Here is a 112,179-nt window from a genome sequence, read left to right as displayed (position 1 = left end):
GCCACGTCCGCGACCACCACCAAGGGGGTGGGCTCAAAGAGTTGCTGCGTGTAGGCGGTGATCCGCTCCGTGGCAGCAGCGATCCACGCAGCGACCTCGGCGTCAGTGCCGGTGCAGCCTGCGTTCTTCGCCTGTTCCACGGAGCAGTACGCCATGGGTCAGCCCTCGGTGCTCTCGGCCTCGGCCGCGTCGAGTTCGCGGCGCACGCCCTCCGTCACGAGAGCGCCCTTGGCGACGATCTGCCGGGCGTACCCACCCGGATGCACGGCCACGACCGGGCCGACCGGGGCACCAGTACCCCCGGCGTCCAGTGCCCGGAACGCGTCCTCGGGCGCGGTCTGGCCGACCTGCCAGCCGGTACCGGCCGCGTACTCCTGCGTCCGCACAGCGGCCTGCGGCTGCTCGTCGGTCTTCTTCGCTGCCATGGTGATCAGCTCCCGGTGATGATGCCGCGCGCCCGCAGAGCGGCGAGCAGCGCATTGAATTCGGCCTGAGTCGGCGCCGCCGCGGCGTTGTTGACCGCGGTTGCCGTTCCGGTGAGGAGGCGGGCGTCGTTGCCGGCCGCCGCCGTGGTCGCCGTGGTGCCGAGCGCCCGCACCGTTGCCGTACCAGCGGCGCCAGCCACCAGCCGCGAGTCATTGCCCGCGACCGCCGTGGTGGCGGTGGCGCCGATCGTCGGCGTGAACGTGGCTGGCTTGCCGGTGATGTCGGCCCATGCCGTGGACCCGCCACCGCCGAGGTCGCCCTCCACGATGCGGAGGTCTACGACGTCCTGCCCCTCTACGCGTGTGCCGCTGCTGACGGCGGCCTGGATGAAGCCCATCACGGGGCCGCTGCGAACGTGACCTTCACGAACGCCCTGGGGGTGTGCACGGCCACGTTCGCCCGGCGCTCGGCCAGGATGACCAGCGTGTTCGCGAGGAACAGATCCGCGTGGCTGTCGGTCATGAGGATGGTGATGCCCTGTCGCTCCCACAGCGTGGCGCCGGTGCGGTAGCCGCCGAGCAGCGCCGTACCGGCCGCCATGGCGACGCTGGTGACGACCTGGAGGCCCCAGATGCGGAGCGCTGCCGCGCCCTCGGTCACGTTGGTGATGACGCGGAACTGGCCGGTGCCGTCCTGGTCCAGCTCGATGTCCTGCCAGTCGAGCGGGTTAAGGACCACAGCGTCCGGCGGGTACAAGGCCAGCTCGCCCTGCGTCTTCGCCTTCCGCAGCGTGATCAGCTTCGAGTCCGTGGACCCGGCGCCCGGCTGGTACGCGCCGATACCCGGAGTGGTGAGGATCCCCTGCATCTCCGTGGTGCCGTTGCCAGTGAGGATCTGCCGGTCGAGCTTGTACTCCAGGCCGTAAGTGAGGCGGCCGTTGATGTAGCCCATCATCTGGCCGTCGTCGTCGGCGGCCTGGCGGGTGATGGGCACCCAGTGGGCCACGGTCTTGAGGGACGTGGTGATCGTGTCCCATGAGAACGGACCGCTCTGTGGCTTCATCGTCCCCTCAGGCACGACCGCGGCCTTGTTCCACGTACCTGCGCCCTCGACGGGTCCGGACGTGTCGCGGACGTACTCCAGCGTGTTGCCGCTGGACGTCTGCCGGTCGAGGAGGTTCGCGATGAGGAGGGGGAAGTCGGGGTTCTGCGGGATGATCCCCGGCACCCGCTCCGGCCGGGTCGGGACACCGTTCGTGGTGGTGACGGTGCCGGTCGGGGCATCGCGGTGCTCGACGGAGAACTTACCGACGGCGCCGTTGGCGCGGAAGTGAGCGAGAGCGGCGGACCGTACGAACGCCTCGGCCGCGTTCACCGGATGCGGGGTGCCCTGGTCGTCGGGCTGCATGCCCGGCTGCTGCCGCTGGCCCGGGTTGGGCTGCGGGTCGCCAGCGGGGAGGTTTGCGGCGCGCAGCTGGCGGAGTCGGGCGTCGCGCTGGTTGGCCTGCTCGATCTTTGCGGCGATGTCGTCGGCGCGCTTGAGAAGTTCGTCGACGTCGCCGTCGTACGAGTCGTCGGCGAGGAGCTTGGCGACCTCGTCGCGCTGCTCCAGCAGTGTCGGGGCGCCGCCCTTGATGGGGTAGACCGGGCGTCCGCCGACGATGCCGACGGCACGGACTCCGGTCCGGGGGTGACGCGGGAGCGAGTGGGTGTTCATCGCGGCGTCCTTCCGGTTCCGTGGACGGCTCGCAGCCGCCCAGATGTCTGGGGGTCTGCGGTCCGTCTTTCACGGCCGGTGGATCGCGCCCGGCATGCTCACGGCTTTTACGTCCGGTGTGAGCCCCGGATCATTGCGGCGAGGGTAGATCGAAACGCCGTCCGCGTGTTTGGGAGGTGTGTATGTCGCGGACGACGCCCGTCTACCTGCGTCGTCAGACGAGCCGGAGCAGCGCGGCCCGGCGGCGCCGCTCGCCCATCCGCCGGACGTCGGCCGACTGCTCCTCCTCGGCCTGGTGGGCCTGCTCGTCGAGGGTGGGGGCGTCGACCTGCTCGTACAGATCACCAAGGGCGCTGCGTACGGTCTTGAGCTTCGAGCCGGGCACGGCGGCCATGCGGGCGGTGATCTGCGAGACCTCCACCAGCCGGGCGCCCTTGATGTTCGCGATGGTGGTCTCGCGGTCCTCGTCGCTCATCTCGGCCAGCTTGGACCACTCCGGCAGGTCGGTACGGACGAACCCAACGGACAGCTCCGAGGCACTGCCGGAGCGGGCCATGGTGCGGGCGTCGCGCCCGGCCGCCGTGTCGTCGTACCGGCCGCTGATGTACAGGCCGTCGTCCCGCTCCTCGGCCGAGAACGTGCCGACCGGCTGGAACGGGGAGTGCATGAAGAGGAGGGCGTATTGCCCCTTCAGCCCCTTGCGGAACGCGCGCGGGTGGAACGTCGTGCCGTAGCTGTCGACGACGCCGTACCGGCATGCCAGGCCCTCGAACGTGCCGTCGCCGTCCTCGCCGAGCCGCCAGTCGATGTCCTCCAGGGACCTGAATTCCAGCTCCATCACTGGCCCTCCTTCTTCAGTGCGTGCTCGGCGTACACCTCGGCCACCCCGGTCATCACCTCGCGGTGCGACGGGGACAGGAGCGGCGAGTACCGGTAGACGGCCCGGTGCTGCTTGTCGCGGCCGTCGTACTCGTAGACGACCCGGCCGCCACCGAAGGTCATGTGCTTCGGCAGCTCGCCGTCGGCGTCAGGCCGTACGGCAATGTCCTGCTTCCCGTCGAACGGGCCGCGGCGGACCTCCTTGAACGGCACACCGGGCGGGCAGTAGGCCCCGGCGTACTGGGCATGCCCGGCGGGCTGGAGGATGGCGCGGACCTCGCCGCGCAGCAACGTTGCCATGGTCAGGACTCCTTCGCGCTGGATCCGAGAATGCCAGTGAACTGGGGCGGGTTGGGGGCAGCCTCAGCCTCCGTGCGGTATCCGATGATCGGGTCCCAGGCGCGGTCGCCCACCTCTTCGCACGACTGGTTCGGGTGGACGCGGTGCTTGCCGCTGGGGCAGGGGGTGTAGTTCGTGGACATGGTCAGTTCTCCTCGAACTCGAAGGTCAGCGCACACCGGCACTGAATGGACTGGGCTGCCGGGGCTGCCGAGTCGGCAGGCCACCGCGACTCGGTGAGCGTGAAGCGCTTGTTCATCGGCACGGTGTCGCCCTGCGCCAGGCGGTGTGTCCGGCGGGTCCGGGTGTCGTCGGTCGACATCCACGTCTTTCGCACCGCACCCCGGTCCAGGGCAGCCATGTGCGACGCCGCGCTGTACCCGCCCACCGTCTCCGTCCGCGCGATCATCGTCGCCCGGAAGTCGGACAGGTTCGTAAACACCTTCTGGATTCGGGCACGCAGCTCGGGCACCGATTCGCCCTCGGCCACGCCGTGCGCGAGCAGCTGGGAGCGGAGCACCTGCTCAGTCGTCGCTGTCACCTGCCCGGCCAACTCGTCGATGCGGTCGGCCAGGGCATCGGCCACGTCCGGCTCGTCCAGGTCGAAGCTCGGCGCGATCGATACCCCGCCGCGGCGCCATGCCCGCTCAACGAACGGGCGCAGCACCTCGGCCGTGCGACGCCGCCAGTACCGCGGGTCGAAGATCTCGCGCGCCCTGATGCGCTCCTCCCACCCATCCGGTCCGGTCGCCACGTCCATGTCCGTGGCGCGGGCGGCCGGCACGACGTCCAGGTCCGGCGGGGCGAGGATGATGGTCTGCTCGCGAGCTAGGGCGCATGCTTCGGCCCGCACCTCGCTGAGCCACTCGGAGGAGCGCTGCGGCTTCTTCATCAATCGGTCGAAGTCGCGCAGCACCCGGGCGGACTGCTCCTTGGCCAGGGCCCGGACGGCGCTGCGCCCTGCGGCCTCCAAGTCGTCATAGGCGGCGTTGATGTCATCCAGCGACGGCGACGACGGGTTGTCGTCCGCCCGTGTCAACTCCAGACGACGGGGCGTCGCGGGGGCGTCGGCCTGCGTCATTCTTGCGACGACGGGCGCCAGCACGTCAGCGACCGCGCGGTGTACAGCGGCCTCCAACTCGGTCACGTCCAAGCGCTCGTTGAGGCGGGGCGGGGGCATGTTGTACTGCGCCCGGTACGCGCTGATCGTGAGCCGCCCTGCCCCGGCGGGGAGTGGTTCCCGGCCGATATCCGCTCGGGCCTCGTCGAGCATGAGGACGTCGGAGTCGACAAGGGACACGGTGCGATCGACGACGGCCGTGCGGGACTCCTGAAGAGCGTCCACGCCGGACAGGTCGAACTCCGCCTCCTCGGATTCGCTCGGGAGGAGGATACGGTCGATCTCGCTGCCGATCAGCTCCAACTTGGGCTTGATCGTGTCCGACCACAGGAGCGTCTTTGCTGCGGACCGGTTCTCGTACGTGGTCCCGGCCGCGAGGAAGTCGTGCGGGATCCCGAACGCCATCATGACCTCGGACGCGTTGGCCATGCGGGATTCGAGGTAGTCCATCTCCTCGGCTGTCAGCCCGACGCGGGCGTACGAAACGGGCGTACCGCCGCCGGGCGGGGAGGAGACGAGGAGGTTCTTTCCCGCGTTCGCCGGGCCCGTCATGCTGCTGCGCCAGGCGGCTTTGGCGGCGTTGAACTGCTGCTCTTCCATCTGGCCGAGGTAGACGACGCCCGTCGGCGACGCCCCGTTCTTGTAGCTGGAGCGCTGCCACTCGCGGGCGTACGCGTCCATGTCCACCGCGTGCCGGGCAGCCTTCCACGGAGCCAGGCACCCGAGCGGATCGAACGGGTGCGGGTACCGGAGCCAGAGCATTTCCTCCGGCAGCACGGGGACTTGCACCCCGTCGAGGCGCCGGATCATGAACCCGATGATGTCGGCCGTCGTCGGCCGCTGTGCCAAGGGCTTGGACACGATCACGTCGACCGGGTCGAACACCGGGTGCGCCTCGGCAACGTCGCCCATCCCGGTCTCGCCGCGATCCAGCCACACGAACGCCTGCCCGGCCAGCTCGGCCTGTTGGAGCAGCAGCGACTTGAACACCCTGCCGGACATCTGCGGGTTCGGTCGCTTGTTGAAGAGCTGCGCGACGGGGTGCTGCTCGATGACCGACCCGTCCGTGCGCCGCACGACGACCGGCACGGAGGACCCGTTGTCGGCGATGGCGGCCACGCACCGGTACGCCACCGCACTGTTCGCGTAGCCGCGGGCCTCGGCGTCCAGGTCCAGTGTGAGGGACTGCTGCCCGCCAATGCTGGCCACGGTGATCGGGCGCCGGTCCCGGAGGGTGTCCATGCCGATGGCGCGTCGGCCGAATGCGGCGTCGAGCGCGTCTTTGAGTCGTCCCATGTGCGCGTCCTCCTATGCGACCGCGGCAAGGTTGCCCGCGGGCGCGAGCATCAGAAAGGTCATGGCCCACACCCACGCGTCCAGACGGTCCGGTGACGCGTCGCCCGGCACCCACGACACCAGCTGCTCTTCCAGCTCGGGCAGGCTGCCGATGATGTGGAGGGCCTGCTGCTCCGACAGGGCGGCCACGGGCTCGGCGCGGGTGAGCTTGCCGCGGCTGGCGGTAACGGTGCGGTAGTTCACGGTGGGATCGATCTGCCGGATGACGGTGCCGATCCAGTCACCGCCGTTGTTGACCTCGGCAATGATCGCGTCCGCACGGTGGTGGTGGTACGCCTTGATGGCACGGCGGGCGGCATCAAGCGGCGGCATGCGGCCGGACAGATCATCGAGCCCGTACCCGTGGCGGCGCGACGTCCCGTTGAGATCGGGGATGTACTGCTGGCCGAGGCCGGCCACGATGATGCCCATCTCGTCGGACTCGTCGCCGGACGTGGCGGCGGGGTCCATCGCAACGACGACGCGGGCCATGGGCGGGGCTGCACCTACGCGGGTGGCGTCAAGTCCAGACCGGGACCACAGAGCGCCCTCGATGTCCTCCAAGAGCAGCCCGTCGAGCTCCTGCGCCTCCATGCGGGTGCCGGCGTACTTGGCAATGAGCTTGTCCCGCTGCTCCTGCGGCAGGTGGGTAGCGTCGCGGGTCCGGCCGCGGGTCACGGTGACATCCGCGCGGCGGGTCAGCTCGATCAGCTCAGTACGAGGCTTCGGCGTGGTGCTCGCAATGTAGTGGGGGTTCGGACCGATCCGGAGCCCCATCTCCGAGTGCGTGATCGCCTCACCGAGACGGCGCATCGCAGCGGCCTCCTCCATCCACACCAGGCAGCGGTTGCCACCGGCGCGGAGGCGCTCGACGTCGTCCGGCGAGTGGGCACCGAACAGCTTGGCCTCGGCGCCGGACGGCCACCGCGCAAAGGTGCCGCCGGCCCCGGTGCGGAGCACGACGCGGGGGTCATGGCCGCGCAGCCCGGAGGGGCCGTTGACGCAGGCTTCGACGGCGTCGCCCTGTGTCGGGGCGACGATGGCCATGCGATGCCCGCCGCGTAGCCGGTCGTCGCACGGGGGTCCGTTGACGTGCTCGACCATGTACCGGGCGCAGCCGTCCGTCTTGCCGGTGCCTCGGCCGCCGAGCTGGAGCCACCACCCGAGGGTCTCGATCTCCTCGGGGGCCACCTGCCACGGGTACGGGGTCCAGCGGTCCCACCGCTTCTGCCACAGCTTGGCGCGGAGCTTCTCCTCCAAGAGGTCCAGCTCCGCTTCGGTCATGCCGGAGAGACGGCTCCGGAGATCCACGATGGTCACTGCTCGCCCAGCTCCTCGACGAGCGCTTCGATCGCGGCGGCGCGTTCGTCGGTCAGGCTGATGTCGCGCTTCACAGGGGCGTCGAGGCCGAGGAGGCGCGCGCGGCGCTCCTGAATCTTCAGCAGGCGGTCGATCGCGGCAAGGACCGGGCCGTCGTCGGGGAGTGGCGCACCGTCGAGGGACACGATGCGGCCGTTGGACACGGTGACGTGCTCCCGCTCCAGAACCTCGTTCGCGGCGGCCTCCAGGCGGTCCAGGCGCTCCAGTTCGAGGGTGCGGACGTTCTCACCGGCCTCGCGAACGGTCTCCTTAAGGACGCGCTGGACGGCGTTGTACGCGTCGGCACGGTGGTTGTAGCCGAGTTCGGCGGCGATGCGCGGGTACGTCCAGCCCTTCGACCGGAGCAGGGCGGCTTCGGCGTCCCGCTGCGCCGTGGTGATGGTACGGACGAACCGGCCTCGGCCGTCGTGCGGTCGCGCTTGCGGGTCGTCCATGTCCGTACCTCCTCCTGTGCGGGAGGGTACGGATTTCGGCGGATCTCGGATCTTGAGGTGTGTATGTCGCGGACATGCGCCGGCCCCGCGCGGTGGCGGGGCCGGGCCGGTTCAGCAGGCGTCGTACCGCCAGGCCCCACCCTCACGCGCCCACGGCTGCGCCTCCTGGTCGAACTTGGGCAACCCCTTCACCTTGTACGTGACGCGGGCCATGTCCCCGGACACGTCCGCCTGCACGTCCGTGGCGGGGTGGTCGGTGCCGTATTCGGTGCTGGCCTGCTTCACGACACCGGCATACGCATCCGGCCCGATCTTCCCCTTGCAGCGCTTCGACAGGGCCTCGTACGCGGTGGTGGCGTCGCCCTTGAAGTAGGCGGCGGTGTAGGTGGTGACCGCCGTTTCCGGCCCGCTGGACGAGGTGGCCTTGTCGTCGTCACTGCTGCCGGAACAGGCGGTCAGCCCGGTAAGCGCGACGGCCGCGGCGAGCAGGCTGGTGGTGGTGCGCATGCGTGGTCTCCCCCTCAGTTGAGTCGAAAAGGCATCGTGTCATGGGCGTGAAAGCGGTGTGGGGGAAACGCGAAGAGGCCCTGCCCAGTGGGATGTTCGGGCAGGGCCTCGGTCCGTAGCAGCGCAGCAGCCATGAAGCGCGTATGGGGACACGTCCACGGTACGGGCAGGGACTGACAACTGGGTGCTGACAGTCAGGCGTCGTAGATCGGCGGTAGATCCACCAGTAGATCGCGGGTAGATAGGGGCAGCTGGGGTGGTAGATCCGCAGGTAGATGCGGGTGGTAGACCGTCAGGCGGCCTGCTGCTCGCCCTCGGCCGGGGAGGACTGCGGGAGGTCGTCGCGGTGCACCCCGTACGCCACACGGCGCTTGACTTTCACGGAGCGGCGGACGGGGATCCCGAGGCGCGGCAGTCGGGCTCGCAGATCCGCCACCTCCCAGCCCTCCCCCTGCCCGTGCTTCTGAAGGTGGGCGAGAAGGGTGGAGAGATGCACGCCGGGCCGGTCCCCGATGAGGTCGCGGACGAGCGCGTGGAGCTGTTCCTTCTGCGCCTCGGGGGACTCGGTCGCTGCGGGGGACTCCTCGTCTTCGTCGGGGATGGCGCGGATGGCGGCCCAGCACCAGAGCGGGACGGCGGCCCACAGGATCGCGGGCCAGCGCCGGAGTAGCCACCACGTTCCGTACGCTCCGGCGGCGAGCAGGACCAGGCGCAGGATGCATCCGAGGATTGCGGCGACGCCGTCGAGGTCGTCGCGGCGGCCGGCGCGCACCCACTCGGCAGCGCGCTCGGCGAGGTTGCGGATGAGGTAGCGCTGTCCAGCGGTGAGGGTGCGCGCGGCGCGTTGGCGCTTGGTGGTCTCCAGCTCGGCCATCAGGTGTTCCTCTCCAGGATGTTCCGACCGGACAGCCCGATGCTGTTGACCAGTTCGGGGAGTCCGTGGAGCGCCCCGGCAACGCCTGCGGTGGCGCACAGGATGAACCCGGCAGCCATGGCGCCGAGGAGCTTGCCCTTCTCGTCCTTGCCGACGGCCTTGTAGGTGACGAAGAGAATCACGGCGACGAGGAAGACGACCGCTCCGCCTTCTTCGCTGAGCTGCCCGATGGAGCCGGTGGCGATGGGGGCGCTGGATTCGGTTCCGGTGACGCCGGTGACGGCCTTTCCGCCGGCGCCGTTGGCGACTTGGCGGGTGCATCCGGCGAGCCAGCCGAGGATGCCTCCGGCGCACGCGGTGCCGAGGGCGCCGGTGACGAAGCCCTGGACCGTGTGCAGGAGGTCTTTCCAGGCACGGCCGCCCGTCCACCATTTGCGGAGCTGGATGCCGAGGATGGCGACGGCGATAGCGCATGCGGCGAGGGTGGCGCCGGTCTGGGTGGTGGTCATGACGGGCGCACTCCAGTGATCCAGGTGACGGGGTCGTAGAGGTGGATGGCGCCGGTCAGGCCGACCAGGGCCACGGCGAGGACGAGCAACCGGCGGATGGTGCCGCCGCAGTAGTAGATGCGCAGCAGTGCCCAGGCGAGCGGGGTGAGGGCGAGGGTGTATCCGGCGCCCTGCCCCCACATGTCGCGGGTTTCGGACACAGCAAAGGCCCAGGTGGTGGCGATGCTGTACCCGACGCCAGGGATCGGCAGCAGGGCGAGGGTGAGCGCCCCGCAGATCTGCCACGGTCGGCCGAACTGCCCGATCCAGGAGGTGAATCGCTCCCACCGGGTCGGCTCGGGCTCCGGGGGCTGGAGGGTGACGTGGACCTCGACCGGGCCCTGCGGGATGAAGATCTGCTGCACGGGCGGCGGGGGCGGCGGTACGGCCGGGGGTGCGGCGGGCGGCGGAACCGGGGCCGCAGGCGGCGCGGGCGGGGCCGGTGCGGCACGCCACGGCGGAACCTCCCCGGGCTCGGGCCCGCGCTCGGGAAGCGGGGCGCTGGCCGGGATGATCCGGGTCGGGGTGATCGGGCGATCAGGCACGGGAGTCCTCAGTGGAGGATGGCGACGCCGAGCGCCGCGAAAGTGACGATGAGGGCGACGGTCCCGGTGATGCGGGGGACGTCGGTGAGTGCCACGTAGGCGAGACCGAGCAGCCCGGACAGGGCCGCGAGCGGGAAGAACACGTCGAGCACGGCGAGCATGGGCTACGCGGTGCGGGTGGTGGGAAGGGCCGGCGGGTACGCGGCCAGGGCGGGTTCGTGCTCCTCGATCTCCGCGCGGATGACGCCGCGGATGGTGGAGTCGCCGACGCGGCTGTGTCCGGCGGCGATGAGGGCATTGCGCATGGCGGCGGTGCCGGGCCTGGCCCCTCCGTCGTACAGCGGGCGGACGGCTGCGCACCGGGGATCGCGGTAGACGATCGGGGCGGGCTGCTGCTCTTTGACGGGCGGCGGGAGCTGCGGGGCGGCCGGGGGTTGCTTCGGCAGGGGCGGCAGCACGGGGGCCTGCTCGATCCGCTCGACGACGGGTTCGGCGGCCGGGGTGTCAACGCTGGTCAGCGGGGTGACGACAGGTGTCGGCGTCGCGGCAAGGTGCAGCAGGTGCGCGAGAACAGCCGGGGGCACCATCGACGTGACGGCGATCAGCCACGCCTGATCACGGTTCATGTGCCCGGTGTTCACCAGGTGCGCCACGACCTGCGCGGCCAGGGCAAGGGCGATCGCGAACGCTGCGCCCGCCGTGGCGGAGAACCGGCCGCGGGCGCCCTTGGGCCGGGTTGCGGCGATCACGGCGGCGATCCCGGCGTAGGCGGAGAGGGAGAACGGCATGCCGTACGCCCACGGGTCGGACCATCCGGCGAAGCGGGCGACGTGGTACTCGCCGGGCATCGACATGATGAGGGTGGCGCCGAGGACGGCGGGGCGGCCGGCGCTGGTCGCAAGTCGCGCGTACCAGGGTGCCCGTGGCGGCTGGGTAGGCTGTGGTGTAGCCATGGAGGTCACTCTCCGGTGGTCAGAGCCTCGGTCAGGATTCGCAGTCCTGCCGGGGCTCGTTCAGTTGTGGGGCGTCGTCGGGCGTCGTCGGCCCATCCAGACGTAACCAAGGGGTACCCCTTGGTCATTCCAGAGGGTACCCCTTGGATGGGTGTCTGTGCAGTTCTACGCTCCGGCCGGGAGGTGGCTGTCGTGGCTGAAGAGGTAAAGCGGGTGCGTGAGGCGCTGCGGGCGCTGGAGGCGATCCCCGATGCGGTGGACCGGGCCGCGGCCTGCTCGGAGCTGCTCCGGGAGTGGCCTGAGCTGCATCGGGTGCTGGCGGATGTGCGTCAGCAGGCGGTCATCACGGCCAAGGGACAGGGGCACACGTACCGGGCGATCGGTGAGCGTATGGGTGTGACGGGGGAGACGGCCGGCCAGATTGCCGCGGGGAAGAACAGGGCGTCGTCGGAGTAGTCCGACGTACGTCGTCTGAGCATGTCGACGCCCCGTCACCTGGTGGGTGACGGGGCGTCTGAGCTGCGTCGTCAGTGCGCGTTGTTCGGGCTTACGACCCAGGCGTAGGCCTCGGCAAGGTCGCGCAGGGCGGGGGCTGCGCTCTGCGCCGTGAAGTCCGTCGTGGCTTCGGCCTGCTCGGCTATGGCCTTGAGCAACGCGTTGCGCGCAGCATCCTTCGGTTCGAGCTGGTCGTCGACGTGGCTCTGAAGGCTCATGGTGCTCCTCGTGGTTCTGATGGTGGATATGCGACTGATGACGTGTGGCGCGGCAGAAAGGTTGTATCGCCCGTCATGACGCCAGTGCGAGTGCCGGCCGCCGCTCTCGGGCCTGCCGTGCCGCTCGCTGCGCCGCGGACTGCCGTGCCACCGCTGCCCGGCATCCGACGCACACCGGCTCGCTGAGAAGCCGGTGGATTCGGGCCCCCGTCACTGTTCCGCCCACCTCGTGCTCGGCGGCCAGCCGTGTCAGCCGGTCAGCCCGGGTGCGAGCGGCCTGAGCATTCCTGCACTCCTCGCACTCCTCCCCGTATCGCAGGTGGGCGCACAGGGCCTTGTACGTGCCGCAGGGGACACGGACGCGGCCTTGACCGTCGAGGAACGTGTCGTCGTCGGGGCGGAGGATGCGGCGGCGTTCCTTGGCGGTGAGGCCGCCCCAGGTGCCGTGCTGCTCCCCGGTGGTGAGGGCGTGGTCGGTGCACGCGGGCCGAAGGGGGCAGCCGCGGCAGATGCGGGCGGCCTCGGCCTGGTCGGCGGGGAGAGTGGAGGCCCAGAGGTCGGGGTCGTGTTCGGGCTGGGCGCAGGTGGCGGTTCCGTTGAGGAACGCGGGGAGTTCGATCATGGTCGTCCCTCCTGGGGCGGGTCAGTTGGTGGGGTCAGGCGGTGGGCTGCTGCTCGGTGACGGCCAGCAGGTCTGTGACGGCGAACTCTTCGGCGGCCTGTGGGTCGTTCACCTCGTCGAGCAAGCCCCATCGGCGCAGTACTTGCCCGTACTGCTCGCGGAGCTTTGCCCGGTTGGCGGGTGCGGGCTGCTGCGGCTGGTCGAGGGCGGCGCGGATGCGGCCAGCGGTGTCACGGTGGTTGGCGGTCCACGGGGCGCCGATCTCGATGAGGTCAGCGAGGGCCCGCACGCGTTCGATGGCGGCCTCGGCCTGCTCGGCGCGCTTCCCGTTCTCGATGGCGCGGTCGGCGTACTGGGCAGCCATGCGGACGGCGTGGCCCTCCTCGCTGCTCGCGGCGACGAGGAGCTTGAGGCGTTCGACGACGGCGCGCGCTTCGGAGGCTTCGGCGCGGGCCTGGTCGCGGGCGGACTCGGCCTGCTCGGCGCGGGTCTCGGCTCCTCGGTAGCGGTCGGCAAGGTGGTCGACGGCCCGTCGGGCCTTGTCGAGGGCGGTGCCGTCTTCGCGGTGCCAGCGGATCAGCTTGGCGTTCTCGGCCTCCAGCTCGGTCACGCGCGCCTCGGCCTTCTCCAGCTCGGGCACGATGAGTTGGACGTGGCGCCGGTTGCCTGCTGCGACGTGCTCCAGCGTGGTGATCCGGGCGGTCAGCTGCTTGATGTGTTCGCGCTGATGCTCGGCCACGGTGTCGAGTGAGAGCAGGTTCGGGGCGGCCTCGGTGAGGTCGCGCATCCGGGCGTACTTCTCGTCGGTGGTGTGGCCGTCCCAGCCGCGGCAGATCCGGTTCGTGGGCTGGACGTGAGTGAAGAGGTTCATGTCCCGCTCGGCGATGTGCCAGCTCATCTGTCCGGCCGGGGTCTCCACGATGACGACGGCCCATTCGGGGGCGGCAGGGTCGGTGTGGCCAATGTGCGAGGGGTGCAGGGCGGCGAGCAGGGCGACGAGGTGGGCGCGCTCGCGGTACGTGGCGTCGGCGGCGGCCTCGGCCTGCTCGGCGCGCTGCTGGGCGTCCTGGGTCATCCGTACCGCCGCCGTGACGTCCCGCTCCGCAGATTTCCATGCGGTCCGGTATCGGTCGGCCTGGTCGTACAGCCGGTCCAGGTCGTCGCTGGTGAGGTCGTTGAGTCGGATGCGGTCGCTCATCGGGGCTCCAGCTCGTAGATCCGCACGCCGTCGGCTGGCGAGTCGGGGTGGTCGACGCAGTTCGTGCAGTACGCGCCGTCGGGGTCGGTGGTGTAGTCGGGGCCGAGGATGGCGCCGCATCCGTCGCAGAGGTCACTCATCGGGTCGTCTCCTCGGTGGTGTAGTTGGTGCGGATGCGGACGGGCGGCGACAGCGGGGGCGGCGGGTCGTTGCGGTGCTTCCATGCGTCCCAGCCCTGCACTGGGTGGGCGATCAGCCAGCCGATGTTCTCGGCGGACAGCACCGTGTACATCGCCCAGTAGCGGGCGCCGGTGGGGCGCTTGCCGTAGTTCTGCCAGTTCGCCCAGTCGGAGGCGCGGTGGAGGGGCTTGTAGCGGCCGAGCGTGTATCCGGCGGCAAACGCGGCCAGCACGACGAGGGAAAGGTTCACAGGGTCGGCTCCTCGCACTCGTGCTCGGCGTCCAGGACGAGGCCGTTGTCCTCGTCCCACCAGCCGTCTCCGGATGCTCCGCAGGCGCCGCACTCCCACCGTCCGGCGAGGCTGATTCCTTCGTATCCGGTCGTGCTCATCGGGTCGGCTCCTCGGTGAGGCTGTGGCCGGGGCACCAGATGTGCGGGCGGTCGGCCCACTCGTGGGCGTCGTGGTAGTCGTCGTGGCCGCACTGGCGGTTTCCAGCGGTCTCGGGCTCCTCGGTCACGGCGGGGGCGGTCTCGGTGCCGCGGATCTGCCGGGCCACCGCCGGGCGGCTGTCGATGTCGTGGATCCATGCGGCGCAGACGGCGGCTACCTGGACCAGTTCGGCGCGCAGCTTGGCCGGGTCGGACTCGGCAAGGGCTTCACGGACTTCCTCGAAGAGGACGTGGCACCAGGTGCCGTAGCCAGAGGCGAATGCGTCGTCACACTCCATGCGTGCCAGCCCCGCGGCGTTCTGCTGGTGCACGCTGCCGGTGCCGTCGGGGTGGTGCTGGTCGCCGAACTTGGCGAGCTGGGCCTGACGTTCGCGGTCGATCTTTTCGGCAAATGCCTTTACGCCGGGGGTGGTGAAGAGGGTCGGGTACATGAGTGCTCCTGTGTCAGGCGGCGGGGTGTGCGGGTTGGTCGGGGTGGCTGCCGGTGGTGGGGTCGCAGCCGATGTGGGTGTCGTATCCGCGGTTGGCCCGAAGGGGCTGGAGGGGGGTGCAGCAGATGGTGCAAAGGGGGGTTTCGGGGGTGGTGCTTTTCTCGTCCTCCCCCACACCTCCCCCCTCCCTAGAGGGGGAGCGGGGGGAGGGAGGTTTTGATGGGCCATCCCCCGGACCTCCCCCCGGTTGTGGGGGGATGTTTGACCTGGGGTTTTCTTCGAACTCCCCCGACCTCCCCCGGGAATCGGGGGGAGGTTGGTTGAAAGTTGAAGGGGGGAGGTTTGGGGGGAGGTCATTTGGGGGTGAATCGGACATCGGGGAGGGGGTGTTGTCCGCGCTGTACCGGTCTGCCCCGATAGGGGCGCCCTGAATGTCATCCCCCGTCCCTATTTGCGCCTCGTCAAAAGAGCCCCGACGCTTCCGAATCCGCACGGCTTCCTCAATACGGTCCTTCCGCATCTGAATGCCCCGGTCCGCACACCACCGGATCACCTTCGGACTGCCCCACCGGATGTCGACCCGGTCCGTGTCGAGGCGGCGCACCAACCACTCCGGGGTGCCGATCGCGGGCACATCGGGCCGCTGGTCAAGGGATTCGAGGACCACGGAGGTGACGGGCCGGCCGTCGGGCTTGTGCTCACCGTCGAGGGTGACGACCTTCAGCCCGAACTGGAGGTCGGCGCCTTCCTCGGAGTCCTTCTGCTTGCCGACCTTCATGGTGACGACGATGTTCTTGGCGCTGTCGCCCTTCTTGCTGACGTGCATCTCGGACTGCAACGCGCCCTTGGCGGCGGAGGCGCCGCGGCCGTGCTCGCCGACGTGCCCGGTGTGGTGGATCAGGAGGACGCAGGCTTCGGTGGCGCGGCGCAGGTCGTCCATGCGCTCGATGACGATGCCGAGTTCGGTGTTGGAGTTCTCCTCGACGCCGACGGAGACGCGTGCCTGGGTGTCGATGACGATCATTGCGGGTTGGAGGCGGCGCATCGCTTCGATGAGGGTGTCCCATTCGGGTCCGCGGGCCTGAACGGGGCGGGGCAGGAACAGAACGCCGTGCATCGGCCGCCCGTAGTGCTTCTCCCAGGCGCGGACGCGCTGGCGGATACCGCGGGCACCCTCGGCCACCAGGTAGACGACGGTGCCTTGCCGGACGTGGTGGCCGTGCCACTTCATGCCGGTGCCGACGTGCCCGGCGAGGTCGATGGTGACGAATGACTTCATGTGCCCGGACGGGCCGATGATCCGGGCAAGGGTGTCGAGGTGCAGGAGGTCACCGACGAGGGGTTCCAGCGTGGGCATGTTGTCGAGGCTGGACGCGTCGAGGAGCTCGGCGAGGAGCGCGTCGGCGGGGTCTCCGCTACGGCCGGCGGCGCGTTCTTTCTGCCGCTGGAGGTAGTCGTCGATGAATGTGACGGCCTGGCCGGGTTCGGCGTCGGGTGCGGTGGCCTGCTGGACGATGCGGCGGCCGAGGTCGGCTTCGGCGCGGAGGTCTGCGGCGGCGCGGACTTTCTCGGCGAAGTACTCGGGTTCGCCGCCTCCGGCGTGGTCGCCGACCTGGACGAGGTAGGCGATGCCTCCGGCACGGGTGAGGTGCTTTCGCTTCTCCAGCTCGATGCGCAGGGCGTTGGGGGTGATGGGCTGGCCGCTGTCGTAGAGGTGGCCGAGCGCGTCCCAGATCAGTTCGTGTGCGGGGCGGGCGAAGTCGCTGCCCTGGAGGATGGTGCGGACGTTCGGGATGTGCCTGGGGTTGTGCAGGCATCCGCCGATGACGTCCAGCTCGGCCTCCATGTCGTCCCGCATGTGGCCGTGCGGGTCCGCCTGGTCGCGCGGTTCGAGGTGGCGGACGTTCTCCACGTGGCGGCTCCTGCTCAAAAGAGGGTGGTTGGTTCGGGTGTGCAGTGGTGCTCGGTGACGTGGGGGTGAGGGCAGTTCGGGGGGTGCCAGCGGTCGATCCAGCGGAGCCGTGGGGTGCTGTGGGGGCCGCGGGTTTTGAGGCACCAGATGAGGCGGTGTGGGGTGCGGGCTTCGGCCTGCTGCTCGGGGGTGAGGGGCTGGAGGTCTGCGGTAATGAGCAGGGCGGCGTGGTGGCCGACGAGCTGGGTGAGGATGGGCGCACGGCACCCGGGGCAGTGGGTGCGGTCGGGTGCCGTGCGCCGGGCCATCAGGCGACCTTCAGGGCGGGGTATCCGGGGCAGGTGGCCGGGTGGCTGCTGCGGATCGTCTGGGCGAACGCCATGACTCGCTCGGCGCCGGTGACGATCTCGACGTACGCGCACCTCAAGCACTCGTATTTGGCGGCGGGCTGCTCGATCCACCTGCCGGTGCCGCGGGCCTGCTGGCCGAACTTGACGCTGAGGGCTCCGGTGATCTGCCGGCCGTCCGGCAGGGGGTAGGCGCTCACGCGGTGTCCTTGGTCGATCCGGTGCTCTGGAGGCGCCGGTCGGCGGAGGCGTTGGCGGCACGGGATGCCTCGCAGGGGGTTTCCCGGCGGGCGAGGTGGGCTTGGTAGTCGGCACGGGTGCTGCACTGGGTGCAGTCCCGGCCGCGCTGGTCACGCATCGTCTTGTCGGCGAGGTGGTGGCCTGTGATGCAGCCGGAGTGTCCGCAGGTGGGGGTTACGCGGCCGTTTGGATCCCGCCCGTTTGCGAGGACGAACGCGAGTTGGGTGGGGGTGTACCTGCGGCTGTTGACTGTGACGGGTTTGCTGCCGGTCCACCTGCTGTGGCCGTTGGCGATGAGTTGGGCGTGCTCCTCGTACACGCTGCGGAGTGTGTGAGCGGGTTTCTGGGGCTTGGGGGCGGTGGCGCTGCGGTTCCTGGCGTGTCGGCGGCGGATGCTGCGGCGCTCGTCCTCGGCGAGTCCGCCCCACACGCCCTCAGTGATGTTCTTGTCCAATGCCCACTGGAGGCACTGGTCCATGGCGGGGCACCGGCGGCAGATGGTTTTGGCCGTCTCGATTTGCAGGAGGGCGGGGCCGGTGTTGCCAGTGGGGAAGAACAGTTCGGGTTCCTCACCACGGCAGGCGGCGTTCGTGGCCCAGGTGTCGGCAGGCTGGAGGGTGTCGGGTGCTCGGCTCATCGCGCACCTGCCACGAACTCCGGCCAGACGCAGCCATCGAGGGCCTTCAGTGCCCGGTCCGGCGCAGTGGCGAGCGGGTAGCCGAGGCGGTGCAGACCCATGGCCATCGCGGTGTACGCGTCGGCCTGGTCGTACCGGCCCACACCTTCTGTGTGGTGTCCGTACCGGTCCGCGACACCGGAACGGACTTCGCCCTTGGTGGCGTTGCCGCGGCCGGTCGCGAACATCTTCAGGTTGGACGGCGGGACGATGCCGTACGGGACCTTCCGGCGGTGGCAGTACAAGCGGACCGCGCAGCGGAGGCCGGCGAGTTCTTCGTGTCCGGCGAGGTTGGCATGTCCGTAGGACGGGCCTTCCATGACGACCATGTCGGCGGCCTTGATGAAGCTGCTGACGGTGATGAGGAGGTAGTCGAGTCGGGCGTCTCCGCGGGTCTTGGTGCGGATGATGTCGGACCATCCGGCTCCGGCGACGCCGGTGCAGGTGAGGGACAGGTCAAGGCCGATGACGAGGGGGCCGGGCCCCGCGGCCGGGCGGGGGGTCAGCCCGGCCGCGGGAGCCTGGTCGAACAGAGTGGGCGCGGTCACGGTCACTGGGCACCGCCCCGCTGGGCGGGGACGAGCGGCCAGTGGCCGTCGATCACCTTGTCTGGGGCGCCGCCCTGCTCCGGGGTGGCCTTGGTCCGGAACCACTTCTGGAGCCCGGCCTGCTGCTCCGCCCGCCACGCCTTCTGAGCGGCGAACAGCTCCTGCGGTCCGTACGTCTGGAGCTGCGGGTACCGGTCGAACTGCGCCTCGGCGATGAGGAGCGCGGCAAGCGCGTCGGCCTCGGCTGTGTGCCAGTCCTCCAACTCGACGCCGTACCGGTCGCAGGTCGGCTTGAGCTTCCGCATGCCGGTGCCCTGGACGTACTTGTCGACCTGCTTGTCGATGACGTGCGGGTCGACCAGCGGCAGGGCGGCGAGACCGGGCAGGCGCTCGCTCATCGGCGCGAGGCGGTGGCGTTCCAGCTCGCGGGTGAGGACGGTCCAGTCGTAGGAGAGGTTGAACGCGATCACGGGCATGCCGTAGGCGAGGGCCTGCGCGAGCCGGTCGGCCAGTTCGTCCAGCGCGGTCGCCGGGCCCTGTCCCTCGGACTGCGCGCGGGCGTCGTCGATGCCGTGGATCTCGGTGGTCTCGGGCGGGATCGGGACTCCGGGGTTGATGAGCCAGCTCATCGTGTGGTCCGGGCGGTCGCCGCCGCGGACGATGAGGGCGGCGGTGACGATGCGGGCTTCGTTGGAATCGGGTGCGGTGGTCTCGGTGTCGAACGCGACCTTGCGGATGGTGGCGAAGGTGTTCATGCGGCACCGCCCGCGATGCGCTCCTGACCGATACGGAAGAGGAACGCGCCCAACTTCTCGTCGTCGCCGACCTCGTTGATGACGCTCGCCTCGTAGAGACCGGCCTGCTTGATCTCGTAATTGATCTGCGCAAGGCGCTGGCGAGACGTGTTCTGTTCGAGGATCTCGTCGCGGTATGAAACCGCCGATCGCACCGGTGCCTCACCGCGCTCCACGTAGGACGTGTCCGGGTCCTTGTCGTGCGTCGGAGTCAACCCGCCCGTCAGGAGCAGCACCCGCAAGGCCACACTCTGGGCCTTGGCAGTGCCCTTGTCCGCCGAGTCGAGGGCTTCACCCTGTGTCTGAAGCGTGAGGGTGTCGCCCTTCGGGCCGACGATCAGCCACGAGACGCGCACGGTGCACTCGCGCATCTTGTTGCCCTTGCTGGTCGTGGTGTCGCGGTACGACGCATCCACCTGCACAGGCAGGACATTGATGCCGTGCCGCAGCGTGACCGGGCCGAACGTGTTCACCACGGTGTCGACGCCGCGGAAATTGAACCGGGTACCGCCGCCGTTGTACTGCTCGCCCTTGGCGATGGCACGGATGTCTTTGCGGACACGCAGCCATGCAATGTGGACGGGCACCATGGCCGGGTCGTCGTTGCCCGGCTCGTAGTCGGCCATCGGGTCCGGTGCCGGGGCGAACTCGGCGGGTGCCGGGAGGGTGGAGTCCTCGGTGGCCGGTGCCTCGTTGGCACCCCGCGCTCACGCCACCCTGCGCGGCGGCCGCGGACTCAGCAGCACCTTCAGCACCACCGCGGCCGCCATGGTGACGTACCTTCCCGCCGACGACGAGACCAGCCGGCGGCTGCGGTGCCTTCAGGCCCTGGAGCTCGCCGACACCTGATCCCCGACGGGGACACCCGTCCGCGCCTCCAGCCGCTCCGCGGTCCGACGCGCCGTCTCCAACGCCCAGGGCCCGCTGGTCAGTGCCCCCACCAGCAGGACGCACAGCCCGCACCCGGTGAGGATCCACCACGCGGGCTTGCTCGCGTCCACGAAGGCGGTCGCGTACTCGGCGCCGCGCGGCGCCCCGGTGCCGGCCACGCCCGCCGCCAGCACCGCACCGATCACGGCGACCCCGAGCGTTCCGCCGATCTGCCGGCTGGTCGAGGCGACCGCCGCCGCCACACCGGCCTGCGAGCGCGGCATCCCGGAGACCGCCGTGTTGGTGATCGGCGCGTTCACCATGCCGAAGCCGAGGCCGAACAGCACATAGCCGGTGAACAGCAGGGCATCGTCCGTCTCAGCGTCGAACGCGGCGAACAACAGCCCGCACGCCGTCATGGCCACACCCGCCACCAGCAGCGACAGTCGCGGCCCCCGGCTTGCGACGAGCCGACCCGACAGCGGTGCGCAGACAAAGGTCAGGGCCGCCATCGGCAGCATGTACAGACCGGCATGCAGAGCGCTCAGACCGCGCACGTTCTGCAGATACAGCGTGTTGAGGAAGAGGAACCCGCTCAGTGCGGCGAAGGCGCAGACTGCTATGGCGGTGGCACCGCTGAACGGGGCGCTGCGAAAGAACCGCAGATCGATGAGGGGCTCGGTGCGCCTTGGCTCGTACAGCAGCAGCCCGACGAGCGAGCACACGGCGAGCCCGGCGAACACCAGGATCCGCGGCGAGGCCCAGCCCGCCGAGGGCGCCTCGATGATCGCGTACGTCAGCGAACCGAGCAGCCCGATCACCAGCAGCTGCCCCACAGGATCGGGGCGGCGCGGCTTCGGGGCGCGGGACTCGGGGACGTACCGCCAGGTGAGCAGCAGCGCGGCGAGACCGACCGGAAGATTGATCCAGAAGATCGACCGCCAGCCGACCGACTCCACCAGCAGGCCGCCCACCACCGGGCCCGCCGCCATGGAGATGCCGACGACACCGCCCCACACCCCGATGGCGCGGGCCCGCTCGCGCGGGTCGGTGAAGGTGTTGGTGATGATCGACATCGCGACGGGGTTGAGCATCGAGCCGCCCACCGCCTGCACCATCCGGAACGCCACCAGCGACTCCAGATTCGGCGCCAGGGAGCAGAGCACCGAGCCGAGGGTGAAGAGGATGAGTCCGATCTTGAAGACCTTCCGGCGCCCTATCCGGTCGGCGGTGGAGCCCGCGAGCATCAGCAGCGAGGCGAGGACGAGGGTGTAGGCGTCGATCGTCCACTGCATGCCCGCGACGGTGGCGTGCAGTTCCTTCTGGATGGAGGGCAGGGCGACGTTGAGGACGGTGTTGTCGAGACTGACGATCAGCAGGCTCATGCAGCAGATCGCCAGCACCAGCTGCCGTCTGCGGGGGCTCAGCTCGGGCATACATGGATAGTAAGGTCAAGACCGACCGGCAACATGGGCGGCGGCGCCGCGAGGCCGGGCACGCACGTCTGCGGCGTTGTCGTGGATCAGGCCGTAACTGACGAACTTTGCTGACGGGCCGCTCCGCGCCGTACGCGACAATGGAGCAATGACCACGCTCGCCCCCTCGCTCCCGCTGCTCCGGATCGGCCCCCATACGGTGCAGCCGCCGGTGGTGCTCGCCCCCATGGCCGGCATCACCAACGCTCCGTTCCGCACCCTGTGCCGAGAGTTCTCCGGCGGCAAGGGGCTGTTCGTCAGCGAGATGATCACCACGCGGGCGCTGGTCGAGCGTAATGAGAAGACCATGCAGCTCATCCACTTCGACGCGAGCGAGACCCCGCGCTCGATCCAGTTGTACGGAGTGGACCCGGTCACCGTCGGCAAGGCCGTCCGCATGATCGTCGACGAGAACCTCGCCGACCACATCGACCTGAACTTCGGCTGTCCGGTCCCCAAGGTGACCCGCAAGGGCGGCGGTTCCGCGCTCCCGTACAAGCGGCCGCTGCTGCGCGCGATCCTCAACCAGGCGGTCTCCAACGCGGGCGATCTGCCGGTCACCATCAAGATGCGCAAGGGTATCGACGACGACCACACCACGTACCTCGACGCGGGCCGGATCGCGGTCGAGGAGGGTGTCACGGCCGTGGCCCTGCATGGCAGGACGGCCGCCCAGCACTACGGCGGCACTGCCGACTGGGAAGCCATCGCCCGCCTCAAGGAGCATGTCCCGGAGATCCCGGTCCTCGGCAACGGCGACATCTGGTGCGCGGACGACGCCCGCCGGATGATGCGCGAGACCGGTTGCGACGGCGTGGTCGTGGGCCGCGGCTGCCTGGGCCGCCCCTGGCTCTTCGGCGATCTGGTGAGCGCGTTCGAGGGTGCGGAGGCCCACGCCCCCGGCTCGGGCCAACCCCGTACCGGGGCGACGCCGGATCTGCGCGAGGTCGCGGCCGTCATGCTGCGGCACGCGACGCTGCTGGGGGAGTGGATCGGCGACGAGACCCGTGGCGTGATCGACTTCCGCAAGCACGTCGCCTGGTACCTCAAGGGCTTCTCGGTCGGCTCCGAGATGCGCAAGAAGCTGGCGGTCACCTCGTCGCTGGACGAGCTGGGCGGTCAGCTGCAGGAGCTGGACCTGGACCAGCCGTGGCCGGACGGCGCGGACGGGCCGCGCGGGCGCACCTCGGGCAACAACCGGGTGGTGCTGCCGGACGGCTGGCTGAAGGACCCGTACGACTGCGCGGGAGTGGGCGCGGACGCGGAGCTGGACACCTCGGGCGGCTGAGAACCGCTCCCGGAATCTGAAGGGGCCCGGCAGGGCCCTCCGGTCCTGAGAGGCACGTGGCGTCATAGGCACCGCGTGCCTCTTGCTTTACTCGCTCATCTGAGCGCTATTTCGAACCAGATTCGACGATATTCAGCCAAGGGTGAGTCTTGATGTGCCCGGAGCGGATGCCCTGCATCGAATCCGCTCACGCTCGGCTGCGCCTTGATGATCAAAGAGTGACCAAAGGGTGTTCCCTGTTGGTCCGGATGGTGACATCTGAGCGTCGACCGTAGAGTGATTCTCGCCACTCTGAGAATCCTGTCGCTCAAATGAGCGACAATTTGGGAGCTGTACTTCTCAAATGGTGGCACTGGGTGCCAAGGGGCTTCGCTTTGATCGATCGATGCTTCCATGGCGCTGAGTGGTCAAATGGCGGGGCACTGGTTGCACCCAGTGCTTGTTCATTCAAGAAATGAAGACATGCACTCGATTGAGGGACAGGCCATTCCACTTTCGATCTGCTGGCGAACGGTGGTTGAGGCCTCATGACGCGCAAGTGGACGTACCCAGACACCTTCGATCTGGGTATGTTCCTCGCCGTCAGGGCAGCCACCGCGTCCTCGAGGAGCCGAGACCCGTGTCGGAAAACAAAGATCCCCACGTATCCACCCCGGAATCCCGGGACCCGCAGGGCCAGAAGTTCGTCTATGACTTCACCGAGGGCAACAAGGATCTGAAGGACCTGCTCGGCGGGAAGGGTGCCAACCTCGCCGAGATGACCAATCTCGGGCTGCCCGTCCCCCCGGGCTTCACCATCACCACCGAGGCGTGCAAGGTCTACCTCGACAGTGGCGAGGAGCCGACGGAGCTGCGCGACGAGGTCAGCGCACATCTCGACGCCCTTGAGGCGCGGATGGGCAAGAAGCTCGGCCAGGCGGACGACCCGCTGCTGGTCTCGGTCCGCTCCGGCGCGAAGTTCTCGATGCCCGGCATGATGGACACGGTCCTCAACATCGGCCTCTCCGACAAGTCCGTGGTCGGTCTCGCCGCCCAGGCCGGCGACGAGCGGTTCGCGTGGGACTCCTACCGCCGCCTCATCCAGATGTTCGGCAAGACCGTCCTCGGTGTCGACGGCGACCTCTTCGAGGACGCGCTGGAGGCGGCGAAGGAGGCCAAGGGCGTCACGGTCGATGTGGATCTCGGTGCGGCCGACCTGAAGAAGCTGGTCAAGCAGTTCAAGAAGATCGTCTCGCGGGACGCCGGACGTGACTTCCCACAGGACCCGCGCGAGCAGATGGACCTGGCCATAAAGGCCGTCTTCGACTCGTGGAACACCGACCGGGCCAAGCTCTACCGCCGCCAGGAGCGCATCCCCGGTGACCTCGGCACGGCGGTCAACATCTGCTCGATGGTCTTCGGCAACCTCGGTCCCGACTCCGGTACGGGTGTCGCGTTCACCCGGGACCCGGCCAGCGGCCACCAGGGCGTCTACGGCGACTACCTGCAGAACGCGCAGGGCGAGGACGTCGTCGCCGGTATCCGCAACACCGTGCCGCTCGCCGATCTGGAGTCGATCGACAAGAAGTCGTACGACCAGCTGATGCAGATCATGGAAGCCCTCGAAACGCACTACAAGGACCTGTGCGACATCGAGTTCACCATTGAGCGCGGCCGGCTGTGGATGCTTCAGACCCGGGTCGGCAAGCGCACCGCCGGCGCCGCCTTCCGGATCGCGACGCAGCTCGTCGACCAGGGCCTGATCGACGAGGCCGAGGCGCTCCAGCGGGTCAACGGGGCGCAGCTCGCACAGCTGATGTTCCCGCGCTTCGATGACACAGGAGTCGCCGACGGGAACGGGCCGCAGCTGCTCGGTCGCGGTATTGCCGCGTCGCCGGGCGCCGCCGTCGGCAAGGCCGTCTTCGACTCGTACACCGCGGTGAAGTGGTCCCGGTCCGGCGAGAAGGTCATCCTCATCCGCCGCGAGACCAACCCCGACGACCTCGACGGCATGATCGCGGCCGAGGGCATCCTGACCTCGCGCGGCGGCAAGACCTCGCACGCCGCGGTCGTCGCACGCGGCATGGGCAAGACCTGTGTCTGCGGCGCCGAGGAACTCGAAGTCGACACCAAGCGCCGCCGGATGACGGTGGGCGGCCGGGTCATCGAGGAGGGCGACGTCGTCTCCATCGACGGCTCCACCGGCAAGGTGTACCTCGGCGAGGTCCCCGTCGTGCCGTCCCCGGTCGTCGAGTACTTCGAGGGCCGGATGCACGCGGGCGCCGACGACGCCGACGAGCTGGTCGCCGCCGTGCACCGGATCATGGCGTACGCGGACCGGGTACGCCGGCTGCGGGTGCGGGCCAACGCGGACAACGCCGAGGACGCGCTGCGCGCCCGCCGCTTCGGCGCCCAGGGCATCGGCCTGTGCCGTACCGAGCACATGTTCCTCGGCGAGCGCCGCGAGCTGGTCGAGAAGCTGATCCTCGCGGACACCGACGCCGAGCGCGAGTCCGCGCTGGACGAGCTGCTTCCGCTCCAGAAGGCCGACTTCATCGAGCTGTTCGAGGCGATGGACGGACTGCCCGTCACCGTACGGCTGCTCGACCCGCCGCTGCACGAGTTCCTTCCCGACATCACCGAGCTCTCGGTACGGGTCGCGCTCGCCGAGTCCCGCAAGGACGCCAACGAGAACGACCTGCGTCTGCTCCAGGCCGTGCACAAGCTGCACGAGCAGAACCCGATGCTCGGACTGCGCGGGGTCCGTCTCGGTCTCGTCATCCCCGGCCTGTTCGCCATGCAGGTACGGGCGATCGCCGAGGCCGCGGCGATGCGCAAGAACGCCAAGGGCGACCCGCGCGCCGAGATCATGATTCCGCTCGTCGGCACGGTCCAGGAGCTGGAGATCGTCCGCGAGGAGGCCGACCAGGTCATCGCCGAGGTCGAGGCCGCCACCGGCACCCAGCTGAAGCTCACCATCGGCACGATGATCGAGCTGCCCCGCGCCGCGCTGACCGCCGGTCAGATCGCCGAGGCCGCACAGTTCTTCTCCTTCGGTACGAACGACCTGACCCAGACGGTATGGGGCTTCTCCCGTGACGACGTGGAGGCCTCGTTCTTCACCGCGTACCTGGAGAAGGGCATCTTCGGGGTGTCGCCGTTCGAGACGATCGACAAGGACGGCGTCGGCTCACTGGTCCGCAGCGCCGTCGAGGCCGGCCGGGCCACCCGCCCGGACCTGAAGCTTGGCGTCTGCGGCGAGCACGGCGGCGACCCGGAGTCGGTGCACTTCTTCCACGAGGTGGGCCTGGACTATGTGTCCTGCTCACCGTTCCGCATTCCCGTCGCCCGTCTGGAGGCGGGCCGGGCTGCGGCGGACTCGAAGGGCAGCGACAGCCGCTGACCCGGCACCACACTCCTGACTCCGGAACTGTCGTCGGTTCGCCCGGTCCCTCACCGACGCGACGGAAACTCCGGAACTCCCAGAGGCGGCGGCACCCCTGTGCGGGATGCCGCCGCTTCGTTTTGTTCTGGGGGAAATGGTTGTTCGAGGTTGTTTCTTTCCTTCGTTCAATACGCAAAGAATGCTCGATACGCAAAGAAACAGGCTGGGAACGGACCGGGGTGCGGCCAACGGATCCCCATCCGAGGGCCGCACCCGGCTTACGACCTCGCCCACGATTGTCAGCGGCTTCGCGGTGCCGATCGTGGGCGAAGTCGTTACCCCTGTCGGGTACGGAGCCGCACCGTCGCCGACCGCCGCCGAACGAGCAAAGCCCCCCACGGCCTTCACTCGCTCTCCCGGTGGCTCCGGATTCGTACCCGACGTCGTACAGCTTTTCCGGAGACGGCATGCGGAGGCGAGACGTTTCACCTCTGGCCGAAACCCCGTGGTGACGTGTAGTTACGGATCGCATACCCTTGCGTGGGGGGAAATTGCAGGTGCAACAGGTGGGGGTTCGGTGCTGCGTATCCATATGTCCGGAGTGGACCTTTCCAAGGTGCGGATGGCCACCCGGCCGGACGCGCTGTGGGAAACCACGCTGAGTTTCCATCGGCTGAGGGACCGACGTGGTTCCACGGTGTTCGGAAATGGCGTACGGAAACCCGACCCAGGTTGAATGGTGAAGTACGTCTGCTGGCCACCGTAATTCCACCACGCGGCTATTTCCCGGACTTCCTGACGCCTTCTCAGGAAGGTAGCGAGCCGTACGGCATCGACGCCGGAATTGAAGCGTTGCGCGACACCCCGCACCGGCGGATCCGCGCCGAACTTGCCCTGCTGGGCGCCGAACGCCGCGAGGCGGGCCGCACCCCGGACGGCTGCGCCGAATCGCTCGGCCGGCTCATCGGCGCCCTGCGCAGTTACCACCGCGCCGCGATCGAACCATACTGGCCGCACATCCAGGCCAGCGTCGAGGCCGACCGCGCCGTCCGCGGCCGCGCCCTCCTGGACGGCGGGGCAGAAGAACTGCTCGCCTCGCTCCCGCCCATGATCCGCTGGCGGGCACCCGTGCTGGAGGCGGACTACCCCGTCGACCGTGAACTCCATCTGGATGGACGGGGGTTACTGCTCCAGCCGTCCTACTTCTGCCGCGTCACCCCGGTTGTCTACCGGGACCCGAAGCTCCCACCGGTCCTCGTCTACCCGGTCACCCACTCCCGCGCCCCGGTCTTCGCGGAACCGGGGCCCTGGCTCGGCCGGCTCCTCGGCAATACCCGCTCGACGGTCCTGAGGGCCATCGGCGACGGCTGCACGACCAGCGAACTCGCCCGCCGAGCAGGAGTCTCCTTGGCCTCGGCGAGCCAGCACGCCTGTGTACTGCGCGAGGCAGGCCTGATCCACACCCTGCGGCACGGCAGTTCGGTCCTGCACACGCTGACCCCGCTGGGCGGATCGCTGCTCCGGGGCGGCGCGCCACTCGCCATGTCCTGACGCCGGAGGGGGCGCCGGTCGGACGGGCCGGACGGGTCCGGATTCCGCCGGGCCCGCAAGGGGCCGAAGGCCCGGGAACCTCAGAGTTGGCTCAGCTTTCCCGCGATCCGGCCGAAGCCGTTGGACGGGACACGCATCGCCTCCCTAGGGTCGCGACCATGCCCGACATAGCACTCACCACCCTGGCCGTCCTCTGCCTCGCCGCAGCCGCGGCCGGCTGGATCGACGCGGTGGTCGGCGGCGGCGGACTGCTTCTGCTGCCCGCCCTGCTGCTCGGCCTGCCGCACGTCCCGGCCGCCCACGTCCTCGGCACGAACAAGGCGATCGCGATCGTCGGCACGTCGGGCGCCGCCGTGACGTATGTCCGCAAGGCACCGGTGAAGGTCGGGACGGCCCTGCGGATCGGCCTCGCGGCGCTGGCCGGATCGATGGCCGGTGCGTTCTTCGCCGCCGGGATCAGCAGCGAGGTGCTGCGCCCGGTCATCATGGTCGTGCTGCTGGCGGTCGCGGCGTTCGTGATGCTGCGGCCCTCGTTCGGCAGGGCGACGGACGACGGTACGCGGCACAAGGTCACCCGGGCCCGCACCGTCACCGCGATCGTGCTGGTCGGCGGCGGCATCGGCTTCTACGACGGGCTGTTCGGCCCCGGCACCGGAACGTTTCTGGTGCTGGCGCTGACCGCGGTGCTCCACCTCGATCTGGTGACGGCGTCCGCCACCGCCAAGATCGTCAACGTCTGCACCAACGGCGGGGCGCTGGCGATGTTCGCCTACCAGGGCAGCGTGATATGGCAACTTGCCGCGCTGATGGCGGTGTTCAACCTGGCGGGTGGACTGATCGGGGCGCGGATGGCGCTCAGGAAGGGCAGCGAGTTCGTCCGCGGGGTGCTGCTGGTCGTGGTGTTCTCGCTGGTTGCCAAGTTGGCGTTCGACCAGTGGACGGCATGAACGACGGGCGGCGAACGGCAGGTTCACCGCACCTTGGTGAGGTGTGCGTACGCCACCACATTGCCCTGGTAGCCCGTCGTCTTCGAGAATCCGCCGCCGCAGGTGATCAGCCGCAGCGAGGCGTAGGGCGAGGCACCGTACACCCGTTTGTCGGGGAAGTTCTTGCTTTCGTAGACCTCGATCGCGTCGATTGAGAAGACGGCGGTACGCCCGTCCCGGCGGACCACCTCGACCGTGCTGCCCTTCTGCAGCGCGCCCAGGTTGTAGAAGACCGACGGCCCCTGTGCGTTGTCGACATGACCGGCGACGATCGCGCTGCCCTTGGAGCCGGGCGGAGTGCCGTCCCGGTACCAGCCGACGACGTCACGGTTCCCGGCAGGCGGCACATCGAGACTGCCGTCGGCCCCGAGCCCCAGTCGCATCATTGGTGCGTCCACCCGGATGCTCGGGATCCGGATGCGGACAGGCGCCGAGGGCTTCAGCGGTTCGGCGACCGGAGACCCCGGCTGCGGCGCGGGGCCGCCCGCGAAGGCCTGGCCGGCGGTCGGCTGGGGCGGGATCAGTTCGGCGCCGGCGCCGTGACCGATCAGCCAGACACCGGCCAGCGCTGCGACGACCAGCAGCCAACTCTCGGCCTTCTCGGGCACGATCGTCCTCCGGATGCCGAAATGGGGACGGTACGGGGCAGTCCCGTCCCGGTGGCGCGCGGCCACCGGGACGGAAACCAGGCGGTACGGAGACGTGAATCCGTCGCCGTCAGCCGGCTCCCTGCGTGCCGCTCGCCCGGCGACGCAGGAGCCAGGCTCCGCCGACGGCGGTCGCGGCGAGTACGCCGGCGCCCGCCGCGATCTGGGTGGTGTCGGGCCCAACGCTGCCGCCGACGCCTGTTTTGACGTGCCCGCTGGGGGCGTTGGGTGCGGATGAGCCGTCGCGACCGGACGAGGAGCCGTCACGCCCGGACTGGTCGTCGTCTTCGGACGAGTCGTCGCGACCGGACGAGTTGCCGTGCCCGGACGAGTTGTCCCGCCCGGACGAGTCGTCTTGCCTGGACTGGCGGTTGTTTTCAGATGAGTCGTCGCGACCGGACGAGCTCTCATGCCGGGACGAGTTGTCGCGTCCGGATGACGAGCTGTCGTGTTCTGCCGAGCCCTCGTCCTCGGACGGCTTCCAGCTCTCACGCCCGTTCGAGCCCTCGTTCCCGGAGCGGATGCCGAGCCCGGACAGGGCGTCGAGCCCGCCGACCGAGTCGAGCAGCGAGGGGACATTGAGGCCGGAGGGATTGTTGAGGCTGAAGGGGGTGTCGTGCCCGGAACCGGCGGATTCTTCCGTTGCTTCCTCGTCGGTCTGCGCTTTTGGGCCGCCATTGGCCCATGGTGCGGCCGCCGAGCTGTCCCGCAGCGCGCCGGCATCACCCGCGTACGCGGAAGCCCCGGCGGTGAAGAGGCCGAGCGTGGCTATGGTGACCGCCGAAGCGGCGGTACCGGTCACTAGGCGTGCAGGACGCATGGGGGTTTCCTCCGGCAACTGCGCAAGTAGGTGTGTCCTGACCTCGAGCTAACGGCCGGTCCGCCACCCATGCCTGCTGACATGAAGTCAGCTTTCACCTGAACGGCTCGGCGCGGCATTCTTGCCGAACGGTATCTGCGCAGGTCGCAGTGGTGATCGAAGCGAGGATGGCCGGTCCCTTACCGTCCGGTGCCGATTGGGTGATGCCACCCTGGAGAGGAGTGGCGCACATCACATGCATGACCTCGTGGCTGTCGGGCACACGCATGACACCCCCCACGGGACGGTGGGCCAGGCCGCCCCGGCCGCCGCCCCCGCCGGGCCCATCCCCCCTGGGTCCGGCGGGGGCGGTTTCGTGCCGTGGCGTACCGCGGCACGGCGTCGCCCACGTGGATGTTGTGGGCGCCAGGGGATGGCCGTCCGTCCGTACGGCGTCCGACCGCCAGGCGCTGCGCCGCGACCTCCCCGACAATCGACGAAGGAGCAAGGATGCTCCGTAACCGACCCCCGAGGAGCCCGCAGGTGACGACGCCGGCATGGCTGACCGTACTGACCACGACGGACAGCGAGGAGAAGGCTCACTCCCTGGCGCAGGGCGCGGTGGAGGCGCGGCTCGCCGCCTGCGTACAGATCTCCGCGCCCGTCACCTCGGTCTACCGCTGGCAGAACGCCATCGAGACCACCGAGGAGTGGCAGCTACTGTTCAAGACGAGGGCCGAACGTTACGAGGAACTGGAAGCCCACCTCCTGGCAGCGCACGACTACGAAACACCGGAGATCGTGGCGATCCCGGTGCTACGGGGCAGCGCCCGCTACCTCGACTGGGTCTCGGCCGAGACCTCCCCGGACACCTCGCTCTAGACGAGTCATTCCGAATGATTCAGTGGTCATAGGCGATCAGCGATCGTGTGATGGGCTGGTCGTTCTTGTGGTTGTGCCAGCGCCGTCCTGCGGGTGGTAGAGCTCTTGGGCGCGGGCCAGGTCGATAGGACCGTGCTGGTGCAGGTGCAGGAAGAAGTCCAGCTGCCACGCCTGCGCACTGCTGGCCTGGCGGTTGGTGGTGATCACCCAGGGCGGGTAGACGCGGAAGGCTCGTTTCCCACCGGAACCGTTCGCTGATACGACACCGTGTTGGCGGAGAGCGTCCATGGGAAATACGAACTGGCCGAAGTGCTGATGGTCGCGGGTGCTGATGATAAAGAGGTCGACGGGGTCCGTGGCGTCGAAGGGCTGGATGGGCCCGGCCGGGGACCTCTTCCAGACGGTGACGAATTGGCCGACCTTGGTGGGGGTCGTCTTGGCTGCGCGGAACCGGATGGAGAGCCCGTTGAGAGTGAACTCGTGGGCAGCGTAAGCGGCACCCTCGGCTTCGGGCACTGGCTGCGAGCAGGTGAACCCGCAGGAGTCGTAGATGAGTGCCTTCGCCGCAATGAGATCTCCGTGGGTCGGGGCGGTGTTCAACCACGGTTTAGGGCGGAGATCGGATGAGTGCTCGCGGTTCGTCGGCATTCGTCCACCCTGCCACGGTTGCTTGGATGTAGTCGGCTCGGCTGGGGGACGCCACTCTCGTCGAGGCAATCCGAATACTGACGGAGTGTTCGGGAACGCAGACCGGGCGTCCAAGATCGTTGTGTGACGAACAACCTAGACGCCCTGTTGACACGGCGACACCCTCGAAGGTCCGGCCACCGTGCTGTTCCAGGTCGAGCAAGTCCGTATCGGCGGCAAGCAGCCGTATCGCCTTCTTGACCAGCGGCAACGCTGCCCGCAGCCGCTTGTTCCAACCCGGCTGCCTGGGCACGTACGGGAACATCGCTCCCAGTCGGGAGTCCACGAACCGCAGCCAGCGCGACTCTGAGGTGAAGCCCAACAGTGCCTGCGTGACAGCAAGCGTGACATGCCCGTCCCTACCGTTCGTCCGCCGCCAGGGCCTCCCTGATGCCGGGTTCCTCCGGCCCCAGGAAGTGCGGGTCGGGCTTGAACACGGCATCCAGCGCCGCCTTGCTCGCCGCGAACATCTCCCGCATCTCGCCGTAGTACCAGGTCACATCGTGTACGGCGTCGACGCCCACGCCGTACGCGTCGATCCCCGCGTTCCGGCACAGCGCGATCGCCCGTCGGATGTGAAACCCCTGGCTCACCAGCACCGCGCGGTCGACGCCGAAGACTTTCTTGGCCCGGACGCACGAGTCCCAGGTGTCGAACCCGGCGAAATCGCTCACGATCCGCTTGTCCGGCACGCCATGCGCCCTGAGATACGTGCGCATGGCGTCGGGTTCGTCGTACTCCTTCCGGCTGTTGTCACCGGTCACGAGCACAACCTTCACCTTCCCGTCCCGGTACAGCTCGGCGGCGGCGTCCAGCCGGTTCGCGAGATACGGCGACGGCTTGCCTTCCCAGAGACCGGCCCCGAACACCACGGCGACCTGCTGCGCGGGCGCGTCCGCGGTTGTCCTCACGCGGGCGTCGGCCACGGAGTAGATCCAGGTCGCGGGCGCCAGCGCCGCCACACAGGCGACCATCACCCCCTGCACGAGCCGCCGCTGCCCACGCCGCGTCCGCGGCCACTTCGACCGCAACCGGCCGAGCAGTCCCGGCCGTCCCGGCTGCTTCTCCCGCATAGGTGTCCCCTGCTCGTGCCCTGTGCCGGGCCGCCCCACATGATCGGACGAGCGATGGGGGGAAACGGTTCTCCATATCCCAGCTCTCCAACGAGGAGGACGGGGTCGCGCAAGTCATTGAGAGGCTCTTTGGTGGCGCGGCCTGACACCAGTACCTGGCCTGACACCGATCACTGCGGCTCCGTCGAGTGAGGATTGAACGCCCGCGGCCGCCGGACGGTCGGCCGACCCGATGGCTCGGGTGGGTGTCCGGCGCCGTGGCGGGTGTCACTCGCAGAACACCTGCACCTTTCCGTCGGGGTCATCGACGTCGATGGTGACGTCGTCGAGCTGCTCGATGAGCTCCTCGAGGTGCTGCGGCTTGAGCTCGGTGAGGTCGATCGGCACCCCCGACTTGTTCAGCTCCGCGTTGATCTTGGTGAGCGCCTGCGGAGGAATGAGGCTCGTGAGCCGGACCCCGGCGCGGAGCAGCTGGAGCGGGATCTGGATGTTGACCCGGCTTGACCCGCCGTCGCCGGAGCCGTCCGCCGAGTTCACCACCACGCGCAGGTACTTGGGTCGCGTTTTCGGGCGGGGCGCGGCTGCCCGCGGCGACTCGGGCTGTTCACGTTCGATCGCGTCGATCAGCCGCTCGGCCTCGTCCGCGGTGATCTTGCCCTCGGCCAGCATGTGCAGAATCTGGCGGCGCTGCTCGTGCATTGTTGATCTTCCCCTCTGAGTCATCTGACGCTTACCAGTACGGCCGTTCGGCCCTGCTCGATCTCGAACCGGGTGCCGGGCAGCGCCCACAGCAGTTGCCCGGCGCCGCGCAGCGCGCCCACCGGGCTCACCCGGGTAGCGAGGCATGCGACCAGTCCGGCCAGCACGGCGAGCAGTAGCAGCGGTGACAGCACCAGCAGTACCGGCAGGACCGGGACGTACAGCCGCCGACGGCGGCCGTCGGGACGGCGGTAGCGCACCGTCACCAGCTGCGGGATCACCGGGTCCGCTCCAGCTCGGCCAGCGCCTCCTGGGCGCTGATCTCCCCCCGTTGCAGGCGGTCGACGACGTCGGCGCTGGTGGGTGCCGGGTCGGTGTCGACGAAGTCGAGGTGCTCGGCGATCCGCTTGAGCCGGGACTTGATCGTCGGGTAGCTCACCCCGAAGATCCGCTCCATCTCCTTGATCGAACCGTGCGACCGCACGAACGCGGCAACGAACACCTGGTCGTCGACCCCCAACTGTGCCAGCTGTGGCGGCTCGAACTGGCCCTCGACCGCGACGCCGCTGCCGATGATCCGGACCCGCTCGACCACGAACGGCTGCCCCTGTGTCAGCTCCGTCAGTTCCTGCCAGTCCACCTTGGCCCCCTTCTCTTGGCGATGCGCTCGTCATTCATTTTTACATTGAGATTTTCAAGATTTCAAGACATCAAACTTGATTTTTCTAATTTGATCTCGAATGGCTAAGGGCTGTCCGCGGCCCGGCGGGGGCAGTACGCCGAACAGTGCCCCCTCCCCGAGCCGCCCGCCGCGCATCCGCCTGATCCCTCTTGTCGGCCCGGCCGTTTAACGTCGGAACCATGGACGGCATGGACGGCATGGACGGTACGCAGGAAACGCACGGCGCACACGGCACGCGGTGTGCACAGGACCACGGCACGGCCCTCTACGGTGCGGCCGACGCCGAGCGCTGGGACACCGAGCCGGACAAACGGCCCGGTCGTACCGCATTCCAGCGTGACCGCGCCCGGGTGCTGCACTCTGCCGCGCTGCGCCGGCTCGCCGGGAAGACCCAGGTCGTCACCCCCGGCACCCGCGGCCACGCCTGGGACGCCAGCCCACGGACCCGTCTCACCCACTCCCTGGAGTGCGCCCAGGTCGGCCGCGAACTCGGGGCGGCGCTCGGCTGCGACCCCGATCTGGTCGAGACGGCCTGCCTCGCCCATGACCTGGGACACCCGCCGTTCGGACACAACGGGGAGCAGGCGCTCAACGACTTCGCTTCGGACTGCGGTGGGTTCGAGGGCAACGCCCAGTCGCTGCGTCTGCTGACCAGGCTCGAACCGAAGCGGTTCGTGGCCGACATCCGGACCGGCGAGCTGGTCAGCGTCGGACTCAACCTGACCCGCGCCGCTCTGGACGCCGCCACCAAGTACCCGTGGCCGCGCGGCGGGCACCCCTTCGACGCCGACTCGCCGAAATTCGGGGTGTACGAGGACGACCTGCCGGTCTTCGAGTGGGCCCGCCACGGCGCACCGAAGGACCGCAAGTGCTTCGAGGCCCAGGTCATGGACTGGTCCGATGACGTCGCGTACTCGGTGCACGACTTCGAGGACGGGCTGCACGCCGGGCACATCGACCCCGACAGCCTCTGCGCCGAGCCCGAGCGGAACGAGATCTGGGCGGTCGCCATCGGCCGTTACGTTCCGGCGGACACCGAACCCGAGGAGTTGGCCGACGCCCTGGACCGGCTCATCGGCCAGGACTGGTGGCCGCACGGCTACGACGGATCCGCCGTCGCCCAGGCCCGGCTGAAGGACGCGACGAGCCAGCTGATCGGCCGGTTCTGTCTCGCCGCCGAGAACAGCACCCGGTTGGCGTACGGGACGGGCCGCCTCGGCCGGTACGCCGCCGAACTCGTCGTCCCCCGCGAGGCACGCAACGAATGCGCCGTGCTCAAGGCGGTCGCCGACCGGTACGTCATGCAGCGCACCGAGCAGGAGGCGATCCGTGCCGACCAGCGGATCGTCATCGCGGAACTGGCCGGCGCCCTGACCGCACGTGCCCCCGAGGGGCTGGAGCCGCAGTTCCGGGCGCTGTTCTGCGCCGCCCACGACGACAGGGCCCGCAAGCGGGTCCTGGTCGACCAGATCGCCGCCCTGACCGACGCCTCCGCACGCTCCCTGCACGCATCGCTCACCGGACGCCGCCGCTGAATGGGCCCCCGTCCCTGGCCGGTCGTGTCTGCGAGCCGCGCGGTGCGGTGTCGGTCGAGGTGCGGTGTCGACCGAGGTGCGGTGTCGACCGAGGTGCGGTGTCGACCGAGCCGCGCAGACCGGCCTGTGACCACTGGGTGTGACCTGATCGGTGTACACCCTCTTTCGCCATCACGCTGCGTGCGGGACGCTCGCAGTTGGGCCCCGCGCAGCAAGCACCGAGGAGGCATCAAGTGGTCGACGCACATCGGACGTTCGTCATCGTCGGCGGAGGACTGGCAGGAGCGAAGGCAGCCGAGACACTCCGGGCGGAGGGTTTCAGCGGCCGGGTGATCCTTCTCGGCGATGAACGCGACCATCCGTACGAACGGCCTCCGCTCTCCAAGGGCTATCTGACCGGCAAGGAGGAACGGGACAGCGTCTTCGTCCACGAGACCGCCTGGTACGCGGGCGCAGACATCGAGCTCCACCTGGGCCAGCCCGCCACCAGCCTCGACCGGGAGGCCCGCTCCGTAGAGCTCGGCGACGGCACCGTCGTCCACTACGACAAGCTGCTGCTCGCCACCGGGGCCGAGCCGCGCCGCCTCTCCATTCCGGGTACGGACCTGGCCGGCGTCCACCATTTGCGCCGTCTCGCCCACGCCGACCGGCTGCGCAACGTACTGGCCGCCCTCGGCCGCGACAACGGCCACCTGGTGATCGCCGGGGCCGGCTGGATCGGCCTGGAGGTTGCGGCGGCGGCGCGCGGGTACGGCGCCGAGGTCACCGTCGTGGAACCGGAGCCGACGCCACTGCATCAGGTCGTCGGGCCCGAAATCGGTCAGATCTTCACCGATCTGCACAGCGACCACGGTGTCCGCCTCCACTTCGGCGTCCGCCTCACCGAGATCATCGGTCAGGACGGCCTGGTCCTCGCGGTCCGCACCGACGACGGCGAGGAGTACCCCGCCCACGACGTGCTCGCCGCGATCGGTGCCGCCCCCCGCACCGCCCTCGCCGAAGCCGCGGGGCTCGACATCGCCTCGCGCGAGGACGGCGGAGGCATCGCCGTCGATGCCTCCCTGCGCACCTGTGACCCGCACATCTTCGCGGCCGGTGACGTGGCCAACATGGCCCATCCGCTGCTCGGCGTCCGGCTGCGCGTGGAGCACTGGGCGAACGCGCTGAACAGCGGCCCGGCCGCGGCCCGCGCCATGCTCGGCAAGGACGTCAGCTACGACCGGGTGCCGTACTTCTTCTCCGACCAGTACGACCTCGGCCTCGAATACTCGGGCTGGGCGCCGCCGGGCAGCTACGACCAGGTGGTGATCCGCGGCGATGCGGGCAAGCGCGAGTTCATCGCCTTCTGGCTGAAGGACCGCCGGGTGCTGGCCGGGATGAACGTCAACGTGTGGGACGTCACCGAGCCCGTGCAGGCGCTGATCCGGTCCGGCCGGCAGGTCGACCCGGACGCGCTGGCGGACCCGTCGGTACCGCTGGTTTCCCTGAACTGAGCCGAGCCGGCCGTTTTGCCCGGTGGACCCGGGCGGCACGGGTCACAGGTACGGCACTCGCCAGGCGCCCTCGCCCCCTGGTTCCACGGATCACAACGCCGCGCAGCACAGCTGTCGTACCCCACCCGTAGACTTCCCCCGTGGCAGGCAGGATCAATGACGACGATGTGAAGGCGGTACGGGAGGCGGTCCCGATCGACGCCGTCGTTTCCGAGTATCTCCAGTTGCGCAACGCCGGCGGCGGCAACCTCAAGGGCCTCTGCCCGTTCCACGACGAGAAGTCACCCTCCTTCCAGGTCAGCCCGAGCAAGGGACTCTTCCACTGCTTCGGCTGCCAGGAGGGCGGCGACACGATCGCCTTCATGATGAAGATCGACCACCTCTCGTTCTCCGAGACGGTCGAGCGGCTCGCCGCCAAGGCGGGCATCACCCTGCGGTACGAGGAGGGCGGGTACAACCCCTCCCACCAGCGCGGCGAGCGCATCCGGCTGGTCGAGGCGCACAAGGTGGCCGCCCAGTTCTACGTCGAGCAACTGGACAGCCCCGAGGCCGAGATCGCTCGGAAGTTCCTCGCCGAGCGCGGCTTCGACCAGGCGGCGGCCGCCCATTTCGGCGTCGGCTACAGCCCGGCGGGCTGGGACCACCTCACCCGCTATCTGCGCGGCAAGGGCTTCAGCGACAAGGAGCTGATCACCTCCGGCCTCTCCCAGGACGGCAGGCGCGGCCCGATCGACCGCTTCCGCGGCCGGCTGATGTGGCCGATCAGCGACACCTCCGGCGATGTGGTCGGCTTCGGCGCCCGCAAGCTGCGCGACGACGACAACGGACCGAAGTACCTCAACACCCCCGAGACGGCGATCTACAAGAAATCCCAGGTGCTGTACGGCATCGACCTGGCGAAGAAGGACATCGCGAAGGCCAGCCGGGCCGTGGTCGTCGAGGGCTACACCGACGTCATGGCCTGCCATCTCGCCGGGATCACCACCGCCATCGCCACCTGCGGTACGGCCTTCGGCGGCGACCACATCAAGATCCTGCGCCGCCTCCTGATGGACAACGGCAGCGCCCGGGTGATCTTCACCTTCGACGGTGACGCGGCAGGGCAGAAGGCCGCCCTGCGCGCCTTCGAGGACGACCAGAAGTTCGCCGCCGAGACGTACATCGCCATCGCCCCGGACAACATGGACCCGTGCGATCTGCGCCTGGCCAAGGGCGACGAGGCCGTCCGTGACCTGGTCGAACCCCGCACCCCGCTCTTCGAGTTCGCGCTCCGCCAGATCGTCGGCCGGTACGACCTGGAGACCCCGGCGGGCCGCGCCGCCGCGCTCGACGAGGCGGCGCCCGTCGTCGCCCGGATCAAGAACAGCTCCTCGCAGCACGAGGTCGCCGTCCAGCTGGCCGGCATGCTCGGCATCCTGGACACCCAGTTCGTGGTCAAGCGTGTCGGCCAGCTCGCCCGCTGGGCCCGTGAACGGGGCGAGCAGCGGAGCCCCGCGCAGGCCCCGCCCCGCGGTGGCCCCCAGTACCAGCAGGTCCGGGCGCCCGCCGCCCTCTCGGGCCCGGCCCTCAACCTCCGCAGCCCCGCCCACCGCACCGAGCGCGAGCTGCTCAAGCTCGCCCTGCAGAAACCCGCCCTCGTCTCACCGGCTTTCGACGCCTACGGGGCCGACGAGTTCACGGCCCCGCCGTATGCCGCGGTCCGGCAGTGCATCGCGGAGGCGGGCGGCGCCGAGACGGGTGTCCCGGAGACCCGCGAATACCTGGTCCAGGTGCTGGACGCGGCGCCCAACGACTCGGTGCGCAATCTGGTCACCGAGCTGGCGGTGGAGGTCTTCCACGGCAAGACCATCGACGAGACCTACGCGGGCATGCAACTCGTCCAGGTCCGGCTGCGCGCCGTCGACCGCCGGATCGACGACGTACAGGGCAGTCTCGCCCGCCTCGGCAGCAATGTCGCCCCGGACCATCTGGCCGCCGCGCAGAACGAGGTCTGGGTCCTCCAGCAGTACGCCCAGGCCCTGCGCAACAACGGCGCCGACGCGCTCTGACGCGAAGTCCCGGCCCCGTAACCGCTCGGTCACGGACCGGATCCAGAAAGTCCCCGCACGCCCCTCGTGGCAGCGATGTGTCTTCCCCCACACTGGGGGCGGTGCCTGAGAACGACCGGCACATGGGGGCGGCGTCGCCCTCCCCCATGTGCCGGTCGTGCTGAGTCATCGGAGCGCGGCCGGCCCACCGAACGGTGGTCCTTCATCCCCGCCATCCGGCAGCGATCACCTGGAGGTCGCCCCCGTGCAGCCCCGGACCGTGACCGAAACCGAGCATGTTTCGGCAATACCCGCGCAGCACCGGGCCGTGCATCATCCGGAGGCCGCGGTGGAGCCGCAGACACCACCCGATCCACCCGACCCACCCGAGGCACTCATGGAGGAGCTGCCTCTGACGCCCGAACCGCCGGAGCCGCGGGGCCGCCCGGAGACCGTCGGTCCGTCCTCCGATCTCTTCCGCCAGTATCTGCGCGAGATCGGCCGGATTCCGCTGCTCACCGCCGCCGACGAAGTGGAGCTCGCCCGCCGCGTCGAGGCCGGTCTCTTCGCCGAGGAACGGCTCGCGAGCACCCCGGACCCGGACACCCGACTGGCCGTCGATCTCGACCGGTTGGTGGTCATGGGGCGGATGGCGAAGCGCCGTCTCATCGAGGCCAACCTCCGCCTCGTCGTCTCCGTCGCCAAACGCTATGTCGGCCGCGGGCTGACCATGCTCGATCTGGTCCAGGAGGGAAACCTCGGACTGATCAGGGCGGTCGAGAAGTTCGACTACGCCCGGGGCTACAAGTTCTCGACGTACGCGACCTGGTGGATCCGGCAGGCCATGTCCCGTGCCCTCGCCGACCAGGCGCGGACCATACGGGTCCCGGTCCATGTCGTCGAACTGATCAACCGCGTCGTGCGGGTCCAGCGCCGGATGCTCCAGGAGCGTGGCTACGAGCCGACGCCCGATGAGGTCGCCGACCAACTCGACCTCACCCCGGAACGGGTCGCCGAAATCCTGCGGCTCGCCCAGGAACCCGTCTCGCTGCACGCCCCGGTCGGCGAGGAGGAGGACATCGCTCTCGGTGACCTGATCGAGGACGGTGACGCCGCTTCCCCGGTCGAGTCCGCCGCGTTCCTGCTGCTGCGCGAGCACCTGGAAGCGGTGCTCTCCACGCTGGGCGAGCGCGAGCGGAAGGTGGTCCAGCTGCGCTACGGGCTGGCCGACGGGCGGCCTCGCACACTTGAGGAGATAGGCAGGATCTTCGGCGTGACACGCGAACGCATCCGCCAGATCGAGTCCAAGACCCTCAACAAGCTGCGTGACCACGCCTTCGCCGGCCAGCTCCGTGGCTACCTCGACTGATCCCGCAGGGACGCCGGGCCGTACAGGCCCGTACCGCCAGTCGGCGGTACGGGCCCCGTCATGCGCTAGGGCGTGTTTTGAAAGTCCCGCCTGCCCCGCGACGCCTGGCACGCACGCTCGCCGCGTTGTCGGGATCGTCCTCGTACGCCCAGTACGAGGACGACCATCCGCCTTGCGATCGCACGCACCAGACGCCGCGGGGCCCGCCCTTCGGGCGGACGACGGGACTTTCGAAACATGCCCTAGTCGACCTCGGCGACCGCCTGCGCGAACTGCGCCGAATACAGCCGGGCGTACGCGCCCTCGGCATCCAGCAGCTCGTCGTGCGTGCCCTGTTCGACGATCGAGCCGCTCTCCATCACCAGGATGACGTCGGCGTCCCGGATGGTGGAGAGCCGGTGTGCGATCACAAAGCTCGTACGACCGTGCGCAAGGCGCGCCATCGCCTTCTGGATCAGCACTTCGGTACGGGTGTCGACGGAGCTCGTCGCCTCGTCGAGCACCAGGATCACCGGGTCGGACAGGAATGCCCGCGCGATGGTGATCAGCTGCTTCTCGCCCGCGCTGACGCCGGAGCCCTCGTCGTCGATCACCGTGTCGTAGCCGTCCGGCAGGGTGCGGATGAAGCGGTCGGCGTGGGCCGCTTTCGCCGCCTCCTCGATCTCTTCCCGGGTGACCTCGCGCGAAGCGCCGTACGCGATGTTCTCCGCGATCGACCCGCCGAACAGCCAGGTGTCCTGGAGGACCATGCCGATCCCCGACCGCAGGTCGTCGCGCGACATATGTGCCACGTCGACCCCGTCGAGGGTGATCCGGCCGCCCGTCACCTCGTAGAACCGCATCAGCAGATTGACGAGTGTGGTCTTCCCGGCGCCCGTCGGACCCACGATCGCCACGGTGTGGCCCGGCTCGACGTTCAGCGACAGGTCCTCGATGAGCGGCTTCTCCGGGTCGTAACGGAACGACACCTTGTCCAGCGAGACGCTGCCCCGCAGCTCCTCGGGGCGCTCGCCCGTACCCGGCGCGGGGTCGGGGCTCTGCTCCTCGGCGTCCAGCAGCTCGAAGATCCGCTCGGCCGACGCGACACCCGACTGCACCAGGTTCGCCATCGAGGCGACCTGGGTCAGCGGCATCGAGAACTGCCGCGAGTACTGGATGAAGGCCTGCACATCACCGATCGACAGCGAACCCGAAGCGACCCGCAGACCACCGACGACGGCGATCAGCACATAGTTCAGGTTGGAGACGAACATCATCAGCGGCTGCATGATCCCGCTGTTGAACTGCGCCTTGAAGCCCGCCTCGTACAGCGCTTCGTTCTGCTCGGCGAAGTCCTTCGCGGACTCCTCCTGCCGCCCGAAGACCTTCACCAGGGTGTGCCCGGTGTACATCTCCTCGATATGGGCGTTGAGCTTGCCCGTCACCTTCCACTGCTGCACGAACTGCGGCTGGGAGCGCTTGCCGACCTTCGTGGCCACGACCACCGAGAGCGGCACCGTCACCAGGGCGACCAGCGCCAGCAGCGGCGAGACCCAGAACATCATGATCAGTACGCCGATGATGGTGAGCAGGGAGTTGATGAGCTGGCCCATCGTCTGCTGCATCGTCTGCGAGATGTTGTCGATGTCGTTCGTCGCCCGGCTGAGCACCTCGCCGCGCTTGGCCCGGTCGAAGTACGACAGCGGCAGCCGCGACAGCTTCCTCTGGATGTCCTCGCGCAGCCGGAATATGACCCGGTTGACGATCCGGATCGACAGCCGGGTCGTCACCAGCATCAACAGCCCGGCACCGACATAGACCGCCAGCGCCACCAGCAGCACGTCGCCCACCGCACCGAAGTCGATGCCGTTACCGGGGACGAAGTCCACCCCGGAGAGCATGTCGGCGAGGCCGCTGTCGGTACTGCGCAGGCCCTCGACGGCCTGCTCCTTGGTCGTGCCCTCGGGCATCTGCCGGCCGATGACCCCGGCGAACACCAGGTCGGTCGCCTTACCCAGGATCTTCGGCCCGACCACCGACAGGCCGACGCTCAGCACGCAGGCCGCCAGCATCACGTACAGCGAGGACTTCTCCGAGGCGAAGCGCTTCAGCAGCCGCTTCGAGGACCCCTTGAAATCCATGGACCGGTCGGTCGGAGCGCCGCCCGCCATCATGCGTCCGCCAGGACCGGCCATTACGCGGCCTCCGCTTCCGTCAGCTGGGAGAGCACGATCTCCCGGTACGTGTCATTTCCGTCCATCAGCTCGTGATGGGTGCCGGAGCCGACGACCCGGCCCTCGTCCAGCACCAGGATCCGGTCTGCGTCACGGATGGTGGACACCCGCTGCGCCACGATCACCACGGTCGCCTCGGCCGTCTCCCGCGCGAGCGCCGCGCGCAGCGCGGCGTCGGTCGCGTAGTCGAGCGCGGAGAACGAGTCGTCGAAGAGGTAGATCTCCGGCCGCTGCACCAGCGTCCTGGCGATCGCCAGACGCTGCCGCTGCCCGCCGGAGACATTGGTGCCGCCCTGCGCGATCGGCGCGTTCAGGCCGTGCTCCAGTGCCTCGACGAACTCCTTGGCCTGCGCGACCTCCAGCGCATGCCAGAGCTCCTCGTCGGTGGCGTCCGGGTTTCCGTACCGCAGATTCGTGGCGACCGTCCCGGAGAACAGATACGGCTTCTGCGGAACGAGACTCACGGTCTTCGCCAGCAGCGCCGGCTCCAGCGTCCGTACGTCCGTGCCGTCGACCAGCACCTGGCCGTCCGTCACATCGAACAGCCGCGGTACGAGTCCGAGCAGCGTCGACTTCCCGCTGCCCGTCGACCCGATGATCGCGGTGGTCTCGCCGGGACGGGCCACCAGATCCACCGACCGCAGCACCGACTCCTCGGCGCCCGGGTAGCGGAAGTCCGCGCCGCGGACCTCCAGATGACCGTGGGCGCGCAGCTCGCGGACCGGCTTGACGGGCGCAACCACGCTCGACTCGGTCTCCAGGACCTCCTGGATGCGCTCGGCGCAGACCTCGGCACGCGGCACCATCATGAACATGAAGGTGGCCATCATCACCGACATGACGATCTGCATCAGATAGGCGAGGAACGCGGTCAGCGCGCCGATCTCCATGCCGCCACTGTCGATGCGGTGGGCACCGAACCAGACCACGGCGATCGAGGACACATTCACGACCGTCATCACGGTCGGGAACATCAACGCCATCAGCCGGCCCGTGGACAGCGCCACATCGGTCAGCTCGCTGTTGGCGCCGCGGAAACGCTTCTCCTCGTAACGGTCGCGCACGAAGGCGCGGATGATGCGGTTGCCGGTGATCTGCTCGCGCAGCACCCGGTTCACGGTGTCGACCCGCTCCTGCATGGTGCGGAACAGCGGCCGCATCCGCTTGACGATCAGGCTCACCGCGATGCCGAGCACCGGCACCACCGCGAGCAGCACCGCCGACAGCGGGACGTCCTGGCCGAGCGCCATGACGATGCCGCCGACGCACATGATCGGCGCCGACACCATCAGGGTGAACGTCATCAGCACCAGCATCTGGACCTGCTGGACGTCATTGGTCGTACGGGTGATCAGCGAGGGTGCGCCGAACCGCCCGACCTCACGCGCCGAGAACGACTGCACCCGGTCGAAGATCGACGCTCGGATGTCACGGCCGAGGGCGGACGCGGTGCGGGCGCCGTAGTAGACGGCCCCTATGTTGCAGACCACCTGGGCGATGCTGACGGCGATCATGATGCCGCCGAACTTCAGGATGTAGTCCGTGTCTCCCTTGACCACACCGTTGTCGATGATGTCGGCGTTCAGGGTGGGCAGATACAGGCTGGCGCAGGTCTGCAGGAGCTGGAAGAGGACCAGCAGCAGGATGGGTTTCTTGTACGGACCGAGGTAGGTCCGCAGTAGTTTTATGAGCACGCGTGTCTCTCGGAGTCGGCAGAGTTCGGGAGTCGAACCATTTTCCGGTACCCCCGACTGGGACGGCGAACGATTTTATACAAGACCAAGTCAAAAAAAAGACCGGGTACACACGCGGAGGGTCGATCTCCGTCAGGTGTACCCGGTCATGTCACGCAGGGTGGGCGGCCCCGAGCGCGGAGTCGAACGCCCCCGGATGAATCTGGTCGCGCGTGGCCATGTACTGCTGGCGCACCGCCCGGCCGACCGCCAGCTCGTCGCCCGGCTCCAGCACCTGCGCCGCAGCACCCTGCCAGGCCGGGGGAGTGAGCGGATCGGCCGTCCCCTGCGAGACCCCCAGCGCCCAGGCCGCCTGCCGGGCCGCACCCAGCGCCGCGTACTCGGCGGGCTGCGGCACGATCACCTGAGTACCGAACAGCGCGGGCGCGAGCCCCTGCACCGCGGGCAGCTCGGCCGCCGCCCCCAGCAGGAACACCCGCCGCACCTCGACACCGCGGCCGCGCAGTACATCGAGCGCGTCGGCCAGCGAGCACAGCATCCCCTCGAACGCGGCCCGCGCCAGATGCTCCGGCTTCATCGACTCGCGCCGCAGCCCGCACAGCGTCCCCGCCGTGTGCGGCAGATTCGGGGTGCGCTCGCCCTCCAGATACGGCAGGAGCACGAGCCCGGAGGCGCCCGGCGTCGACTTCAGCGCCAGCGCGGACAGCTCCTCCAGCCCCGCCACGCCCAGCATCTCGACGGACCCGCGCAACGCACGTACCGCATTCGACGTGTACACCACCGGCAGATGCATTCCGGTCGCGTCCGCGAGCGAAGTGATCATCCCGCCCGGATCGGACAGCGCCTCGTGGTGCACCGCCATGACCGAACCCGACGCGCCCAGCGACACCACCGCATCGCCGACCCCGAGCCCGAGCCCGAATGCCGCCGCCATCGTCTCGCCGGTCCCCGCGGAGATCAGCAGCCCCTCGGGCGTCGTCCCGGCTACCTCTGAGGGGCCGAGCACCTCGGGCAGCGCGGCATGATGCCCGAGCGCGAGCTCCACCAGGTCGGGCCGGTAGGAGCCACTGCCCGCCGACCAGTAACCGGTGCCGGACGCGGCACCCCGGTCGGTGGTTTGCCGGGCCGGCCGCCCCAGCAGCTGCCACACCAGCCAGTCGTGCGGCTGCAGCACCGAGGCCACGCGCTGGGCCGCCTCCGGCTCGGTCCGCGCCAGCCAGCGCAGCTTCGACACCGGCTGCGCGGCCTGCGGTACAGACCCGACCGCCTCGGCCCAGGACTGCCGCCCACCGAGCCCGTCGATCAGATCGGCAGCGGCCACCTGTGCCCGCTTGTCATTGCCGAGCAGCGCCGGGCGTACGAGGTTGCCCTGGTGGTCCAGCGGCACCAGACCGTGCTGCTGCGCGGACACACCGATGGCCTGCACGCCTTCGAGCAGCCCGCCGGTGGCGGCCTCACCGAGTGAGAGCAGCCACGCCTGCGGGTCGGCCTCGGTGGCCTTGGCCTCGACAGGGTGTGCGGCGTACCCCCGGCGCAGCACGGCGCCCGTGTCCGTATCGCAGACGACGATGTGCGTGAAGGCGGAAGAACTGTCCAATCCGGCGACTATGCCCATGCCCAAGATTCTGCCGCACCGCCGGAGCGTTCCCGTACCGGTGGCGCGGCAGTGTGCGGGCGGCCCCTGCGAGGGTGTGTTTCGAAAGCCCCGGCCGGTCGCTCGCGGCACTAGGTACTAGGTATTGGTGGTGCCCCAGTCGTTCTCGTCGTTCTGGCCGCGGTCCCGCAGCGAGCACACTCGGTCGGTCACCGAGGCAGGCACCTTCTCGCAGACCGCGTGGTATGCCTTGCCAGCCAGAGCACGGCCGTTCTGCGCCGCGGACTCGGCGGTATTGCGCACGGCCGGATTCTGGGCAAACTGACGTGCGGACTGCTTCAGCTGCTCGTAACGCTCGCGCCCGGCCCTCGTGCCGATCACGTATCCGAGGGCCAGTCCGGCGATGAACGTGAGCCGGTACCGCATGGTTGCCACCCTTCCTTGCTCAGTACGACGCTCAGTGTGACGTGTGCTGCGCGCCCCGCGGGCACCCGAGATCACCCCGGGCGATACCGATTGGCAAAGCACCCCCCTGCTTGCGCTAATGTATGTGTCGCAGCGAACGCGCGCCGCCCGGCAGGAGCCAGGTATGCGGGGTTCGGTGCAAACGCAGCAATCCCCTGTAGCTCAATTGGCAGAGCAGCCGGCTGTTAACCGGCAGGTTACTGGTTCGAGTCCAGTCGGGGGAGCGCGATCCCCTGTAGCTCAATTGGCAGAGCATTCGGCTGTTAACCGGAGGGTTACTGGTTCGAGTCCAGTCGGGGGAGCGGGAACGGAAGAGGACCCTGCGGGGTCCTTTTTCGCGTGCCTGGCGCCGGTCCGTCGCCGCGGTGCGCGTGCGGTGCACGTGGCTCTTTCGCGTCTGATTCGCCCCATCCGGAACCAGGCAGCGAGCAGCTCGGTCTTCATGGGCATGCGAAGCCGACCAACCGGAGCGAGAGATCGTATGACCGGCTATGCTGCGGCAGAAGGCGCGCACACTTGTACGCGCCACGCCGAAAAGGGGCGGTAGCTCAGCCGGTTAGAGCAGCGGACTCATAATCCGTCGGCCGTGGGTTCGAGTCCCACCCGCCCCACCGTCGAGCTGTCACGGTTCACCCGTTTGACCAGCAGCGACAGGTAGGCCCCCGCTTCGGCGGGGGCCTACTTTCGTCTTCCAGGATCGTCAGCTCGCCTGATGCCCGCCCGAAGTGCCGGTGAAGCCCTTCGACACGATCGGGGGATCGGCTTCGCATGTGCGCTCGATCGCTTGAAGGAGGACCGCTCGTAGCCCTCTGACGCAGCCGGACGGGCCGTCACATCACCTCGGCGGATGGTAAGTCGTACTGAGGAGACGGTCCTGTGGCCTTGATTTGGCCCCAGAACGTGCCGCAAGCCCGCCCGCAAGTTGAGGACCGGGGCTGGCCGTGGGGTGTCCGCAGGTTGTCAGCTGTTCAGGAGGGCTGTCGGCGGGGCATGCCAGAGAGTCACATACGGCAACTCTGAAGGTTTGCCGCATGTCGCGGCTTTTATCCGAAATGAGGCTTGTACGACTTGTTGGTCGTTGGGGGGAGTCGTAGTGTCGAAAGTGCCGCAGCAAGAGCAAGGAGCGGCGCAGCACCCTCTGAAGGAGGCGAAGATGAAGGTACGCAACATCTTCGACCACAGGGACAGGGACCATGGCGAAGACCATGGCCACGGCGGCTACGGCGGCTACGGACGCGGCGGCTACGGCGGCTACGGACGCGGCGGCTACGGCGGCTACGGACGCGGCGGCTATGGTGGCCGCGGCGGCGGCCGTGGACGCGGAGGCTACTGACCCCACACCCTCGACTCCATCTCCATCCCCGAATGCGAGGCAGGCTCGCGCTCCGGCGCGGGTCGGCCTCGTGTCGTGGGGTCCATGCCTATGGAGATGGTCCATAGGCCGAGCACCCGTGTGACGTGACGCCCATGCGCATTCGCAGCTCACCGGGGCGCTCAGCGCCCCCCGCAGAGACTTCTCAGGACTCGGTGACGGATGTCCCGATCCGTACGGATCCCATCAGCGTCGTCGTAGCCTTCCGGCGCTTCTGGCCACTGACCGAGGGGGACCGGCGCTGGCTCGTCCTTATTTTCCTGTGCGCCGTGCTGGCCGCCGTTGCGGAGACCATCACGGTCCTGCTCTTCGCCAAACTCACCGACACCGCACTGCAGGTCGGCTCCGTCAGTGCCTTCTGGAAGCCTGCCGGTCAGTGGCTCGCCGTGGCCGTCGCCGGTGCGGTGGTGGGGTACCTGGGCAACTCGCTTGCGGCCTGGGTGGCCGAACGCTTCGTGATGCGGTTGCGGGCCAGGGTGTTCAGTCATCTCCAGACGCTCCCGCCGCACTTCTACCAGCGCAATCGCCGCGGTGACCTCGTGGAGCGGCTGACGGGTGACGTGGAAGCCATCGAGGCGCTCGTGGTCTCCGGCATCGTCGGGGCGGCGTCTGCCCTGTTCGGCACGGTCTTCTACGCCGCCGCTGCCTTCTGGCTGCGCTGGGATCTGGCCCTCGCCACCTTGGTCATGGTGCCGCTCTTCTGGTTCACGACCACGCGTTTCGCCCGCCCGCTGCGCGCGGTGTCCCGGCGCGCCCGCGCCGCGGACGGTGCCATCACGGCTGTGGTCGAGGAGACATTGGTCAACGTTGTCATGACCCAGGCGTACAACAGGCAGCAGGACGAGGAGGCGCGGCTCCTCAGCAAGGCGCGGATCCGGCTGAAGACAGCGGTGAGGGGCGTCCGGCTCACCGAGTTCTACGAGCAACTCGTCGAGGTTCTCGAAACGTTGTGCGTCCTGGCGATCATCGGCCTGGGGGCGTGGGAGATCTCCGCGGGACGGATGACCCTCGGACAGCTCCTGGCCTTCGCCGCCTTCATCGGCTACCTCTACCCGCCGATCCGTTCCCTGGGCAAGCTCGGTCTGACGGCGACCGCCGCGACCGCGGGAGCCGAGCGGCTGCTGGAGATCCTCGACGCCCGGCCCGCCGTCACCGACCCGGCCGCTTCCGTGCCCGCCCCGCCGCGGAGCCGGGCGCTCGGCGAGGTGGAGGCGCGTCAGGTCTTCTTCCGTTACCCCAGCGGTACCGAGCCGGTTCTCCGGGACCTCTCGTTCACCGCGAGCCCCGGAGAGTTGTTGGTCATCACCGGCCCCAGCGGCGCGGGCAAGTCGACCCTGGCCGCTCTGCTGCTGAGGTTCTACGACCCGGATGCCGGCAGTGTCCGGCTGGACGGCGTGTCCGTGGACCAGTTGCCGCTGACCTACCTCCGCCGGAACATCACACTGCTGCCCCAGGACACACTCGTCCTGCACGACACCATCGAGGAGAACATCGCCTGCGGACGCACCGATGTGAGCCACCGTGACGTCGTGGAGGCCGCGCGGGCGGCCGACGCCCACGCATTCATCCGCATCTTGCCGGAGGGATATGACACTGTCATAGCCACCGGTACGTCCCGGCTCTCCGGAGGCCAGCTGCAGCGCATCGCGATCGCGCGCGCGATGCTGCGGGACTCACCCGTCCTCCTTCTCGACGAGCCCACCGCCGGACTGGACAGACTGGCCGCACAGCGCATTCTCGCGCCGCTGCGACGCCTCGCCGAAGGACGCACCACCATCGTGATCACGCACGACCTGGCCCTTGCCGAGGACGCCGACCGCATCCTGGTTCTCGACGAGGGCGCTCTGGTGGAGTCGGGCACGCATGCCCAACTCCTGGGCCTGCGAGGGCTGTACGCCAATCTTTTCGAGCGTCGTACCCAACCGCACAACAGCACCGTGTACTCGCCTGCCCGCCCGTCAGGAATCCACTGGCGGTAGGCGGGCGGGAGCGGCGCCGAACTGCGCGGCCAGTCGCGCCTCCTGACACGGTGGCGTGGCCGGAAGCGGACTGTGCCCGGATCGGGACCGGGCCACCGAACACGATGGCTCCGCCATCACTCCCTCCTCCGCCTTGGATTCGAAGGCCCCAGACACCGCTCCTTCTCCCACTGACAACCGTGGGTGAGGCCGCTACCATCCGCTGTGACCGAAACAGCCGAAGAGCCCGCGCACCGCACACGAATACTCGCTGACCTGACGCCGCTGCGCACCTGTCCCGACTACCGGCGGCTCTGGTTCGGGAACACGGTCTCCTGGATCGGGCAGGGAATGACGGCGCTCGCCGTCTCGCTCCAGGTCTACGACATCACCGGGTCCGCCTTCTCGGTCGGGCTCATCGGGTTCTGTTCGTTCCTGCCGCTGGTTGTCTTCGGGCTGTACGGCGGGGCCGTCGCGGACACCATCGACCGGCGCAAGCTGGGACTGGCCAGCTCCGCGGGGTCGTTCGTCCTCTCCGTCGGGCTGGTCGCCGCCGCCGTCGCCGGGGTGGAACAGGTGGGACTGCTGTACGCGATCGTCGCCCTCCAGGCGGCCTGCTTCGCGATCAACTCACCGGCCCGCAGCTCGATGATCGCCCGCCTGCTCCCAGCCGAGCAGCTGCCCGCCGCCAACGCGCTCAACTCCATGACCAGCACCACCGGCACGCTGGTCGGGCCGATGCTCGGCGGGCTCATCGTCGGCTGGTGGGGATACCGGGCCGCGTACACCGTCGACGCCGTCACCTTCACCGCCTCGCTGTACGCGATGTGGCGGCTGCCCTCGATGCTGCCGGAGCGCGAGGAGGGCGCGGGCGGCAAACGGGCATCCGTCGCGGACGGGCTGCGCTTCCTGGGGACCAGGCCCAATCTGCGGATGACCTTCTTCACCGATCTCTGCGCCATGGTGCTGGCCCATCCGAGAGCGCTGTTCCCCGTCGTCGCCGTGGTCTGGTACGGCGGTGACGCGAAGACCACCGGGCTGCTGGTCGCCGCTCCCGCGCTGGGGGCGCTGCTCGGCGGGGTGTTCTCCGGATGGCTGGGACGCGTCCGCCGCCACGGCCTCGCCGTGCTCCTCGCCGTCGCCTCCTGGGGCACCGCCATCGCGATCTTCGGGCTGACCCGTCAGCTCTGGCTCGGGCTGATCTTCCTGGCGATCGCCGGGTGCGCGGACACCACGTCGATGGTCTTCCGGAACACCATGCTCCAGGCGGCCGTGCCGGACGAGATGCGAGGACGGCTGCAGGGGGTGTTCATCGTCGTCGTGGCGGGCGGACCGAGGCTCGGCGACTTCCTGGCCGGATCGGTCGCCGATCTGGCCTCGCCCGGTCTGGCGGTGACCGGGGGCGGGATCGCCTGTGTCGTCGCCGTATCGCTGCTGGGGCTGCGGTGGCGCGGGTTCGCGCGGTACGACGCGAAGGACCCGCAGCCCTGAGGCTCCTCGAACTCGGTGGCGACGGCCGCGATCGCTGCCCTCGTCGTCAGCCGGTCAGGCATGGAGCGACCGTTTCATGATCTTGCCGAGGTCGTTGCGGGGCAGCGCCTCCAGGTAGCGGACAGTGCGCGGGCGTTTGTGCGGGGACAGCTGGGCGGTCACATGGTCCGCGAGCTCGTCCGCCGTCGGGGGCGAGGCGGGGTTGGCGGGCACCACCCAGGCGACGATCCGCTCGCCCAGATCCGGGTCCGGTTCACCGGTGACGGCGGCCTCGCGGACACCGGGGTGGTCGAGCAGGGCGTTCTCGATCTCACCGGCGCCGATCTTGTACCCGCCGCTCTTGATCAGATCGGTCGCCTTGCGGCCGACGATCCGCACATAACCGTCGGTGTCACGGGTGGCCATGTCCCCTGTACGGAACCAGCCGTCCTCGGTGAACGCCGCGGCCGTGGCGTCGGGGCGGTTCAGATAGCCGCTGAAGAGGTTCGGGCCGCGCACCTGGATCTCGCCGATGGCGTCCGGGCCGGGTTCGGTGAGGACGGTGCCGTCCTCCTCGACCAGGCGGAGCTCGACGCCGCGCAGGGGTGCGCCGACCGTGCCGGGGCGTGGTTCGCCGTCGGCCCGGACGCCCGTGTTCATCAGGGTTTCCGTCATGCCGTACCGCTCGATGACCCGGCGACCGGTCGCGGCCGCGATCCGCTCGTGGTCGTGGACCGGCAGCGCGGCAGACCCGGACACCAGCAACCGGGCCCCGGCCAGCGCCTTCGCCAGCTCGGCCGCACCGGGGGCGGAGCGGTCGAGGGCCTCGGCCAGCCGGTGGTACATCGTCGGTACGCCGAAGAGCATCGTGCCGCCGGACGACAGCTCCCGGGCCACACCGTCGGTGGAGAACCTGCCCAGATGCCGCACCGATCCGCCCCGGCGCAGCGGACCGAGCACGCCCAGGATCAGACCGTGCACATGGAACAGCGGCAGGGCGTGGACGAGCACGTCGTCGCCGGTCCACTGCCAGGCGTCCTCCAGCGCGTCCAGCGACGCGGCGATCGCCCGCCGAGGCAGGACCGCGCCCTTGGGCGGGCCCGTGGTGCCGGAGGTGTAGACGATCAGCGCAGGGGACTCGGGGGAGGGCTCCGGAAGCGCGGTGCCATCGCCCTCGCCGTCCGGGGCGGTGTCGACATCGATACGGCCCAGTGCGTCCAGCACCGGCGGGAGCACGTCGCCCGCCCCGGCCAGCACCACGGTGGGTGCGCTGTCGGCCACGATGTGCGCGAGTTCGCGCGTCCCCGTCTTCGGATTGAGCGGCACCGCCGGCACCCCGGCCCGCAGCGCGGCCACGACGGCGACCACGGTCTCGGGCGTGGGCGTGGCCCAGACGGCGACTCGTCCCGCACCGCTGAGACGCGCGGCGAGCGTGGTGGAGGCGGTGGCCAACCGGTCGTACGTCATGGTGTGTTCGCCGAACCGGGTGGCTTCCCGGGCGGAACCGTCATCCGGCACAAACAGAAGAGGTGTCACCCACCGCACTCTAGGTGTTCTGTCCAGGGAGGTTGCGGACAGGTGAGCGAGATCTCGGCTGAGGGATCTTGAACGGTCGGGATGCGGGCACAACACGCCCTGGGGGCCCGCGCACAGGCGCGGGGAGGGCTCCGGGTGCGCCCTGCGAAGTCATAATCCGGACAAAGCTGCGACAATCGCAGTATGGACCGTCTGGACAGGGAAATCCTCGGCATCCTGCAGGAAGATGCCCGGATCTCGTACCGCGATCTGGGCGTAAGGGTCGGGCTCAGCGCCAACGCCGCGGCCGACCGGGTGCGCCGACTGCGGCGCGACGGTGTCATCCGCGGCTTCACCGTGATCATCGACCCGGCGGCCGACACCCGTACGGGCCTTGTCGTCTTCATCGATGTGTCGCTGCGGATGGACACGACGAACGAGGTGTTCGAGCGGGCGGTGCTCGCCCTGCCCGGCATCACCGAAGTGGTGCATGTGACCGGCGGCCACGACTATCTCGTACGGGCCACCGTCGCCGACACCGCAGCCCTGGACGGACTGCTGCGCAGGCTCAAGCGGGAGGCCGGCGTCGCGCACTCCAACACACGCGTCGCGCTCAGAGCGGCGCCTGCCAGATGACGGTCGACGAGCGCGAGCAGTCCTCGGCGCTCAGCGGGCGAGCTGTGGCGCTCAGCAGGCGAGCGGGGTGAGAACCATCGGCTGGATCTCGCCGTCCAGCATCGCACCGAGTCCCAGTACGGAGCACACGTCGGGCCGCTCCGCGATGTGCACGGGCACGCCCGTCGCATCCCGCAGCGTCTGATCGAGTCCGGGCAGCAGCGCACTGCCGCCGACCATCATGATCCCGCAGTCCGCAATGTCGGCCACCAGGTCGGGCGGGCAGACCCGCAGGATCTTGCTGAGCCCGTCGAGCACCGTGGTCAGCGGGGCGTGGATGGCCTGCCGCATGGCGGCGGTGTCGACCTGCACCGAGCGGGCCAGACCGGTCGCCACGTCACGGCCGTGGATCTCGGTCGTGGCGGGACCGTGCGCGGCCAGACCGTTGCCGCTGAGCGCCAGCTGGAGCGGGCGTACGGACTGGCTCGGCAGCATCAACTCGTGCTGCTGGCGCAGATGCTGGACCACCGCGTGATCGATGGCGTCGCCGCCGATCGGGATGCGTATGGCGGTCACGATCGAACCGAGCGAGAGCACCGCGATCTGGGTGGTCGCCGCCCCGCACACCATGATCATGGAGGCCGTCGGCTGCTCGACGGGGAGCCCGCAGCCGACGGCCGCCGCGATCAGGGTGTCGACCAGTTCGACCCGCCAGGCGCCCAGTCCGGCCAGCGTCTCGATGGTGGCCCGCTGGGCGAGCGGATCGCTGTCGTGCGGGGTGCAGGCGGCGGCCCGCAGCCGAGGCTTGCGGCGCAGCTGGCGGCGGAGCTTCTCGCCGAGCAGATGGCGGAGCATCCGCTGGGCCATGTCGATGTCGATGACGGTTCCGCCGCTGACCGGGCGGACCACCCGGATGTGGTCGGGGGTACGGCCTGTCATCTGCTCGGCGAGCGTGCCGACGGCGATGAGCGAGCCGGTACGGATGTTCACGGCGGCGACGCTCGGTTCGTCCACGACGAGCCCGAGCCCCTTGATGTACACGCGGGTCCGGGCGGCCCCGAGGTCGACGGCGACATGGCAACGGCCCAACTGCTCAAGGCTGACGGTCACGGCGGGTTCTCCCGGGAGCGCTGATCGGTGGTACCGGCGGCAGCCGGCCCTTTTCGCATCGTGCGCCGTTCGGAGTCATTGCGCGCGTCGGGATGGGCCGTAGGAGTTACGCGCTGACGGGCCGAAAAGGCGTGGGCGCGGTCAGTTCGGTGGCCTCATTCGCCCAGCATCCGCCGCAGCAGGTCCCGCAGCGTTGCCCGGTCCACGTCCGACAGCTCGGCCAGTGGCTCCCGGGCGAAAGTGAGCGAGTCGCGCAGCTGCTGCGCCGTCTGTGCCCCCTTCTCCGTCGGGGCGGCCAGCTTCACCCGCCGGTCGGCCGGATCCGGCCTGCGCTCCACCAGGCCGCGCGTCTCCAGCCGGTCGATGATGCCGGTGATGTTCGACGGCTCGCACTTCAGCTTCTGGGCGATCCTGCGCATGGGCATCGGCTCCAGGGAGAGGAGTCCGAGCACGCGCGCCTGGGCGCCGGTGAGGGAGTGTGCTGCCGCGGCCTCGTCGTACTCCTCGTAGTAGCGCGCCACGACGGTACCGATGAGCTCGACGACTTCGAGGGTCAGGGGGTCTGTACGAGTGGTGGCCATGACACCCAGGATAGCCGGTTACTTGACAATATGAAATATTGAAGAGCATGGTTGTTTCACATCGTGAAGCATTTCGTTTCCCCTCGTCGGCCCTCCGGCCCGGGTGAAGCGCCCCACATCCCATAAGGCACTGAGGAGACCTCGAGCCCATGTCTGCAGCACTTCCCACGTCCAGCCGTGAATGGCACCTCGTCGCCCGCCCCCACGGCTGGCCGAAGGCCCAGGATTTCGCGCTGCGTGAGGCCTCGGTCGCCGCTCCCGGTGAGGGTCGTGTTCTCGTCCGCAATTTGTACTTCTCGGTCGACCCGTACATGCGGGGCCGGATGAACGACGTGAAGTCGTACACCCCGCCCTTCAAGCTGGACCACCCGATGGACGGTGGCGCGGTCGGCGAGGTCATCGCGTCCAATGCCGAGGGGATCGCGGTCGGCGACCACGTCCTGCACGGCCTCGGCTGGCGCGAGTACGCCGACGTCCCGGCCGAGCGCGCCGTGAAGGTCGACGCGTCGCTCGCCCCGCTCTCCGCCTACCTCGGCGTGCTCGGCATGACCGGGCTCACCGCCTACGCGGGCCTCTTTGAGGTCGCTTCCTTCAAGGAGGGCGACGCCGTCTTCGTCTCCGGCGCGGCCGGTGCGGTCGGCAGCCAGGTCGGCCAGATGGCGAAGCTCAAGGGCGCCTCGCGGGTCATCGGCTCGGCCGGCTCCGACGAGAAGGTCAGGCTTCTCGTGGAGGAGTACGGCTTCGACGCGGCCTTCAACTACAAGAACGGCCCGGTCGCCGAGCAGCTGCGCAACGCCGCCCCCGACGGCATCGACGTCTACTTCGACAATGTCGGCGGCGAGCACCTCGAAGCGGCGATCTCCTCGCTCAACGTGCACGGCCGCGTCACCGTCTGCGGAATGATCGCCCAGTACAACGCCACCGAGCCGACCCCCGGCCCGAGCAACCTCGCACTGGTCATCGGCAAGCGGCTGCGCATTCAGGGTATGCTCGTCAACGACCACGCCGCACTCCAGTCGCAGTTCGTTTCTGAAGTCGCCGGCTGGCTCGCCTCGGGCGAGCTGAAGTACCGCGAGACCCTCGTCGAAGGCATCGAGAACGGCTTCGACGCCTTCACGGGCCTGCTGCGCGGTGAGAACACCGGAAAGATGGTCGTTTCCCTCGCCTGACGGACCCGTCGGCGCCCCCGATAAAAGCATCCGTAGGCCGTCACGATCGTGGGCGCGAGTCGCGGAACACAGCAAAAGGAAATTCCAGCATGGCCATTCAGGACATCACTGTCGTCTACACCGCTGTCGCCACCGCCGAGAACGGCCGTGACGGCCGCGTCTCGTCCGATGACGGCAACCTCGACGTCATCGTCAATCCGCCCAAGGCCCTGGGCGGAAGCGGTGCGGGCACCAACCCGGAGCAGCTCTTCGCGGCCGGCTACAGCGCCTGCTTCCAGGGCGCCCTCGGCGTCGTGGCCCGTCAGGAGAAGGCCGACATCTCCGGCTCCACGGTGACCGCCGCGGTTTCCATCGGCAAGACCGCCGAGGGCGGCTTCGGTCTGGAGGTCGCGCTCAGCGCCACCATCCCGAACGTCGACACCGCCACCGCGCAGTCGCTCATCGAGAAGGCCCACCAGGTGTGCCCGTACTCGAACGCCACGCGCGGCAACGTCAAGGTCGAGCTGTCGGTCGCCTGACCGCTCGAAACCGGCCGGGGCCGCACCCTGCGGGGGTGCGGCCCCGGCCGCGCACCGGGCGCACCGCGGCCGGAACGGCCCTTGTCCCCACCAGTACGCTGACGCCATGCGAGATATAGGGGCGGGCTTCGGCTATTTGATACAGGGGCAGCGATGGGTCGGCAGGCACGGACGCTGGTTCGGCTTCGGGCTGCTGCCCGGACTCGTCACCCTTGTCCTGTACGCGGCGGCGCTCGTCGGCCTCGGCTACGGCGCCGACGACCTGGTGAGCTGGGCGACCCCCTTCGCCGACGACTGGTCGTCGCCCTGGCTCGGCCTGTTCCGTAACGCCCTGACCGTGCTGGTCTTCGCCCTCGGGCTCTTCCTCGCCGTGATCACGTTCACCGCCGTGACGCTGCTGGTCGGCGAGCCCTTCTACGAGTCCCTGTCGGCGCAGGTCGACCGTACGGAAGGCGGCGAGGTCCCCGAGTCCGGGCTGCCGCTCTGGCGGGAGCTGTGGATCTCCGCCCGCGACAGCATCCGCATCCTGGTGCGGGTGGGGCTGTACTCGGTGCTGCTCTTCGCCCTCGGATTCATTCCGGTCGTCGGCCAGACCGTCGTTCCCGTGATCGGTTTCTGTGTCACCGGCTACTTCCTCTCCGAGGAGCTCACCGCCGTCGCGCTCCAGCGCCGCGGCATGGTCCTGAAGGATCGGCTCGTCCTGCTGCGCGGGCGCCGCATGCTGGCCCTCGGCTTCGGCGTACCGCTGGGACTCGCCTTCCTCGTTCCGTTCGTCGCGGTGTTCCTGATGCCGGGCGCCGTCGCCGGGGCCACCCTGCTGGCGCGGGATCTGGTGGCGCCCGACGAGGACGTGGCCCCGGCCCAGTACGCCCTCGACAAGGGCTGAGGAAGGGCCCGTGACCGAGATCACGAGGTGGTAGAGGCCGTCAACAGGGGCACCCGGTCAGCTGCTGTGCACCTCCAGCGCGGACCGGACCGCCGACTCCAGGGCCCCCTCGATCCAGGCCGGCTTGATCGAGGTGTGGCAGCCGGCGAAGTGCAGCGGCCCCTCGACCGAGCGCACATCGGCGAACAACTCGGTGTGCTGGCCCGGCAGCAGTACCGAGGCCTCGCCGTACGCGTACGGATCACGCATCCATGACTGGGTGGCGCCGACGCCCGTGTAGAAGACCTCGATGCGCTGCCCGTACACGTCCTGCACCCCGCCCAGGGCGTGCGGATAGCGCTCGTCGTCGTCCAGCGAGTCCCACTTCAGTGCGTCGTCGGCCCAGCTGTACGAGGCGAGGACGACGCCGCCCGCGCTCCCTTCGACCGGGTGGGACGGCTGGAACATGAAGCGGTTGGGGTTGTCGGTCACCGATCCGCCGCCGATGACATGCGCCGCCTCGGGCTGGTTGCGGGCGGTGGCCCGGTATGCCGCGTAGTGCACGCGCTGGTTGGGCGGGAGATGACCGGGCGGTACGGAGGGATGGGCGCCCAGCAGTGAACCGTCGGCCGGCGCCTTGCCCAGGCGGTAGGCCTCGTACAGACCGGGCCGGACCTTGTCCAGCTCGGTCTTCCAGTCCTTCTCCTCGAACTCCCACCAGCGGCGGCTGAATTCGAGCAGCACCTTGGTCGCCGCGTCGTAGTGGATCTCGGTGATCGCGCGCCGCTTGCCGTACGAGAGCGCGGGAGCGACGGGGATGTGGCGCAGCCCGGAGAACGGCACGGTGATGATCGCCCGGTCGCCGGTGAACGTCTCGCGCACGAGCGGCTTGCCGTCGCGACCCTCGGACACCGTCTCGACCCGGACGCGGTCCGCGCCGTAGCTGATCCTGGTGGCCCGGCGGTCCAGTCGCACGATGTCCTTGACCCGCCTGTACATCGCGTCGGCCAGGGTGGCCGTGCCGTCCGGCAGCTCGAAGAACGCGGTGTCCGGGCTGATCAGGGAGGCCCCGATGAAGCTGTGCACAAAGGCGAGGTGGAGCCGGGAGGTGAGGTTCTCGACCGTGCCGATGAGGTCGATGGTGCGCTCGTCGAGCTTGGCCGCCTCGGTCAGGAACCGGAACATCGACCAGTGTCCGTACCGCTGGATGACCCGCGCCCAGCCCTCGACGAGCTCGCGGCCCTCCTTGCCCTCGAACTCCTTGCGCACGGGCGCGAAGGCCTCCCGCACGATCGTCGCGGCGGTCTTGTTCTCGAACTCCGCGGGGACCCCGAACGAGCGGTTGATCCTCTGCGGCTTCTCCGCGTAGTCGGCCTTGCGCATCCGGATGCCGTTGACATGGATCCAGGTGCGGTTCACCGGCCGGCCCTCGGCGTCGACGTCGACCAGGTAGAAGCGGCGGCGCTTCAGGCCGAAGCTGTCCATGAGCCCGGTGACGAGCGGGTGGCTGTCGGGGATCCGCATGGCGCCGGCCTCGGCGTACTGGTTCGGGTCGGCGAACGGCGCCTTCGCGTTCTCATGGCCGCCCTTGCGGAAGGTCTTGATCCGGCCGCCGACGCGGTTGCCATTGGCCTCGATCACGGTGACGGTGTGCCCGGCGCTGCGCAGCAGATGTGCGGCGGTGAGCCCGGCCGGGCCCGCGCCGACGACCAGCACCTTCTTGGGGGCCTTGCGGCTGCGCGGCAGGCCTTTGGACAGCAGGATGTCGCGGTAGTGGGGGATCAGCGGCTGGTCCTGTTCGTCGCGTACGAGGATGGCGCGGGCGATGTTCAGGCAGGCGTCCCAGTCCGAACCGGTGGCCACGGGTGGGAGCACGGCACCGGATACGGCGGGTGCACCAACGGCGTCCGGCGCGGCGGCACTTGCGGAGCTCACGACGGTCGTGGCAAGGGCGGCGGCACCGGCGGCGGCACTCGTGATCACGGTGCGCCGGGAGGGAAGTCCGGAGGAAGGTCCGGAAGGCTTGGAAGTCATGCGCCCCACCCTGCGGCGCCGGGGGCGGTGCTCTTTGCCTGGACGCGCGTAGACCACCCGGAAATCACCCGCAGGTGGGGCTCGTCGCTCTCGTCGTACAGGTGCCCTCGCGGGTCATGTCATGATCGAGGGTCCTCGGGGGCAGCCGATTGCGCCGACTGCAACAACGCCAGAAAGTCCTGGAAGGCCGCCGACATGTCCACCGAATCCGGGTCCAGCAACCATTGGTACTGGAGCCCGTCCATGGTCGCCACCAGCAGCGGCGCCGCGCGTTCCGGAGTCAGGCCGCCCGGCAGCCGCTCACCGTACTCCGCGCGCAGCATCGCCGCCATGCTCGCCCGGACCTGCGTGTAGCGGCGGGTGAAGAACTCCCGCGCGGGATGACCCTCCGTCACACTCTCGCCGAGCAGCGCCGAGAACGTCTGGACGATGCCCGGCCGCATCGCGTTGTACTCGACGAGCGAGGTCAGCAGATCGATCCGCCACGTGCCGTCGCTCCGGGTGCCGCCGCCCGTGTCCCACTGGTCGCGCTCCTCCAATACGGCGACGAGCAGCGCCTCCTTGGTCGGGAAGTAGTGCAGCAGCCCCTGCTGGCTGAGACCGACCCGCTCGGCGACAGCGCTCAGAGAGGCGCCGCGACAGCCGCGCTCGGCGATCACTTCGAGAGTGGCGCGGAGAATCTCCGCCCGCCGTTCCGCGCTTCTGGCCCGCACCATCTCCCGGCCCCTTTCAATGCGTTCGTACGGTCCCGCCCCGAGGACCGTACGCCATCCCTTTGAATTACAGAATGATAACGAAAGCTACTGCTCTACTGGTAATGGAGTCAGTATGGAGACATTCAGTGCAGAATCGACGAGGAGGTACGGCCGTGGCAGGCGCGTTCACATCCACCAACCCCGATGCGGCCCGCGAGGCCGCGGTCGACGCGGCGCTGGCCGCACTGGGGATCGACGACAAGGCGCGGCTGCTGGCCGGCCAGGACATGTGGACGCTGCCCGGGCTGCCCGCCGTCGGGCTGCGCTCCCTGGTGATGTCCGACGGTCCGATCGGCGTCCGCGGGGTCGCCTGGACCGCCGACGACCCGTCAGTCGCACTGCCCTCGCCCACCGCGCTCGCCGCGACCTGGGACCCGGCCCTGGCCCGCCGGGCCGGCCGGCTGCTGGCCCAGGAGGCCCGCCGCAAGGGGGTGCACGTCCTCCTCGCCCCGACCGTGAACCTCCACCGTTCCCCGCTCGGCGGGCGCCACTTCGAGACGTACAGCGAGGACCCGTACCTCACCGGCGAGATCGGCACCGGCTATGTGCGGGGCGTGCAGGACGGAGGCGTCGGTACGACCGTCAAGCACTTCGTCGCCAACGACGCCGAGACCGACCGCTTCACCGTCGACAACATCGTCGCCCCGCGCACCCTGCGCGAGATCTACCTCGCCCCGTTCGAACGGATCGTCAAGAACGCCCACCCGTGGGGCATCATGGCCGCGTACAACCAGGTCAACGGCTCCACCATGACCGAGCACCGCTATCTGCAGAACGCGGTGCTGCGCGGCGAATGGGGATTCGACGGCTACATCGTCTCCGACTGGCTGGCCGCCCGTTCCACCGTCGCCGCCGTCAACGGCGGCCTTGACGTCGCCATGCCGGGCCCCAGGACCGTGTACGGGAAGGCGCTCGCCGACGCCGTACGGGCCGGGGAGGTCGAGGAGTCCGTCGTCGACGGGGCCGTACGCAACGTGCTGCGGCTGGCCGCCCGTGTCGGCATCCTGGACGGTGCCCCGCCCGTCGTCGACGAGGCCGAATACCCCGAGACCGCCGACGGTGACGCACTGGCCCGCGAGATCGCCCGCCGCTCCTTCGTCCTCGTACGCAATGAACGCGCCGCGCTCCCCATCGCCCCGGCCGCCGTCCGCAAGATCGCACTCAGCGGGGCGCTCGCCCGGGATGCCCGGGTCCTCGGCGGCGGCTCGGCCCAGGTCTTCCCGCATCACATCGTCTCGCCGCTGGACGGCCTCACCGCCGCCCTCCCCGAGGGCGTCCTCGACTACCGCGTCGGCGCCGACCCGAACAACGAACTCACCCCCGCCGAGAAGGGCTTCGAGTTCAGGGCCGTCTGTTACGACGCCTCCGGCACCGTCATCGGCTCGGCCCCGCTGCACAGCGGCACCGTCCAGTGGATCGGCAACGACCTTCCCGAGGGCGTCACCCGCGAGACGCTGCACAGCGTCGAGATCACCGGCACCTTCGTCCCGCGCAACGACGGCGAGCACATCTTCGGCACCCGCGGCACCGGAGGGTTCACCCTCACGGTCGCAGGCGAGACCCTGTACGACGAGGTCCACCGGGTCACCGGCTCGGACGACCCCGGCGAGGCATTCTTCGGCAACCCCGTGGAGCGCGGCCGGAAGGTCCTCGCCGCGGGCGAACCCGTCGAGGTCTCCCTGCGGCTGATCCCCGACACCCTGGGCGACGACGAGCCGATCCCCGGCGTCTCGTTCTCCTTCTGCCACCTCGGCCCGCGCCGCGACCCCCAGGAGCTGATCGCCGAGGCCGTCGAGTCGGCCCGTACCGCGGACACCGCGATCGTCGTCGTCGGCACCACCGAACGCGTCGAGTCCGAGGGCTTCGACCGCACGGACCTGAAGCTCCCCGGCCACCAGGACGACCTCGTCAGGGCCGTCGCCGCCGCCAACCCGAACACCGTCGTGATCGTCAACTCCGGCTCCCCGGTGGAGCTTCCGTGGCGCGACGAGGTCGCCGCGGTCCTGCTCAGCTGGTTCCCCGGCCAGGAGGCCGGCGACGCCCTTGCCGACGTCCTGCTCGGCGCAGAGGAACCGGGCGGCCGCCTCCCCACCACCTGGCCGGTCGCGCTCGCCGACGTCCCCGTCTCCTCCACCACCCCCACCGGCGGCGAACTCCACTACGAGGAGGGCGTCTTCGTCGGCTACCGGGCCTGGGAGAAGGCCGGCACCGCGCCCGCGTACCCCTTCGGCCACGGACTCGGCTACACCACCTGGGAGTACGAGAGCCTGGTGGCCGGCCCCGACACCGCCACCGTCCGCCTCCGCAACACCGGCACCCGGCCCGGTGCCGAGACGATCCAGCTCTACCTGGCGCCCCAGGACGACACCGCCGAACGCCCGGTCCGCTGGCTGGCCGGCTTCGCACGGGTCGAGGCGGCGCCCGGCGAGAGCGTCGAGGCGGTGATTCCGCTGGAGCGGCGCACGTACGAGATCTGGGACGAGACGGCGTACGACTGGACCCTCGTCCCCGGCACGTACGAGGTGCAGGCAGCCCGCTCGCTCGGTGACGTACGCCTGACGGCGGCCGTGGACATCAAGGAGTAGCGGCCCCCGGTACGGGAGAGCCCCGGCGCGGTGCCTGACCCCGCTCCGGGGCTCCCTTCACGCCGTTCCTGCCGTCAGCGGTGATCACGGGCCCTACGCCGGAGGCCGGGCCGAGGTGACATTGCGGTACGCGATCTCCGCCAGCCGCGCCTGCCCGTTCCGCCCCGGATGGAACCAGTCCCACTGACTGAGCTGCTTGCCGGTGAACCGGTAGTCGAAGACCGCCCCGCCGTCGTAACGACAGCGCCGATCCTTCGCACAGACCTTTTGCAGCACGTCGTTGTACGCCACGACCCGCTCCTGCACCGAGGTGCGCCGGGCCACGGCGCGCGCACTCATGTCGTCCGCGTCCCCCAGCATCGACTGACAGATCCCCAGCTTCCAGATCTGCTTGCCCAGCGCATTGCCGCGCCCCGTCGACCAGAGCCGCTTGAGATCCGGCACGCTAGACACGTACACCTGCGCCTTCGGTGCCGCGGCCCGCAACTGACGCATCGACGCCTCGAATGACGCCCGGAAATCCGCCACCGGCGTCATGAGCTCTGCCGAGTCCCGGCAGGCGTCATTGGCGCCGATCATCACCGTCACCAGATCCGGCTTCTCCTTCGCGGCCGACGCCATCTGCTCCGGCAGCTGCGCGATCCGGGCCCCCGTCTCGGCATGGTTCCAGCTGCGCTCGGCGACCTTCGACTCACCGAGCAGCCGCACGGCGAGGCTGCGCACCTCGCTGTCCGTGCCGGTCGCCCAGGACACCTCCGGGCAGTCCGCCAGCACCGAGCAGGCGTCGAAACCGCGGGTGATGGAGTCACCGACGGCGGCCACCGACTCCGGGGTGCGGTCCCAGACCGGGGCGGGCGGCCGACGCTTTCCGGCCGCCGCCTCCTTCGTCGTCCCGTCCCCGCCGACGTCGCAGCCGGTCAGAGCGGCCGTGCCGAGCAACGAGACGGCCGTCAGAATGGCGGCCACGGTACGCGAACGGCGGCGGGCAGAACGATCCCGCATCCCTTGGCTCCCCTCGGTTATGCCCCCGGCAACCTCTCGTGGCACCGGTCGGAAGGCCCGGGCGCCCCGCAGGGTGAAAGCTGTGCGAATGATGGGCCCCGGACCGACGGTACGTCACACCTCGGACGCCGCCGCGCGGTAGTTTTTCCTCGTCGAACCAGCGGTGCTTCCCCTCACCCGGCTCCACTCGGGTGGCATTCCGAAAATCACATCACGTCACATACTGTCCCTTTTCAGGAGATTCACCCCGATGCTGTTTACTGATGACAACCTCGGGAACCGGCCGAGAAGAGACGGTACGGGCGCGAGGCCGCTGGGAAAGGCGAACTTCGTCCCACACTGGAGGTCCCGGTGACGACACGTGGAGTTCTTTACGTTCACTCCGCACCGCGCGCGCTCTGCCCCCATGTCGAATGGGCAGTGGCGGGTGTCCTCGGTGTGCGGGTCCAGCTGGACTGGATCAGACAGCCGGCCGCGCCCGGTACTTGGCGGTCGGAGTTCTCCTGGCAGGCCAAGCCCGGAACGGCGTCGAAGCTGGCCTCCGCGCTACGCGGCTGGGATCTGCTGCGCTTCGAGGTGACGGCTGAGCCGAGTGCCACGTCGGAGGGCGAGCGCTACAGCTCCACGCCCGGACTGGGCATCTTCCACGCCGTCACCGGCATGCACGGCGACATCCTGGTGCCCGAGGACCGGTTGCGGGCGGCACTGGCGCGGTCCGTGCGGGGCGAGACCGACCTGGAGGCCGAGATCGCCAAGCTGCTCGGCAAGCCGTGGGACGACGAACTGGAATCCTTCCGCCACGCAGGAGAAGGCGCGCCGGTGCGGTGGCTGCACCAGGTGGTGTGAGGGGCGCGGAATCCAGCCCCTCCGGCGGCCCGGACCGGGGTTCCGGGCGCAGAGCCCCCCGAAACGTGACGGACGAAGCCCGCCTCTCCAGTCGAGAGAGGCGGGCTTCGTCGTACCAGGCCGCGGACCGCAGGTCAGACGCTGCGGAACGCCAGGACCACGTTGTGACCGCCGAACCCGAACGAGTTGTTGATCGCGGAGATCGACCCCTGCGGCAGCGGTCGCGGCTCGTCGCGCACGATGTCCGCCTCCACCGCCTCGTCGAGCTGCTCCACGTTGATCGTCGGCGGAGCCATCCGGTGATGCAGCGCCAGGACCGTCGCGACGGTCTCGACGCCGCCCGCGCCGCCGAGGAGGTGACCGGTCATCGACTTCGTCGCGGAGATCGCGACATGGTCGAGATCGTCGCCCAGAACCTTGCGCAGAGCCTTCAGCTCCGCGACATCGCCCTGCGGCGTCGACGTGGCGTGCGCGTTGAGGTGCACGACCTCGGACGGCTTGAGATCCGTCTGGTCCAGCAGGTTCTGCAGCGCGGCGGCGATGCCACGACCGGTCGGCTCGGGCTGCGCGATGTGGTGGGCGTCCGCGGACAGCCCCTGGCCCAGCACCTCGCAGTAGACCTTGGCACCCCGCGCGGCGGCGTGCTCCGCGGACTCCAGGACGACGACCCCGGCACCCTCGCCGAGGACGAAGCCGTCACGGCCCGTGTCGTACGGACGGGAGGCCTTCTCGGGCTCCTCGTTGTGCTTGGACATCGCCATCATGTTGGCGAACGCGGCGATCGGCAGCGGGTGGATCGCCGCCTCGGTGCCACCGGCAAGGACCACATCGGCACGGCCGGTGCGGATCATCTCGACGGCGTACCCGATCGCCTCGGCGCCCGAGGCGCAGGCGGAGACCGGAGTGTGCACACCGGCCTGGGCGTTGACCTCCAGGCCGACGTTGGCCGCCGGACCGTTCGGCATGAGCATGGGCACTGTGTGCGGGGAGACGCGCCGTACGCCCTTCTCCTTGAGCACGTCGTACTGGTCGAGCAGGGTGATCACGCCGCCGATACCGGAGGCGATGACCGAGCCCAGCCGCTCGGGCTGGACCGTGTCGTCCTCACCGGCCTTGCCGGTGAAGCCGGCGTCCGCCCACGCCTCGCGGGCCGCGATCAGCGCGAGCTGCGCAGAGCGGTCCAGCTTGCGGGCGAGCGGGCGGGGCAGGACATCGCCCGGGTCGACGGCCGCGACTGCGGCGATCCGGACGGGCAGTTCAGCGAAACGGTCGCCCTCGAGAGGCTTGACGCCGGAACGACCGGCCATCAAACCTTCCCAGGTCGACGCCGAGTCGCCACCCAGCGGAGTGGTTGCGCCGATACCGGTGACGACCACGGTGCGATTGGTCGAGTTCACTGGAAAATCTTCTCCACGTGTAGGGGGTCGTGAATCAGCGGCGCCACCGCCGGGTGGCGACACAGAGCCGGCCTGATCAGGCCTGGTGCTTGAGGATGTACTCGGCAGCGTCGCCAACCGTCTTGAGGTTCTTGACGTCCTCGTCGGGGATCTTGACGTCGAAGCGCTCCTCGGCGGCGACGACGACCTCGACCATGGACAGCGAGTCGACATCCAGGTCGTCGGTGAAGGACTTGTCCAGCTGGACGTCCTCGACCGGGATACCGGCGATCTCGTTGACGATCTCGGCGAGACCGTTGACGATCGCTTCCTGAGTGGCGGCCATGTTGGCGCTCCTTCGATGTTTGTCTGCAGGGTTCGGACGTCCGGGCCGAATGGCCTGGTGTGCCTAGGGGAGGGTAACGACCGTCGCGGCGTAGACGAGACCCGCCCCGAAGCCGATGACGAGCGCGGTGTCGCCGCTCTTCGCCTGACCGGTCGCCAGAAGCCGCTCCATAGCGAGCGGAATCGAGGCGGCGGAGGTGTTGCCGGTGGTCTCCACGTCACGGGCGACCGTGACGTTCTCCGGCAGCTTCAGGGTCTTCACCATCGAGTCGATGATCCGCATGTTGGCCTGGTGCGGAATGAAGACGTCCAGGTCTTCCGGGGCGATCCCGGCCGCGTCCAGCGCCTGCTGGGCGACCTTCGCCATCTCGAAGACGGCCCAGCGGAAGACCGCCTGGCCCTCCTGAGTAATGGCCGGAAACTTCTCCGGGCGCTCGGCATGGAACTCGTCCCACGCCACGGTCTGCTTGATCGTCTCGGACTTGTCGCCCTCGGAGCCCCAGATGGTCGGGCCTATGGCCGGCACCTTGGAGGGGCCGACGACGACCGCGCCGGCGCCGTCGCCGAAGAGGAAGGCCGTCGCGCGGTCCTCCTTGTCGGTGAGGTCGCTGAGCCGCTCCACGCCGATGACGAGAACGTACTCCGCCGAACCCTCGACGATCATGCCCTTGGCAAGGGTCAGTCCGTAGCCGAAGCCCGCGCAGCCGGCCGAGATGTCGAAGGCGGCGGGCTTGCCGGCGCCGACCTTGTGGGCGATCTCGGTCGCGATGGCCGGGGTCTGCTTGAAGTGCGAGACGGTGGAGACGATCACGGCGCCGATCTGCTCGGGCCTGATCCCGGCATCCGCGATGGCCTTCCCGGACGCCTCCACGGACATCGCGGCCACGGTCTCGTCCTCACAGGCCCAGTGGCGAGTTGCGATGCCGGAGCGCGAGCGGATCCACTCGTCGGACGAGTCGATCGTCTCGAGGATCACCTCGTTGGGCACGACACGGGTCGGACGGTAGCCACCGACACCCATGATGCGTGCGTACGGGGCGCCCTGGCTGGGCTTGATCTTCGACATGCTCTCGGGCTCCTTAGGCACCTGCGTGCTCGGTGATGAGCGCGCGGGCCGCGTCGAGGTCGTCGGGGGTCTTGAGCGCGAGGGTCTGCACACCGGGCAGTGCGCGCTTGGCGAGACCCGTGAGGGTGCCGCCGGGGCATGCCTCGATGAGAGCCGTGACGCCCATCTCCTTGAAGGTCTCCATGCACAGGTCCCAGCGGACCGGGTTGGCCACCTGGCCGACCAGCCGCGAGATGACCTCGTCGCCGATGGCAACGGGCTTCCCGTCGGCATTCGAGACGTAGGTCACGGTCGGGTCGGCGATCTTCAGCGCCACGGCGGCCTCGCGCAGCCGGTCGACGGCGGGTGCCATGTGGTGCGTGTGGAAGGCACCGGCGACCTTGAGCGGCACCACACGGCGCACGCCCTCGGGCATGTCCTCGGTCAGAGCGGTGATCTGCGCGGCAGTGCCGGCGGCGACGATCTGACCGCCCCCGTTGACGTTCGCCGGGGTCAGTCCGAGCTTCTCCAGGTGCGGGACCGTCACCTCCGGGTCGCCGCCGAGCAGCGCAGCCATGCCGGTCTCGGTGACCGCCGCGGCGTCGGCCATGGCGAGCCCACGGGTACGTACGAGACGCAGTGCGGCCTCATCGCCGATGACTCCGGCGAAAGCCGCTGCAGTGATCTCACCGACGCTGTGACCTGCGACGACATCGGGCGAAGCGTCGAGTGCGGCGGCGGACAGCAGACCCGCGGCGACCAGCAGCGGCTGCGCCACCGCGGTGTCGCGGATCTCCTCCGCGTCGGCCTTGGTGCCGTAGTGGGCGAGGTCGAGCCCGATGGCGTCGGACCAGGCCGCGATGCGGTCGGTGGCACCAGGGAGGTCGAGCCAGGGAGTCAAGAAGCCAGGCGTCTGAGCGCCTTGGCCGGGAGCGACGAGTACGAGCACCCTCACACTCTCTCTTGTGAACGGTCCCGAACACCCGTGGGGACAGGGACGAAGAACCGTATGGGGAATTGTTGACGTCCGACAAAAGTCTAGGACTGAGGATCTCCGGCGGCCAAGCGCCCCAGGATCAGGGCGATTCGCAGAGTGAACGCCGAGCGGACATCGGAAGGCGACCACCCGGTGACGTCAGTCACACGTCGGAGCCGGTAGCGCACGGTGTTGGGGTGGACGAAGAGCATCCTGGCCGCGCCTTCCAAGCTGCTCGCCTGCTCCAGATACACACTCAGCGTCTCCAGGAGTGCAGAACCCGCTTCTTCCAGCGGTCTGTAGATCTCCTCCACCAATTGGTCCCGCGCGGCAGGGTCGCCCGCCATCGCGCGCTCCGGCAGCAGATCGTCGGCCAGCACCGGTCGCGGGGCGTCCTGCCAGGCACTGCACGCCTTGAGCCCGGCGGCCGCCGCCTGCGCGGACCGGGTGGCCGCCAGCAGGTCGGGCACCACGGGCCCGGCAACGACGGGACCTGCCGCGTACGGGCCGATCAGCGCCTTCGCGACATGCAGCGGGTTGTTGCTGCCGCCCGCGATGACGACCAGCCGATTGCCGAGCACCCCGGTCAGGACCTGGAGCTTGGCGTGCCGGGCGGCCCGCCGGATCGCCTCCACGGTCAGTTCGCTGTCGCCGTCCGGGGCCGTACCGAGCACCACACAGACATGTTCGGGGGAGTTCCAGCCGAGCGCGGCGGCCCGGGACACGGCGCCCTCGTCGGCCTCACCGGACAGCACGGCGTTCACCACGAGCGATTCCAGCCGGGCATCCCAGGCGCCGCGGGCCTCGGCGGCCTGCGCGTACACCTGGGCGGTCGCGAAGGCGATCTCCCGCGCGTAGACGAGCAGCGCCTCCCGCAGCACCGACTCGTCACCGGGCGCGGCAACGTCCTCGATCGCGGCCTCCATGACCTCGATCGTCGTACGCACCATCTCCACGGTCTGCCGCAGGGTGATGGCCCGGGTCAGCTCACGCGGAGCCGTACCGAACACATCGGTGGAGATGGCCTGCGGGGTCTCCGGATGCCGGAACCACTCGGTGAACGCCGCGATTCCGGCCTGGGCCACCAGGCCGATCCAGGACCGGTTCTCCGGTGGCATCGCCCGGTACCACGGCAGCGACTCGTCCATGCGGGCGATCGCGTTGGCGGCCAGTCGGCCGGAGGACTGTTCGAGGCGTTTCAGGGTCGCGGCATGCAGGTGGGCGGCGTTGGCGGCGGGCTGCTCAGGATCGGGTCGGGGCACAAACACAAGACTGCCTCATCGGACGACGTGCTCGGAGAGCCGGGGCGGCCGCGGGTCGTACCGTCGGGTGATGACCCGGGCGCGAGCCGTGCCGCCGGGCGGCGGCACGGGGGCCGCAGGGAGCCGCTCCGGGCTACCGTGGACGGGTGATATCCGTACAGCGCTCCGACGACCGCTTCAGGGGCGGGGACGAGGCGGCCGGCATCGAGTCGCTGCACGCCTTCTCCTTCGGCAGCTTCTACGACCCGGACAATCTGCGCTTCGGCGCGATCCTGGCGTGCAACGAGGAGCGGCTGGCGCCCGGCGCGGGCTTCGACGAACACCCGCACAGCCACACGGAGATCGTCACCTGGGTCGTCGAAGGCGAGCTGACCCACCGCGACTCGACCGGTCACGCCACGGTCGTACGCGCCGGGGACCTTCAGCACCTCAGCGCCGCGTCCGGCGTGCGCCACGTCGAACGCAATGACGGAGACTTTCCGTTGACGTTCATACAGATGTGGCTCGCGCCGCTCGGACCGGGCGGCGAACCCTCGTACACGATCGTCCGCAGCCTCGCCGACTCGACGCCGTACGCCCTCCCGGCGGCCGACGCGATGCTGCACGTGCGCCGACTGGGCGCGGGGGAGCAGGCGGCGGTGCCGGACGCGGCGCGGGTGTACGTCAATGTGGTGGCCGGGTCGGTCCGGCTCGGCGACGAGGAGCTGGAAGCGGGCGACTCGGTGCGGATCACCGGCGAGGAGGGGCTGGACCTGGTGGCGGCGGAGCCGACCGAGGTGCTGCTGTGGGAGCTCGGCGGCTGAGAACGGGGGTGCGACCGGGATGCCCGGCCGTGCGGGCTACGCCCTCGGGGTGTCGGTGAACTTGTCCAGCTCGCGCATTGCCTCGGCGTGGGCGCTCATCCGGCGGCTCAGACTGCCGCTGGTGAAGAGCGCCACACCGACGATGGACACCGGCAGGGACAGCCCGAGCACAGCTACCGCCTCGGGCCAGTCGCGTTCGTCCGCGCAATAATCTCCGCGCTGCAAGCCTTGGTTGGCCGTGCCGTACTCGGTGAACAGCCGAGACCGGCACTCTGCGGGGTACTTGTCGTCGGGCTCCCTGTCCACCTTGTACGGCGTCAGCAGCAGTACGGCGCACCAGGCCCACAGCAGCGCGGCGAGGGACAGCAGACCGATGCCCCAGGCCCGTATCCGCGTGGCCCGGTCGCGAAAGTCGAGGTCGTACTCACGTGATCGCATGGCGGACGAATCTAGCAGCGCCCGCACATGCCCCATCGCGGCTCGTCGGCCCAGGTCAGTCCCACCTCTACGTACCAGTGCGCGGGCTCGGCCGGGTGGCGGTGTTCCAGCGCGAGCAACCGCATCCCGGTTCGGGGCAGTTGGGTCTGTCCGTCGAGCCGACCGATCCTGCCCTCGTGTACCTGGCTCGCACCGGCATGGTCCGCATAGTGATGGAGGGGCCACCACCCCGTGCACCCCTCCGGAAGGCTTCTGATGCGCGCACGCGAATCCGACCACACCCATGGTTCCGCTGGTTCCGCCCGTGCGCGTACGCCGCAGAGGAGCCCGGACGTGAGCGAGATCCCCGCGCGTACACCGCTCGCCCTGCAGAGCAGCCTCGGCAATGCCGCCGTCGTCCAGCTGCTCCGGCAGGCGGGGCACCCCTGGGCACAGCCCGAGGAGCACCAGCACGACGTGCAGCGTTCCGCCGTCCAAGACGTCCTGCGTACCGGCGGCAAGCCCATGGGCACCGTGCTCCGGGAGGAGATGGAGGCCCGACTCGGCGCCGACTTCTCCGACGTACGCATTCACGACGACAGTGCCGCACGGGCCTCCGCCGCCGAGGTCGGTGCCCGCGCCTACACCTCCGGCCATCACGTCGTCGTCGGCGCCGGCGGAGGCGACAAACACACGCTCGCCCACGAGCTGACCCACGTCATCCAGCAAAGGCAGGGCGCTGTCTCCGGCACCGACAACGGCGCGGGCCTGCGGATCTCCGACCCTTCGGACCGGTACGAACGGGCCGCTGAGCAGAACGCCCGCCGGGTCATGTCCTCGCCGGTACGGACCGGGGCGCCCGGCGACCGGGAGACCCCCGGACCAGGCGTGTCCCCGACCGTGGAGACGCCGGTCCAGCGTGCCGGCGACTGGAAGAACAACCCGACGAAGAACGCCCTGGCCGCGGAGAAGACCGCCAACCCGGGCAACGCGCTGGTACACACCCTGCACCACATCGTGCCCAAGTCACTGCTGGAGAGTTTTGCCGGGCTCCTCACCGCGACCCAGCTGACCGACGTCGTGACCGCGCTGGCGCCGCACGCCCCGACGGCGTTCACAACGGGCAACACCCAGGTCGGCGCCGTCTCCAAGGCCCTGAAGAACATACCCGCCAACTTCGCCCTCGGCCCCGAACCGGCGGTCAGGAACGACGACCCGGGCAGCAGCGGACCGGACCTCAACTACACCGAGGACGGTGCCATTACACCCCGGTCCGAACACCTGGAGCACGTCTACGACTTCATCGAGCGGAAGGTCAGCGCCGCGGCGGCTGTCACTCAGGTGGAGCTGCAGAGTCAGTTCATCGCTCCGATGACGCAGGCATGCATCGAGCACAATGCCGTGATCGCCAGTCTCGGTCTCGCCAACGGTGTGGGTCTCGACCCGAACCGCACGTCCTGGTCGGGTGACGCGGCCACGCGGTCCCAGCGCCGGACCCACATGATCGAACCGCTCGTCTGAGAATCTGCGAAGGGGGCTCGGGACGGCCACCGGTCGCCCCGAGCCCCCTTCGCCGTTCGGGCTTCGCGGCGCCTCTCAGCGGAGCCCGTCCACGAAGCTCTGCCAGGCGTCGGCCCCGATGGTCAGGACGGGGCCGTCGGGGTTCTTGCTGTCGCGCACGGGAACGGCGCAGGGCAGGCTGTCGGCCACCTCGACGCAGTCGCCGCCGGTGTTTCCGCTGTAGCTGGACTTGCGCCAGGCCGCACCGCCGGTGACGGTGCACTCGACGCATTCGCCGCCGTTGGTGCCGCTGTACGACGACTTCCGCCACTGTGCTTCGGCCAGTTCACGGCTGGTCTCCATAGCGTTCCTCCATCACACGAGCGATCAGTGTCGCCGAGTCCTCGGGGGAGAGGGCTGTGGCTTGCAAGCGAGCGTAGCCGACCGAACGTTCCTTGATCACTTGGGGATTGGCGGTCATGTGCCCCTGGTCGTAGCTCTCCACGTAGAACAGATCGGGGTCGTCATCGAACCTGAGCAGGGTGAACGACCCCATCATTCCCGTGTGCTGGCCGACGGAGAACGGAAGCACCTGGATCTGCACCCAGGGGTCGTCGCGGAAGTCCAACAGCTGTGCCAGTTGTGCCCGCATGACACCACGTCCGCCGACTTCCTGGAGCAACGCGGCTTCGCTCAGGACGACCCACAAGGCGGGCGGATTGTCGCCCTTCAGGATCCGCTGGCGGTCCAGCCGGGCCGCCACCATCTCATCGACCTTGCTCGGGTGGTCGACACCGAGTAGCGCCCGCGCGTACTCCTCCGTCTGCAACAGCCCGTACACCAACTGCGCCTGGTACGTGGAGATATACACGGCGCACGACTCCATCTCCGCGTACGGCTGGAACCAGGTCGGCAGCTGGCTGCGCAGGACCAGGCCGATCAGCCGTGAGAACACCCCATCCGTGCCGAGCGCCGCGTCCAGCCGCTCGGAGAAGTCGCGGGTGGGGACCTTCTTCGTCGTCTCGATCTGGCCGATCAGCGAGCCCGTGCAGAAGATGATGTCGCCGAGCTGCCCCTGCTTGAGGTTGTTGGCCTCTCTCTGGCGGCGCAACTCCCAGCCGTAGTAGTCCAATGGGGAAGCACTGGGGTCGAGTGTCTGGATGTTGGCCACGGCTGGGCACCTCCGGCGTTCAACGCCTCACGGCGTTCGTTTCCGTACGTAGCCGAGCGTAGTCATGTCGCTGCACTCTGCTGACATGAATCACGTAATTGATCCGCAGGCCGACGACCTGCTGGAGCCGACCTACCGCGCCGACTTCGCGATCGGTGAGCATTCGGCCCGGCATCTGCGCCGCATCCTGCGGCTCTACCTCACCGGCTGGGGTCTTCTCGACGTGGCGGACGCGGCCGAGTTGGCGCTCACCGAGCTGATCGCCAATGTCGTACGGCACGTCCCCGGCCGCCGCTGCCAGACGCTCATCTTCCTGCTCCCGGACGGGGGCGTGCGCGTCGAGGTCGCGGACACTTGCCCGGAGCTGCCCCACGTGGTCGCGGGCGATGCCCTCGACGAGGGAGGGCGAGGGCTGATGCTGGTCGATGCCGTCACCGACCGGTGGGGCGCGGAACCGCGCCGCGACGGCACCGGCAAGACGGTGTGGTTCGAGTGCCTGGCCACGAAAGCGGCCGACGGGTGACGTCGCTCAGTGGCCCGAGCCGAGCTCCGCGAGCACCGCGTCCGTGAACGCCGGCCACACCTCGACCGCCCACGGACCGAAGGCCCGGTCGGTGAGCGCGACGCACGCCGCCCCCGCCACCGGGTCGATCCACAGGAAGGTCCCGGACTGCCCGAAGTGCCCGAACGTCGCAGGCGACGAAGAACCGCCCGTCCAGTGGGGCGACTTGTGATCCCGGATCTCGAAGCCGAGCCCCCAGTCATTGGGGTTCTGGTGGCCGTAGCCCGGCAGCACGCCCTTCAGGCCGGGGTGTACGACGGTCTGCGCGGTCAGCACCGTATGCGGGTGGAGCAGTCGTGGCGCCTGCACCTCCGCCGCGAACCGTATGAGGTCGTCGACGGTCGAGACACCGTCCTTGGCGGGGGAGCCGTCCACCGCCGTCGATGTCATGCCCAGCGGCTCCAGCACGGCCTGGCGCACGTACTCCGGGAACGGGATGTCGGTGGCCTTGGCTATATGGTCGCCGAGCACCTCGAAGCCCGCGTTGGAGTACAGCCGCCGGGCGCCCGGCGCGGCCGTCGCCCGGTGCTCGTCGAAGGCGAGCCCGCTGGTGTGCGCGAGCAGGTGCCGGACGGTGGACCCCTCGGGCCCGGCCGGCTCGTCGAGTTCGACCGCGCCCTCCTCGTACGCCACGAGCGCCGCGTATGCCGCGATCGGCTTGGTGACGGAGGCGAGCGGGAATCGGTGCGCGGTCGGGCCGTGCGTACCGACGACGGCGCCGTCCGCTCGCACGACGGCCGCTGCCGCGGTGGGGACGGGCCAGTTGTCGATCATCGCCAGGCTCTGCATGCGTACGAGCGTAACGGGCACCGTCGGCGAGCAGTCGGCCGGCAAGATCGAGAGCCGGACAGACGGCCCCTCGGGGCTGGCCCGCGCCGGACGTAGCCTTTGAGGGAGCGTGCGGAGGCGCGGCAGAGTATTCCGGGAGCGGCCCTATGGTGATCACGTGGCGTCGGGTCGAGGAGCAGGACTTCCCTCTGCTACGGAAGTGGCTGCAGCAGCCCCATGTGAAGCGTTGGTGGAATCACGAGACGACAACCGAAGCGGTGGCGCGCGACTTCGGCCCCGTCGCCCGAGGGGAGGAGCCATCAGAAGATCTCCTCGCATTCCTCGATGGCTGTCCGGTTGGTCTGCTACAGCGCTCACGCCTGTGCGACTACCCAGAGTACCTGGCCCAACTGGCGGCCATCGTCTCTGTACCCGACGGCGCGATGACCATCGACTACCTGATCGGCGACCCCCAGCAGATCGGCCAGGGCATCGGGACAGCGATGATCCGCTCAGTCATTGAGCGAACGTGGACCGAGCACCCGGTCTCGTCGTGCATTGTCGTCCCGGTGGTCGCAGCCAACCGTGCTTCGTGGAGGGCGCTGGAGAAGGCCGGGCTGCGCCGGACCGGCGTCGGAAACCTGGAGCCGGACAACCCGGTCGATGACTGGATCCACTACCTGTACCGGGTCGACCGGCCGGGGTCTGAGGTCTGACGCGCGTCGCCGGCGGTGCCGTCACCGGATCGGAAGGTATCGAGAACGGTTCGGAGCGTGGTCGGACCGGCCGCCGAAATTCCCTCCCCGCTTGCGCTTGCTTCGAGTGCACTCCAAGGTTCTAGCGTGGAGGTCGTGACGGTGATGGAGAGCACTTCCGCAGAGACGGACACATGCACAGCGGCACCCAGGGCGCATCCGCGCCCCGAGGGCCAGGACCGCTACACCATCAGCGAGGTCGCCGCCTTCACCGGGCTCACTGCGCACACCCTGCGCTGGTACGAGCGGATCGGGCTGATGCCGCACGTCGACCGGTCGCACACCGGTCAGCGCCGCTTCACCAACCGTGACCTGGACTGGCTGGCCTTCGTCGGCAAGCTGAGGCTGACCGGGATGCCGGTCGCCGACATGGTCCGGTACGCGGAGCTGCTGCGCGAGGGCGAGCACACCTTCGAGGAACGGCAGGAGCTGCTGGAGGCGACCCGCCGCGACGTGAAGACGCGGATCGCGGAGCTCCAGGACACCCTCGCCGTCCTCGATCACAAGATCGACTTCTATGCGAGTGCCCGACGGGCACCGGAAAGGCCCTGTGCCTGATGACTGACAACAAGATCGCCACGGTGGAGCTCGGCAACGACGGCCCGCAGGTCGGTGTGCAGGGACTCGGCTGCATGGGCATCAGCGAGTTCTACGGGGACACCGATGAGTCCGCCGCCCGCGAGACGCTGGAGACGGCGCTGGCGGCGGGCGTCACCCTCTTCGACACCGCCGACGTCTACGGTCTCGGTGCCAACGAGAAGTTCCTCGCCCCGTTCGTCGGGGCGCACCGGGACGAGATCACGCTCGCCACGAAGTTCGCCATCGAGCGCAGGGACGACGACCCGCACTACCGGGGCGTGCGCAACGACCCCGCGTACATCCGCCGGGCCGTCGAGGACAGCCTTCGCCGGCTGAACACCGACGTCATCGACCTCTACTACATGCACCGCCGCGACCCGGCCGTCCCGCTGGCCGAGTCCGTCGGCGCGATGGCCGAGCTGGTGCGGCAGGGCAAGGTCAAGCAGCTCGGGCTGAGCGAGGTGACCGGCGCGGAGCTGCGCGAGGCGTACGCCGTGCATCCGATCGCCGCCCTCCAGTCGGAATGGTCGCTCTTCAGCCGGGACGTCGAACGCAGCGCCGTGCCCGCCGCCGTGGAGCTCGGGGTGACCCTCGTGCCGTACTCGCCGCTCGGCCGGGGCTTCCTGACCGGGGCGTTCACGGACGCGGCCAAGGACCTGTCGAAGGGCGACTTCCGCCAGTTCCAGCCGCGCTTCACCGGCGACAACGCGAAGACGAACGCCGCCCTGCTGGAGCCCGTCCACAAGATCGCGGCGGCGCACGGCGCTTCGGCCGCGCAGGTGGCGCTCGCCTGGGTGCAGCAGCGGGCCCAGGTGCACGGGCTGACCGTGGTGCCGATCCCGGGCACCCGCAAGAGCAGCCGGCTGCTGGAGAACGTGGCCGCCACCCGGCTCACGCTGACGGACCAGGAACTGGCGCTGCTGGAGCCGATCGCGGGGCAGGTGGCGGGGGACCGGTATCCGGACATGAGCTCGACGTCCTCCGCACGCGAGTAGTGGTCGCGGGAGGTTGTGGTGCCGGCGAACGTTCTCTAAGGACGGTGAAGCTCATCGCGCTTCCCCCTCCGTGATCGAGGCGAAGGCGCGGAGCGAGTCCGTACCGGGGGCGAAGTAGCCGGTGTGGCCGTGGGCCCTGCGGGCCGGCACACGGCGTGCGCCGAATTCCGGGCCCGTCGGGTCGGGGCCGTGGCCGAGGCCGGCCACCTCGACGTTCGGCACGTCGTCGATCCAGTCCGTGGCGTCCTTGGCGGCCCAGACCCGGGCGGTGGTGTGCAGATCCGCGACGTTGTCGGCGCGCATCCCGGGCGAGCCGAGAACGACCAGGTCCGTGGCGCGCAGTCGGGGTGCGGCGAGGCCGCACACGACGGATCCGTAGCTGTGGCAGAACACGGCGGGGGCGGGCACGCCTTCGGCGGCCAGTCCGTCCGCGAACCGGGTCAGCCGGTCGGCCCCCGTCTCGGCGAGCGAGCCCGTCGCGGCATCGATCCCGACGCCCACTGGGGTGGTGTACCCGGCCCAGGCGACGACGGCGCTCCCGCGTCCGGTGCGCGCGTACAGGGCCTTCGCCATGCCTGCCGGAGTGCCGTACACATCGTTCGTACGATCGAAGGTTCCGGCGTCGATGTCCGAACCCGGCACCACGACCGCCACATGGCGTGCGGTGATCAAGTCACCGAAGACCTCAACGACTTGGCCGCGTCCGCGCGGGTCGAAGGCGAGGATCTGCCGGTGCCCGTTCCCGGCTCCCGCTCTGGCGAGATGGGCGTACCTGGGGTCATGACTGGCGTGCAGGGAACGGGCGTTGGCCTGGTAGCGCAGTTCGACGGGTACACCGTCCAGATTGCCGACGACGAGCGGATGCCGTACGACCAGGGCCTGTTGCTGAGCGGCGGTCAACCCCCGGAAGAAACGGTGCACTTCGGCAGGCGTGGTGCTCTCAGGGTCGGGCAGCTCCCGACCCAGCGCATGATCCGAGCGCCAGGCCGCGGTGCCGGGGGGTGGCCCGGTCAGGGCCCGCTGCGCGTTTCCGGACACCCAGCCGGCAGTCCCCGCCACCACGGTGGTCGCCAGTGCGACCGCGACCAGAGTCCTTGCGTAACGGCGCATCCCGCCCTCCCTCTCCGGCTGATCCGGCTCCCGCACGCCGTTCCGCGCGACAGGGAGGAAGGTAGGAAGAGGGTGGGTCCGGGTGCGTCGGACCAGGGGGCCAAATGGGGAGTGCTACCGGGGTAGGGAGTGTAGGGGGGACTGCCGGGTGAGGGAAAACCCCCGCTGGCCCCCGCTAACCCTCGCCCGGCACCACGACCCCCGCCTCGTACGCGAAGATCACCGCCTGTGCGCGATCCCGCAGATCCAGCTTCGCCAGCACCCGCCCGATGTGCGTCTTCACCGTCTGCTCGGCCAGCACCAGCCGCCCCGCGATCTCCTGGTTGGACAGCCCCCGCGCGATCAGCTCAAGCACTTCCGTCTCGCGCGGAGTCAGCCCGTTCAGCCGCAGTGCCTGCCCGCTCCGGGTGGCCCCGGACGGCCCCTGCCGGGCGAAGTCCGCGATCAGACGCCGCGTCACGGACGGCGCCAGCAGCGCCTCACCCGCCGCGACCACCCGTACCGCCGAGATCAGATCCGCCGGCGGTGCGTCCTTCAGCAGGAAGCCGGACGCCCCGGCGCGCAGCGCCTCGTACACGTAGTCGTCCACGTCGAACGTGGTGAGCATCAGCACCTTGGGCAGGTGTACCACCCCCGCCGGAGGGTTCAGCAGCTCGCGGGCCGCCGCCAGGCCGTCCATCTCGGGCATCCGGACATCCATCAGGACCACGTCCGGGTGGATCCTCCGGCTGACGTCGATGGCCTGCCGCCCGTCCGGCGCCTCACCGACCACGTCGATGTCGCTCTGTGCCGCGAGCAGTGCCGCGAACCCCGCCCGCACCATGGCCTGGTCGTCGACGATGATCACGCGGATGGTCAAGAATCCTCCGAGGTCGGGGGCGGAACGGGAGCCAGGGGCAGCCGCGCGGCCACCCGGAAGCCGCCGTCGGGCAGCGGTCCGGTGTCCAGCGTGCCGCCCGTCAACCGTACGCGTTCGCGCATCCCGACCAGGCCGTGCCCGGTCCCGGTCGCCTCCAGCGGCGAACCAGGCTGCTCCGCCCGGTCGTTGACCACCAGCACGGTCAGGTATTCACCGTCGGACGTGACCGAAACCCGCGTCCGCGCACCCGGCGCGTGCCGGACCACGTTCGCCAGGGCCTCCTGCACGATCCGGTACGCCGACAGATCCACCGCCTGCGGTACGTCCGGCATATCGGCGGCCAGTGACAGTTCGGTCGGCAGCCCCGCCCGTACCGTCACCTCCACCAGCTGCTGCACCCGGTCGATCCCCGGCTGCGGCGCCCGCTCGCCCTCCATGTCCTCGCTGCGCAGCACCGACAGCAGCCGCCGCATCTCCGCAAGGGACTCCCGCGCGCTCGCCGCGATCGCACTGAACTCCTCGCACGCCTCCTGAGGCAGCCCGCTGATCCGGTAGGGCGCGGAATCGGCCTGGACCGTGATCACGGACATGTGGTGCGCGACCACGTCGTGCAGCTCACGGGCGATCCTGGTGCGCTCCTCCAACAGCGTCCGCTGCGCCCGTTCGGCCTCGCTGATGGTCTCCTGTTCGGTGAGCCGACGCTGTGCGTCGCCCCGTTCCCGTACCGCCGCGCCGATCACCAGGACCACCGCGCCGAGGATCACGAGCAGCAGTGCGCTGCCGTTGCTACGCTCCGGCGAGATCAGGTGCAGGATCAGGCTCGCCGCGCCCGTCGCCACCCAGACCGCGGCCAGGGTCCGCCGGGTCTCGCGCAGGGCCAGCGCGAGCAGCAGGAAGAGGTAGCCGATCAGGGTGGGCGGGGGCCACGGCCAGATCTCGTACGCGCCGACCGGATATCCGAGCAGCGCCGCCGCCCCCAGGATGTCGGCCGGGAAGACGATCCACCAGGCCTGCAAAGGCCGGTGCGCCAGCATCAGGAGCGGCACCGCCTGCGCGACGGCCAGGGCTCCCGCCAGCCCTCCGTTCACGCCGTACTGGTCGGTCAGGACATTGATCGTGACCGGGACGAAGGTCGCGACGAGGGCGATGACGACGGCGTACGGCAGCAGCCGCTGCCACCGCTTCGGTGCGTCCGCCAGGAGGGGTGTCGCGGGATGGGACGGGTGAGAGAGCCTGTGAGCAATCTCGCGCAGATTGCGCCGGGCGGCGCTCACCAGGCCGTCGACGGGCGGCGGTGGAGGTGTCTGGGGTGGCGTGGGCGGTGGGGAAGTGGACATGGCTGGACCAGCGTAGGCAGCGGGCCGTCAGGTGGCGTCATACCGGGGTTCCGGTCCACCGCAGTCGTTCTCGTACGGGAGTACTACCGTACGAACCGACCCCTGCCCCGGGCCCGCGCGGGCCGGACCGCGACCTCCGGCTCGCGCGCTCCGACTCCCAGCCCGCGCTCCGACCCCCAGCGCGCGCCCGGCGCTCCCGGCTTGCGCTTCGACTCCCGACTGCCGCCCCGCGCCCCGCCCCCCAGCGCCTACAGCTCGGCGAGCAGTTGGGCCTTCTTCGCACTGAATTCATCGTCCGTCACCAGACCCGCCTGGTGCAGCTCCCCGAGGTGCCGGATCCGCTCCGCGATGTCCGCGGGATCGCGCCGCCCCACGCCTGCCGGTACGGCGGCCGGCGCGGCGGTGGTCGGCTGCTTCCTGCGGACGGACTCCAGTACGGCCGCGGCGAACGGCAGCGACTCGTGCACCGGGCCATAGCCGAGGCCGAAGATCACTGCGGCCGGGTCCTGATCGGCCCGGGTGGGGCGGGATGCCATCTGCTGTGCGCTCTGCGCCGTGCCTGTACCGGTCCCCGTGACCGGCTCCGCAGCCATGCCGGTGCCGGTACCAGGGCCGGGCCCCGGAGCCACACCCTCCAGGCCCCTCGGCAGCAGCCGCAGATAGCCGTCGAAGGCCTCCGGCGAGCGCCACTCGACGCCGCTCAGCTCCGTCACCGGGAACGTCTGGTCGCCTGCCTTCCACTTCGCCGTGGAGGCGCCCGTCCAGAACCAGCGGAAGGAGATCCGGTCCCCGTCGAAGCTGGCCCGGCCGTCGTACGCCTTGAACCGCATCGGCGCCTCGGGGGCCGCGACCAGGAACCGGTCGGTGGACTCCGCGGCGTCGGGACCGAGCAGGGCACGCAGTTCGTCCGCGTAGTACTCGGCGAGTGTCTCGCGCTCGGCGGGGAGCACCAGCCGGTACGGATCGCAGCCGTCCTTCAGCTGCCCGGCCGCAGCCTCCAGTAACGGGTCGGCACCGGGTCTCGGCACCGCGTGCAGGACCACCGTGCCCCGCTTGCCGGGGGTCAGCGTCACCGCCGACAGCGCCGCGTGCGGGACGCGGCGCTCACGCAGGCTCTGGAAGAGCTTCGGCGTGCGTATCCCCCGTTCGAAGCGGATGAGTACGGAGTCGGTGTCGAACTCCCAGGTGGCATGAATTCCGGCCAGCACATCACCCATGTGCCTCATCGTATGCGGCATTTGCCCGCACGTCCCCCCTTGGCGTAAGTCCCGATTTGCGGCCGCCACCGGCCCGCCGCCCCGTCAGACTCTCTGGCTGCCGGTGACTTCGTCGTTGCAGGCGCTGCCGGATCTCGCACAGCTCACCGAGCCGTAGGCCCCCACACCGATCGCGGCGAAATTGCTGAGGCTCTCGGTGCCCGGCTCGAAATAGCCGCTGTGCCCGACCGCACCACCCGCCGAGACGACGCGGGCGCCGAAGCCGGGGTCGACCGGATCGGCGCCGTGCCCGAGACCGCCGAGCTCCAGGTTCGGTACGTCCGCGATCCAGTCGTCGTCGTCCCGCATCGCCCACACCCTGGCCCCGGTGCGCAGCTGCCCCGCGTTCTCCACCCGCATGCCGGGGCTGCCCGCGACCGCGATGTCGGCGACCCTGGAGGGCAGTTCATGTGCGGCGACCCCGCACAGCACCGAGCCGTAGCTGTGGCAGAACAGCGAGACCTGGGCGCCGCCGGGCAGTGCGCCCACCAGCGCCTTCAGCCGCACCGCCCCGCGCTTGGCGAGGTTTCCCAGGGCCGCGTCCATACCGACTCCGGCGGGCGTGGTGTAGTCGGCCCAGGCGATGACGGCGGTACGGGTGCCGGGCCGCGCGGCGCGTTCCGCCGCGTACAGCGACTTCGCCATGCCGACCGGGGCGGTATTCACCTTGGGGGCGGGCCGCTCCAGCGTCAGCAGGTTGGTGTCGACGCCGGGGACGATCACGGAGACCCGCTCGGCCCGGTCGAGATCACCGAACACTTCTGCGGCGCGGCCCTTTCCGGACGGGTCGAAGGCGAGGATGTGCCGACCCTCGGCGAGCATCGACTGGAAGCGGTTCATCCGGCGGAGCGCCTCGGCGCGGCCCTCGGGGGAGAGCCTCGCGTCATGCATGCGCTGCCGCTCGACCGTCCGCGCCTGAGCCAGGGCCCGCCGGTTGGCGTGGTAGCGCAGGGTGACCGGGGCGCCGTTCAGATTGCCCACGACCAAGGGGTACTTGTCGGCAAGACGGGTGCGCTGAGCGGCCGTCAGCGCGGCGAAGAACTGCGCCAGGCGGTGCGGCGACGCGTCGGCGTCCGGCAGCGCATGACCCGCTACGTGGCCCCGTGCCCAGGAGGCGAGTGCGACGGCACGTGGCTCGTCGGAGGGTGGATGACGTACAGCGGTCCAGCCAGTGGTCGCCAGCATCACGAACACAACCGCGACGGCGAGCAGCGCGCGCCATGCGGTGAGGGTGGGGGAGGAGTCGAAGGAAGTCACTTCGGCCCACATTAGGAGACGCGCGACGGCAGTCGTGAAGAGGGTGACACACATCACCCGGCTGTCGGGATTTCAAGAAGGTTCATTTCACGCTGTGTTGGTGCGACGCACGCACTCAGGCGCTCAGAGTGCCCCCGGAGCGTCGCACATGGCCATCGGGGCACGGCTGTTGTGAAGCCGGTCATGCCGCGGCACTGAGGCGTGCGGCATATCTGACGGAGTTTCCGTATCGCTAACCGAGCCCACTGCCGGTCTCCGCCCGCCAGTTCCCGGCCAGTGCCGGCCCGAGCTGGTCCAGGTACGCCTCGGTCAGTGTGCGCAACGAGTCCACGCTGATGTCCCGCCCCTGCCCCCAGAGCTGCCCGGTCACCCGCATCACCCCGCAGAACACGGCCACGGCGACCCTCGGCCGGGGGTCCGTGTTCACGTCGAGCCCCTCGCGCTCGGCGATCAGCAGCGCGATCTGGTTCTGCAGATCCATGCTGCGCCGCAGGTGGGCGGCGAGCAGCGACGGAGTCGACTCGATCATCCGGTACGTACGCATATGGAGTTCGACCGTGACGATCGCCTCGATCGCCTCACCGATGCTGTTCCAGGCACAGAGGATCGCGCTGCGCATCGCCGCGAACGGGGCTTCCGTGGCGGGACGCCGGCGCAGCTCCGAGAGGAAGCGCGACTCCACCATCTCCTGGACGGCGAAGACGGCCTGCTCTTTGCTGGCGAAGTGGCGGAAGAAGGTGCGCTGGGAGACCTCGACGGCTTCGGCGATCTCGTCGATGGTGGTCTCCTCGTACCCCTGGTTGATGAAAAGATCGAGGGCGGCGTGCAGCAGGGCGTCCCGGGTGCGTCGCTTCTTCAGTTCGCGCAGTCCGGTCGGACACACGGCCTGCTGCTCATCGGTCACTGAAGTGGTCCTCTTTCTCCTGCTTTTACCCAGCTCAGCGTACCTGTGAGCTACGTGACAGTTATCGACTTGTGAATCAGTTTGTCAACTGTCAGCGACTGACATTAATCTCCCGAGCATGACTAGTCAGACCACCGTCGAAAAGGCGTCGCGGGAGCCGCAGGACACCGTGCCCGCACCTGCCAAGGGGCTGCGCGGCCACCCCTGGCTGACGCTCTTCTCCGTGGCCATCGGCGTGATGATGGTCGCGCTCGACGGCACGATCGTCGCGATCGCCAACCCCGCCATCCAGCAGGACCTGGGAGCCTCGCTCGCCGACGTCCAGTGGATCACCAACGGCTACCTGCTCGCCCTCGCGGTCTCCCTGATCACCGCAGGCAAGCTCGGTGACCGGTTCGGCCACCGCCAGACCTTCCTCATTGGTGTCGTCGGCTTCGCCGTGGCATCCGGGGCCATCGGCCTCTCCAGCAGCGTCTCACTGGTGATCGCGTTCCGGGTGCTCCAGGGCCTCTTCGGCGCCCTGCTGATGCCCGCCGCGCTCGGCCTGCTGCGCGCCACCTTCCCGGCCGAGAAGCTGAACATGGCGATCGGCATCTGGGGCATGGTGATCGGCGCCTCGACCGCGGGCGGCCCGATCCTCGGCGGTGTGCTCGTCGAGCACGTCAGCTGGCAGTCGGTCTTCTTCATCAATGTGCCGGTCGGCGTGATCGCGCTCCTGCTGGGCCTGGTGATCCTCAAGGACCACCGCGCCGAGAACGCGCCGCGCTCCTTCGACATCGGCGGCATCGTGCTGCTGTCGGGGGCGATGTTCTGCCTGATCTGGGCGCTCATCAAGGGCGCCGAGTGGGGCTGGGGCGACTACAAGACGCTCGGCTTCCTGGGCGCGGCCCTGGCTCTGTTCGTGGGCTTCGCCTTCTCCCAGAAGAAGGTCAAGGAGCCGCTGATCCCGCTGGCGATGTTCCGGTCCGTGCCGCTGTCCGCGGGCACGGTCCTGATGGTGCTGATGGCCTTCGCCTTCATGGGCGGGCTCTTCTTCGTCACCTTCTACCTCCAGAACGTGCACGGTCTGAGCCCCGTCGACAGCGGTCTGCACCTGCTGCCGCTGACCGGGATGATGATCGTCGCCTCGCCGCTCGCGGGCGCCGCGATCACCAAGTTCGGCCCGCGGGTCCCGCTGGTCGGCGGCATGCTCTGCACGTCGGTCGCGATGTTCGGCATGTCCCAGCTCGAGGTCGGCACCAGCACCCTCACCATGTCGATCTGGTTCGGTCTGCTCGGCCTCGGCCTCGCCCCGGTGATGGTCGGCGCCACCGAAGTCATCGTCGGCAACGCCCCGATAGAGCTCTCCGGTGTCGCGGGCGGTCTGCAGCAGGCCGCCATGCAGGTCGGCGGCAGCCTCGGCACGGCGGTGCTGGGCGCGGTCATGGCCTCCCAGGTCGACTCGAAGCTGGCCGACAACTGGACGGCCGCGCAGCTTCCGCCGCTCTCGCCGGAGCAGCTGGACGCCGTTTCCTCGGCCGTCGAGGTCGGCGTACCGCCGGTGGACGGCAACACTCCGCCGGAGGTCGCGGCGAAAATCGCGGGCGTCGCCCATGACACGTTCGTGTCGGGCATGAGCACGGCATTCATGGTCGCCGGCGTCGTCGCGCTGGTCGCCGCGCTGGTCGCCACGCTCACCAAGCGCGGTGCGAATGCCGGGGCGGGCGCGGGCGTAGGTCACATCTGATCGCTCGTCGTGATGCCTCCCTGAGGCGTCAACACAGTGCGTAGAACAGCCCCGCCGGACCATTCCGGCGGGGCTTGTCGCCTATCAGGGTGGTATGGCCCGCAGCCCCTTCCCCAGTCCTTGCCCCGCAGGTCAGGGTGCGTGCAACTGATTCGCACCACCACGGGGGTCGATTTCCATGCGTACGACCGTTCTTGCCGCTGCCCTGGCCGCCACCGCCTTGGCCGCCACTGCCCTGATTCCGCAGGCCGCGGCCCAATCCGCACCCGCCCGGCCCGGGGACTGCGGAAGTGGTCAGCTCTGTCTCTGGGAGAAGCCGGACTTCACGGGCGCCCGGCAGATTCATGAGCTGTCCACCATCGACATCGAAAGCTGTGTTCCGCTGCTGGCGGGCAGCAAGGTCCAGGCGCTCGCCAACCGCACCGGCAGGCCCGTCACCACGTACCAGTCGGCGGAGTGCGCCGAGACGGGTGAGTTCGAGACCTATCCGGGCGGCGGCACCTGGGTGCCCCAGTCCCCGTACCAGGTCAGGGCCTTCAAGGTCTGGGAGAACTGATCGCAAACGCTGAAGGGCGGCGGGACCAGGAGGTCCCGTCGCCCTTCAGTCATGGTTCGTCGTTACGCGTCGCCGCCGGCCGCACCCGGGTGGGCCGCGGTCACATCCAGCAGCTCGTACCGGTCGATCGCCGTCTTCAGCAGCGAACGGTCGATCCGGCCCTCCTTCGCGAGCTCGGTGAGCACCGCGAGGACGACCGACTGCGCGTCGATGTGGAAGAACCGGCGGGCCGCACCACGGGTGTCGGCGAAGCCGAAGCCGTCCGCACCCAGCGACTGGTACGCACCGGGCACCCAGCGCGCGATCTGGTCCGGCACGGAACGCATCCAGTCCGAGACCGCCACGAACGGGCCCTCGGAGCCGGAGAGCTTCCGCGTGACGTACGGGACGCGCTGCTCATCCTCCGGGTGCAGCAGGTTGTACCGCTCCACATCCACGGCCTCGCGGCGCAGCTCGTTCCAGGAGGTCGCCGACCAGACGTCCGCCCTGACGTTCCACTCGTCGGCGAGGATCCGCTGAGCCTCGACCGCCCACGGGACTGCCACACCGGACGCCATGATCTGGGCCGGGATCTCGCCCCGCTCGGCGCTCTTGTAGCGGTAGATGCCCTTGAGGATGCCTTCGACATCCACGTTCTCGGGCTCGGCCGGGTGCTGGATCGGCTCGTTGTAGACGGTGAGGTAGTAGAAGACGTCCTCACTGTTCTCGCCGTACATCCGGCGCAGACCGTCCTTGACGATGTGCGCGATCTCGTAGCTGAAGGCCGGGTCGTACGCGACACAGCCCGGGTTGGTCGAGGCGAGCAGCTGTGAGTGGCCGTCCGCGTGCTGGAGACCCTCACCCGTCAGAGTCGTACGACCAGCGGTCGCACCCAGCACGAAGCCGCGCGCGAGCTGGTCGGCCATCTGCCAGAACTGGTCACCGGTGCGCTGGAAACCGAACATCGAGTAGAAGACGTACACCGGGATCAGCGGCTCGCCGTGCGTGGCGTACGCCGAACCCGCGGCGATCAGAGAGGCCGTGCAGCCGGCCTCGGAGATGCCGTCGTGCAGCATCTGACCGGTCGGCGACTCCTTGTACGTGAGCAGCAGATCACGGTCCACCGACTCGTACTGCTGACCGAGCGGGTTGTAGATCTTCGCGCTCGGGAAGAACGCGTCCATGCCGAAGGTGCGGTACTCGTCGGGCGCGATCAGCACGAAACGCTTGCCGATCTCCTTGTCCCGCATGAGGTCTTTCAGAATGCGGACGAACGCCATGGTCGTGGCGATCGACTGCTGACCCGAACCCTTCTTCGCGGTCGCGTACGTCTTGTCCTCGGGGAGGGGCAGAGGCTTCGCGCGCACCACACGGGTCGGGACATAGCCGCCCAGACTCTTGCGGCGGTCGTGCATGTACTGGATCTCTTCCGAGTCGCGGCCCGGGTGGTAGTAGGGCGGGTAGCCCTCGTCCAGCTGCTTGTCCGTGATCGGGATGTGCAGCCGGTCGCGGAACCGCTTGAGGTCCTCGACCGTGAGCTTCTTCATCTGGTGGGTCGCGTTGCGGCCCTCGAAGTTCGGTCCGAGCGTCCAGCCCTTGACCGTCTGCGCGAGGATCACCGTCGGCTGGCCCTTGTGGGCCTTGGCCGCCGCATAGGCCGCGTAGACCTTCTTGTGGTCGTGACCGCCGCGGCCCAGGTGCAGGATCTGGTCGTCGGTCATGTCCTTGACCATGTCGCGCAGCCGCGGGTCGTCCCCGAAGAAGTGCTCACGGATGTACGCACCGGACTCGGTGGCGTACGTCTGGAACTGGCCGTCCGGCGTGGTGTTCAGCTTGTTGACCAGGATGCCCGTGCGGTCCTGCGCCAGCAGCGGGTCCCAGGAGCGGTCCCAGACCAGCTTGATGACATTCCAGCCGGCGCCGCGGAACTGCGACTCCAGCTCCTGGATGATCTTGCCGTTGCCGCGCACCGGGCCGTCGAGGCGCTGCAGGTTGCAGTTGACCACGAAGGTCAGGTTGTCCAGGCCCTCACGGGCGGCGATGGAGAGCTGGCCGAGCGACTCGGGCTCGTCCATCTCGCCGTCGCCCAGATACGCCCACACATGCGACTGGGAGGTGTCGGCGATGCCGCGCGCCTCCATGTAGCGGTTCATCCGGGCCTGGTAGATCGCGCCGAGCGGGCCGAGGCCCATCGAGACGGTCGGGAACTCCCAGAAGTCCGGCATCAGCCGCGGGTGCGGGTAGCTGGACAGGCCGTTCGGCGCCTTCGACTTCTCCTGGCGGAAGGCGTCGAGCTGCGCCTCGCTCAGCCGGTCGAGCAGGAAGGCGCGGGCGTAGATACCCGGGGACGCGTGCCCCTGGAAGAAGATCTGGTCGCCGCCCAGACCGTCGTCCTTGCCCCGGAAGAAGTGGTTGAAGCCCACGTCGTAGAGCGAGGCCGAGGAGGCGAAGGTGGCGATGTGGCCGCCGACACCGATCCCCGGACGCTGGGCACGCGACACCATCACGGCCGCGTTCCAGCGGGTCGCGTTGAGGACCTTGCGCTCGATCTCCTCGTCGCCGGGGAAGAACGGCTCGTCCTTCGTGGCGATCGTGTTCACGTAGTCCGTGCTGCGCATCTCGGGCACGGCGACGCGCTTCTCGCGCGCACGCTCGATGAGCCGGAGCATCAGATAACGGGCCCGCTCACGGCCTCGCTCGTCGACGGCGGCGTCGAGCGAGTCGAGCCATTCCCGGGTCTCTTCGGGATCGAAGTCCGGGACCTGGCTCGGCAGGCCGCCAATGATGATCGGGTTGCGATCGGATCCGGAAGCCACGCTGTTCCTTCGCTATTAGGTGCTGCTCTACGGGGCCTGGTTATAAGGGAGGACATGCCCCCGGGATGTATGCATGTACGCCATGACCATCGTGTACCGCGGGGGCGCAAACGTCATCTCTACCGAGGGGTAACCGCCGTGTTGCGAGACATCGCGACCATGGCGCGCGGATGGGCTGTTCCAAAACGCAACCATACGCCCAACCCGTCCAAGCGTTCCCAAAGGATGCTCGACTCCGAATGGCGGACCGAAACGGCATAAGCTATGCAAGGACGTAAAGGGTGTGACGGTAGCGTCGGCCCCCGTAGGGGGCCTGCCGGCAGTGCGACGACGTGGCAGGGAACGTCACCGTTTAGGCGGTCTCGCACGCTGGGTACTTGCGCGATCCGCCGCTCCCGTGTGGACTACGGCCAAGCCCGCGCACGCGCGCGTGGCTGAAGCATTTTCCGAAACATGATCAGGAGGCAACCCGTGAGCGCGACCGCGGACCACGCGGAGGAGCGGACCAACCCGGCAGCACGCCTGGGGTTCGAGCCCGGACAGGTGGTCCAGGAGATCGGCTACGACGACGATGTCGAGCAGGAGCTCCGTGAGGGCATTGAGGCCACTATCGGCCAGGAACTCGTCGATGAGGACTACGACGACGTCGCAGACGTCGTCCTGCTGTGGTTCCGCGACGAGGACGGCGACCTTACGGACGCGCTGGTGGATGCCATTGGCCTGATCGAGGACGGCGGTACGGTCTGGCTGATGACGCCGAAGACCGGCCGTGAGGGATACGTCGAACCGAGCGACATCAACGAGGCCGCACAGACGGCCGGTCTCTCCCAGACCAAGAGCATCAATGCGGGCAAGGACTGGACGGGCAGCCGTCTGGTCACACCGAAGGCGGCCAAAGCCAGGCGCTGAACCGCATCCGCCACGCATCCGCCCTGAAGACCCCCGACGGCATGAGCCGCCGGGGGTCTTTCGTACGGCCGGGGCGCGGGGCGCCCCCGTGCGGGCTCTTCGTGGCCTGCTGCGGGGTCTGCGTAGGGTGGGAGCTACCCGGACGGACCAGCCCGGTGAACTTACGACCTCACCCACGATTGGGCGCTGCGAGGCCGCTGCCAATCGTGGGTGAGGTCGGTAGCGAAGGGACGCGTTTCATGGCGATCGAGGTCGGCACCCAGGCCCCGGACTTCGAGCTGAAGGACAACCACGGGCGGACCGTGAAGCTCTCCGACTTCCGCGGCGAGAAGAATGTCGTGCTGCTGTTCTACCCGTTCGCCTTCACCGGCGTCTGCACGAATGAGCTCTGCGCGCTCCGCGACGAGCTGCCGAAGTTCGTGAACGACGACACGCAGCTGCTCGCCGTCTCCAACGACTCCATCCACACCCTGCGCGTCTTCGCCGAGCAGGAAGGTCTCGAGTACCCGCTGGTCTCGGACTTCTGGCCGCACGGCGAGACCTCGCGTGCATACGGCGTCTTCGACGAGGAGAAGGGCTGCGCGGTGCGCGGCACCTTCATCATCGACAAGGAGGGCGTGGTGCGCTGGACCGTCGTCAACGCTCTGCCCGACGCGCGCGACCTCAACGACTACATCAAGGCGCTCGACACACTCTGATCCGGGACCGGTGGATCTGTGGGCGTCCCTGCCAAAAGCCTGCTATGGCCGGGAACCGGTCACTAGGATCCACTCGTTGAATCGGATGCCAACACAACGTGGAGGCGCCGGCGCCCGCCGGCCCCCAAGAAAACCAATGGGAGGACTCGTGGGAGTCAGCCTCAGCAAGGGCGGCAACGTCTCGCTGACCAAGGCCGCGCCCAACCTGACCGCGGTCATCGTCGGTCTGGGCTGGGACGCTCGTACCACCACCGGTGGTGACTTCGACCTCGACGCCAGCGCCCTGCTGACGAACGCCGAGGGCAAGGTCGGCAGCGACGGCAACTTCGTCTTCTTCAACAACCTCAAGAGCCCCGACGGCTCCGTCGAGCACACCGGTGACAACCTCACCGGTGAGGGCGAGGGTGACGACGAGGTCATCAAGGTGAACCTGGTCGGCGTTCCGGCCGATGTCGACAAGATCGTCTTCCCGGTCTCGATCTACGAGGCCGAGTCCCGCCAGCAGAGCTTCGGCCAGGTGCGCAACGCGTACATCCGCGTGGTCAACCAGGCCGACAACACCGAGCTGGCGCGCTACGACCTGAGCGAGGACGCCTCGACGGAGACCGCCATGGTCTTCGGCGAGCTGTACCGCAACGGGGCGGAGTGGAAGTTCCGCGCCATCGGTCAGGGTTACGCCTCGGGGCTGCGCGGCATCGCGCAGGACTTCGGCGTCAACGTCTGAGACCGAGAGCCCGACAGGCTCTGAGGAAAGGCGCGACCGGGCCGAGCCGCCGAGGCGCAGCCCGGGCCACGCCAGCATGTACCCGTCCGGCGCCGCACCCCCGTGCGGCGCCGGACGGGTACGACAGCCCGCTCCACGGTTCCAGCGGCTGCTGAACGGCTCAACGGCTCAAAAGACGGTTCATCGACTCGGGGAGGACACACCATGGGCGTCACGCTCGCCAAGGGAGGCAATGTCTCCCTCTCCAAGGCCGCACCCAACCTCACCCAGGTGCTGGTCGGGCTCGGCTGGGACGCACGATCCACCACGGGCGCCGACTTCGACCTCGACGCCAGCGCGCTGCTGTGCCAGTCGGGCCGGGTGCTCGGCGACGAATGGTTCGTGTTCTACAACAACCTCACGAGCCCCGACGGCTCCGTGGAGCACACCGGTGACAACCTCACGGGTGAGGGCGAGGGCGACGACGAGTCGGTCATCGTGAATCTCACGCAGGTGCCGGCGCACTGCGACAAGATCATTTTTCCGGTCTCGATCCATGAGGCGGACAATCGAGGGCAGACCTTCGGCCAGGTGAGCAACGCGTTCATCCGCGTGGTGAACCAGGCGGACGGTCAGGAACTCGCGCGTTACGACCTCAGCGAGGACGCCTCGACAGAAACCGCGATGATCTTCGGCGAACTCTATCGGCACAACGGCGAGTGGAAGTTCCGGGCAGTGGGACAGGGGTATGCGTCAGGACTGCGCGGGATCGCTTTAGACTTTGGGGTCAACGTTTCGTAAAGCCGCGCACGGCGCGGGGGAGCCCCTTACACACCCGGGGGAGACCCGTTACATACATACACGATGGGGTAGCCAGTGATCCTGAAAACCTTCGGCTGGTCGTTCGCGATTACCGCGCTCGGCCTGGTCGCAGCTCTGATCTACGGGGGGTGGGAAGCCTTCGGAGTAGTTGCGATCCTTTCCATCCTGGAGATCTCGCTGTCCTTCGACAATGCGGTGGTCAACGCCGGAATCCTGAAGAAGATGAATGCCTTCTGGCAGAAGATCTTCCTCACAATCGGTGTGCTCATCGCGGTCTTCGGTATGCGGCTGGTGTTCCCCGTCGTGATCGTGGCCATCACCGCCAAGATCGGCCCGATCGAAGCACTCGATCTTTCGTTCAACCAGCCCGAGCGCTACCAGCAACTGGTCACGGACGCCCACCCGGCGATTGCCGCCTTCGGTGGAATGTTCCTGCTGATGATCTTCCTCGACTTCATTTTCGAGGACCGTGACATCCAGTGGCTGCGCTGGATCGAGCGCCCGCTCGCCAAGCTCGGCAAGGTCGACATGCTCTCGGTCTGCATCGCGCTGATCGTGCTGCTGATCGCATCCATGACTGTTGCGACGAACGCGCACCAGCACGGCGGCGGCCACGCGGACAAGGCGGAGACCGTCCTGCTCGCCGGAGTCGCAGGTCTGATCACATACCTGATCGTCGGTGGTCTCTCCGGCTTCTTCGAGAACAAGCTGGAGGAAGAGGAGGAGCGGGAGCACGAGGCCGAGGAGGAGGCCAGGAAGAGCGGCAAGAAGATCTCCGCGGTCGCACTCTCCGGCAAGGCCGCGTTCTTCATGTTCCTCTACCTGGAAGTGCTCGACGCGTCCTTCTCGTTCGACGGTGTCATCGGCGCCTTCGCCATCACCAACGAGATCGTGCTGATGGCCCTCGGCCTCGGTATCGGCGCCATGTACGTCCGGTCGCTCACGGTCTACCTGGTCCGTCAGGGCACCCTCGACGACTACGTCTACCTGGAGCACGGCGCCCACTACGCCATCGGCGCACTGGCCGTCATCCTGCTCGTCACCATCCAGTACGAGATCCCCGAGCTCATCACCGGCGGCGTCGGCGTCGCGCTGATCGCCTGCTCCTTCTGGTCCTCGGTCCGGCGCAACAAGGCGCTGGAGGCCGCAAGCGGGGGCGACGACAAGAGTTCCAGGGCAGAAGTCCCGTCCGGGGTGTGACCGGGTAGGGATTGAGGAACGCTCTCAGCGGGGCGGTCCGTACGGCGACGGTCTCCGGGAACACCCGGACCCGGCCCTGCGGCCGCCCCGCAGTGATGTGTGCGGGGCCGGTGCATTACCGATACGTGTGGGGGTTGGGGATGGCGTTCTGGGACAGCCTGTGGCCGAGGCGGGAGGCGCACTTCGAGTCGGGCAACGCGTCGACCAGCTCCATCGTGCTCTCCAGGCGGCATGCCACGGTCTCGCTGACCAAGCAGGGTGCGACGACCGGCAATCTGCGGGTCAACCTCTCCTGGCGGATGCGTACATCCGACATCGAGGGCAGGTCGCGGCAGAGCGGCCGGCTGCTGCGCCCCATGCAGCTCTTCCAGCCCGATGAGGTGCAGGCGCACACCCAGGGCATGGTCAATGTCGACCTGGACCTGGGCTGCATGTACGAGCTGAAGGACGGCACCAAGGGCGTGGTCCAGCCGCTGGGCAACCTCATCGGCGACCTGAACGGGCCGCCGTACATCCGGCTCAGCGGGGACGACCGCTTCGGGGCACCGTCGGGCGAGACCGTCTACGTCAATCTCGACCAGCGCGACCAGATCAAGCGGCTGCTGTTCTTCGTCTACATCTACGACCAGACGCCGGCCTTCGACCGTACGCACGCCAAGGTGACGCTCTACCCGGGCAACGGACCGCGGATCGAGATCGAACTCGACGAGCGGGCCCCGCAGGCCCGCTCCTGCGCCGTGTTCACGGTGGAGAACGTCAAGGACGAGCTGATCGTGCGGCGCGAGGTGAAGTTCGTGTACGGGTTCCAGTCGGAGCTGGACCGGCTGTACGGCTGGGGATTGCAGTGGGGACGGGGCTACAAGTCCCGGACCTGAGCTGACGCCGGACGGGCCGCGGTTTCAGGGGACACCTCAGGGCCGTCCCGGGGCCGCGTCCCACGGCCGTCTCAGGGCCGTGTCAGGACCGTACGAACTGCGGTCCCTGCGGTGGCAGCATGAAATTCGGGTCGGGGGCGGGCGCCGCGGCCGCGGCAGGCTGCGGATAGCCGTAGGTGGGCTGGCCGACGGCAGGCTGCGGATACCCGTACGCGGGCTGCGGAGCCGGCTGCGCCACTGCGGGCTGCGGGTAGCCGTAGGCGGGCTGCTGGTGCTGGACCGTGGCCTGCAGGTCGGGGCCGGGGGCCGGCGCAGGTGGGAACGCGGGCGCCGCCACGGGGGAGGGTTCCGGCACGGGCGAGGGGGCCGGGTCGGGCGAGGGGGCCGGGTCGAGCTCCGCCGCGGCCTCCGCCTCGTCGACCGAGATGCCGAACGCGGTCGCCAGACCTACCAGACCGGTCGGATAGCCCTGTCCCACGGCTCGGAATTTCCAGCCATCGCCGCGCCGGTAGAGCTCGCCGCAGATGATCGCCGTCTCCTCGCCGGTCTCCGGCCGCACATCGAAGACGGCGAGCGGGTCCCCGTCCGCTGAGGCCGCGTCGTACAGCAGGACGCGAAGATCACGCACCTGGTCGAATGCGGCTTCGTCGGAGGACGCGGCGATGACCACCTGTTCGACCGAGGGGTCGAGCGTGTTGAGGTCGGCCTCGATGGTGTCCGTGAGCCCCTCGGGCACACTGCGCTTCGGCAGCCGTCGCACCAGACCGGAGGGGTGGCGGGGCTGGTTGTAGAAGACGAAGTCCGTGTCGGAGCGCACACGGCCACCGGCTCCGAGCAGCAGTGCCGAGGCGTCCACATCCGGAACTCCGGTGCCCGGGGTCCAGCGGAGCACGGCCCGTACGGTCATGGCGTCCAGAGGGACGTTCGAGCCCTTCACCATCGCGTGCGTCATGCCCGTCATCCTGCCTGCTGGCTGCCTGTGCGGACAATGCTGGGGTCGCACCGGATGTCTCGGCAGTGCGTCGGAACCACGTCGTCCGCGGTAGGCGCACCCGTCGGGAAATGGACGAGTTACCCGGAATTCACGCACGTAGGGAACTCTTGACACCCGTCCGTACGTACTATTACCGGCCATGCTTTGTCCAGACGATTAGGCAGTTCGGGGGAATCAAATGCGTCATTTCGGGCATATTGCGCCCGCTGCGAGAGAGGGTCTGTTCTTCCAGGAGCCGTGCGAATTCGGCGCGGACTCGTCGGCCCGCATGCTTTCGGCCGCCCTGGGAGCGACCCTGTACAGCCCTGCCACCAGGCCGAGGCTTGCTGACGACGTCATCAAGCAGGCCGGGCGCGGTGTCGTCTCGATGGTGCTGTGCCTGGAGGATTCGATCGACGACTCCGAGGTGGTCGGCGCCGAGGAGAACCTGGTCAGGCAGTTCGCCGAGCTCGACGCGCGCGGCGTCGAGGTGCCCCTGCTCTTCATCCGGGTCCGGGAACCGGGTCAGGTGACGGACCTGGTGAGCCGGCTCGGCCACACCGTCCGATTGTTGTCCGGTTTTGTACTTCCGAAGTTCACCGAAGAGCGTGGCGTGCCCTTCATGGAAGCGCTCACCAACGCCGAAAAGGCGTGTGGGCGGCGCCTGTTCGCGATGCCCGTTCTCGAATCGCCCGAGCTGCTGCATCTGGAGACCCGCAGGGAAGCACTCCGGGGAATCGCGCGCACCGTCAACAAGTACCGCGAGCGGGTGCTCGCACTGCGGCTCGGCGTCACCGACTTCTGCTCGGCCTACGGGCTCCGCAGGGCGCCCGACATGACGGCGTACGACGTACAGATCGTCGGCGCCGTCATAGCCGACGTGGTCAACGCGCTGGGCCGGGCGGACGGTACGGGCTTCACGATCAGCGGACCGGTGTGGGAATACTTCCGGCTCCAGGAGCGCATGTTCAAACCGCAGCTGCGCCGCAGCCCCTTCCTGGCGGGCCGGGCCGAGGGACTGCGTACGGCGCTGATCGAGCACGACCTGGACGGCCTGCTGCGCGAGATCGAGCTCGACCGGGCCAACGGTCTGCTCGGCAAGACCTGCATCCACCCGTCGCATGTCGCACCCGTGCATGCACTGTCCGTGGTCAGTCATGAGGAGTTCAGCGACGCACAGGACATCCTGCGGCCGGAACGCGGTGGCGGCGGCGTCATGCGCTCCGCGTACACGAACAAGATGAATGAAGTGAAGCCGCACCGCGCCTGGGCCGAGCGGACCCTGCAGCGGGCCGAGGTCTTCGGCGTGGCGAGGGAAGACATCGGCTTCGTGGAGCTGCTGGCCGCAGGCCTCGCGGAATGAACGGGCCTCGCGGAATGAACGGGCCTCGCGGAACGAGCGGGCCTCGTGGAACGAGCGTGGCTCGATGAGCGAGCGCGCGGCAAGGGAAGAGACGGCGAACGTGGTGTGGTCGGGGAGCTGGGTGGCGGAGCGACTGGGCGTCCAGCTTGTCGGCGACGGGAAACCCGACGGTGACAGGGAGCTGAGGGAGCTGCTGGGCATCGCCCTGCGCCGCAACCCCAAGCGGGCTCATCTGCTCGTGTCGAACGTGCTGGGCAAGCATGTGCCGCAGAAGCCTTCCGTGGTGTACGGCGTCGGATTCGAGCTCGGCCGCCGGGTGCGCGAACTCCTCGGTGACGCCGAGGCGCGCCGGGCGGTCGTGCTCGGTTACGCGGAAACGGCTACCGCTCTCGGCCACGCGGTTGCCGACGGGCTCGGCGTGGTGCCGTACCTCCATTCGACGCGCCGCCCCGTCGAGGGCGTGGAGCGAGCGGGCGGCTTCGAGGAGTCGCACTCACACGCCACCTCGCATCTGCTGCTTCCGGAGGACCCGAACCTGCTGGCGGGCGGGCGCGCCCCGGCGGACGCCGGGCGGGGTGGCCGTGCGGCTCCGGCCGACGTCCCTTCCGGTGCGCCGCTGGTGCTGGTGGACGACGAATTCTCCACGGGCAACACCGTGCTCAACACCATCCGCGCGCTGCATGAGCGATACCCGCGGAGCCGGTACGTCGTCGTCGCCCTGGTGGACATGCGGTCGCCGGCCGACCACGGACGGCTGACCGAGTTCGCCGCGGAGATCGGCGCGCGCGTCGACCTGGTGGCGAGGGGCTCTGGCACGGTCGCCCTCCCGGAGGGCGTCCTGGAGAAGGGCCAGGCACTGGTCGCCGCGCATGAGGAGGCCGTCTCCGCCACCGCGGAAGCGGCCAGCTCCGCCACCACGGAAGCAGCCGGCTCCGCCACTGCGGAAGCGGCTGCCGAGCCGAGGCGCCGACCGTGCACCCGGGTGGACCTCCAGTGGCCCGCCGGTGTGCCCGACGGCGGGCGGCACGGCTTCACCCCCGCCCACCGGGCCGCCCTTGAACCGGTCCTCCCGGCCATGGCCGCACGTATCGCCGCGTCACTGGGCGATGCCCGCCGCGTACTGATCCTCGGCTTCGAGGAGTTGATGTACGCCCCGCTGCGCCTGGGCACGGCCCTGGAGGCCCACACCGACGCCGAGGTGCGCTACTCGACGACCACGCGTTCCCCCGTCCTCGCCGTGGACGACCCCGGCTATGCGATACGCAGCCGACTGGTCTTCCCGGCCCACGACAACCCGGCCGACGGGCCCGGTGACCGGTACGCGTACAACGTCGCGGGCGCCGGTTTCGACGCCGTGGTCGTGACCGTCGACTCCACCGCCGACACCTGCGAACTCCACGCCCCTGACGGTCTGTTGGCACAGCTTGCCGCGCACACCGACCACGTCCTGCTCGCGGTCGTCCCGTCGTACGTCCCCTCCGGCATCCCGTCGGGCCTCCCCTCGTACGTCTCCGAACGGCAGGAACCCCCCATGCTGCCCGAGCCCCTCCGCGGCCCCGCCTTCTCCTCCTACGCACCCGACGAAGTCGGCTGGCTGCTCCAGGACCTCTCGGACACCGAACTGGAGGCGCCCACCGAGGAGCGCGAGGAGGCCATACAGAGCGGTGGCGCGCACTACGCCGAGTCGCTCCCCGTCGAATACCAGCCGTCCGCCCGGTACCAGAACCTGTTCAAGGCGGCGCTGGACCTGTCGGCCGCCCGCGTCGCCCGCGCCGTCGGCACCGTCACCGAGACGGTCCTCGCCGAGTTCCCCCACAGCCGAAAGCGTGGGGGAGCCCCCTCCCCTCGACCCGTACTGGTCTCGCTCGCCAGGGCGGGCACCCCCGTCGGCGTACTCATGCGCCGCTGGGCCCGGCACCGGCACGGGCTCGATCTGCCGCACTACGCCGTCTCCATCGTGCGGGGCCGCGGCATCGACGCCAACGCCCTGCGCTGGCTGGCCGCCCACCACGATCCGGCGGACGTCGTCTTCGTCGACGGCTGGACGGGCAAGGGGGCGATCACCCGTGAACTGTCCGCGGCGCTCGCCGGGTTCGACGGATTCAACCCCGAGATCGCGGTCCTGGCCGACCCGGGCGGCTGCGTCCGCACCTATGGCACCCGCGAGGACTTCCTCATTCCGTCCGCCTGCCTCAACTCCACCGTGTCCGGGCTGATTTCGCGTACCGTCCTGCGCTCCGACCTGGTCGGCCCCGACGATTTCCACGGCGCGAAGTTCTACCGGGAGCTTGCGGACACCGATGTGTCCGGCCACTTCCTCGACACCGTCTCCGCCCACTTCGACGAGGTCGTCGATGCCGTGGACGCCGAGGTCAAGGAGCTGCTCGCGGCTGACCGCGCGCCCACCTGGGAGGGCTGGGCCGCGGTGGAACGCATCAGCGAGGAGTACGGCATCCACGATGTGAACCTGGTCAAGCCGGGCGTCGGCGAGACGACCCGGGTACTGCTGCGCCGCGTCCCGTGGAAGATCCTCGCCAAGCGCGGCGCGGGAGCCGACCTCGAGCACATCCGTCTGCTGGCCGAGCAGCGAGGCGTACCGGTCGTGGAGGTCGATGAACTCCCGTACACCAGCGTCGGGTTGATCCACCCGAAGTACACCAGAGGTGCGACGGGCGCGGATGGCAAGGCGGTGGAGTCGAAGTGACCACCCCGGCCACCATGACCACCCCCACCACCCCCACCGCCCCGACCGCCCCCGTGACGCTGGTCGCCAGCGACCTCGACCGCACCCTGATCTACTCGACAGCGGCGCTCCAGCTCCCCATGCCGGACGCAGAGGCCCCCCGGCTGCTCTGCGTAGAGGTGTACGACCACAAGCCGCTCTCCTATCTGACCGAGACGGCCGCGGCACTGCTCGACGAACTCGCCCGTTCCACCGTCTTCGTCCCGACGACCACCCGTACCCGCGAGCAGTACGGGCGCATCCATCTCCCCGGTCCCGCACCGCGGTTCGCGATCTGCGCCAACGGGGGACACCTACTCGTCGACGGCGAATCCGACCCGGACTGGCAGAAGCAGGTGTCCCGCAGGCTCGCCGACGAATGCGCCTCGCTCGCCGAGGTCCGCGCCCATCTCCTGGCCGCGGCCGACCCCGCCTGGCTGCTCAAGGAACGGGTCGCCGAGGACCTCTTCGCCTATCTCGTCGTCGAACGCGCGCTGCTGCCCGAGGGCTGGGTCAAGGAACTGGGGGAGTGGGCGGAGCCCCGCGGCTGGACGGTCTCCCTCCAGGGCCGCAAAATCTACGCCGTGCCGGGCCCGCTCACCAAGAGCGCCGCCATGAACGAGGTCGCCCGACGCACCGGCGCCACGCTCATGCTCGCCGCCGGTGACAGCCTCCTCGACGCCGACCTGCTCCTCGCCGCCGACCGCGCCTGGCGCCCGGCCCACGGCGAACTCGCCGACACCGGCTGGAACGCCCCGCACATCGACGTGACGGCAGAGCACGGTGTGGCCGCGGGCGAGGCGATCCTGCGGCACTTCCTCCGGGCCTCGGGCCCGGAGCGCGGGGCATTCTGATACCGGATCACCGACTCGCGCCCGATGCGCGCGAAACCGGCCACGACAAGCGACTACAGTCACCGCGTTCCCGCCCGTCCCGCAGCATGCGGGGACGGGACGGCACGGGCTCGGCGGGACCAACGAGGAGCATGCGATGGCCAAGGGCAACGAAACCAAGATCACGGACGAGCTGTACGCGTACATGCTGGCGCACAATCCACCGCTCGACGCGGTGCAGCGCGAGCTCGTCGAGACCACGTACGCACGCCTGCCCGAGCACGCCGGCATGCAGTCCGCCGAGGAACAGGGACCGCTGCTCGCCTTCCTCGTCCGGCTGACTGGCGCCCGGCACATCGTGGAGGTCGGGACATTCACCGGCTTCTCCGCCCTGTCGATGGCACAGGCACTGCCCGCCGACGGGCGGCTGATCGCCTGCGACATCTCGGAGGAGTGGACCGCCTACGGCCGGGAGGCATGGCAGAAGGCCGGCGTCGCCGACCGGATCGAACTCCGCATCGCCCCCGCGCTCAACACGCTGCGGGCGATGCCGACCGAGCCGCACATCGACCTCGCCTATCTGGACGCGGACAAGGGCAACTACATCCCGTACTGGGAGGAATTGGTGCCCCGGATGCGGCCGGGCGGTCTCATCGTCACGGACAATGTGCTCTTCCACGGCGAGGTGACCGATCCGCAGGCGACCGGCGCAGCGGCGGCGATCAAGGAATTCAACGACCATGTGGGCGCCGATCCGCGGATGGACAGCGTGCTGCTCACCGTGTCGGACGGGCTGACGCTCTCCCGTAAGAGGCTGTCGAGTGACCTCTGACCTCTGACCTCTGATCGGGCGGCCCCGCCCTGGCACAGAGGCCATTCGACAGCCACTGAGCGGTAGGAGCCGCAGGCCGCGACTCCCGTTGCCCGATCTCAGCCGCAACAACCTCCGCCGCAGCAGCCGCCCCCGCCTCCACCGCCGGCCGACGGGGCGGCGGGCGCGGACTTGGCCGACGAGCCGCCCACGGCCACGGTGGAGAGAAGCTTCACGGTGTCGGCGTGCCCGGCGGGGCAGGAGGCCGGGTCCGAGGACTGAGCCATCGGGCGGCTCAGTTCGAACGTGTCTCCGCAGGAGCGGCAGCGGTACTCGTAACGAGGCATGGCCCCAGGCTATCCGGCGTCGCCCCAAGGGAGACAGACACGAAGGGCCCCGGGCGGTACGAGACGAAGCACGGGTTACGGGCGGCGGATGACCGGCATCGGCTTCGTCGTCGCCTTCCGGCCCATCCGCATCTCCCGCTCGGCCTCCTCGGGGTGACGCGCTCGCCAATACGGGTTCTCGTGGGGAAGGCCGCCGCTGACCCGCCCGTACATGCCGAAGACCATCAGCATCAGACCGACCACGAAGCTGAACAGTACGTTCTGGATGTGGAAGGCGAGGAAGTTGTAGGCGGATTCGAGCAGCGCGAGATTGATGAAGCCGCTGAGGATGAAGGCGATGCCCAGAATCATGTTGAGCGTCGAGGCGAAGTTGCCGCCGATCACCATCCCGATGAAGAGCAGCAGGCCGACGCAGATGGACAGGACGCTGAGGGCACCGTTCGTGTTGAGGCCCGCGACGGTGGCACCGCCGGTGCTGAAGAAGCCGATCTCGTGGATCAGCCCCAGGATTCCGAAGGTGAGCAGCACCAGCCCCATCAGCCCCGCCCCGACCCGGTAGACGCGGTTGAGCCGATGATCTACAGGCAGGTGCTTGTCGAGCTGGGTGGCCCTGCGTCGGCGGTTCTGTCGTCCGGCAGCGTGCGGTACATGGCTGGCCATGTCGGCCTCCTTCGCGCGTACTACCAGGATCCGCCCACGGGGATGCTGTTGCACATCAGAAGGGCCAAAGGGCCCGAACCCGGCGTATCGGAGTCCGGCACGTCAACCGGCACGTCAAAAGAGCCGTCGCCGTCCGCCGCACATCACCGGCCGGCCCCGCGCTCTTCACGGATCTCGGAGACCACCCGGGCAGCCGTCTGCCGTACCGCTTCGGTCTCGGTCAGAATGTGCCAGTAGTCGGGGTGGCGTCCCTCCAGACCGGCGATGGCGCGCTCCAGCCGGGCCACGGCATCGTCCAGCGGACGGGCGTGACGCGGTTCGGGCGTGTTGCGCCCGGCCATGGCCAGGCGCTGGGCGTCCCGGATCGCGAACCGGGTCCGTTGGATCTCCCGCTGCGGGTCCTCGGCCACGTCGTTCAGCCGGTGCAGCCGGTCGCCGGCCGCGGACACCGCCTCGTCCGCGGCGTTCAGCAGGGCGCGCACCGTGCTCAGCCGGGAGGTCGCATCGGCCCACCGCTGTTCGTCCCGCGCCTCGGCGGCTTCCTTCAGCTTCTCCTCGGCCTGCCGTACGTTGGCCACAGCCTGCTCCGGCACCGGCTGTAGGTCCTGCCAGCACGCCGCGGAGAACCGCCTCCGCAGCTCGCTCAGCACCGGCTCCACGGAGCCCGCTCGGGTCGTCAACGCCTGGGCGCGAGTACGCAGTGACACCAGCCGATGATCGATCTCGGCGGCCCGCGCGGGCAGCTGGGCCGCCTCGGCCCGTACCGCCTCGGCATCGCGCAGCACCCGATCGGCACGCTGCAGGGTCTCCGGAACACCGTGCCGGCCGGCGCCCTGGTTGAGCTTGGTCAGCTCGGGAGCGAGGGCCGCCAGCCGCGCGGCGAGGTCGTCCGCCCGCAGTCCGGACGCCCGCACCGCATCGAGAGCATTGCTCGCACCGAGGAGCGCCTGCCGGGCCCGTTCCACGGCGGGCGCGAGCCGGGCGAGCTGTGTCTCCGCGTTGCCCAGCAGCGGCCCGAGTCCCTGCGCGAACCGGTCCAGTTCGTCCTTGACCCGTACCAGTTCGTCCTTGGCCGTGCTCAGCTCGGTCCTGGCACGGGCCGCGACTGCAGGCTCCAGATCGTCCCGGTCCAGGTCATGGGCGTCGACTGCGGTGATGTACCTATGACTGGCTTCATCGATCCGCCGCCCGAGAGCAGCGAAGTCATCCATGGCCTTGCGCGCACCGGGCGAGCTGTCCACCGCGGTGATCGTCTCGATCGAGATCCGTAGATCGCGCTGAGCCGTGTCCAGTTCGTAGAAGGCGGCAGCAGCGGCGTCCTTCGCGGCCTGCGCATCGGCGCGCTGACTCTCCCCGCGCCCGCCGAACCAGCGCCTCGTACCGCCACCGGCGAACGAGGCCGGCAGCGCGGCGGCGAGCACCGGCACCGGCAGCAGCATCAGCACGAGAACGTCCCCGATGCCCCTGACCCCCCTGGCGCCCCTGACACCGACACCCCTGACACCCCTGACGGCGGAACTCCCACCCGCTCTCGCCTGCGGCCGCGCGTGTGTCGCCGTCACATCCCTCTCCCGTGCCGTTCCGCCCTGCCCGGTACATTCTCCCACCAGGTAGGGACGAACACACGGGCCGGTTAGTTCACGCTTCGGACCGTGACTTGGCCGTTGTCGCTCCGGGCCTTCACCATGTGGCTGCTGTCGTCGCTGCGCGGCGCGTCCACCGAGACGCGTCCGTTGTGGGCGACGGCGTCCACCGCATACCTCACGGAGCCGCCGGGCAGATCGATGGTGATCTCTCCGTTGTCGCTCATGGTGTCCACGCGATCCGGCACGGAGGCGAACCCCAGCCGGATCGCGCCGTTGCCGGACCGCGCCGATACGGAATTGGCCGAGATCCCTTCGGCGACGATGTCACCGTTGTCGCTCCCCAGCCTGAGCGGCCCGCTGGAGTCCCGGACGGTCATCTTTCCGTTGCCGGCGTGGAGTGTAAGGGGACCGTCGAAGCCGGATGCGACGACCTGCCCGTTGCCCCCTTTGACGACCACCGCCACCCCGCGCGGCACCTTCACCTGGTGCTGCGAGGCACAGTTACTGATCACCGCGCTGCACTTCACCTGAAGCGTGAGCGTGTCGTCCTGCATCTTCCACTTGGGATCGGGCCCGTCCCCGAGAACCACCCAGCCGTCGACACGACGAGTCACCTCGACTTTCCGTACATCGGCCGGTACGAGCTCCAGAGACGTCTGGCTGGAGTAGATGGTCAGCGTCTTCCCACTGAGTGCGAACGACTTTTGCTCGGCGGGTGCGTCGCCCGGATCCGTACTGCCGCAGCCGGTGAGGGCAAGACCGAGAAGCACGGCCCCACCGGACGCGAGGAGAGTGCGGGTACGGAGTGCCACGGTGATCTTTCCTCCAGGTAGTACGGCCGGCGGTCCCGACGGTCTGGGCCTCACCGTATGTACGCGGGCCCGCTCGGCTGAATCCGGACGGCTACCGTATGCGGGGTGGGGATATCCCCCGGACGACGCCGCGGCCGCCCGGGCCGCGACGTGGTCCCTGTCGCCTCGTTCACTGCCCGTCCGGGCAACCGTTTGTGACCACGGGCCGTAGTCCATGTACGCTGTTGCCTTATCCACGGGTGCGTAGCTCAGGGGTAGAGCGCTGCTCTTACAAAGCAGATGTCGGCGGTTCGAAACCGTCCGCGCCCACCAGTTTGACCAGCACAACAAGATAAGAAGTCCCAGGTCAGAGCGCATCCGACCTGGGCCTCTTTGCGTTTTGGTGCAGGTTGGCTACAGCTCTGCACACTCTGACTGCACCATCAGTGCTACGCCCCGTCTCCTAAGGATCCCCTAAACGATCTTGGATAGGTGCAGGTCAGAGAACGGAATCCAGGAATACGGAAGCGGCCCGACCCCTAAGCTAACTAAGCCAAGGGGATCGGGCCGCTTCTGCGTGCCGACCACGGACCTGGTGGCCGCCGCCGACCATCTGATCGCGCTGAAGGCCAAGCGCCTCGCCGCCAGTTGCGCGAGCAATGCTCAGTACTTGTGGATCACTCCTGACGGAAGGGAGGCGTACCTTCCCGATGGATCGATTGATAGGTCATCGAGCAAGGCCGACGTTGCCGCGTCGGTCGGGAGGGCACGCCCGTGCTTGCGGTAGTCAACGAGGACGGCACCACGCCAAGCGGCAGTTCGCTGCTGGATGAGATCGTCCGGGAAGGCGCGCGGCGGATGCTGGCCGCGGCACTGGAGGCCGAAGTCAATGCCTACATAGCCGAGTTGGCCGATGAGCGCGGCGACAGGGGGCACCGCCTGGTGGTCCGCAACGGCTATCACCAGCCGCGGCAGGTCACCACAGCGGCCGGCGTGGTCGAGGTGAAGGTGCCGCGGGTGAATGACAAGCGCGTCGACGAGGCCACGGGCGAGCGCAAGCGGTTCTCGTCTGCGATCCTGCCACCGTGGTGCCGCAAGTCGCCGAAAATCAGTGAGGTGCTGCCCCTGCTCTACCTGCATGGCCTGTCCTCCGGCGACTTCGTGCCTGCCCTGGAGCAGTTCCTCGGCTCCTCCGCCGGGCTTTCCCCGGCCACGGTCACCCGGCTCACGCAGCAGTGGCAGGCCGACCACGCCGCCTTCATGGACCGCGAACTCGCGGAGGTCGACTACGTGTACGTGTGGGCCGACGGCATCCACCTCAACGTCCGCCTGGAAGAGGCCAAAGCCTGTGTCCTGGTGCTCATCGGGGTCCGTGCCGACGGCTCCAAGGAACTTGTCGCCCTCAAGGACGGCTACCGCGAGTCGGGTGAATCGTGGGCTGACCTGCTGCGTGACTGCTCCCGCCGGGGCATGCGCGCCCCGGTCCTGGCGGTCGGCGACGGCGCCCTGGGCTTTTGGAAGGCGCTGGCCGAGGTGTTCCCCGACACCCGTGAGCAGAGGTGCTGGGTTCACAAAACAGCCAATGTCCTGGACTCCATGCCGAAGTCCGCGCAGCCCGGCGCCAAGAAGGCGATCCAGGACATCTACAACGCCGAGGACCGCGACCACGCCGAGGCGGCGATCACCACGTTCGCCAAGCTCTACGGCGCGAAGTTCCCCAAGGCGGTCAAGAAGATCACCGATGACCGGGACCAGCTGCTGGCGTTCTACGACTTCCCGGCCGAGCACTGGATCCACCTGCGGACCACGAACCCCATCGAGTCGACCTTCTCCACCGTCCGGCTGCGAACCAAGGTCACCCGCGGCGCCGGCTCCCGCACCGCGGCCCTGGCCATGGTCTTCAAACTCGTCGAGTCCGCCCAGCAACGGTGGCGGGCCGTGAACGCGCCCCACCTCGTCGCCCTCGTCCGCGCCGGAGCCCGCTTCGAACGCGGCCACCTCATCGAACGCTCGGCGCGGGCGGCATGACTCGGAAAGGAAGCGTGTCCGCGATGGCATCACACAGCCGACAGGTCCTGCTCGACCTCGTCCGGTGGAACGGCCGGATCAACGACCTGATCGCAGCGGCCCGCATGATCCCGGAGGGTGAGCTTCCCGCAGTGGTGCTGGACCGCGCGAGTGCCCAGGCCGCTCTGCGCAAGGTGCTCGCCGGAGAAGCATTTCCCGGCGACCTCACTGCGTGGACCGAGGAACTGCACATGCGCGAAGACATCGACATCGAGCCGGGACATGAAGACCTGCTGACCCAGTTCCTCTTCGAGATGTCGACACCCGAACTCTTCGAGCCGATCACCCACGAACTTTGCAGCCGGTGGCTCGACGAACTACGCGCAACCGCATAGCCGCCCACCAGTCGACCATCCACAGGTGTTGACAATTACTCCAGTTGTGCCGAACTTCAGCTGGTGGTGTCGGTCGGTTGAGGGAGACGGCGCTGGATTAGTACGCATCTCATCCCAGGCTTTACGGGTGTTGCCAGCCGCTTGCTTTCCGAGCTCACGCCATCCATCGACCGCATCCTTGGTCGCGTACTTGACGTCAAACTCGTCGCGACCAGGCGGAGGCGCGACCGAGTCCCCCTCTTTGGCGTCACTCGGCAGGTACCTCACTCAGCGTCGACGGCCGGCGGCTCCACAGGTCCAAAGTCACCCTCCAAAGGCTCAAGCAGCTTCGCGCGAAGCTCGGGGTCGGAGTAGATCTCCGCCGTAGATTTCCACGAAGCAATGACGGGAGCCAGAGGGGTGACGGTTCCCAGGTCCGAGGCGGCACGCGCCGTGTCCATGAACTCGACCAGGAACTCTCGCACGGCCCTATCGGGCAGGAAGCGCACCCAGGGGAACGCCTCAGGGAAGACCCTGGTCAGCATGTCCACCGCCTTGGGGTCGATCTTCATGAGTGCCACAAACATGCGCGTCGTCGAGTCAACGACTTCCGTGGCCTCGGCAGCGCGAGCCGCCGTGGTCAGGTACAAGTCTTCGTCGTCCCTGCGGTGCAGGGTGATGCCCTTCCGGGGGGTGCCCTGCATGCGGGCGACAGTGTCCTTCGGCTTCTGGATCAGCTCCGAGAAGTTCGCTTCTACAGGGATCGCTGTCATAAGTTAGAAGCTACTTCAAAGGTCGCTTTCTGTCCACAGGTGAACGCTTCGCGGGGGAGCGCTTCAAGCCTTGCTGTAGCCCAAGGCTGGGGGCTTCTCTGCGCAGGCTCAGCGGTACTCGGCGCGCGCCTTCACCAGCTGCGCGTGGACAGTCCGCAACTGGTCGACCCGCTCGGCTAGCGTGCCGATCACCGTCTCCAGCCCATCCGGGTCCAGGCCCTCGATCCACGAGTCCTGCATGACCTCGATAGAAACGTGCGGAAGTCGGTACGCGATCGTCGTCGAGAACGGCATAACGTTCAGCGTCGAACTGAGGACCCGCACGAACTCCGGGGCGTCCACCTCGGCGCTGTGATCCGCGGTGCAGCTCAGCATGCACGTCACCTGCTCCGGCTGGCCCGTCAGGCGGTTCACGAAGCAGCGTGCCTTCGCGCGGCCAGTCACGACTCCGGCATCTACGGAGCGGATCTGTTCAACTCCCAAGTCAAGCCCAAAAGTTGTGACCAGATGTCCGATCGTTTCGACTGGGTCGGCTTTGGTCCGGTCGGGGTGTCCGGGTGTGGTCACGGCCGCTCGACACCGCGGATGCGGGCCCGCTTGGGCCGTAGAGCACCGACACCGACACCGGTCTCGGCGCCAACCACCCCCTTCGTACGTGTAGTTGCTCCAGCGCCGAGGTCGTTGAGATGTGCCGACGGGGCGACCGCTCGGTCGCCCCGTCGGGACTTCGATCTTCGGCGACACCCGAGCTCGAAGCCCAGACCGGTGATGCACCGACCGCATCTCACGCGGCATCCAGCGCATCACCGGCCAACTCCTCACCGGTTCACTCATCGCCTCCGACCTAGACGGAGCGTCGGAACCGACACCGGTAATCGAGGACCTGCTAGTCCTAGCAGAATTGGGCTATCGCTGCGTTCGAGCCTGCGGTGAAGCCCTTCTGATAGTTGGGGTCCAGGGGGACCAGGCCCTGCAGGCCCTGCTGCAGCGCCATCCCGCAGAGCTTCTTGCCGGAGGTGAAGCCGTCCTGGAAGCCCTTGTTGAACTGGTCCTGAGCGTCCTTCTGTTCAGCCTGCCCGATCGTGCCGCATGTGAGGGCCGGTCCGCCCTCCTCCTGCAGGGTCACGGGTCCGCTCCCGGCCGACGTCGAAAGGGGGCTCTGGAGCCCTCCGTCAGCCCCAGCCCGCAGGGCGATTGCAAAGGCGCCCAGCCGGGCCGTCACGGCCGCCCCCGGTGTGAGCCCCCGCCCGACGATGTTGAACCCGCCGTCAGGCATTTGCGTCACGTGGCATGAGGCCGAAGGCGCGACCGCCTGGGCGGAAGCAGCCGAGAAGGGCACCGAAACGAGTGCCAATGAGGACACCGCCAGGGGTGCCAACACAGCGAGGCGAATACGTCCGTTCATTGTTCTACCTTCCCTTCGGGACAGGTACGGAACCAGATGCATGGCCTAGAGGGCACGAACGTGCGGGAGAGGCGCGAATGATGATGCGGTTCCACGACCGATCGGCGTGGTCTCGCCGCCCGGAGCCGTGAGGCCCAAAGAGCCCCGCGCGGCCCTGCACAGCACATGGGCCCCGTATCCGATGACGGCCACCGCCCCACCAGAGGGTGGGCTAGCGGTTCTCGTACATGTTCTCGCGGTCATGCCCGTCTGTCGACTCGAGGCGAACCAGGAAGAAAATCAGGAGGAAGAAGACCGCCGCATGTGCCTTGTTCCTTGCCGTTTGAGCGCCGTTTTGAGCCGGGGTGCTGCGACGACTACTAGAACCTGAGCATGGTCCGGGGTTTTGACATCAGCTTCTGACATCGTCCCTGCTAGCCGCCAAGTGCCCCACTCCTCTCCAAAATCCAGGGGCCGCTAGGGTTCTGCCCATGGTTCAGCAGGGGCGGGACACGGCGCACAGTACGGACGTGGTCGAGTTGGTCTATCGGCCGACTCGCGGCGACATTCTGGCGGGCATCCGGGTGCGCGACCGGATCAGGAAGCTGGCTCTGCTGCGGGGTGCAGTGGTCGCGTTGTTCGCGCTGTTCGGCCTGCGGCTGATCGTGACCGGAGCCGGACTCGGCCAGATCCTGCTGCAGTGGCTGGTCGTCCTTCTCGTGTGGTCGATTCCGCATATCCAAGCCAACCATGTGCTGCGCACCATCCGGTGGCACGGCGAGCACCGCACGACGGTGACCGAGGACGGTATCTCCGTCACTACCGACCACTGCACGCTCACTCAGCGCTGGTCGCTGTTCCGCGGCTACCGGGACACCCGCGATCACTTGGTCCTGCTCAGTCGGGACCCGAGCATTCTGTGCCTCGAAGTGTTGCCCAAGAGCGGTCTGCGGGCCCCGGAGGACGCCATCCGTCTCCAGGCGCTCCTTGACCGCCATCTCAACCGGGCCTGAATCAACGACGGCGGAGCACAGGACACGTGTGGACGGCGGGAGGGGCCTTCCGGAGATCATTCGGAGGCTCATGGTCGCGTTGCGGTGACGGTGCCTGGTGATGATGGGGGCATGGCCGCATCCCGTACCGGCGTTCTGACCACCAGAGCCTGGATCGAAGAGGACTCCGCGCATCCGCTGCACCACCGACGTCGCTGCGGGCGCCGAACGCAGCGTGGACCCGGGTCGATGCCACAGGCGGTCCGCGCTGGATGGCTGCATGAGGACGCCCGACCGCGACCCGCGTCAAGTGTCAACGGCCACTCTGTCTCCCCCCGGGGATGGAGGGGGACCTTTTCCGACCGCGGTCACATGCCTCCCCACTGTTGGTGGGTGGGCAGCCCAAAAAGATCACCCGCTGACCGCTCGTGGCCTGATTGAGCTGAAAGGAATCACCCTGAGTGACCACAGCGTGATCGTGGCGGAGGAGCCGGCCGACGAAGTCAGAGCACATGTGCAATGTCCACAGGGGCTCGGAGGCCGCCGGAGAGCACCATTCCTCGGCCCCAATTGGGATAATTCGACAACTCTAGGCCGGTAGAGCAGCATAGCTTTGTTGGAGGTGTACAGATCGCGGGCACCTTAGTAATGGCGGCGCGGCCGGTCGGCGGGCGCCGGATAGACCGACCGCTACGCGATCTCAAAGCCATGAGCTCATACGATCTCGCATTCTCCCCGTCACCCGTCAGGCACCGGACGTCCGTGAGCATCGCTCTTCTCGGCGGTTTCGACCTCATAGTCGGCAATGAACCGGTGACCGTCCCAGTCGGCTCGAAGCGACTCCTGGCGTTTATCGCACTCAACTACCGGGCTGCTGTCCCCCGGGCTCTGGTCGCCGGGAGTCTTTGGCCCGAAGCATCCGAGCAAGGTGCGAACACGAACCTGCGGTCGGCATTGTCACGCCTGCAGGGCCTCGGGAGGCAGGCACTGAATATCTGCCCCGCCGAGGTGCGCCTCGCGCCGGAGGCCGAAGTCGACCTGCACCGCGCCCGGTCGTTGGCCCAGCACATACTCGATCCCCGTGTCCCGGCCGAGGAGCTCGATCTCAACGCGGCAACCGTCGACCAGCTCTCTGCCGATTTGTTGCCCGGCTGGTACGACGAGTGGATGTTGCCGGAGGCGGAGCAATGGCGGCAGCTTCGACTCCACGCCCTTGAGGCACTGACGGGAAATTTCATAGACACGAAGGAGTTCGCCGGAGCGGTGTCCGCAGCCCATGCGGCCGTCCAGGCGGATCCGCTTCGGGAGAGCAGCCAGGCTTTGCTAATCCGCGCTCACCTCGCCGAAGGCAATCGGTCCGAGGCGCTGTACGGCTTCGAACGCTACGAGCAGCACCTCCACGACGAGCTGGGACTCCGGCCCACACCGCGGCTGCGCCGGCTCGTGTCCGAACTTCGGCGGTCGCGTGCCGGTAACGGTTCCCTGTAGCTGTGACTTGCGGGGCATTGCTTGCCGTTGAAACTACGTCAACACACAGTCGATGCAGCCGTTCGGCGTGACGTTCTCCAAGGAATTCCAGCTGCGGGACAACGGCGAGTACTGGGTCGATCCTGACTGGCCACTGTGCCGTGCAACTCCCGATGACCTGACCAACCTGGTCAGGAAACGGGGCGGGGGCACCCGGCATCCGCAGGGTGCCCCCGCCCCTTCTCCATGTCCGTCGAAGACGGACTGGGAGTCCTCTCCCTGCGGATTTGGTGACGCTGCTGCTGAGCGTGCAACGGAACAGTCGACGCGTCGGATGTATTCTTCGCCAGCGCACGGCGAACCCGCCACTGGGCAGTGGCGGGTTCGCGTTTGAGGCTGCTCGGCGGGTTTGTCGTGGTCAGCCCGCGACCGGGGTCACGCCTGTGCGCCTTGCTGGAGGACGTTGCCGCTTTCCGGGCCGGTTTGTGCGCCTTGCTGGAGGACGTTGCCGCTTTCCGGGCCGGTTTGTGCGCCTTGCTGGAGGACGTTGCCGCTTTCCGGGCCGGTTTGTGCGCCTTGC

111 protein-coding genes, 4 tRNA genes and 4 pseudogenes (1 of these 119 running past the window's edge) are annotated in these 112,179 nt (G+C 69.0%); 46 read left to right on the top strand and 73 right to left on the bottom strand.

What is annotated here, in order from left to right; translation table 11 throughout:
* From ABT115_RS15170 to ABT115_RS15095, 16 genes are all read right to left on the bottom strand, one after another.
* Nucleotides 1-155 carry the beginning of a hypothetical protein gene (locus tag ABT115_RS15170; protein WP_351788878.1) on the bottom strand. The gene continues 523 nt to the left of window position 1, outside the view, so 155 of the gene's 678 nt are visible here — the first part of the coding sequence; its start codon is at nt 153-155; its stop codon lies off the left edge, out of view.
* 3 nt (nt 156-158) lie between these two features.
* Complete coding sequence (locus tag ABT115_RS15165; protein WP_351788875.1) at nt 159-425, bottom strand: hypothetical protein; 267 nt, start codon at nt 423-425, stop codon at nt 159-161.
* Between the two features lie 5 nt (nt 426-430).
* Nucleotides 431-823: a hypothetical protein gene (locus ABT115_RS15160; RefSeq protein ID WP_351788872.1), complete on the bottom strand. Its 393-nt coding sequence runs from the start codon at nt 821-823 to the stop codon at nt 431-433.
* A complete protein-coding gene (locus ABT115_RS15155; protein WP_351788870.1) occupies nt 823-2,142 on the bottom strand; it encodes a phage major capsid protein in 1,320 nt (439 codons plus the stop codon). The genes ABT115_RS15160 and ABT115_RS15155 overlap by 1 nt, the downstream gene beginning before the upstream one ends.
* A gap of 214 nt (nt 2,143-2,356) precedes the next feature.
* Nucleotides 2,357-2,980, bottom strand: a complete 624-nt coding sequence (locus ABT115_RS15150) for an HK97 family phage prohead protease (RefSeq protein ID WP_351788867.1) — start codon at nt 2,978-2,980, stop codon at nt 2,357-2,359.
* Entirely contained in the window at nt 2,980-3,321 is a 342-nt protein-coding gene (locus ABT115_RS15145) for a hypothetical protein (RefSeq protein WP_351788864.1), read from the bottom strand. The genes ABT115_RS15150 and ABT115_RS15145 overlap by 1 nt, the downstream gene beginning before the upstream one ends.
* Nucleotides 3,322-3,323: 2 nt before the next feature.
* Nucleotides 3,324-3,503, bottom strand: coding sequence for a hypothetical protein (locus tag ABT115_RS15140; protein ID WP_351788861.1), 180 nt, complete (start codon nt 3,501-3,503; stop codon nt 3,324-3,326).
* A 2-nt stretch (nt 3,504-3,505) separates the two neighbouring features.
* On the bottom strand, nt 3,506-5,776 hold the full coding sequence (locus ABT115_RS15135; RefSeq protein WP_351788858.1) for a phage portal protein: 2,271 nt from the start codon (nt 5,774-5,776) through the stop codon (nt 3,506-3,508).
* Nucleotides 5,777-5,788: 12 nt separating this feature from the next.
* The gene (locus ABT115_RS15130) at nt 5,789-7,135 is read right to left on the bottom strand and encodes a terminase large subunit domain-containing protein (protein WP_351788855.1); all 1,347 of its coding nucleotides are present in this window, start codon (nt 7,133-7,135) and stop codon (nt 5,789-5,791) included.
* Nucleotides 7,132-7,629: a hypothetical protein gene (locus ABT115_RS15125; protein WP_351788852.1), complete on the bottom strand. Its 498-nt coding sequence runs from the start codon at nt 7,627-7,629 to the stop codon at nt 7,132-7,134. The genes ABT115_RS15130 and ABT115_RS15125 overlap by 4 nt, the downstream gene beginning before the upstream one ends.
* A 111-nt stretch (nt 7,630-7,740) precedes the next feature.
* Nucleotides 7,741-8,136 (bottom strand): hypothetical protein, encoded by a 396-nt coding sequence (locus ABT115_RS15120; protein WP_351788849.1) that lies wholly within the window; start codon nt 8,134-8,136, stop codon nt 7,741-7,743.
* A 292-nt stretch (nt 8,137-8,428) separates the two neighbouring features.
* Entirely contained in the window at nt 8,429-9,010 is a 582-nt protein-coding gene (locus tag ABT115_RS15115; protein ID WP_351788846.1) for a hypothetical protein, read from the bottom strand.
* The gene (locus ABT115_RS15110) at nt 9,010-9,519 is read right to left on the bottom strand and encodes a hypothetical protein (RefSeq protein ID WP_351788843.1); all 510 of its coding nucleotides are present in this window, start codon (nt 9,517-9,519) and stop codon (nt 9,010-9,012) included. Before ABT115_RS15110 ends, ABT115_RS15115 begins: the two co-directional genes overlap by 1 nt.
* Complete coding sequence (locus ABT115_RS15105) at nt 9,516-10,103, bottom strand: hypothetical protein (protein WP_351788841.1); 588 nt, start codon at nt 10,101-10,103, stop codon at nt 9,516-9,518. Before ABT115_RS15105 ends, ABT115_RS15110 begins: the two co-directional genes overlap by 4 nt.
* Nucleotides 10,104-10,111: 8 nt before the next feature.
* Nucleotides 10,112-10,264, bottom strand: a complete 153-nt coding sequence (locus ABT115_RS15100; protein ID WP_351788839.1) for a hypothetical protein — start codon at nt 10,262-10,264, stop codon at nt 10,112-10,114.
* Between the two features lie 3 nt (nt 10,265-10,267).
* A complete protein-coding gene (locus ABT115_RS15095; protein WP_351788836.1) occupies nt 10,268-11,056 on the bottom strand; it encodes a hypothetical protein in 789 nt (262 codons plus the stop codon).
* A gap of 192 nt (nt 11,057-11,248) precedes the next feature.
* On the opposite strand from ABT115_RS15095, the gene ABT115_RS15090 reads away from it, so the two are divergent.
* Nucleotides 11,249-11,512 (top strand): hypothetical protein, encoded by a 264-nt coding sequence (locus tag ABT115_RS15090; RefSeq protein WP_351788834.1) that lies wholly within the window; start codon nt 11,249-11,251, stop codon nt 11,510-11,512.
* A 71-nt stretch (nt 11,513-11,583) separates the two neighbouring features.
* On the opposite strand, the gene ABT115_RS15085 is transcribed toward ABT115_RS15090, so the two are convergent.
* The 14 genes and pseudogenes from ABT115_RS15085 to ABT115_RS15020 all read right to left on the bottom strand — a co-directional run bounded on the left by ABT115_RS15085 (nt 11,584) and on the right by ABT115_RS15020 (nt 19,793).
* Entirely contained in the window at nt 11,584-11,769 is a 186-nt protein-coding gene (locus ABT115_RS15085) for a hypothetical protein (RefSeq protein WP_351788832.1), read from the bottom strand.
* A 73-nt stretch (nt 11,770-11,842) separates the two neighbouring features.
* Entirely contained in the window at nt 11,843-12,391 is a 549-nt protein-coding gene (locus ABT115_RS15080; RefSeq protein WP_351788829.1) for a WhiB family transcriptional regulator, read from the bottom strand.
* A 34-nt stretch (nt 12,392-12,425) separates the two neighbouring features.
* On the bottom strand, nt 12,426-13,589 hold the full coding sequence (locus ABT115_RS15075) for a WDGH domain-containing protein (protein ID WP_351788826.1): 1,164 nt from the start codon (nt 13,587-13,589) through the stop codon (nt 12,426-12,428).
* Complete coding sequence (locus ABT115_RS15070; protein WP_351788823.1) at nt 13,586-13,729, bottom strand: hypothetical protein; 144 nt, start codon at nt 13,727-13,729, stop codon at nt 13,586-13,588. Before ABT115_RS15070 ends, ABT115_RS15075 begins: the two co-directional genes overlap by 4 nt.
* The gene (locus ABT115_RS15065; protein ID WP_351788820.1) at nt 13,726-14,019 is read right to left on the bottom strand and encodes a hypothetical protein; all 294 of its coding nucleotides are present in this window, start codon (nt 14,017-14,019) and stop codon (nt 13,726-13,728) included. The genes ABT115_RS15070 and ABT115_RS15065 overlap by 4 nt, the downstream gene beginning before the upstream one ends.
* A complete protein-coding gene (locus ABT115_RS15060) occupies nt 14,016-14,159 on the bottom strand; it encodes a hypothetical protein (protein ID WP_351788817.1) in 144 nt (47 codons plus the stop codon). The genes ABT115_RS15065 and ABT115_RS15060 overlap by 4 nt, the downstream gene beginning before the upstream one ends.
* Nucleotides 14,156-14,650, bottom strand: a complete 495-nt coding sequence (locus tag ABT115_RS15055) for a hypothetical protein (protein ID WP_351788814.1) — start codon at nt 14,648-14,650, stop codon at nt 14,156-14,158. The genes ABT115_RS15060 and ABT115_RS15055 overlap by 4 nt, the downstream gene beginning before the upstream one ends.
* Before the next feature lie 13 nt (nt 14,651-14,663).
* Nucleotides 14,664-16,562 carry an AAA family ATPase gene (locus ABT115_RS15050; RefSeq protein ID WP_351788812.1) on the bottom strand — a complete coding sequence of 633 codons (1,899 nt, stop codon included), beginning with the start codon at nt 16,560-16,562 and terminating at the stop codon, nt 14,664-14,666.
* 14 nt (nt 16,563-16,576) lie between these two features.
* Entirely contained in the window at nt 16,577-16,870 is a 294-nt protein-coding gene (locus tag ABT115_RS15045) for a hypothetical protein (RefSeq protein WP_351788809.1), read from the bottom strand.
* Nucleotides 16,870-17,109: a hypothetical protein gene (locus ABT115_RS15040; protein ID WP_351788807.1), complete on the bottom strand. Its 240-nt coding sequence runs from the start codon at nt 17,107-17,109 to the stop codon at nt 16,870-16,872. Before ABT115_RS15040 ends, ABT115_RS15045 begins: the two co-directional genes overlap by 1 nt.
* Before the next feature lie 395 nt (nt 17,110-17,504).
* A pseudogene (locus tag ABT115_RS15035) lies at nt 17,505-17,786 on the bottom strand (WhiB family transcriptional regulator); the annotation flags it as partial.
* Complete coding sequence (locus ABT115_RS15030; protein ID WP_351788805.1) at nt 17,783-18,373, bottom strand: hypothetical protein; 591 nt, start codon at nt 18,371-18,373, stop codon at nt 17,783-17,785. The pseudogene ABT115_RS15035 and the gene ABT115_RS15030, both read right to left, overlap by 4 nt.
* A 2-nt stretch (nt 18,374-18,375) precedes the next feature.
* Nucleotides 18,376-19,128, bottom strand: a complete 753-nt coding sequence (locus ABT115_RS15025; RefSeq protein ID WP_351788802.1) for an exonuclease domain-containing protein — start codon at nt 19,126-19,128, stop codon at nt 18,376-18,378.
* Entirely contained in the window at nt 19,125-19,793 is a 669-nt protein-coding gene (locus ABT115_RS15020) for an ERF family protein (protein WP_351788799.1), read from the bottom strand. Before ABT115_RS15020 ends, ABT115_RS15025 begins: the two co-directional genes overlap by 4 nt.
* 40 nt (nt 19,794-19,833) lie before the next feature.
* Between ABT115_RS15020 and ABT115_RS15015 the strand changes: the two genes are divergently transcribed.
* A complete protein-coding gene (locus ABT115_RS15015; protein ID WP_351788796.1) occupies nt 19,834-20,016 on the top strand; it encodes a hypothetical protein in 183 nt (60 codons plus the stop codon).
* Here ABT115_RS15015 and ABT115_RS15010 read toward each other — a convergent pair.
* On the bottom strand, nt 19,989-21,473 hold the full coding sequence (locus ABT115_RS15010; protein ID WP_351788794.1) for an MFS transporter: 1,485 nt from the start codon (nt 21,471-21,473) through the stop codon (nt 19,989-19,991). The genes ABT115_RS15015 and ABT115_RS15010 overlap by 28 nt on opposite strands.
* Before the next feature lie 148 nt (nt 21,474-21,621).
* On the opposite strand from ABT115_RS15010, the gene dusB reads away from it, so the two are divergent.
* From dusB to ABT115_RS14990, 4 genes and pseudogenes are all read left to right on the top strand, one after another.
* Nucleotides 21,622-22,800, top strand: coding sequence for a tRNA dihydrouridine synthase DusB (dusB, locus tag ABT115_RS15005; RefSeq protein ID WP_351788791.1), 1,179 nt, complete (start codon nt 21,622-21,624; stop codon nt 22,798-22,800).
* A gap of 619 nt (nt 22,801-23,419) precedes the next feature.
* The gene (gene ppdK / locus ABT115_RS15000) at nt 23,420-26,182 is read left to right on the top strand and encodes a pyruvate, phosphate dikinase (RefSeq protein ID WP_351788789.1); all 2,763 of its coding nucleotides are present in this window, start codon (nt 23,420-23,422) and stop codon (nt 26,180-26,182) included.
* Nucleotides 26,183-26,741: 559 nt separating this feature from the next.
* Nucleotides 26,742-27,715, top strand: a pseudogene (locus ABT115_RS14995) (ArsR/SmtB family transcription factor).
* A 158-nt stretch (nt 27,716-27,873) separates the two neighbouring features.
* Nucleotides 27,874-28,662: a sulfite exporter TauE/SafE family protein gene (locus tag ABT115_RS14990; RefSeq protein ID WP_351788786.1), complete on the top strand. Its 789-nt coding sequence runs from the start codon at nt 27,874-27,876 to the stop codon at nt 28,660-28,662.
* Nucleotides 28,663-28,685: 23 nt separating this feature from the next.
* Here ABT115_RS14990 and ABT115_RS14985 read toward each other — a convergent pair whose 3' ends face one another.
* Both ABT115_RS14985 and ABT115_RS30885 read right to left on the bottom strand, forming a co-directional pair.
* On the bottom strand, nt 28,686-29,309 hold the full coding sequence (locus ABT115_RS14985; protein ID WP_351788783.1) for a class F sortase: 624 nt from the start codon (nt 29,307-29,309) through the stop codon (nt 28,686-28,688).
* 109 nt (nt 29,310-29,418) lie between these two features.
* Nucleotides 29,419-29,571 (bottom strand): annotated as a pseudogene (locus ABT115_RS30885) (GVDTG sorting domain-containing protein); the annotation flags it as partial.
* 1,119 nt (nt 29,572-30,690) lie between these two features.
* Between ABT115_RS30885 and cutA the strand changes: the two are divergent.
* Nucleotides 30,691-31,029: a divalent-cation tolerance protein CutA gene (gene cutA, locus ABT115_RS14975; protein ID WP_351788780.1), complete on the top strand. Its 339-nt coding sequence runs from the start codon at nt 30,691-30,693 to the stop codon at nt 31,027-31,029.
* 36 nt (nt 31,030-31,065) lie between these two features.
* Here cutA and ABT115_RS14970 read toward each other — a convergent pair whose 3' ends face one another.
* The 6 genes and pseudogenes from ABT115_RS14970 to ABT115_RS14945 form a co-directional block, all read right to left on the bottom strand.
* Entirely contained in the window at nt 31,066-31,677 is a 612-nt protein-coding gene (locus ABT115_RS14970; protein WP_502969095.1) for a MepB family protein, read from the bottom strand.
* 202 nt (nt 31,678-31,879) lie between these two features.
* A pseudogene (locus ABT115_RS14965) lies at nt 31,880-32,104 on the bottom strand (IS982 family transposase); the annotation flags it as partial.
* Nucleotides 32,076-32,789 carry a SanA/YdcF family protein gene (locus ABT115_RS14960; protein WP_351788774.1) on the bottom strand — a complete coding sequence of 238 codons (714 nt, stop codon included), beginning with the start codon at nt 32,787-32,789 and terminating at the stop codon, nt 32,076-32,078. The gene ABT115_RS14960 and the pseudogene ABT115_RS14965, both read right to left, overlap by 29 nt.
* A gap of 267 nt (nt 32,790-33,056) precedes the next feature.
* Nucleotides 33,057-33,488, bottom strand: a complete 432-nt coding sequence (locus ABT115_RS14955; protein WP_351788772.1) for an SHOCT-like domain-containing protein — start codon at nt 33,486-33,488, stop codon at nt 33,057-33,059.
* A 20-nt stretch (nt 33,489-33,508) separates the two neighbouring features.
* Nucleotides 33,509-33,769 (bottom strand): hypothetical protein, encoded by a 261-nt coding sequence (locus tag ABT115_RS14950; protein WP_351788769.1) that lies wholly within the window; start codon nt 33,767-33,769, stop codon nt 33,509-33,511.
* Nucleotides 33,766-34,128 (bottom strand): DUF2089 domain-containing protein, encoded by a 363-nt coding sequence (locus tag ABT115_RS14945; RefSeq protein ID WP_351788767.1) that lies wholly within the window; start codon nt 34,126-34,128, stop codon nt 33,766-33,768. Before ABT115_RS14945 ends, ABT115_RS14950 begins: the two co-directional genes overlap by 4 nt.
* Before the next feature lie 221 nt (nt 34,129-34,349).
* Between ABT115_RS14945 and ABT115_RS14940 the strand changes: the two genes are divergently transcribed.
* From ABT115_RS14940 to ABT115_RS14925, 4 genes are all read left to right on the top strand, one after another.
* Nucleotides 34,350-35,705, top strand: coding sequence for a deoxyguanosinetriphosphate triphosphohydrolase (locus ABT115_RS14940; RefSeq protein WP_351788764.1), 1,356 nt, complete (start codon nt 34,350-34,352; stop codon nt 35,703-35,705).
* Between the two features lie 233 nt (nt 35,706-35,938).
* On the top strand, nt 35,939-37,198 hold the full coding sequence (locus tag ABT115_RS14935; protein ID WP_351788761.1) for an NAD(P)/FAD-dependent oxidoreductase: 1,260 nt from the start codon (nt 35,939-35,941) through the stop codon (nt 37,196-37,198).
* Between the two features lie 140 nt (nt 37,199-37,338).
* Entirely contained in the window at nt 37,339-39,246 is a 1,908-nt protein-coding gene (gene dnaG / locus ABT115_RS14930; RefSeq protein WP_351788758.1) for a DNA primase, read from the top strand.
* A 244-nt stretch (nt 39,247-39,490) separates the two neighbouring features.
* Nucleotides 39,491-40,594, top strand: coding sequence for an RNA polymerase sigma factor (locus tag ABT115_RS14925; RefSeq protein WP_502969094.1), 1,104 nt, complete (start codon nt 39,491-39,493; stop codon nt 40,592-40,594).
* 242 nt (nt 40,595-40,836) lie between these two features.
* On the opposite strand, the gene ABT115_RS14920 is transcribed toward ABT115_RS14925, so the two are convergent.
* The 4 genes from ABT115_RS14920 to ABT115_RS14905 all read right to left on the bottom strand — a co-directional run bounded on the left by ABT115_RS14920 (nt 40,837) and on the right by ABT115_RS14905 (nt 46,521).
* The gene (locus ABT115_RS14920) at nt 40,837-42,768 is read right to left on the bottom strand and encodes an ABC transporter ATP-binding protein (RefSeq protein WP_351788755.1); all 1,932 of its coding nucleotides are present in this window, start codon (nt 42,766-42,768) and stop codon (nt 40,837-40,839) included.
* Nucleotides 42,768-44,501 carry an ABC transporter ATP-binding protein gene (locus ABT115_RS14915; protein ID WP_351788752.1) on the bottom strand — a complete coding sequence of 578 codons (1,734 nt, stop codon included), beginning with the start codon at nt 44,499-44,501 and terminating at the stop codon, nt 42,768-42,770. The genes ABT115_RS14920 and ABT115_RS14915 overlap by 1 nt, the downstream gene beginning before the upstream one ends.
* A 151-nt stretch (nt 44,502-44,652) precedes the next feature.
* Complete coding sequence (locus ABT115_RS14910) at nt 44,653-46,116, bottom strand: FGGY family carbohydrate kinase (RefSeq protein WP_351788749.1); 1,464 nt, start codon at nt 46,114-46,116, stop codon at nt 44,653-44,655.
* 117 nt (nt 46,117-46,233) lie between these two features.
* Nucleotides 46,234-46,521, bottom strand: coding sequence for a YtxH domain-containing protein (locus ABT115_RS14905; protein WP_351788981.1), 288 nt, complete (start codon nt 46,519-46,521; stop codon nt 46,234-46,236).
* 190 nt (nt 46,522-46,711) lie between these two features.
* Between ABT115_RS14905 and ABT115_RS14900 the strand changes: the two genes are divergently transcribed.
* The 6 genes from ABT115_RS14900 (at nt 46,712) to ABT115_RS14875 (ending at nt 51,381) form a co-directional block, all read left to right on the top strand.
* A tRNA-Asn gene (locus tag ABT115_RS14900) sits at nt 46,712-46,784 on the top strand.
* A gap of 5 nt (nt 46,785-46,789) precedes the next feature.
* Nucleotides 46,790-46,862: transfer RNA gene (locus ABT115_RS14895), tRNA-Asn, on the top strand.
* A gap of 235 nt (nt 46,863-47,097) precedes the next feature.
* A tRNA-Ile gene (locus ABT115_RS14890) sits at nt 47,098-47,171 on the top strand.
* Nucleotides 47,172-47,713: 542 nt separating this feature from the next.
* Nucleotides 47,714-47,893, top strand: a complete 180-nt coding sequence (locus ABT115_RS14885; protein ID WP_351788747.1) for a hypothetical protein — start codon at nt 47,714-47,716, stop codon at nt 47,891-47,893.
* Nucleotides 47,894-48,027: 134 nt separating this feature from the next.
* Nucleotides 48,028-49,911 carry an ABC transporter ATP-binding protein gene (locus tag ABT115_RS14880; protein ID WP_502969093.1) on the top strand — a complete coding sequence of 628 codons (1,884 nt, stop codon included), beginning with the start codon at nt 48,028-48,030 and terminating at the stop codon, nt 49,909-49,911.
* 204 nt (nt 49,912-50,115) lie between these two features.
* Nucleotides 50,116-51,381: an MFS transporter gene (locus ABT115_RS14875; protein WP_351788742.1), complete on the top strand. Its 1,266-nt coding sequence runs from the start codon at nt 50,116-50,118 to the stop codon at nt 51,379-51,381.
* Nucleotides 51,382-51,435: 54 nt separating this feature from the next.
* Here the strand turns inward: ABT115_RS14875 and ABT115_RS14870 are convergent, their stop codons facing one another.
* Nucleotides 51,436-52,827 carry an acyl-CoA synthetase gene (locus ABT115_RS14870; protein ID WP_502969098.1) on the bottom strand — a complete coding sequence of 464 codons (1,392 nt, stop codon included), beginning with the start codon at nt 52,825-52,827 and terminating at the stop codon, nt 51,436-51,438.
* A gap of 252 nt (nt 52,828-53,079) precedes the next feature.
* Here ABT115_RS14870 and ABT115_RS14865 point away from each other — a divergent pair, with 252 nt between their 5' ends.
* Nucleotides 53,080-53,511 (top strand): Lrp/AsnC family transcriptional regulator, encoded by a 432-nt coding sequence (locus ABT115_RS14865; protein ID WP_351788736.1) that lies wholly within the window; start codon nt 53,080-53,082, stop codon nt 53,509-53,511.
* A 51-nt stretch (nt 53,512-53,562) separates the two neighbouring features.
* Here the strand turns inward: ABT115_RS14865 and ABT115_RS14860 are convergent, their stop codons facing one another.
* Entirely contained in the window at nt 53,563-54,600 is a 1,038-nt protein-coding gene (locus ABT115_RS14860) for a rod shape-determining protein (protein ID WP_351788734.1), read from the bottom strand.
* A gap of 155 nt (nt 54,601-54,755) precedes the next feature.
* A complete protein-coding gene (locus ABT115_RS14855) occupies nt 54,756-55,181 on the bottom strand; it encodes a MarR family winged helix-turn-helix transcriptional regulator (protein ID WP_351788731.1) in 426 nt (141 codons plus the stop codon).
* 149 nt (nt 55,182-55,330) lie between these two features.
* Between ABT115_RS14855 and ABT115_RS14850 the strand changes: the two genes are divergently transcribed.
* From ABT115_RS14850 to ABT115_RS14840, 3 genes are all read left to right on the top strand, one after another.
* The gene (locus ABT115_RS14850) at nt 55,331-56,350 is read left to right on the top strand and encodes an NADP-dependent oxidoreductase (protein WP_351788728.1); all 1,020 of its coding nucleotides are present in this window, start codon (nt 55,331-55,333) and stop codon (nt 56,348-56,350) included.
* An 89-nt stretch (nt 56,351-56,439) separates the two neighbouring features.
* Nucleotides 56,440-56,868, top strand: a complete 429-nt coding sequence (locus ABT115_RS14845; RefSeq protein WP_351788725.1) for an organic hydroperoxide resistance protein — start codon at nt 56,440-56,442, stop codon at nt 56,866-56,868.
* Between the two features lie 106 nt (nt 56,869-56,974).
* The gene (locus ABT115_RS14840; protein ID WP_351788723.1) at nt 56,975-57,754 is read left to right on the top strand and encodes an EI24 domain-containing protein; all 780 of its coding nucleotides are present in this window, start codon (nt 56,975-56,977) and stop codon (nt 57,752-57,754) included.
* 57 nt (nt 57,755-57,811) lie between these two features.
* On the opposite strand, the gene lgoX is transcribed toward ABT115_RS14840, so the two are convergent.
* Nucleotides 57,812-59,767, bottom strand: coding sequence for an L-glutamate oxidase LgoX (lgoX, locus tag ABT115_RS14835; RefSeq protein WP_351788720.1), 1,956 nt, complete (start codon nt 59,765-59,767; stop codon nt 57,812-57,814).
* A 119-nt stretch (nt 59,768-59,886) separates the two neighbouring features.
* Nucleotides 59,887-60,483, bottom strand: coding sequence for a TetR/AcrR family transcriptional regulator (locus ABT115_RS14830; protein ID WP_351788717.1), 597 nt, complete (start codon nt 60,481-60,483; stop codon nt 59,887-59,889).
* A gap of 152 nt (nt 60,484-60,635) precedes the next feature.
* On the opposite strand from ABT115_RS14830, the gene ABT115_RS14825 reads away from it, so the two are divergent.
* A complete protein-coding gene (locus ABT115_RS14825) occupies nt 60,636-63,107 on the top strand; it encodes a glycoside hydrolase family 3 protein (RefSeq protein WP_351788714.1) in 2,472 nt (823 codons plus the stop codon).
* A gap of 93 nt (nt 63,108-63,200) precedes the next feature.
* Here the strand turns inward: ABT115_RS14825 and ABT115_RS14820 are convergent, their stop codons facing one another.
* Nucleotides 63,201-64,109 (bottom strand): SGNH/GDSL hydrolase family protein, encoded by a 909-nt coding sequence (locus ABT115_RS14820; RefSeq protein ID WP_351788711.1) that lies wholly within the window; start codon nt 64,107-64,109, stop codon nt 63,201-63,203.
* 351 nt (nt 64,110-64,460) lie between these two features.
* On the opposite strand from ABT115_RS14820, the gene ABT115_RS14815 reads away from it, so the two are divergent.
* Nucleotides 64,461-64,955, top strand: a complete 495-nt coding sequence (locus ABT115_RS14815; protein WP_351788709.1) for a DUF3145 domain-containing protein — start codon at nt 64,461-64,463, stop codon at nt 64,953-64,955.
* A 134-nt stretch (nt 64,956-65,089) separates the two neighbouring features.
* Here ABT115_RS14815 and fabF read toward each other — a convergent pair whose 3' ends face one another.
* From fabF to ABT115_RS14790, 5 genes are all read right to left on the bottom strand, one after another.
* Nucleotides 65,090-66,352, bottom strand: coding sequence for a beta-ketoacyl-ACP synthase II (fabF, locus tag ABT115_RS14810; protein WP_351788706.1), 1,263 nt, complete (start codon nt 66,350-66,352; stop codon nt 65,090-65,092).
* Between the two features lie 76 nt (nt 66,353-66,428).
* Nucleotides 66,429-66,677: an acyl carrier protein gene (locus ABT115_RS14805; RefSeq protein WP_351788704.1), complete on the bottom strand. Its 249-nt coding sequence runs from the start codon at nt 66,675-66,677 to the stop codon at nt 66,429-66,431.
* 63 nt (nt 66,678-66,740) lie between these two features.
* Nucleotides 66,741-67,742, bottom strand: coding sequence for a ketoacyl-ACP synthase III (locus ABT115_RS14800; protein ID WP_351788701.1), 1,002 nt, complete (start codon nt 67,740-67,742; stop codon nt 66,741-66,743).
* A gap of 13 nt (nt 67,743-67,755) precedes the next feature.
* On the bottom strand, nt 67,756-68,670 hold the full coding sequence (locus tag ABT115_RS14795; protein ID WP_351788699.1) for an ACP S-malonyltransferase: 915 nt from the start codon (nt 68,668-68,670) through the stop codon (nt 67,756-67,758).
* A gap of 89 nt (nt 68,671-68,759) precedes the next feature.
* Nucleotides 68,760-69,959, bottom strand: a complete 1,200-nt coding sequence (locus tag ABT115_RS14790; RefSeq protein ID WP_351788697.1) for a PucR family transcriptional regulator — start codon at nt 69,957-69,959, stop codon at nt 68,760-68,762.
* 146 nt (nt 69,960-70,105) lie between these two features.
* Here ABT115_RS14790 and ABT115_RS14785 point away from each other — a divergent pair, with 146 nt between their 5' ends.
* Nucleotides 70,106-70,762 carry a pirin family protein gene (locus tag ABT115_RS14785; RefSeq protein WP_351788694.1) on the top strand — a complete coding sequence of 219 codons (657 nt, stop codon included), beginning with the start codon at nt 70,106-70,108 and terminating at the stop codon, nt 70,760-70,762.
* Between the two features lie 36 nt (nt 70,763-70,798).
* Here the strand turns inward: ABT115_RS14785 and ABT115_RS14780 are convergent, their stop codons facing one another.
* Nucleotides 70,799-71,200: a hypothetical protein gene (locus tag ABT115_RS14780; RefSeq protein ID WP_351788691.1), complete on the bottom strand. Its 402-nt coding sequence runs from the start codon at nt 71,198-71,200 to the stop codon at nt 70,799-70,801.
* A 333-nt stretch (nt 71,201-71,533) separates the two neighbouring features.
* Between ABT115_RS14780 and ABT115_RS30880 the strand changes: the two genes are divergently transcribed.
* Complete coding sequence (locus tag ABT115_RS30880) at nt 71,534-72,700, top strand: eCIS core domain-containing protein (RefSeq protein WP_502969092.1); 1,167 nt, start codon at nt 71,534-71,536, stop codon at nt 72,698-72,700.
* Nucleotides 72,701-72,775: 75 nt separating this feature from the next.
* Here ABT115_RS30880 and ABT115_RS14770 read toward each other — a convergent pair whose 3' ends face one another.
* Together ABT115_RS14770 and ABT115_RS14765 are read right to left on the bottom strand one after the other, a co-directional pair.
* Nucleotides 72,776-73,042: a DUF397 domain-containing protein gene (locus ABT115_RS14770; protein ID WP_351788688.1), complete on the bottom strand. Its 267-nt coding sequence runs from the start codon at nt 73,040-73,042 to the stop codon at nt 72,776-72,778.
* Nucleotides 73,026-73,850 carry a helix-turn-helix domain-containing protein gene (locus ABT115_RS14765; RefSeq protein ID WP_351788686.1) on the bottom strand — a complete coding sequence of 275 codons (825 nt, stop codon included), beginning with the start codon at nt 73,848-73,850 and terminating at the stop codon, nt 73,026-73,028. The genes ABT115_RS14770 and ABT115_RS14765 overlap by 17 nt, the downstream gene beginning before the upstream one ends.
* 85 nt (nt 73,851-73,935) lie before the next feature.
* Here ABT115_RS14765 and ABT115_RS14760 point away from each other — a divergent pair, with 85 nt between their 5' ends.
* The gene (locus ABT115_RS14760) at nt 73,936-74,373 is read left to right on the top strand and encodes an ATP-binding protein (RefSeq protein ID WP_351788684.1); all 438 of its coding nucleotides are present in this window, start codon (nt 73,936-73,938) and stop codon (nt 74,371-74,373) included.
* Between the two features lie 6 nt (nt 74,374-74,379).
* Here the strand turns inward: ABT115_RS14760 and ABT115_RS14755 are convergent, their stop codons facing one another.
* Nucleotides 74,380-75,201 (bottom strand): serine hydrolase domain-containing protein, encoded by an 822-nt coding sequence (locus tag ABT115_RS14755; RefSeq protein ID WP_351788681.1) that lies wholly within the window; start codon nt 75,199-75,201, stop codon nt 74,380-74,382.
* 146 nt (nt 75,202-75,347) lie between these two features.
* Between ABT115_RS14755 and ABT115_RS14750 the strand changes: the two genes are divergently transcribed.
* From ABT115_RS14750 to ABT115_RS14740, 3 genes are all read left to right on the top strand, one after another.
* Nucleotides 75,348-75,896 carry a GNAT family N-acetyltransferase gene (locus ABT115_RS14750; protein WP_351788679.1) on the top strand — a complete coding sequence of 183 codons (549 nt, stop codon included), beginning with the start codon at nt 75,348-75,350 and terminating at the stop codon, nt 75,894-75,896.
* A 135-nt stretch (nt 75,897-76,031) separates the two neighbouring features.
* Nucleotides 76,032-76,493, top strand: coding sequence for a MerR family transcriptional regulator (locus tag ABT115_RS14745; RefSeq protein ID WP_502969096.1), 462 nt, complete (start codon nt 76,032-76,034; stop codon nt 76,491-76,493).
* Nucleotides 76,493-77,509 (top strand): aldo/keto reductase, encoded by a 1,017-nt coding sequence (locus ABT115_RS14740; protein ID WP_351788676.1) that lies wholly within the window; start codon nt 76,493-76,495, stop codon nt 77,507-77,509. The genes ABT115_RS14745 and ABT115_RS14740 overlap by 1 nt, the downstream gene beginning before the upstream one ends.
* Before the next feature lie 51 nt (nt 77,510-77,560).
* On the opposite strand, the gene ABT115_RS14735 is transcribed toward ABT115_RS14740, so the two are convergent.
* The 6 genes from ABT115_RS14735 to ABT115_RS14710 all read right to left on the bottom strand — a co-directional run bounded on the left by ABT115_RS14735 (nt 77,561) and on the right by ABT115_RS14710 (nt 84,232).
* The gene (locus ABT115_RS14735; RefSeq protein ID WP_351788674.1) at nt 77,561-78,619 is read right to left on the bottom strand and encodes an alpha/beta hydrolase; all 1,059 of its coding nucleotides are present in this window, start codon (nt 78,617-78,619) and stop codon (nt 77,561-77,563) included.
* A gap of 175 nt (nt 78,620-78,794) precedes the next feature.
* A complete protein-coding gene (locus ABT115_RS14730; protein WP_351788671.1) occupies nt 78,795-79,478 on the bottom strand; it encodes a response regulator in 684 nt (227 codons plus the stop codon).
* Nucleotides 79,475-80,815, bottom strand: coding sequence for a sensor histidine kinase (locus tag ABT115_RS14725; protein ID WP_351788668.1), 1,341 nt, complete (start codon nt 80,813-80,815; stop codon nt 79,475-79,477). Before ABT115_RS14725 ends, ABT115_RS14730 begins: the two co-directional genes overlap by 4 nt.
* 248 nt (nt 80,816-81,063) lie before the next feature.
* Nucleotides 81,064-82,032, bottom strand: coding sequence for a DUF4429 domain-containing protein (locus ABT115_RS14720; protein ID WP_351788665.1), 969 nt, complete (start codon nt 82,030-82,032; stop codon nt 81,064-81,066).
* An 84-nt stretch (nt 82,033-82,116) separates the two neighbouring features.
* Nucleotides 82,117-83,328 (bottom strand): alpha/beta hydrolase, encoded by a 1,212-nt coding sequence (locus tag ABT115_RS14715; protein ID WP_351788662.1) that lies wholly within the window; start codon nt 83,326-83,328, stop codon nt 82,117-82,119.
* 232 nt (nt 83,329-83,560) lie between these two features.
* Nucleotides 83,561-84,232 (bottom strand): TetR/AcrR family transcriptional regulator, encoded by a 672-nt coding sequence (locus ABT115_RS14710; RefSeq protein WP_351788659.1) that lies wholly within the window; start codon nt 84,230-84,232, stop codon nt 83,561-83,563.
* Nucleotides 84,233-84,350: 118 nt separating this feature from the next.
* Here ABT115_RS14710 and ABT115_RS14705 point away from each other — a divergent pair, with 118 nt between their 5' ends.
* The gene (locus ABT115_RS14705) at nt 84,351-85,958 is read left to right on the top strand and encodes an MFS transporter (protein ID WP_351788656.1); all 1,608 of its coding nucleotides are present in this window, start codon (nt 84,351-84,353) and stop codon (nt 85,956-85,958) included.
* Between the two features lie 178 nt (nt 85,959-86,136).
* A complete protein-coding gene (locus ABT115_RS14700) occupies nt 86,137-86,514 on the top strand; it encodes a peptidase inhibitor family I36 protein (protein ID WP_351788653.1) in 378 nt (125 codons plus the stop codon).
* A gap of 62 nt (nt 86,515-86,576) precedes the next feature.
* On the opposite strand, the gene aceE is transcribed toward ABT115_RS14700, so the two are convergent.
* Nucleotides 86,577-89,309 (bottom strand): pyruvate dehydrogenase (acetyl-transferring), homodimeric type, encoded by a 2,733-nt coding sequence (aceE, locus tag ABT115_RS14695; RefSeq protein WP_351788650.1) that lies wholly within the window; start codon nt 89,307-89,309, stop codon nt 86,577-86,579.
* A 471-nt stretch (nt 89,310-89,780) separates the two neighbouring features.
* Here aceE and ABT115_RS14690 point away from each other — a divergent pair, with 471 nt between their 5' ends.
* The 6 genes from ABT115_RS14690 (at nt 89,781) to ABT115_RS14665 (ending at nt 94,516) form a co-directional block, all read left to right on the top strand.
* Nucleotides 89,781-90,218 (top strand): DUF3052 domain-containing protein, encoded by a 438-nt coding sequence (locus tag ABT115_RS14690; RefSeq protein WP_351788647.1) that lies wholly within the window; start codon nt 89,781-89,783, stop codon nt 90,216-90,218.
* A 239-nt stretch (nt 90,219-90,457) separates the two neighbouring features.
* Nucleotides 90,458-90,916 (top strand): peroxiredoxin, encoded by a 459-nt coding sequence (locus ABT115_RS14685; RefSeq protein WP_351788644.1) that lies wholly within the window; start codon nt 90,458-90,460, stop codon nt 90,914-90,916.
* A gap of 148 nt (nt 90,917-91,064) precedes the next feature.
* Nucleotides 91,065-91,640 (top strand): TerD family protein, encoded by a 576-nt coding sequence (locus tag ABT115_RS14680; protein WP_351788641.1) that lies wholly within the window; start codon nt 91,065-91,067, stop codon nt 91,638-91,640.
* A 204-nt stretch (nt 91,641-91,844) separates the two neighbouring features.
* Nucleotides 91,845-92,420, top strand: coding sequence for a TerD family protein (locus ABT115_RS14675; protein WP_351788639.1), 576 nt, complete (start codon nt 91,845-91,847; stop codon nt 92,418-92,420).
* 75 nt (nt 92,421-92,495) lie between these two features.
* Complete coding sequence (locus ABT115_RS14670) at nt 92,496-93,641, top strand: DUF475 domain-containing protein (RefSeq protein ID WP_351788636.1); 1,146 nt, start codon at nt 92,496-92,498, stop codon at nt 93,639-93,641.
* A 140-nt stretch (nt 93,642-93,781) separates the two neighbouring features.
* Nucleotides 93,782-94,516, top strand: a complete 735-nt coding sequence (locus ABT115_RS14665) for a TerD family protein (protein WP_351788633.1) — start codon at nt 93,782-93,784, stop codon at nt 94,514-94,516.
* An 82-nt stretch (nt 94,517-94,598) separates the two neighbouring features.
* On the opposite strand, the gene ABT115_RS14660 is transcribed toward ABT115_RS14665, so the two are convergent.
* Nucleotides 94,599-95,468, bottom strand: a complete 870-nt coding sequence (locus ABT115_RS14660) for a TerD family protein (protein WP_351788630.1) — start codon at nt 95,466-95,468, stop codon at nt 94,599-94,601.
* Between the two features lie 220 nt (nt 95,469-95,688).
* Here ABT115_RS14660 and ABT115_RS14655 point away from each other — a divergent pair, with 220 nt between their 5' ends.
* From ABT115_RS14655 to ABT115_RS14640, 4 genes are all read left to right on the top strand, one after another.
* Nucleotides 95,689-96,852, top strand: coding sequence for an HpcH/HpaI aldolase/citrate lyase family protein (locus ABT115_RS14655; RefSeq protein ID WP_351788628.1), 1,164 nt, complete (start codon nt 95,689-95,691; stop codon nt 96,850-96,852).
* 64 nt (nt 96,853-96,916) lie between these two features.
* The gene (locus tag ABT115_RS14650; RefSeq protein WP_351788626.1) at nt 96,917-99,556 is read left to right on the top strand and encodes a phosphoribosyltransferase; all 2,640 of its coding nucleotides are present in this window, start codon (nt 96,917-96,919) and stop codon (nt 99,554-99,556) included.
* 14 nt (nt 99,557-99,570) lie between these two features.
* Nucleotides 99,571-100,428, top strand: coding sequence for an HAD family hydrolase (locus ABT115_RS14645; protein ID WP_351788976.1), 858 nt, complete (start codon nt 99,571-99,573; stop codon nt 100,426-100,428).
* Between the two features lie 136 nt (nt 100,429-100,564).
* Nucleotides 100,565-101,239, top strand: a complete 675-nt coding sequence (locus ABT115_RS14640) for an O-methyltransferase (protein ID WP_351788624.1) — start codon at nt 100,565-100,567, stop codon at nt 101,237-101,239.
* 98 nt (nt 101,240-101,337) lie between these two features.
* On the opposite strand, the gene ABT115_RS14635 is transcribed toward ABT115_RS14640, so the two are convergent.
* From ABT115_RS14635 to ABT115_RS14620, 4 genes are all read right to left on the bottom strand, one after another.
* The gene (locus ABT115_RS14635) at nt 101,338-101,565 is read right to left on the bottom strand and encodes an FmdB family zinc ribbon protein (protein ID WP_114244342.1); all 228 of its coding nucleotides are present in this window, start codon (nt 101,563-101,565) and stop codon (nt 101,338-101,340) included.
* 75 nt (nt 101,566-101,640) lie between these two features.
* The gene (locus ABT115_RS14630) at nt 101,641-102,225 is read right to left on the bottom strand and encodes a DUF4383 domain-containing protein (RefSeq protein WP_351788622.1); all 585 of its coding nucleotides are present in this window, start codon (nt 102,223-102,225) and stop codon (nt 101,641-101,643) included.
* A 143-nt stretch (nt 102,226-102,368) separates the two neighbouring features.
* Entirely contained in the window at nt 102,369-103,787 is a 1,419-nt protein-coding gene (locus tag ABT115_RS14625; protein WP_351788619.1) for a coiled-coil domain-containing protein, read from the bottom strand.
* A gap of 71 nt (nt 103,788-103,858) precedes the next feature.
* On the bottom strand, nt 103,859-104,623 hold the full coding sequence (locus ABT115_RS14620) for a DUF4097 family beta strand repeat-containing protein (protein WP_502969090.1): 765 nt from the start codon (nt 104,621-104,623) through the stop codon (nt 103,859-103,861).
* A gap of 237 nt (nt 104,624-104,860) precedes the next feature.
* On the opposite strand from ABT115_RS14620, the gene ABT115_RS14615 reads away from it, so the two are divergent.
* The 3 genes from ABT115_RS14615 (at nt 104,861) to ABT115_RS14605 (ending at nt 107,004) form a co-directional block, all read left to right on the top strand.
* Nucleotides 104,861-104,935: transfer RNA gene (locus ABT115_RS14615), tRNA-Val, on the top strand.
* 441 nt (nt 104,936-105,376) lie between these two features.
* Entirely contained in the window at nt 105,377-106,630 is a 1,254-nt protein-coding gene (locus ABT115_RS14610) for an IS256 family transposase (RefSeq protein ID WP_351788617.1), read from the top strand.
* 23 nt (nt 106,631-106,653) lie between these two features.
* A complete protein-coding gene (locus tag ABT115_RS14605; protein WP_351788614.1) occupies nt 106,654-107,004 on the top strand; it encodes a hypothetical protein in 351 nt (116 codons plus the stop codon).
* Between the two features lie 263 nt (nt 107,005-107,267).
* Here the strand turns inward: ABT115_RS14605 and ABT115_RS14600 are convergent, their stop codons facing one another.
* From ABT115_RS14600 to ABT115_RS14590, 3 genes are all read right to left on the bottom strand, one after another.
* The gene (locus ABT115_RS14600; protein WP_351788612.1) at nt 107,268-107,756 is read right to left on the bottom strand and encodes a hypothetical protein; all 489 of its coding nucleotides are present in this window, start codon (nt 107,754-107,756) and stop codon (nt 107,268-107,270) included.
* 108 nt (nt 107,757-107,864) lie between these two features.
* Complete coding sequence (locus ABT115_RS14595) at nt 107,865-108,323, bottom strand: DUF6907 domain-containing protein (protein WP_351788610.1); 459 nt, start codon at nt 108,321-108,323, stop codon at nt 107,865-107,867.
* A 325-nt stretch (nt 108,324-108,648) separates the two neighbouring features.
* A complete protein-coding gene (locus tag ABT115_RS14590; RefSeq protein ID WP_351788608.1) occupies nt 108,649-108,882 on the bottom strand; it encodes a hypothetical protein in 234 nt (77 codons plus the stop codon).
* 749 nt (nt 108,883-109,631) lie between these two features.
* On the opposite strand from ABT115_RS14590, the gene ABT115_RS14585 reads away from it, so the two are divergent.
* Both ABT115_RS14585 and ABT115_RS14580 read left to right on the top strand, forming a co-directional pair.
* Nucleotides 109,632-110,153 carry a YcxB family protein gene (locus ABT115_RS14585; protein ID WP_351788605.1) on the top strand — a complete coding sequence of 174 codons (522 nt, stop codon included), beginning with the start codon at nt 109,632-109,634 and terminating at the stop codon, nt 110,151-110,153.
* 792 nt (nt 110,154-110,945) lie between these two features.
* On the top strand, nt 110,946-111,620 hold the full coding sequence (locus ABT115_RS14580; RefSeq protein WP_351788602.1) for an AfsR/SARP family transcriptional regulator: 675 nt from the start codon (nt 110,946-110,948) through the stop codon (nt 111,618-111,620).
* The last annotated feature ends 559 nt before the right edge of the window (nt 111,621-112,179 follow it).

Origin of the sequence: Streptomyces sp. NPDC001832 (genome assembly GCF_040297265.1) — a bacterium.
Taxonomy (GTDB): Bacteria; Actinomycetota; Actinomycetes; order Streptomycetales; family Streptomycetaceae; genus Streptomyces.
Note: the sequence above shows the minus strand (reverse complement) of the source record. Positions and strands in the feature narration are given on the sequence as shown.

Excerpts from the sequence above, each read along its gene's own strand:
- ABT115_RS14655 (WP_351788628.1), top strand. The coding sequence starts at position 95,689 with ATGCGTCATTTCGGGCATATTGCGCCCGCTGCGAGAGAGGGTCTGTTC.
- ABT115_RS14675 (WP_351788639.1), top strand. The coding sequence starts at position 91,845 with ATGGGCGTCACGCTCGCCAAGGGAGGCAATGTCTCCCTCTCCAAGGCC.
- ABT115_RS14920 (WP_351788755.1), bottom strand. The coding sequence starts at position 42,768 with ATGGCCGGTCCTGGCGGACGCATGATGGCGGGCGGCGCTCCGACCGAC.
- ABT115_RS15080 (WP_351788829.1), bottom strand. The coding sequence starts at position 12,391 with ATGATCGAACTCCCCGCGTTCCTCAACGGAACCGCCACCTGCGCCCAG.
- ABT115_RS15020 (WP_351788799.1), bottom strand. The coding sequence starts at position 19,793 with ATGGCCGACTACGAGCCGGGCAACGACGACCCGGCCATGGTGCCCGTC.
- ABT115_RS15140 (WP_351788861.1), bottom strand. The coding sequence starts at position 3,503 with ATGTCCACGAACTACACCCCCTGCCCCAGCGGCAAGCACCGCGTCCAC.
- ABT115_RS15045 (WP_351788809.1), bottom strand. The coding sequence starts at position 16,870 with ATGGCCCGGCGCACGGCACCCGACCGCACCCACTGCCCCGGGTGCCGT.
- ABT115_RS14585 (WP_351788605.1), top strand. The coding sequence starts at position 109,632 with ATGGTTCAGCAGGGGCGGGACACGGCGCACAGTACGGACGTGGTCGAG.
- ABT115_RS14805 (WP_351788704.1), bottom strand. The coding sequence starts at position 66,677 with ATGGCCGCCACTCAGGAAGCGATCGTCAACGGTCTCGCCGAGATCGTC.
- ABT115_RS15085 (WP_351788832.1), bottom strand. The coding sequence starts at position 11,769 with ATGAGCCTTCAGAGCCACGTCGACGACCAGCTCGAACCGAAGGATGCT.
- ABT115_RS15155 (WP_351788870.1), bottom strand. The coding sequence starts at position 2,142 with ATGAACACCCACTCGCTCCCGCGTCACCCCCGGACCGGAGTCCGTGCC.
- ABT115_RS14700 (WP_351788653.1), top strand. The coding sequence starts at position 86,137 with ATGCGTACGACCGTTCTTGCCGCTGCCCTGGCCGCCACCGCCTTGGCC.
- ABT115_RS15125 (WP_351788852.1), bottom strand. The coding sequence starts at position 7,629 with ATGGACGACCCGCAAGCGCGACCGCACGACGGCCGAGGCCGGTTCGTC.
- ABT115_RS14770 (WP_351788688.1), bottom strand. The coding sequence starts at position 73,042 with ATGGAGACCAGCCGTGAACTGGCCGAAGCACAGTGGCGGAAGTCGTCG.
- ABT115_RS14780 (WP_351788691.1), bottom strand. The coding sequence starts at position 71,200 with ATGCGATCACGTGAGTACGACCTCGACTTTCGCGACCGGGCCACGCGG.
- ABT115_RS14735 (WP_351788674.1), bottom strand. The coding sequence starts at position 78,619 with ATGCGCCGTTACGCAAGGACTCTGGTCGCGGTCGCACTGGCGACCACC.
- ABT115_RS14660 (WP_351788630.1), bottom strand. The coding sequence starts at position 95,468 with ATGACGCACGCGATGGTGAAGGGCTCGAACGTCCCTCTGGACGCCATG.
- ABT115_RS14755 (WP_351788681.1), bottom strand. The coding sequence starts at position 75,201 with ATGCAGAGCCTGGCGATGATCGACAACTGGCCCGTCCCCACCGCGGCA.
- ABT115_RS14820 (WP_351788711.1), bottom strand. The coding sequence starts at position 64,109 with ATGCGGGATCGTTCTGCCCGCCGCCGTTCGCGTACCGTGGCCGCCATT.
- ABT115_RS15070 (WP_351788823.1), bottom strand. The coding sequence starts at position 13,729 with ATGAGTGACCTCTGCGACGGATGCGGCGCCATCCTCGGCCCCGACTAC.
- ABT115_RS14720 (WP_351788665.1), bottom strand. The coding sequence starts at position 82,032 with ATGGGTGATGTGCTGGCCGGAATTCATGCCACCTGGGAGTTCGACACC.
- ABT115_RS14605 (WP_351788614.1), top strand. The coding sequence starts at position 106,654 with ATGGCATCACACAGCCGACAGGTCCTGCTCGACCTCGTCCGGTGGAAC.
- ABT115_RS14840 (WP_351788723.1), top strand. The coding sequence starts at position 56,975 with ATGCGAGATATAGGGGCGGGCTTCGGCTATTTGATACAGGGGCAGCGA.
- ABT115_RS15110 (WP_351788843.1), bottom strand. The coding sequence starts at position 9,519 with ATGACCACCACCCAGACCGGCGCCACCCTCGCCGCATGCGCTATCGCC.
- ABT115_RS15010 (WP_351788794.1), bottom strand. The coding sequence starts at position 21,473 with ATGCCCGAGCTGAGCCCCCGCAGACGGCAGCTGGTGCTGGCGATCTGC.
- ABT115_RS14645 (WP_351788976.1), top strand. The coding sequence starts at position 99,571 with ATGACCACCCCCACCACCCCCACCGCCCCGACCGCCCCCGTGACGCTG.
- ABT115_RS14640 (WP_351788624.1), top strand. The coding sequence starts at position 100,565 with ATGGCCAAGGGCAACGAAACCAAGATCACGGACGAGCTGTACGCGTAC.
- dusB (WP_351788791.1), top strand. The coding sequence starts at position 21,622 with ATGACCACGCTCGCCCCCTCGCTCCCGCTGCTCCGGATCGGCCCCCAT.
- ABT115_RS14650 (WP_351788626.1), top strand. The coding sequence starts at position 96,917 with ATGAGCGAGCGCGCGGCAAGGGAAGAGACGGCGAACGTGGTGTGGTCG.
- ABT115_RS15115 (WP_351788846.1), bottom strand. The coding sequence starts at position 9,010 with ATGGCCGAGCTGGAGACCACCAAGCGCCAACGCGCCGCGCGCACCCTC.
- ABT115_RS14885 (WP_351788747.1), top strand. The coding sequence starts at position 47,714 with ATGAAGGTACGCAACATCTTCGACCACAGGGACAGGGACCATGGCGAA.
- ABT115_RS15150 (WP_351788867.1), bottom strand. The coding sequence starts at position 2,980 with ATGGAGCTGGAATTCAGGTCCCTGGAGGACATCGACTGGCGGCTCGGC.
- ABT115_RS14635 (WP_114244342.1), bottom strand. The coding sequence starts at position 101,565 with ATGCCTCGTTACGAGTACCGCTGCCGCTCCTGCGGAGACACGTTCGAA.
- ABT115_RS15160 (WP_351788872.1), bottom strand. The coding sequence starts at position 823 with ATGGGCTTCATCCAGGCCGCCGTCAGCAGCGGCACACGCGTAGAGGGG.
- ABT115_RS15120 (WP_351788849.1), bottom strand. The coding sequence starts at position 8,136 with ATGCGCACCACCACCAGCCTGCTCGCCGCGGCCGTCGCGCTTACCGGG.
- ABT115_RS14705 (WP_351788656.1), top strand. The coding sequence starts at position 84,351 with ATGACTAGTCAGACCACCGTCGAAAAGGCGTCGCGGGAGCCGCAGGAC.
- ABT115_RS14750 (WP_351788679.1), top strand. The coding sequence starts at position 75,348 with ATGGTGATCACGTGGCGTCGGGTCGAGGAGCAGGACTTCCCTCTGCTA.
- ABT115_RS14830 (WP_351788717.1), bottom strand. The coding sequence starts at position 60,483 with ATGGTGCGGGCCAGAAGCGCGGAACGGCGGGCGGAGATTCTCCGCGCC.
- ABT115_RS14960 (WP_351788774.1), bottom strand. The coding sequence starts at position 32,789 with ATGCGGGAGAAGCAGCCGGGACGGCCGGGACTGCTCGGCCGGTTGCGG.
- ABT115_RS14955 (WP_351788772.1), bottom strand. The coding sequence starts at position 33,488 with ATGCACGAGCAGCGCCGCCAGATTCTGCACATGCTGGCCGAGGGCAAG.
- ABT115_RS15100 (WP_351788839.1), bottom strand. The coding sequence starts at position 10,264 with ATGCTCGCCGTGCTCGACGTGTTCTTCCCGCTCGCGGCCCTGTCCGGG.
- ABT115_RS14990 (WP_351788786.1), top strand. The coding sequence starts at position 27,874 with ATGCCCGACATAGCACTCACCACCCTGGCCGTCCTCTGCCTCGCCGCA.
- ABT115_RS14685 (WP_351788644.1), top strand. The coding sequence starts at position 90,458 with ATGGCGATCGAGGTCGGCACCCAGGCCCCGGACTTCGAGCTGAAGGAC.
- ABT115_RS14910 (WP_351788749.1), bottom strand. The coding sequence starts at position 46,116 with ATGGGCATAGTCGCCGGATTGGACAGTTCTTCCGCCTTCACGCACATC.
- ABT115_RS14800 (WP_351788701.1), bottom strand. The coding sequence starts at position 67,742 with ATGTCGAAGATCAAGCCCAGCCAGGGCGCCCCGTACGCACGCATCATG.
- ABT115_RS14630 (WP_351788622.1), bottom strand. The coding sequence starts at position 102,225 with ATGGCCAGCCATGTACCGCACGCTGCCGGACGACAGAACCGCCGACGC.
- ABT115_RS14865 (WP_351788736.1), top strand. The coding sequence starts at position 53,080 with ATGGACCGTCTGGACAGGGAAATCCTCGGCATCCTGCAGGAAGATGCC.
- ABT115_RS15165 (WP_351788875.1), bottom strand. The coding sequence starts at position 425 with ATGGCAGCGAAGAAGACCGACGAGCAGCCGCAGGCCGCTGTGCGGACG.
- ABT115_RS14665 (WP_351788633.1), top strand. The coding sequence starts at position 93,782 with ATGGCGTTCTGGGACAGCCTGTGGCCGAGGCGGGAGGCGCACTTCGAG.
- ABT115_RS14850 (WP_351788728.1), top strand. The coding sequence starts at position 55,331 with ATGTCTGCAGCACTTCCCACGTCCAGCCGTGAATGGCACCTCGTCGCC.
- ABT115_RS14845 (WP_351788725.1), top strand. The coding sequence starts at position 56,440 with ATGGCCATTCAGGACATCACTGTCGTCTACACCGCTGTCGCCACCGCC.
- ABT115_RS14870 (WP_502969098.1), bottom strand. The coding sequence starts at position 52,827 with ATGACGTACGACCGGTTGGCCACCGCCTCCACCACGCTCGCCGCGCGT.
- lgoX (WP_351788720.1), bottom strand. The coding sequence starts at position 59,767 with ATGACTTCCAAGCCTTCCGGACCTTCCTCCGGACTTCCCTCCCGGCGC.
- ABT115_RS15055 (WP_351788814.1), bottom strand. The coding sequence starts at position 14,650 with ATGTACCCGACCCTCTTCACCACCCCCGGCGTAAAGGCATTTGCCGAA.
- ABT115_RS14725 (WP_351788668.1), bottom strand. The coding sequence starts at position 80,815 with ATGTCCACTTCCCCACCGCCCACGCCACCCCAGACACCTCCACCGCCG.
- ABT115_RS14880 (WP_502969093.1), top strand. The coding sequence starts at position 48,028 with ATGCGCATTCGCAGCTCACCGGGGCGCTCAGCGCCCCCCGCAGAGACT.
- ABT115_RS14760 (WP_351788684.1), top strand. The coding sequence starts at position 73,936 with ATGAATCACGTAATTGATCCGCAGGCCGACGACCTGCTGGAGCCGACC.
- ABT115_RS15025 (WP_351788802.1), bottom strand. The coding sequence starts at position 19,128 with ATGAACACCTTCGCCACCATCCGCAAGGTCGCGTTCGACACCGAGACC.
- ABT115_RS14940 (WP_351788764.1), top strand. The coding sequence starts at position 34,350 with ATGGACGGCATGGACGGCATGGACGGTACGCAGGAAACGCACGGCGCA.
- ABT115_RS14855 (WP_351788731.1), bottom strand. The coding sequence starts at position 55,181 with ATGGCCACCACTCGTACAGACCCCCTGACCCTCGAAGTCGTCGAGCTC.
- ABT115_RS15075 (WP_351788826.1), bottom strand. The coding sequence starts at position 13,589 with ATGAGCGACCGCATCCGACTCAACGACCTCACCAGCGACGACCTGGAC.
- ABT115_RS14970 (WP_502969095.1), bottom strand. The coding sequence starts at position 31,677 with ATGCCGACGAACCGCGAGCACTCATCCGATCTCCGCCCTAAACCGTGG.
- ABT115_RS15095 (WP_351788836.1), bottom strand. The coding sequence starts at position 11,056 with ATGGCTACACCACAGCCTACCCAGCCGCCACGGGCACCCTGGTACGCG.
- ABT115_RS14905 (WP_351788981.1), bottom strand. The coding sequence starts at position 46,521 with ATGCGGTACCGGCTCACGTTCATCGCCGGACTGGCCCTCGGATACGTG.
- ABT115_RS14740 (WP_351788676.1), top strand. The coding sequence starts at position 76,493 with ATGACTGACAACAAGATCGCCACGGTGGAGCTCGGCAACGACGGCCCG.
- ABT115_RS14600 (WP_351788612.1), bottom strand. The coding sequence starts at position 107,756 with ATGACAGCGATCCCTGTAGAAGCGAACTTCTCGGAGCTGATCCAGAAG.
- ABT115_RS15060 (WP_351788817.1), bottom strand. The coding sequence starts at position 14,159 with ATGAGCACGACCGGATACGAAGGAATCAGCCTCGCCGGACGGTGGGAG.
- ABT115_RS15135 (WP_351788858.1), bottom strand. The coding sequence starts at position 5,776 with ATGGGACGACTCAAAGACGCGCTCGACGCCGCATTCGGCCGACGCGCC.
- ABT115_RS15145 (WP_351788864.1), bottom strand. The coding sequence starts at position 3,321 with ATGGCAACGTTGCTGCGCGGCGAGGTCCGCGCCATCCTCCAGCCCGCC.